Consider the following 113,622-nt stretch of genomic DNA (forward strand, 5'->3'; position numbering starts at 1 on the left):
GGGCATGAAGGACTCCAAGGTCATCGTCGCGATCAACAAGGACGAAGAGGCCCCGATCTTCTCGGTGGCCGACTACGGCCTCGTGGCCGATCTCTTCACGGCCGTGCCGGACCTGGCATCAACTCTCTGAGAAGAAAAGGAATCCACATGACCCACGTCGTTACCGACAGCTGCGTCCGTTGCCGCTATACGGACTGCGTCGATGTCTGCCCCGTGGATTGCTTTCGCGCGGGGCCGGACTTTCTCGTAATCGATCCGGATGAATGCATTGACTGCGCGGTGTGCATCCCCGAATGTCCAGTGAACGCCATCTACGCAGAAGAAGACGTTCCCGAGGGCATGCGTCACTTCATCGATCTCAACGCCAGGCTTGCCCAGAACTGGCCCTCCATCGCCAAGAAGGAACAGCCGCTGCCTGATGCCGAGCGGTGGAGCAAGCAGACCGACAAGCTCGCATCGGTATCCGTCCCCTTGTAGACCAACTGTCCATCACTCTGCGAGTTCAGCGCACCGCAACGGTGAGCGACTCGGAGGAAAACACCAGTTGATGGCTGACGAGCGTGCTGCGAGCACTTCATGTAGGGAGCGAAACATGCATTATTGGGCACGCTTGTTGCTCTCATTCAACTTCGAGGAACACGATGACTGAACACACCAAGACCGACGGCTTGCCTGTGCTGGATCTGCCTGAACGCCCCGAGGTTGCCAGCACGGCCTTGGGCAAGTCGCCGCTGCGCAACGAGAAGATGAGCGCGAGCAAGGTCGAGTGCAACGCCTGCCCGGTGCTGTGCCAGATTTCCGAGGGGCGCACCGGTGCCTGCGACCGTTACGCCAATCGCGAGGGCGTGCTGGTGCGGGTCGATCCGGTCGTGCTGCTGCGTCGCGAGCTGTCGAGCGAAACGCCGGTGCTCGTGCCCTTCGCCCAGGCAGGTGCCGACACGGCCGGCGAAGCAGCTAAGGAGAAGGCTCCCGACTGGAACGGCGATCTCCTCCGCGGCGACGAGGTCTTCGTGACCGGCGTGGGCTCCTCCACCACGTACCCCGACTACAAGCCCGCGCCCTTCATCGTCGGCTCCAAAGCCAATGGCGTCGACATGGTCACCGTGGTCACCGAAGGCATCTTCAGCTACTGCAGCTTCAAGGTGAAGATCGACACCGACCGCTTCCTCGGCCCCGAGCAGGCCAACGTCCGCTACAAGGGCGAAGTGGTCGGCCATGTCACCACGGCCGAGTACGGCTCGCAGATGCTGTCGCTTGGCGGGGTGCACCACCTCACCGGCGGCAGCAAGAAGGAAGGGCGCATGACCGCCGAGCTGATGCAGCTGCTGGGCAACAAGAAGGCGGTCGAATGCGTGATCGACGGCGGCGCGAGCATGGTGATCCAGGCCGGCCGCGCACCGATCGTCAATGGCGTGGAGGAGCAGCGCATGCGCGTGGGCTGCGGCTCGGCGGCCATCGGCATCTTCGCGCGGCAGCTCTTCGGCCATGCGGACGAAGTGGTGGTGGTGGACGACCACATCACCGGCGTGCTCACCGAGCACCAGGCCGGGCGCTGCCTGGACATGCCGGCCTCGGGCATCCAGATGCGCGGGCGCAAGTCCACGCCGGGGCGCTACTTCCAGGTGGCCAACCCCGGCACCGGCTGGGGCGGCACCGACATCAGCGATCCGCTGTCGATCATCGAAGGCTGGGAAGAGGGCGTTGCGCGCCCGGGCCTCAAGCTGCTGATGACCTCGACCACCGGCGAGCACGCGCAGTGGTACGTGCTCGACGAGCAGTTGCGCCCGGTCGAGCAGGAGATGCCGGCAGAGGTGCGCCGCATCGTCGAGCGCATCGGCGAGAACTGCGAGCCGTCGCTGTGCACGGTGCTGTTCCTGGGCGGCGCGGGCGGCAGCCTGCGCGCGGGCGTGACCGAGAACCCGGTGCTGCTCACGCGTGCCATCAAGCAGGCGCTGGTCAACGTGACCTGCGGCGGCGCGCCGGCCTATGTGTGGCCCGGCGGCGGCATCACGGTGATGGTCGACGTGATGCGCATGCCCGACAACAGCTTCGGCACGGTGCCCACACCGGCGATCGTCGCGCCGATCGAGTTCAGCATGCGCCGTGACGACTACGAGGCGCTCGGCGGCCACATGGAGCATGTGTTCTCGATCGAGCAGGCACTTGCGCGAGGCGCCTGGCACAACGACGGGGCGCCCACCGCCCGCGAATGGCGACGACCCGATCGCGCCAATGCGTGGCCGCTCGGCCAGCGCCCCATGCTCGGATGAATCGCAGAAGTCCCTGATCTGGAGGTCGTTTCGTGAATATCTCAAGCCTGATCGTCCAGCTCCTCAATGGGCTGGCCTCCGCGTCCTCGCTGTTCCTCGTGGCAGCAGGGCTGTCGCTGATCTTCGGCGTCACGCGCATCGTCAACTTTGCTCACGGCTCCTTCTTCATGGTGGGCGTCTACGTTGCCTACACGCTGGCGCAGAAGCTTGGCGGGGCAGCGGGCTTCTGGCTTGCGCTGCCCCTGGCGGCACTCGCGGTCGGCGCGCTCGGTGCGCTGATCGAGGTCTTGCTGCTGCGGCGCATCTACAAGGCGCCGGAACTCTTCCAACTGCTGGCGACCTTCGCGCTCGTCCTCGTGATCAAGGACGCGGTGCTGTGGTTCTGGGGGCCGGACGAACTGCTCGGCCCGCGCGCGCCGGGCCTTGCGGGGTCGGTGTCGATCCTCGGTCGGCAGTTTCCTTCGTATGACCTGTTCCTGATCGTGGTCGGGCCGGTGGTGCTCGGGCTCGTCTGGATGCTGCTCACGCGCACGCGCTTCGGCACGCTGGTGCGCGCCGCGACGCAGGACCGCGAGATGGTCAGCGCACTCGGCGTGAATCAGGCTTGGCTGTTCACCGCGGTGTTCGCACTGGGCGCCGTTCTCGCTGGCCTGGGCGGTGCGCTCCAGTTGCCGCGTGAGCCTGCGACGCTGGAACTCGACCTCAACACGATCGGCGCCGCTTTCGTCGTGGTGGTGGTGGGCGGGATGGGGTCGCTGCCCGGCGCTTACGTCGCGGCGCTGCTGATCGCCCAGATCAAGGCGATCTGCATATGGCTGGGCGTGGTGGAGATCGCCGGGTTCGTGATCTCCTTCTCCAAGCTCACGCTGGTGGTCGACTTCATCGTGATGGCCGTGGTCCTGGTATGGCGCCCGTGGGGCCTCATGGGGCGTCCGCAAGCGGCCAGTCGCTATGTGGGCATGCCCGAGGAGCCGCTGCGTCGCGCAAGCCAGTCGCATGCGATAGGCGCCGCGGCGGTCGTCGCCTTGCTGGTGGCAGCACCGTTGCTCGCCGGCGATTCGGCCTATGTCACCGTGCTCCTCATCGACATGCTGATCGCCGCGCTTTTCGCGGCGAGCCTGCACTTCATCATGGGGCCGGCAGGGTTGCACTCGTTCGGGCACGCCGCCTACTTCGGTTTGGGCGCGTACGGGGCGGCCTTGCTGGCGCGCGCCGGCGGCTTGCCGATGGAACTGACGCTCGTCGTGGCGCCGTTGATCGCCGGCATCGGCGCCTTTGTCTACGGCTGGTTCGCGGTGCGGCTCTCGGGTGTGTATCTTGCAATGCTCACCCTGGCCTTTGCGCAGATCACCTGGGCCATCGTCTATCAGTGGGATACCTTCACCGGCGGCAGCAACGGCCTGACCGGCGTGTGGCCTTCCGCATGGCTGGCCGACAAGCACAACTACTACTGGCTCACCCTGGTCTTCGTCGGCGGAGGCATCTGGGTCTTGCGGCGCGTGCTGTTCTCGCCCTTCGGCTACGCGCTGCGCGCGGGCCGCGACTCGGCGCTGCGTGCGGATGCCATTGGCATCGACGTGAAGCGCATGCAGTGGATGGGCTTCATCATTGCAGGCGTCGCAGCGGGTGGAGCGGGAGCGTTGTTCGCCTACTCGAAGGGAAGCATCTCGCCCGAGAGCCTCGCGGTCGGGCGCTCCGTCGATGGCCTGGTCATGGTGCTGCTGGGTGGCCTTCAGACCTTGGTCGGGCCGGTTGTTGGCGCCTTCACGTTCACCTGGCTCCACGACACCGTGGCGCGCAGCACGGAGTACTGGCGCGCGATGCTGGGCGGCAGCATTCTGGTCCTGGTGCTGCTGTTCCCGAGAGGCATTGCAGGTTCGCTCCAGCAACTCGGTGCGCGCATTCGTGCGGGACTGGATGCGGCAGCCAAGCGGCCTCCGATGCGGATGGCCGCCGTGGCCGGGGAGGGTGCACGATGAGTCTTCTCAAAGTCACTGAACTCGGCAAGTCCTTCGGCGGCGTGAAGGCCGTCGACGGCATCAGCTTCGACCTCGCGCCCGGCGAACTGCTGGCGCTGATCGGCCCCAACGGCGCGGGCAAGTCCACCACCTTCAACATGGTCAACGGCCAGCTCAAGGCCGATCGCGGCTCGATCCTGCTGGGCGGCGAAGAACTCGTCGGCAAGAAGCCGCGCGAGATCTGGCGCCTGGGCGTGGGCCGCACCTTCCAGATCGCCGAGACCTTCGCCTCGCTCACCGTGGTCGAGAACGTGCAGATGGCGCTCTTGTCGCACGACCACAAGCTGTTCTCCACCTGGCGGCGTGCCGCCGACCACAAGCGCGACGAGGCGCTCGCGCTGCTCGATCAGGTCGGCATGAAGTCGCAGGCCGACCGTCCCTGCAGCGTGCTCGCCTACGGCGACGTGAAGCGCGTCGAACTCGCGATCGCGATGGCCAACAGTCCCAAGCTGCTGCTGATGGACGAGCCCACCGCCGGCATGGCACCCAAGGAGCGCAACTCGCTCATGGCGCTCACCAAGCAACTCGTGATCGATCGCGGCATGGCGGTGCTCTTCACCGAGCACAGCATGGACGTGGTGTTCGCGTATGCCGACCGCATGATCGTGCTCGCGCGCGGACGCCTGATCGCGCAGGGCAAGCCGCTGGAGATCCGTGACCATCCGAAGGTGCAGGAGGTCTACTTCGGCAGCGGCAAGACCTTCGAGAAGATCGCCGAGAAAGCCGCCGCGGTGAACGCGGCCGTCGGAGAAGCAGCATGAGCGCCGCGCCGGGCCGCCCCAGGCAAGCTCGCACCGCAGTGCGAAACACGGAGGTTTTTCAATGAGCTCGCATGAAGTCCTGCTCGAAGCCAAGGCGCTGTGCGCGTGGTACGGCGCGGCGCAGATCCTCTACGACGTGGATCTCGAAGTGCGTCGCGGCGAGGTGGTCGCATTGATGGGTCGCAACGGCGCGGGCAAGTCCACCACGCTCAAGGCGCTGATCGGCATGCTGGCCAAGCGCCGCGGCTCGGTGCGCTTCCTCGGCCACGACATCTCGAAGGCGGAGCCGCATCACGCGGCGCGCCTGGGCCTCGGGTTCGTGCCGGAAGACCGTCGCGTGTTCACCGACCTGAGCGTGATGGAGAACCTCGAAGTCGGCAAGCAGGCCGCGCGCCGCTGGAGCGACGGCACCGATGCGCCGCTGTGGACGCCCGAGCGCCTGTTCAAGCTCTTCCCCAACCTCGGCGAGATGCCGAATCGCCCCGGCGGGCGCATGAGCGGCGGCGAGCAGCAGATGCTGACCGTGGCGCGCACGCTGATGGGCAACCCGTATCTCGTGCTGCTGGACGAGCCCTCCGAAGGCGTCGCGCCGGTGATCGTGGAGCAGATGGCGAACATGATCCTGGAGCTCAAGGCGCAGGGCGTGAGCATCCTGCTGTCGGAGCAGAACATGCACTTTGCCGAGCTGGTGTCGGACCGCGCGTATGTGCTGGAGAAGGGCCAGATCCGCTACCAGGCCACCATGGCCGAGCTGGCGGCGAACGACGAAGTCCGGCGTGCCTACTTGAGCGTCTGATGGCATCGATCAAGGCTCTGGTTCACACCATGCGCTTCGAGGCGGATGGCGTGCTAAGTATCGAATTCCGACCGGCGAACGCCGATTCGCGATTTCCGCCGTTCAGTCCCGGTGCGCATATCGATCTTCATCTGCCCAACGGACTGGTGCGCAGCTACTCGCTCTGCAATTCTTCGACCGATCGCGGGCGTTACGTGGTGGGTGTGCTCAATGACCGCAACAGTCGCGGTGGCTCGCGCTACGTTCACCAGCAATTGCGCGTCGGGCAGGTGATCGACATCTCGGCCCCGCGCAACCATTTCGCGCTGCACGAGGACGCGGAGCGCAGCGTGCTCGTTTCCGGCGGGATCGGTGTCACGCCGATCTTCTCCATGCTTCAGCGCCTGGTGGCGCTCGGCCGTCCCGTCGAGCTGGTGTACTGCGCCCGCAATCGCCAGGAGGCAGCGTTCATCGATCCGATCGAAACGCTGTCCGACAAGACGAAAATCACCTGGCATTTCGATGACCACGAGGGGAGACCGCCTGCACTGATCGAACTCTTGGCGGATCGGGGCGCCGACAGTCACTACTACTGCTGCGGTCCGGCGCCGATGCTCGACGCGTTCGAGAAGGCCTGCGGACAACTCGGCTATCCGCACGCCCATATCGAGCGATTCGCGCCTGCGATGCTGACGCCGCCGCCGATGGCGAACGGCTTCGAAGTGCTTTGCAGGAAGAGCGGCAAGTCGGTCGAAGTACCCCCCGGAAAGTCGGTCCTGGATGCCCTCATCGATGCCGGCCTGAGTCCGGATCACAGTTGCAAGGAAGGCGTCTGCGGCGCATGCGAAACGCCGGTTCTCGGCGTGGATGGCGAGCTGGACCACCGGGATGGAATCCTCGCGCCGGCCGAGCGCGAGGCCGGCAAGACCATGATGATCTGCGTTTCGCGCTGCACGGGGCGAGTGCTGGAGCTCGACATCTAGCCCAAGGGCGCTTGGGCCTGTACAAAGCACGGATGTCGTGCATTCCCCGCCTTCGCGTGCATGGTCTTCGTTCCGCGATGGCGGGACCGTTCGACCTCCATGTCGATGCCGGCGAATGCGTGGTCCTCATGGGCAAGTCCGGCGCCGGGAAGACGGTGCTGCTGAGATTGATCGCGGACCTCGATCCGCCGCGGGCCGGCGTGGTCGAACTGGACGGTGCGCGCCGCGAACGGCTGAGCGGGCCGGGCTGGCGGCGCCGGGTGCTCTATCAGCCGGCCGAGCCGGCATGGTGGTCGCCGGTCGTACGTCAGCACTTCGACGGCGCCGACATCGACAGGGTGCGGGCCATGGCCGCCGCGCTGGGGTTGCCGGACGCCATCCTGGACGCGGAACTCATGCATCTCTCCACGGGGGAGCGCCAGCGCCTGGCCCTCGTCAGGTCGCTGTCGCGTGGTCCGTCGGTGCTCCTTCTGGACGAGCCCACCGCATCGCTGGACCAGGCATCGATCCTCGCCTACGAGGCATTGCTCGCCGAAGAGACGGGGAAAGGGATGGCCATCCTTTGGGTCACCCATTCGCGGGAGCAGGCCGGGCGCGTGGGGCACCGCTGCCTGACCGTGGCCGACCGGGCCCTGCAGAGCGCATGAACGTCATTCATCTGCAATTCACCGACATCGCACTAGCGGCCACGCTGGTGCTCGCGAATGCCGTCGCCTCGATGGTCCTGCAGCTGCGCATGCATCGGCAGGTGCTCTGGGCCGCCCTTCGGATGGTGGTGCAGCTGCTGCTGGTCGGCTACGTGCTCAGGCTGGTGTTCCAGTCGCAGTCGCCCGGCTTCACCGTGTTCGTGGCCGCGGTGATGATGGCCGCCGCGGCGCGCGAAGTGGCGGTGCGTCCCGAGTGGCGCTTGCGCAGGGGCGGCAACTACGGCATCGCCGCGGCGACGGTATCCGTCTCGAGCGTGGCGACGGTGGTGCTCGCCCTGCTCACCGCGATCCGGCCAGAGCCATGGCACGACCCGCGCTACGCTATTCCGCTCCTGGGCATCGTGCTCGGCAGCGTGCTCAATTCCGCGAGCCTGGGGCTCGACAGCTTCTTCGACGGCGTGGCGGTGCGGCGGACCGCGATCGAGGCGCGGCTGGCGTTGGGGGACACCATTCACGATGCGCTGGGTGAGCTGGTGCGCACCTCGATCCGGCGCGGCATCATTCCGATCATCAACCAGATGTCCGCGGCGGGCATCATCACCTTGCCGGGCATCATGACCGGGCAGTTGCTCGCCGGCATGGATCCGATCGAATCGGCGAAGTACCAGATCCTTCTGCTGCTGTTGCTGACCGGCGCCGGCGGCCTCGCCTCGATCGGATCGGTGCTGCTGGCCGCACGCATGGTCACCGACGACCGCCAGCGCCTGCGCATGGACCGGCTCGTCCATGCACGGACGGCCAGCTTGCAGGGATGAGGGCGGGCGTATCCGTGTTCATACGTCCGTAAGATTTCCCGTTCATGATGGTGGGCAGACAGTTCGCAGGCGCTGGTAGAGGGCGCTTCGGCGCTGGTCCTGAAGGATCGGTTCCCTCGATGCCTCGAACTGTCCCCACCGCCGCGAGCTTCCTGCGGCGCATCATATGATCGGGCGCTTTCGCGTGCCGGTCTTCCCCAATGAAAGTCATCGATTTCCTCTGGATCCTCAGCGGCGTGCTGCTGAACGCGGCAGCGCAGCTGCTTCTGAAGTCCGGCGCCAACAGCGTCGGCGAAATCAACATGTCGGCCGGCGCGAGCGCGCTTTGGCGCACGGCGACCGGCCTCGCGATGCATCCCGGCATCCTCGGCGGACTGGCCTGCTATGCCATCAGCGTGGTCGTGTGGATCGTCGCGCTGTCGCGCGTGGAGGTGAGCGTCGCCTACCCGATGCTGTCGATCGGCTACGTCGTCAATGCGCTGCTCGCGTGGTGGCTCTTCGGTGAGAGCGTCGGGCTCCAGCGCTGGCTGGGCATCGGCGTGATCATCGTCGGCGTGATCCTGGTAGCGCGCAGCGGGCACTCGGCGTAACGCGACCCGGCACCTCGCCGGTCGAGCGCGATGCCGGCAGTAGCGGCGCAGTAGCGGCCGGGCCGCTAGGACACCTTGGCGTTCTCCGGGTTCGCGAGCTGGCGCAGGGTCTCGAACACCAGCCGGCGCGGCGCGATCTCCAGGCCGAGCCGCTCTTTCGTCGCGTTCACGGCGCGCATCGCCAGCAGCGAATGCCCGCCGAGCTCGAAGAAGTTGTCGCTGCGTTCGATGGCATCCACGCCGAGCAGCTCGGACCAGATCCCGGCGATCGCCTTCTCTTCATCGGTGGACGGCGGCTCGGATGCGTGGCCGTGCATGCGCGATCCTTCGACGATCGGCGCCGGCAGCGCGTTGCGGTCCACCTTGCCGTTGGGCAGCAGCGGCAGCGCGCGCAGCATCACCAGGTGCTGCGGCACCATGTAGTCCGGAAGCGCAGCCTGCAGGTGCTCGCGCAGCCCGGCGGCTCGCAGCTCGGGCGACCGAGCGACCACGTAGCCCACGAGCCGCACGTCGTCCTCGCCGCCGGCTCGGGTGACGACCACGCACTGCGCCACATCGGGATGGTCGAGCAGCGCCGATTCGATCTCGCCGAGTTCGATGCGAAAGCCGCGCACCTTGACCTGGTGGTCCAGCCGGCCCAGGTGCTCCAGCAGCCCGTCATGGCGCCAGCGGCAGAGATCGCCGGTGCGATAGAGCCGCGCCCCGGGCTCGTCGCTCCAGCGGTCGGTGATGAAGCGCTCGTCCGTCAGCGCGGGGCGCCGGTGGTAGCCGAGCGTCACGCCCGCGCCGCCGATGCACAGTTCGCCCGGAACGCCGATGGGGCAGGGCAGGCCGTGGGCATCGAGCACCCAGACGGAGGTGTTGGCGATCGGCCGCCCGATCGAGATGCCCAGACGCGGCGCATCCACCTTCCAGAGGGTGGACCACACGGTCGTTTCCGTGGGGCCGTACATGTTCCACAGCGCCGAACAGCGCGAGAGCAGCTGCTCGGCGAGCAGCGCCTGCAGCGGCTCGCCGCCCACCAGTGCGCGCAAGCCCGGTGCGCCCATCCAGCCGACGTCGATCAGGGCGCGCCATGCCGAAGGCGTGGCCTGCATCACGGTCGCGTCGTGCCGTTCGAGCAGGGCGCGAAGCCGCCTCGGGTCGCGCACATGGTCGGCATCGGCGATCACGACCTGCGCGCCGGCTGCCAGCGGCAGCAGCAGCTCGAGCACCGCGATGTCGAAGGACAGGGTGGTCACGGCCACCAGCCGGTCGGACGCTTCGAGGCCCGGCTCGCGCGCCATCGAGGCGAGGAAGTTCACGACCGCGCGGTGCGGCACGGCGACCGCTTTCGGCCGTCCGGTCGAGCCGGAGGTGTAGATGAAATAGGCCGCGTCGAGCGGCCGTGCGTCGCGCTCCGGGTCGGGCTGCAGCTCCTGTCTCCCGGTGCCGAGCGGCTCCCGCGCGAGTTCGATCGGATCCAGCAGCGGAACACCCGTGGCACCGAACGGCCCCGCCATGTCGGGCCGGACCAGGATCGCGGACAGCTCCGCGTCGGCCGCCATGTAGCCCAGCCGGTCGACCGGAAAGCCGGGGTCCAGCGGCACGTAGGCCGCACCGCACTTGAGCACCGCGAGCAGCGCCACCAGCATGCCGGCATCGCGCGCGAGGCTGAGGCCGATGCGGTGGCCGCGTCCGTAGCCGCGTGCGCGCAGTGCGCATGCGAGCCGATCCGACGACGCATCCAGCTCGCCATAGGTCATGCGCCGGCCCTGCGAGTCGGACACCGCGACCCGGTCCGCCCGCGCCGGGTCCTCGCAATGCAGGTGGCGGTGGATGAGCAAGGACGGCGCAAGCGCGCGCTGCGTCGCGTTCCACCGGTCGCGCAGCAAGGCCAGTTGCGCGGGCGCGAGGATCGCGTAGTCCGCGATCGGCCGATGCTCGTCGCCGAGCACCTGCTCGACCAGCCAGAGGTAGTTCTCGAGCATGCGCCGCGCCGTGTCGGCTGCGAAGAGATCGGTCGAATATTCGAGATGGATGCGGTGGCCGAACTCGGTGTCGACGTGGATCGACAGGTCGAACTGCGCCGCGGTGCTCTCGAGCTCGAAGGCCTCGTAGCCGAAGTCCACCGGCGGGAGCTTGCCCAGCGGCGCGTTCAGCACGTTGAACAGCGTGCGCACCAGCCCGTCGGGATGGGTGCGGCGGTCCTGCGCCAGGACTTCGACGATCTCGTCGAAAGGCGCGTCCTGGTGTGCGTAGGCCTCCAGCGCGGTCGTGCGCACCCGTTGCACCAGCTCCGCGAAATCCGGGTTGCCCGCGAGGTCCGTGCGCATGACGAGCGTGTTGACCAGCGTGCCGACGAGCTGCTCGGTCACGAGGTGATGGCGGTTGGCGATCGGCGTGCCGACCGCGATGTCGTGCGTGGCGCAGTGACGCGACAGCATGAGCTTGAAGGCCGCGAGCAGCACCACGAACGGCGTGACCGCATGGCGTCCGCAGAAGCGGCGCAGATCGTCGCGCATCGCGGGCGGCAATGCCACCGAGACCTTGGCGCCGCGAAAGCTCGGAAGCAGCGGGCGCGCGTGGTCCGTGGGCAGGTCGAGCGGCTGCAGATCGGCGAGCCGCGCGACCCAGAAGTCGATCTGATGCTGCCGCTGCGCGGTCGCTGCCGGCGACCGCTGCCATGCCGCGTAGTCCGCGTATTCGATGCCCAGCGGCGGCAGCTGCGCGGGCTCCCCGGTCGACAGCGACGCGTACAGCGCCAGCAGATCGCGCATGAGGATCGCGATCGACCAGTTGTCGGTGATTGCGTGATGCATGCGCCAGAAGAACACCTGGTCCTCGTCGCCGAGGATGACGAGCGTCGGGCCATGCAGCGGCGCCTGCGTGAGGTCGAACGGCCGCGTGGCGCGTTCCCGGAGGCGGGCGCGTGCCTCGTCCTCGCGCCGCTGCGCCGGGAGTCCGCGCAGGTCGATCCGCTCGATCGGCACATGCATCGATGGCGCGATCCGCTGCATCGGCTCGTCGCCATGCATCTCGAACCAGGTGCGCAGCCCTTCGTGCCGCTGTATCACCCGGTCGAAGGCGCCTCGCATGGCTTCGTCGTCCAATGCGCCGCGCAGGCGCAGCGAGACCGCGACGTTGTAGGCGACCGAGGCGGGATCGAACTGCTGGATCACCCACATGCGCCGCTGCGACAGCGACACCGGCAGCGGCCCGTCGCGCCGCACGCGCGGGATCGATGCGGGCGCGCTCGACCAGGTGCGGGGCAGCTCCTCATCGAGCCGCGCCGCGAGCTCCGCGATGGTGGGATGCTCGAACAGCAATGCGAGCGGAAGCTCGATGCCCAGCCGCTGCTGGATGCGCGACGCCACCTGCATCGTCAGAAGCGAATGGCCGCCCAGATCGAAGAAGCTGTCTTCCACGCCGAAGGCGGTCGCATGCAGCACGCTGCGCCAGATCTCCCACAGCGTCTGCTCGGTGCTGGAACGTGGCATCACGCGCTCGCCGCCCTCGCCTTCGCGGCTCGGCGGCGGCAGGGCGCGACGATCGACCTTGCCGCTGCTGGTGATCGGCAGCGCATCGAGCACGATGAACGCGTCCGGCACCATGTATTCCGGCAGCACGCCGTGCAGGTACCGTTTCAGCGCGCCCGCGATGCCGGTGCCGTTCGTGCCCGAAGCGAGCGTGAGGTAGGCCACGAGGCGCTTCCGGCCGGGCTCGTCCTCGCGCAGCAGCACCGCGACATCGGCGACCGACGGATGCTGGTCGATGTGCGCCTCGATCTCGCCGAGTTCGATGCGAAAGCCCCGCAGCTTGACCTGGTCGTCGCTGCGGCTGATGTACTCGATGCTGCCGTCGCTGCGCCAGCGGCCGATGTCGCCGGTCCTGTAGAGGCGCGCGCCGGGCTCTTCGGCGAAGGGGTCGCCGATGAAGGCAGCTTCGTCGAGCGCCGGCTGTCCGAGGTAGCCGCGCGCCATGCCGGCGCCGCCGGCGTGGATCTCGCCCTTGACGCCGATCGGCACCGGCTGGCCCAAGCCGTCGAGGATGCGCACCACGGTGTTGTCGATCGGATGGCCGATCGCCGGAAGCATCGGCCAGCCCTGTGGCGCGCCTTCCAGGTCGAGCGCGGTCGCGACCGGGTATTCGGTCGGGCCGTACTGGTTCTGCAGCCGGCAGTCGCCCAGCCGCTCGAAGAACTCGCGAATCTCCGAGCTGATGCGCAAGGGTTCCGCTCCGGTGATCACCTGCCGCAGCGGCGGCAGTGGCTCGCTCGAGACCACCGCCCGCTCGGCCAGGTGTTGCAGCGCGATGAAGGGAAGGATGAGCCGCTCGACGCGTTCCTCCCGCAGCACGCGCAGCACGGCGGCCATGTCGCGGCGCACGCCGTCGTGGACCAGCACCAGCGCACCGCCGCCGCACAGCGTGGTGAAGATCTCCTGGAAGGCGACGTCGAACCCGAGCGCGATGTACTGCAGCGTTCTCGGCGCGGGTTGGCCGCCGCCATGACGCGCCTGCCAGTGGATCAGGTTGGTGAGCGCCGAATGCGGCACCGCCACGCCCTTCGGATGGCCTGTCGAGCCCGAGGTGTAGACCACGTAGGCGATGTCGCCCGGTTGCACGTCGACCGCCACGGGCCCGGCGGCCGTGGATGGCGCGTCGGCCGTGGGCTCCGCATCGACGACGACCTGGGTCAGGTGCTTGCGCGGCAGTGCGGCCAGCAGGCGCTTGCGGGTCAGCACCACGCGCGGGGCGGCGTCGTCGAGCATGCGTGCGATGCGTTCGGGCGGGTCGCTCACGTCCAGCGGCACGTAGGCCGCGCCGGTCTTGAGCACCGCCAGCATCGCCACGATCATGTCGGCGCCGCGCCCGAGGAACAGGGCGGCGCGCATGCCGCGCCCGAGCCCTTCCGCCTGCAGGCGATGGGCGAGGCGGTTCGCCTGGGCATCCAATTCGCCGTAGCGCCAGCTGCGATGGTCTGCCACCAGCGCCACGGCGTCCGGCGTGCGCGCGGCCTGCGCCTCGAAGAGCGCATGCACCCGCGTGTCGCCGCGGTGCGCGACGCGCGTGTCGTTGAAGCGGTCGAGGACCAGACGCCGCTCGTCGTCGCCCATCATCGGGAGCGCCGCGACGCGCTGGGTGCCATCGCGGGCCATGGCTTCGAGCAGCCGCAGCAGGTAGCCGGCCCAGCGTTCGATGGTCGTGCGGTCGAAGAGGGCAGTCGCAAACGCGATGCGGCCGACGAGCCCGTCGGCCGTCTCGCGGAACAGCATCATCAGGTCCGAAGCCACGCTCTGGGGCGGCACCTCGACCAGCCGCAGGGTCGCGCCCGGCAACTCGATGGGCTCGGTGTCGAAGTTGTGGATGACCATCAGCACCTGATAGATGGGGCTGTGGCTCGGATTTCGCGCGGGCCGCACCAGCTCCACCACCTGCTCGAAGGGCACGTCCTGCCGCAGGTAGGCCGATTGACCGACGTCACGCACCCGCTCCAGCAGCGCGTCCGCGGTCGGGTTGTCGGCCAGGCCGGTGCGCAGCGCGACGGTGTTGACGAAGAAGCCCACCGTCTGCCGGTAGGCCGGTCGGCGGCGGTTCGCCACCGCCGTGCCGATCACGATGTCCTGCTGGCCCGTGAGTCGCGAGAACAATGCGTTCAGGCCCGCATGCAGCGCCATCGTCAGGGTGGCGCCGCGGCGCCTCGACCACTCGCGCAGTGCCGCGACCAGCGGCGCCGGAAAAGCGATCTTGACGTGATCGCCCGCGTGGTCCTGCACCGCGGGACGGGGCCGGTCCGTGGGGAGTTCGAGCAGCTCGGGCGCGCCTTCGAGCTGGCGCTGCCAGTAGGCGAGACGCACGTCGCGCGTCGGCGACGCGGCGCGTTCCAACTCATCGGCCACGTAGTCGGCGTAGCGTGCGGGCAGGTCCGGCAACGGATTCGGCCGGCCTTCGGCGAAGGCGGAGTAGACGGTCGCCACGTCCTTCATGAAGACGGCAATCGACCAGCCGTCCCCCACCATGTGGTGCGCGCAGAGCACCAGGGTGTGCCGCTGAGCACCGAGGCGGAGCAGCCGCCCGCGGATCAGCGGACCTCGTCCGAGATCGAAGGGCGCCGTGCATTCATCGCGAATGTGCCGCTCGCGTTCCGCATCGGTCGCTTCGGCACCGTGAAGGCGCAGATCCTCGACGCGCAACGGAAAGGGCGCCGGAGGCGCGATGCGCTGCACCGGCTCCCCGTTGACTTCCACGAAGGTCGCGCGCAGGACTTCATGACGCGCCATCAGCGTCTCGAGACTTCGGCGGAGGGCTTCCTCGTCGAGCCGTCCCTCGAATTCCAGCGCGCCTGAAAGATGGTAGGCATCGCGAACATCGGCCTTGATCCGGTCAAGAAACCACAGCCGCCGCTGCGCCGATGAAAGTGATGCTGAATGTTGTAAGGCTTCTCCACCCGGGTCCATCGGCGCCACTATACGTAGTTCGCAGCGGGCCGGGGTCAGACAAGACCTCGAATGGATTGGGCGTAATTCGTAAGCGTTAATGGATGCGCGCGCCCCGATGGCTTCACGCGCGCGTCATCGCGAACGGCGACCATCGGCCTCCATGGATCGAGACCTGGCGCGCCGCCGCACCCGCTGAATGCCGCGGGGCTTCTACTTGCTGATCGCCGGGCAGGCGATCTCCTCGCTGGCGGACAACGCGCTGCTGATCGTCGCCATCGCGCTGCTGCAGGAGCGTGCCTCGCCTTTGTGGTGGGCGCCGCTGCTCAAGTTCGCGTTCACGCTGTCCTATGTGGTGCTCGCGCCCATGATCGGACCGCTGGCCGATGCCATGCCCAAGGCCCGGTTGATGACCGCGATGAACGGCGTCAAGCTCTCCGGCGTCGCCCTGCTCATGGCCGGCATCCATCCCCTCGCGGCCTTCGCGGTGGTGGGCTTCGGCGCTGCCGCGTACGCGCCGGCCAAGTACGGGCTGGTCACCGAGATGGTGGGCCCGCACCGCCTGGTCGCGGCCAACGGATGGATCGAGGTTTCCGTGGTCTGTGCGGCGCTGCTCGGCACGGTGCTGGGCGGCCTGCTGGTGGCCGACGTGCTGCGCGGCTCGCCGGCCAGCCTCGCGATGCGCGACTGGCTCGCTTCGGAGGCCGACAGCAGCCTGCAGCTGTCGATGGCCGTGCTGCTGGCCGCCTACGGGGTCGCCGCGCTGATGAATGCCGGCGTGCCCGACAGCGGTGCGCGCTATGCCCCGCCGGCACGCCTGCACCTGCTGGTGCTGATACGCGAATTCCGTGGCGCGAACCGCACACTGTGGAGCGACCGCGATGGGGGGCTGTCGCTCGCGGTCACCAGCATCTTCTGGGGCGTCGGGGCCACGTTGCAGTTCGCGGTCCTCAAATGGGCCACCGAACTCCTCGGCCTCACGCTCGAACGGGCGGCCTACCTGCAGGTGGCCGTCGCCGCCGGCGTGATCGCGGGCGCCGGCCTGGCGGGGCGCCATGTGGCGCTGGGCCGCGCCAAGCGGGTGCTGCCGGCGGGCGTGCTGCTGGGCCTGTCCATGCCGCTGGTGGCTTGCGCCGACGCGCTGTGGCCGGCGGTGCTGCTGCTCGCGTTCGTCGGCGCGGTGGGCGGCATCCTGGTGGTGCCGCTCAACGCGCTGCTGCAGCACCGCGGCTACAAGCTGCTCAGCGCAGGGCGCTCGATCGCGGTGCAGGGCTTCAACGAGAACCTCAACGTGCTGGTGATGCTGGCCGGCTATGCGGCCCTGATCGCGATGGACGTGCCGATCGTGCCGCTGATGTGGATCCTCGGCGTGCTGGTGGCCGGGGCGATCGCACTGGTGATCTGGCGCGAAAACGACGTCGAGCGCCGGCTCGGCCCGAGCGCGGACAGCCAGTTCACCACCCTGCGCTGACGGCGTCGCGCCTACGCCGCTTCAGGTCGCGCCGGCGATGGTGTGGCCGCGCGCATCGGCCACGCGCGGGGCCTCGCCGGCGGCGATGGTGGCGTAGAGCACTTCCTCCACCTGCGCGACGATACGGTCCCAGCCGGCTTCGCCGGCGCTCTGGCGCGCACTCAGGCCCATCTGCCGCGCGGCCTCGCGCCCGCCGGCCACCAGCTCGCGTGCCAGCCGCACGAAGGTCTTCTCGTCGCCGAGCGGCGCGAGCAGGCCGTTGGTGCCGCTTCGGATCATCTGTCCGGCGCTCGCATGGTCGTAGGCCAGCACGGCGAGGCCGCTGGCCATGGCCTCGAGCGTCACGTTGCCGAAGGTCTCCGTCATGCTCGGAAAGACGAACAGGTCGCTGGACGCGTAGTGGGCGCCGAGGTCCTCGCCGCGGCGCGTGCCCGCGAAGATCGCATCCGGCACTGCGGCGGCGAGCTGCGGTGCGGCAGGGCCTTCGCCCACCACCACGAGCCGCATGGCCGCGTTCTGCGCCTGCATGGCGCGGAAGGCATTGGCCAGCGCGTCGAGGTTCTTCTCGGTGGCCAGGCGTCCCACGTACAGCGCCACCGGCGTGTCGGGGGCGACGCCCCATTGCGCGCGCAGCGCCTCGCTGCGCCGCGCGGGCGAGAACTGCGCGGTGTCGACGCCGCGCGTGACCAGCATCAGGCGCTCGAAGCCGTGGCCGCGCAACTGCTGGCGCAGGCTCTCGCTGGGCACCATGGTGAAGGCGGTGCGGTTATGGAACTTGCGCAGGTAGCTCATGATCGGCCGGTAGAGCCAGCCGATGCCGTAGTGCCTGCTGTAGACGTGGAAGTTGGTGCGGAAGTCCGAGCACACCGGCAGCTTGAGCTTGCGCGCGATCTGCAGCGCCGACCACCCCAGTGGCCCTTCGGTGGCGATGTAGACCAGGTCGGGCCGCTGGCGGCTCCAGAGCTGCACCAGCGCCTTGTTGGCGGGCATGCCCATCTTCATCTCGGGGTAGCGCGGGATCGGCACGCCGCGCACGAGCACCTCGTCGAGCCTGTCAAGGCGCCGGGCGAGATCGCCGTCCGTCTGTCGCGGGCGCACCAGCTGGATGTCGTGTTGCAGCGCGCGCAGTCCCTCCACCACCCGTTGCAGCGTGAGGGCCACGCCATTGACTTCGGGCGGGTAGGTCTCGGTGACCACCGCGATGCGCATCGAGCGCCGGGCGGGCGGCAAGTGCTCGACGACGATCGGACCCGGCGATGAGTTCATGTCGCGCATGCTCGCGGCCGTTGGCGACAGTGCGATGACGGTCCGCGCATCGTCACCAAGAATTCACGCACGCCCGTCACGATGCCGTCACGCGCCGCGCCATTGCGGCGCCGTCCAATCAGATCACCAGGAGAGCCCGTGAACGACTTCTTGCGCAACCTTCAGATCCAGCGCTGGGACGATCATCGCTACTACCACCACAGCCGCATCAACCAGTCGCTGCACCTCGTCAGCGCGATCAGCTTCGTGATCGCCTACGTGCTGTTGTTCATCGACCCGGTGATCGCCGCGCTGCTCGGTTGGGGTGTGTCGATGACCAGCCGCCAGGCCGGCCACTTCTTCTTCGAGCCCAAGGGCTACGACGAGGTGAACCGCGCCTCGCACGAGTACAAGGAAGAGATCAAGGTCGGCTACAACCTGCGGCGCAAGGTGGTGCTGATGGCGCTGTGGGCCGCGGTGCCGGTGGTGCTGTGGTGGGACCGCACCTTGTTCGGCCTCATGGATCCGACCTCCGGGCTCGAAGGCTACGTGCGCCAGGTCGGCCTCGCATGGCTGGTGCTGGGCGCGGGCGGCCTGTTGTTCCGCACGATCCACCTCTTCCTGCTGAAGGACGTGAAGACCGGACTGGTGTGGATGGTGAAGATCCTCACCGACCCGTTCCACGACATCAAGCTCTATCACCGCGCGCCCCTCCATCTGCTGCGCGGCGAACTGATCGACCCCGCGCACGGGGCCGGGCACCGCGCCTGAGTGCGGTCAGATTCCGAATCGCTGCGCGAGCATCTCGCGCAGGATGCCGCGCTTGATCGCCTTGTTGGTCAGCGCGGCATCGTGCCACCACCAGCCGTCTTCCTGCATCTGCCGGGCGGCCGCCACGAAGCGCTCGGCCACCTGCTCGAAATCGGCATCGGTGTAGTTGAGGCTGAAGATCAGCCGGCCGCTGCCGACCCAGCTCAGCGCCAGCCGCTGCGCGCGCAGGTAGTACTGCAGCAGCCAGTTGTAGCGGCCGGGCGAGGTGTAGAGCACGGTCCAGATCGACGACAGGTTGGCCACGCGCACCGGCAGGCCGGCCTCTTCGAGCCTTTCGTTGAGGTCGCGTGCGCGGCCGTTCCAGCGCTCGTCGAGGTCGTCGTAGAGCGCTTTCACCTGCGGTGTCTCGATGCGCTTCAGGAAGGCGTTCATCGCGCCCATCACGTAGGGGTGCGCGTTGAAGGTGCCGCGCGCGAAGCAGATGTCGGCCGGGCGCTCCTCGCGGTAGCGCTTCATGAGGTCGGCGCGGCCGCACACCACGCCGATCGGCAGCCCGCCGCCGAGCGTCTTGCCGTAGGTGACCATGTCGGCCTTCACCCCGAAGTACTCTTGCGCGCCGCCGGGCGCGAGGCGGAAGCCGACGAAGATCTCGTCGAGGATCAGCACGATGCCGCGCTCGGTGCAGACCTTGCGCAGTTCGTGCAGCCATTCTGTGTATGCGACGCGGTCGAAGCTCGCGCGCCGGCTGCTGTCCACCAGCGAGGAATCGCCCGGCGCGCCGTTGTTGGGATGCAGTGCCTGCAGCGGATTGACCAGCACGCAGGCGATGTCGCGGCGCTTGCGCAGCACTTGCAGGGTGCGCTGGTCCATCTCGCGCAGGGTGTAGGTTTCGTGCGGCTGCAGCGGATTGCCGACGCCGGGCTGCACGTCCTCCCACCAGCCGTGGTAGGCGCCGCAGAAGCGCACGAGATGCGTGCGCCGCGTGTGGTAGCGCGCCAGCCGCACCGCCTGCATCACGGCCTCGGTGCCGGACATGTGGAACGACACCTCGTCCTGCCCGGAGATCTCGCGCAACCGGTGCACGTTCTCCAGCACGCAGGGGTGGTAGGCGCCGAGCACCGGCCCGAGCGGCTCCGCGATCCGGCTGCCTTCTGCGATGCATTCCTTGTAGGCGTCCACGCCCAGCAGGTTGACGCCGTACGAGCCGGTGAGGTCGTAGAACACCTGGCCATCCAGGTCCTGCATCGTGACGCCGCTCGCGGCCTGCATGAAGGCGCCCACCGGCAGGTGCTCGCGCACATGCGGGCTGTACTGGAAGGGCACGCGGTAGCTGCTGGTGAACTGCAGGTCGGACACCGAGGGGCGTGCGGCGCGCGTGGCCGCGATCGACTGCGCGTGGCGCGTCTTCAGAAGCCGCGACAGCGCTTCGAAGCCGGCCCGGCGCCGCGCCACCACGTCGTGCGGCGCGCCGTCGGAATCGTAGAAGCGCTGGTCGTCGTAGGCGTAGCCCGGAAGCTGCGCCGCGACCCGCTTGGCCATGCGCGAATGGCCGGTCAGCGAAGGATGCTTGGCGCGCGACAGCTCGAGGCGGCGCCAGGCCGGAACCGCCGAAGCGGCAAGCGCGGCAAGCGCGACGGAAGAGAGGAGGAAGGTCTGGCTCATGAACTCTTTATTGCAATGAACGGCGAACACCCGACGGTCTATCCCAGCTTCTTGACGCGCTCATGAAAACACTTCGACAAACACGCGATGCCCTGTTGCAGCAGGAAGACATCAACTTCCTGCTCACCAACCGGGTGCCTCGTATCGCGCTGACCCGCTTCATGGGCTGGTTCAGCAAGATCCGCAACCCGCTGGTGCGCGATCTCTCGATCGGCGTGTGGCGCCTGTTCACCGAACTCGACCTCGGCGAGGCGAAGAAGACGCGCTTCGACAGCATGCACGACTGCTTCACGCGCGAGCTGAAGGAGGGCGCGCGCGTCGTCGATGCGCGCGACGACGTGCTCGCAAGCCCCTGCGATGCCATCGTCGGCGCCTGCGGCCCGGTGAACGGGATCGAGGTCTTCCAGGCCAAGGGCTTTCCGTATTCGATGGCCGACCTGTTCGGCGATGCGCAATCCGCCGAGACCTTTCGCGACGGCAGCTTCGTCACGCTACGACTGACGTCGAGCATGTACCACCGCTTCCACGCGCCGCATGACTGCACGGTGGAGCGGGTGAACTACATGTCGGGCGACACCTGGAACGTGAACCCGATCGCGCTCAAGCGCGTGGAGCGCCTGTTCTGCCGCAACGTGCGCGCGGCGCTGCATGTGCGCCTGCATGCCGGCGGGCACCGCATCGCGCTGGTGCCGGTGGCCGCGATCCTGGTCGCGAGCCTGCGGCTGCATTGCCTCGATGCGCTGCTGAACCTGGGCTGGCGCGGCCCGGCGCGCATGGACTGCGATGCGCCTTACCGCAAGGGCCAGGAGATGGGCTGGTTCGAGCACGGCTCGACCATCATCGTCTTCGCGCCCCCGGGCTTTGCGCTGGCCGAGGGCATCGAGTCGGGCTCGCGCATCCGCATGGGAGAGGCGTTGATGCGGCTGCCCCGCGCGGCACAGGCGCCGGTCAGTCGAGCGTCGCGCCCGACTGCTTCACCAGCTTCTGGTGCTTGACGAGTTCCGTCTGGAAGAAGGCGGGCGCCGCATCCGGCCCCACGTTCAGCACCGCGAGCCCCTGTCCGGCGATCGCGGTCCGGGCCTCCGGCGAGGCCATCGCCTGCCGGACCGCATCGGCGTAGCCGTCGACCAGCGGCTTGGGCAGGCCGGCGGGACCGACCAGCGCGATCCATGCGTCGAAGCTGTATTTGGGCACGCCCGATTCAGCGAGCGTGGGCACGTCGGGCAGGACCTCCGACCGCTTCTGCGTGCTCACCGCCAGCGCCCGCAGGCTGCCGGCCTTCACCTGCTGCGCGACCTGCGAGATCGACACGAAGCCGAGCTGCACCTGGCCGCCGATCAGGTCGGTGACCAGCGGGCCGGTGCCGCGATAGGGCACATGCTTCATGTCGATGCCGGTCTCGGAAACCAGCAGCTCGCCGGCCAGGTGCAGCGTGCTGCCGTTGCCCGCGGAGCCGTAGTTGAGCTGGCCCGGTTTGGCCTTGGCGTATGCGAGCAGTTCGGCCACGTTCTTCACCGGCAGCGCGGGATTCACCACCAGCACGAGAGGGACGGTGGCGAGCACCGCGATGGGCGTGACGTCCTTGAGGCTGTCGTACGGCACGGACTTGTAGATGCCCGGATTGATCACGTGATTGGACGAGATCATGCCGAGCACCGAGCCGTCCTTCGGCGCCTTCACCACCTGCGAGGTGCCGGGGATGCCGCCGGCGCCCACCACGTTCTCCACGACGATCGGATGGCCGGTGACGCGGCCGAAGCCGGGCGCGATCGCGCGCGCGACCGCATCGACGGTCGACCCCGCCGCGAGCGGCACGACCATGCGGATCGGCTTGTCCGAAGGCACGGCGGCCTGTGCGAAGGCGGCCAGAGGCGCTGCCAGCAGAGTCGCGCCCGTGAGGCGCACGAGCGCTCTACGCCCTGCGGAAATCGTCGTCATCTTGTGTGTCTCCTGTTCGTTCGTTCATGAAAAGAGGGCGTCATCCGTGGCGCAACTGGAGTGCCTCGAACGACATCAACTCACCCGCGATCGCACTGGCGGCCACGGTCGGCGGACTGGCGAGCCACACGCTGCCCGGTCCGCCCCGCCCCGGAAAGTTGCGGTTGATCGCGCTCACCGTGACCTGCCCCGCATCGCTCGACCCGCCCGGCCCGCAATTGCCGCAGGCGCCGCACGAGGGCTGCAGGATGCGTGCGCCCACGCGCTCGAAGGCATCGAGATAACCTGCCGCCACGCAGTGGTCGCGCACGGCGGTGGTGCCGAACTGGAGGAAGAGCTGCACGCCCGGCGCCACGCGCAATCCGCGGTCGGCGGCCCATCGCAGCACGGCGTGGTAGTGATCGAAGTCCTCGCGCTTGCCCGCAGTGCACGATCCGCCATACGCAATGTCGATGCGCACCGGCTGGGCCACGCCGGCGATCGGCAGGCCGTTGCCAGGGTCGCCGGGCGCCGCCACCATGGCCTCGACGGCGGTGCAGTCGATACGCAGCTCGTGCGCATAGGCGGCGCCCTCGTCGCTGCGCATCCACGGCTGCAGCTTGAAGTCGATGCCGCGCCGCTCGCGCAGGAAGCGCACCGTTTCCGCGTCGGGCGCGACGATGCCGGTGAAGCCGCCCAGCTCGGCGGTCATGTTGGTCAGCGTGGCACGCTCGTCGGTCGACATCGCCGCGATGCCCTCGCCGGTGAACTCGAACACCTTGCCGACCCCACCGCCGCCGCGAATGAAGGGCAGCGCGAGCAGGTGCAGCACCAGGTCCTTCGCGGTGACACCGGGTCCGAGCCGGCCGTCGAGCCGCACGCGCATCGACGGCGGCACGGTGAGCCTCACCGCGCCGGTGACGAAGGCGTTCGCCATGTCGGTCGTGCCGACGCCGAAGGCCACGCAGCCCAGTGCCCCGCTGTGCGGCGTATGCGAATCGGTGCCCACCACCAGTTGACCCGGCAGCGCATAGCGCTCCGTGACCATCGCATGCGAGATGCCCGCCACGTTGCTGCCGTCGTCCCGCGCGGCTTCTTTCTCGGTCAGCGTGCGGTGCGATCGCAGGCCATAGGCGGAGGCGAATTCGCGCTGCGCATCGACCATGCGCCACACGTTCGGCACCAGCCCGCCGCGCAAATGCGCGGGACTTTCCTCGACGTAGGAGGTGTGGTCCTCGAACACCACGATCGAATCCGGCGCGTGCAGCCGCAGCGGCCGGCCGAAGGTCGTGTGCAGCATGTGTGCGGCCATGCCGGTGTAGTACTCGTGGATGAAGCGCCAGTCGGCACGCACGAAGGCGCCATCGCCCGGCAAGGGGTGCGCGGAGGTGAGCGGGGTGCGCAGCGCATGGCGCGCCACGATCTTCTCGAAGAGCGTGCGCGGCCGCGCGTCCGGCACGGTGTCGGCCGGCGCGATGTCCTGCATGAATTCGCGGCCGAAGCGCAGCAGCCCGCCGGTCTTCAGGATCGTGGCGGCCAGCGCATCGCGGCCGGCGACGAGTTCATCGACCGGGATCGGCTCGCCGGCAGCGATCCGCGCCACCAGCCCGAAGTCCGTCGAGGTGAAGAGCCCGATGTTGTCTGCGTTCTGCCGGTAGATGCGCTCGAAGCTCTCGGCGATGACGAGCCGCACGCCGGCGAGCTTCTCCGCCGCCGGGCTGTGCTCGCGCGACGAGCCCTTGCCGTAGCGCCTGCCGGCCACGACCACTTCGATGCCCGAGCCGGCCATGGCACCGGCGGCGATCGGCATGCGGTCGCCGGACTTGAAGCCGGTGTAGGGAAAGCGGCCGAGCTTCTCGTCGTAATGGGTGAGGATCGCGATGGGCGTGATCTCGTCGGTCGAGATGTCGTCCCGCAGCGGCGTGGCGTCCGCCAGCGAGATCTGCCGTCCGTCCAGCACGGCTTCGACCTGCGCGGGCGACTGGGAGAGGAACAGGATGCGCGGCGCAAAGCGCAGCGGCGCGGCTTCCGGGGGGAGTTCGACGCTCGACGTTTCGGCCATGCCGCATGGTCACAGGCTGCCCGCGCGCGGAAAAGCGCCGATCCGGCGCAGGGGCTCTCGCGAAATGCGAGATCGGTGCTTACCCGCGCAGGCTGTCGACGAGCGCCTGCACCGCGCGCGGCTGCGGGTTGCGGTGCAGCGCGTAGAGGTGCAGGTTGCGCGCGGCCCAGGCCTCGTCGAGCGCGCACCGGGCGAAGCGCGGCGTGCCCGCGTAGGCCGCCGCGGCGCTCCGCGGAACGATCGCGATGCCCAGGCCGGCCTCGACCATGCGGCAGACCGCATCGAAGCTGCTGACCGTGACCTTGGGCGCGAATGGCTGTCCGAGCGCCTCGGCACGCTCGCGCAGCGAGCGGTCGAGCGCGCCGCCGTGGTGGATGCCGATCAGCGGATAGGCCAGCGTCCGCGAGAAAGTCACTTCGGGCAGCGCAGCCAGCTCGTGGCTCGCGGGCATGACCACCTGTAGCGGATCGCTCGCGAAGTGCCAGGCGTCCAGCCCGGCAGGCGTCGGCATCTCGACGCCGACACCGACATCCGCCCGATCGTCCAGGCAGGCGCGGATCACGTCGGGCGTGTCTTCCTCGTGCAGCGAGACCGTGACCCCTGCATGTGCCGCCATGAAGCGCTGCAGACGCTCCGGCAGGAAGCCGATCACCGCCGACATGTTGGCGTACAGCCGCACCGTGCCGCGCACCTCGGCGCCTTCGGCCTGCACTTCGCGCACCAGCGCCTGGAGGTCTTCGTCGATCTTCAGGCCGCGCTCGAACACGAGGCGTCCCGCATCGGTCAAGGCGATGCCGCGCGGGGAGCGCACCAGCAGCGCGGTGCCGAAGGAATGTTCCAGGTCGGCCAGCCGCCGGCTCAGCGCCGATGCGGCAATGTGCTCCTGCTCCGCGGCGCGCACGATCGAGCCGGCCTGTGCGGCGGCGACGAAGAGGCGGACGCTGTAGGGATCGATGCGGCGAGCCAAGGCGTGGGCGGCGTGGGGACGACGGACCCGATTGTCACTCTCACGAGCGCGGCCCGGCGTGAGGGGCCTGCGGGCTTGCCGGCATGCCGAGTGGTGGGCCGTCGAGCTGAAGCGGCGTCGGTGCCGCCAACGGTGCGTGAGCCGTGCAGTGGAACGCCGCAGAACCGGCTTCAGGCGTCCAGGGAGAAGGCCTGTTGTATTTTGTCGTCACCACCATCGAGCGTAGGTGCATCGACTGCTACTGCGGTTTTTCAAAATGTATACTCCGCCCCGCTTCATCCCGGCGAGCCAGTTCATTCATTGAATAGCCAGCCTTCCACCGACGCGCACCATGCGGCGCGCATTCATGGAGGCCCAATTGGCTCGTATCCCTCGCCGTCGGAAGGCGGCTCCGCGTCCTTCGTCCGCAACGACGTCATCGGCACCCGCGTCGCGGTCGCCGTTGTCCGTTGAAACCTCGGCATTCCCGCTCGGCGCCTTGATGCTGGCCGCCTCGGTCAGCAGCTGGGCGCAGTCGAACGCCAGCAGCGACACGCCGACGCTCGGCACCGTGACGGTGACCGACCAGGCCGAGATCCAGGGCCGCGACCAGCTCCAGACCACCCGCACCAACATCGGCCGCGGCACGCAGGACATCCGCGACATTCCGCAGTCGCTGAACGTCATCACCGAAAAGCTGATGAACGACGCCAAGCTCGACACGCTGAAGGAAGCCCTGCACTACTCGGCCGGCATCACCTTCGCGGCGACCGAGAACGGCACCGACCAGGACATCCGCCTGCGCGGCTTCCCCGTCGCGACGGTGGGCGACCTGCTGATCGACGGCATGCGCGACCCCTCGCAGTACGACCGCGACACCTTCAACCTGGACCGCATCGAGGTGCTGCGCGGCTCGGCCTCGATGATCTTCGGCCGCGGCTCCACCGGCGGCGTGATCAACCAGGTCAGCAAGAAGCCGCTGCTCGCCGACCAGACCGACATCGTGGGCACCATCGGCTCGCGCGACTTCTACCGCACCACGATCGACATGAACAAGCGCGTCGGCGAAGACGCGGCCTTCCGCATCAACGGCATGTGGAACAACGCCGACAACGGCGGCGCGAAGATCGACAAGTACGGCATCGCGCCCACCTATAGCTGGGGCATCGGCACGCGCGACGAGTTCAGCGTCGGGCTGTTCTACCTGGACGTGGACAACGTGCCCATGGCCGGCACGCGCTATCTCGCGAACGGCACCTTCGCCAACGGCGTGGCGCAGAACACCATCCCGAACCTTGCGCCGGGCGCCTTCTACGGCGCGGCGAGCGACTACCTGCGCGGCAAGGCGCAGTACGGCAATGGGTCGTGGACCCACACCTTCGACGACGGCGGCCAGGTGCGCACGCAGATCCGCAGCGGCACCTTCGAGCGGTCCCAGTGGGGCACCACCGCCAGCTTCTGCAACGCGGCGCCGATCGTGAACGGCAACACCGTCACCTGCCGCACCGCCACCAACGCGGCCAATCTCACGCCGCTGACCTACGTGTACCGCAACGGCCTCGCGCCGCGCAGCGACGAGTACAAGGGCACCTATCTGCAGAGCGACTACAGCAACACCTTCGACTGGGGCGGCCTGAAGCACGAGGTGCAGACCGGCGTGGACTGGGCGGACGAGTCGGCCGACCGCTTCAGTGCCTTCGGCGCCGTCGGCACCAACTTCTTCAAGGGCATCACGCGCGTGGGCCTGCCCAACGACGGCTACTACGCCGCGCTCTCGCCGACCTACCGCAAGACCACGGACTACTCGGCGAGCAACTACGGCATCTACTTCCAGGACCTGGTGCAGATCGCGCCGGACTGGAAGCTGCTCGGCGGCCTGCGCTGGGACGACTTCAGCGGCGACTTCAACCAGATCGGCTACGCCAACACCAACGCCATCGTGCCGAACGCCGTCGCGAAGACGAGCATGTCGGACTCGGTGTGGAGCTACCGCGCCGGCGTGCTGTACCAGCCGTCGCCCACGCAGTCGTATCACTTCTCCTACAGCACCTCGTTCAACACCGCGGCCGACACGTACCAGTACGTGACCCCGCAGAACGCGAACACGCCGCCGGAAGAAAGCCGCAACATCGAACTCGGCGCCAAGCTCGACTGGCTGGACGGCAAGCTCTCCACGCGCGCCGCGCTCTTCCGCACCGAGAAGTACAACGAGCGCACCACCGACTCCGACTTCGCCGGCAGCAGCTACCTGCTGTCGGGCAAGCGCCACTCGCAGGGTCTGGAACTGGAAGTCGTCGGGCGCCTCACGCCGCAGTGGGAGGTCTACGCCTCGTACGCCTACATCCCCGACGCCAAGATCGACAAGGCCGGCAGCACGCAGGCGAACATCGTCGGCTCGCGCGTCGGCCTCACGCCGAAGAACAGCGGCGCCGTGTGGGTCAGCTACCAGGCGACGCCGAAGTTCCGCGCTGCCGCCGGCATTCGCGGTGCGTCGGAGAACCGTCCGCTGCAGGGCACGACCGGTGCGGCCTCGACCACTGCCTACGTTCCCGGCTACGTGGTGGGCGATCTCATGTTCGAATACAAGTTCACCCCGGACGTCTACGCCCAGCTCAACGTGACCAACGTCACCAACAAGCTGTACGGCGACCAGCTCTATCCGGGCTTCGTCATCTCCGGTGCCCAGAGGACCTACCAAGGGACCATCGGAGTGCGCTTCTGAGAAAGTCGAATCATGCTGCTGCACGTTCGTGAAGTGCTCACCCGCGACGAGGTCGCGCAAGCCCGCAAGATCCTGACGGGTGCACCCTGGGAGGACGGGCGGCTGACGGCCGGCGAGCAGTCCGCGCGCGCCAAGAACAACGAACAGCTGCGCGAGGACTGCGACGAGACCCGCGCGGTGCAGCAGCTGCTGCTGCGCGGGCTCGAGCGCCACCAGATCTTCTTCTCGGCGGCGCTGCCCAAGCAGATCTCGCCGCCGCTGTTCAACCGCTACGGCGGCGAGGCCAACAGCTTCGGCAACCACGTCGACAGCGCGGTGCGCTTCCTGCGCAACGGCGCGGGCCGCGTGCGCACCGATGTCTCGTGCACCGTCTTCCTCAGCGACACCGACGAGTACGACGGCGGCGAACTCGTCGTCGAGGACACCTTCGGCGAGCAGCGCGTGAAGCTGCCCGCCGGCGACATGGTGCTCTACCCGGGCACCAGCGTGCATCGCGTGCTGCCGGTCACGCGCGGCCATCGCGTGGCGAGCTACTTCTGGATCCAGAGCATGATTCGCAGCGACGAGCAGCGCAGGCTGCTCTTCGACATGGACAACCACCTGCGGCACCTGCGCAGCACCGTCGGCGAGACCGATCCCGGCGTGATCGGCCTCACCAGCACCTATCACAACCTGCTGCGCATGTGGCTCGACGTCTGAGCGGCGGCGCGCAGCTTTCTTTCTTCTATCGTTCTTGGAGGCCTATTCACATGCAAGCAACCCTCATCACCAGGACCACCTTTGCCGCGCTGGCGCTCTGCCTCGCCGGCGGCGCCGCGGCGCAGTACGTCGATCACGGCAAAGTCAAGTGCGAGGCCATTCCCAAGGAAGAGATGAAGCCCCAGATGGAGCTTCAGCGCAAGCTGACCGGCGAAGGCTGGAAGGTGCGCCAGGTGAAGAACTTCAACGGCTGCTACGAGGTGTACGGCTTGGACGCCAACGGCAAGCGGGTCGAGGCCTTCTTCAATCCCAAGACCTTCGACAAGGTCGGCGAAGTCAAGCAACCCGACTGAGCGCGCGCCGATGGCGAACGCGCGCGACACGGTCCGTGTGTGGGACCCTGCGCAGCGAATCCTCCACTGGGGTCTGGTGATCTCGGTCGCGCTGGCCTGGTGGGCCGGTGAAGGCCGGCTCGCGCTGCACGTCCGCGTGGGCTACGTGGCGCTTGCGATCGTGGTCGCCCGTATCGCGTTGGGTCTGTTCGGCAGCCGGCATGCGCGCTTCTCGGACTTCGTCTTCGGCCCGCCCGCGGTGCTCGGCTACGCGAAGCGCGTCGCGGCCGGCCGGGAAGAGCGGCACCTCGGGCACAACCCGCTCGGCGGATGGATGGTGCTGCTCCTGCTGGCCTGCCTCGCGGTCGTCTGCGTGTCCGGGTTTCTCTACACGACCGATGCGTTCTGGGGCGTCGAATGGGTCGAGGAGATGCATCGCGCGTCGGCATGGACGCTGGTGGCGCTGATCGCGGCGCATGTGGCGGGCGTGGTCTTCACCAGCATTCGCCATCGCGAGAACCTCGTGGCGGCGATGTTCAGCGGACGCAAGCGGAGCGCAACCCGCGGCGATGACTGACGATCAGATCATGAAGGCGGTGGACCAGGCGGTCGACTGCTTTCAGGGCGATCTGAATCATCTCGAAAGCGCCATCCGCATGCTGCTCACCGGACGCGCGCCTTAGGCGAGCCCCCGCCGCACGCGGGCGCTCGCCGCATCCACCGCCACCACCAGCACGAACATCGCGCCGATGACGGTCGCGGCCTGCGCCTGCTGGAAGAGCGAGAGGTGGAAGTACAGCATCTGCCCGAGCCCGCCGGCGCCGACGAAGCCCAGCACGGCTGCGGCACGGATGTTCATCTCCCAGCGGTACAGGCCGTAGGCCAGCCACTGGTGCCAGGCCATCGGAAAGCTGCCGTACAGGAAGGCCGCGACCGCGCCGCTGCCGCTGCCCGTCAGGGCGCGCTCCGGCGCTTGGGGCAGGTTCTCCAGCGTTTCGCCGAACAGGCGCCCGAAGACGCCCGTGGTGTGCAGCGCGAGCGCGAGCACGCCCGCGAAAGGGCCGAGCCCGGCGGCCAGCACCATCAGCGTGGCCCAGACCAGCTCGGGCACGCTGCGCAGCACGTTCAGCACGAAGCGCGCGGCCTGCCGCAGCGTCGTGCCGTAGCGGCCCGATGCAGGCAGCGCCAGCACCGCGCCGCCCAGCATGGCCAAGAGCGTGCCGAGCGCCGATACCGCCAGCGTCTGCAACGCACCCCAACCGACCTTGGCGAGGAAGGGGCCGGAAAGATCCGGCGGGTAGAACTCGGCGACGAAACGGCCCATCGAGGCGAGCGACTCGCGCCCGAGCAGCGTGCGGAAGTCGATGCCGAGGTACGCGAAGCTCGCCACCACCGCCACCGCGATGGCGGCGGTCGCGAGCAGGCACGTGAGGCAGGGCCCCGCCGCGCGGGCGCGCTCGGACGGCGAGGTCATTGGGCACCCTCCGTGCTTCGCACTGCGGTGCGAGCCCTCGTCGGAGCGGCCGGGCGTGGACTCATGCCAGCCACTTTCGCAACTGCACGCTCAGCGCGTCCGCGAGCAGCACCAGCAGCAGGAACACGATCAGGATGCTGCTCGCCTCGCCGCCGTTGAGCATCTTCATCGACTGGTCCATCAGCTGCCCCAGTCCCCCCGCGCCGACGAAGCCCATCACCACCGAGGCGCGCACGGCACATTCCCAGCGGTAGACGGTGTAGGAGGCGAGTTCCTGCGCCGCCGAAGGCAAGAGGCCATAGCAGAGCGCGGCGATCCGGCCGCTGCCCGCTTCGAGCAGCGCACGCGCGGGCCGCGTGTCGCCGGATTCGAGGATCTCCGCGTACACCTTGCCCAGCATGCCGCCGTAGGTGATCGCCAGCGCCAGCACCCCGGCGGCAGGGCCGAGGCCCAGTGCGCGCACGAACACCAGCGCCCAGACCAGTTCGGGAATGGCGCGCAGGGCCGCCATCACGGCGCGCACCGCCGCGCGCAGCGCCTGCCCGCGTGCGCGGCCGGGCCCGGGGCCGATGCGCGAGATCGACAAGGCCTGCGTGGCGAGGAACGACAGCGGCACGGCCAGCGCGAAGGCGAGCGCGATGCCGGCCGTCGCCATCGCGAGCGTCTCCAGCGTCGCGCGCGCCAGCAGGCCGAGGAAGCCGGCATCGAGCGCGGGCGGCACGAAGCCGGCGAGAAAGCCACCCATCACCCGCAGCGTGGCCGGCGCGAAAAGCGCGCGCGGGTCGAACTCGGCGATCAGGAGCATCGGCCACAGCACCACCAGCGCAGCGACCAGGTAGCCGAGCCGGCGGCGTGACAGCGGATCGCGCGGGAGGGTGGCCGAGGTGGTCATCGGCATGCGCTCGGAAGGGGGGCGGCGCGGTTCGCGTCTCGGGCGCCTTCGATGTCGAAGCTCGGCGCCTGCGTCGGCAGAAGGCTGCCTTCGTTGGCGTAGAGCTCCTGCAGCATCGCGCGGCTGACCTCGGCGGCCGGTGCATCGAAGACCACGACGCCGCCGCGCAGGCCGACGATCCGGTCGAACCACTTCAGCGCGAGGTCCACCGCGTGCAGCGAGGCCAGCAGCGCCGCCCCGGTGTTCCGGCTCTGCGCGACCAGCTCGCCCACCGCCATGTCGGCGAGCGTGGGGTCGAGCGCCGAGACGGGCTCGTCGGCGAGGATCAGTTCCGGCGCCTGGTAGAGCACGCGCGCCATGCCCACGCGCTGCAACTGCCCGCCCGAGAGGCGGTCGCAGCGGTCGAAGAGCCGGTCGGCCATGTCCAGCCGCGCGAGCGCCGCCTCGGCGCCGGCGATGTCGGAAGGCACCAGCAGCGAACCCAGCGCACGCCAGGGCGACCAGTGGCCGAGTTGTCCGGCCAGCACCGCGGTGACCACCCGCAGCCGCGGCGGGATCGGCGGCGCCTGGTGGATCAGCCCGACGCGAGAGCGCAGTGCACGCAGCGCGCCGCCGGACAACTGCCACGGGTGCTCGCCGAGCAGCTCGACGCGGCCCTCGCTCGCGCGCAGGGCGGTGGCGGCCACGCGCAGCAGGCTCGTCTTGCCTGCACCCGACGGGCCGACCACCGCGACGCGCGCGCCTCGCGGGACCTCCAGCGCGATGCCCTGCAGCGCGCGCTGGCCGTTGGGGTGGACGAGGCCGACATCGTGGAGCGCCAGCGCGGCTTCGGCGTTCAACAGTGCGGCCTCCGGCTACTTGATGAGTCCGGCCGAGCGGGCCGCCGCCTCGATGCCGTCGTAGTTCGAGGACTGGGTCGGGATGAACTTCGAGGCCCGCTGCAGCGCGAGGATTTCCTTGTGCGCCGGATTGGCCGGATCCAGCTGCAGAAAGGCGTCCTTGATCTTCTTCTGCACCGCCGGATCGAGACCGGGCCGCACGGTCCAGTTGTAGTCGAAGTAGGGCGCCGTGGTGGCGAGCACGCGCACCTTCGCGACGTTGGGGTTCCTGGCCTCGACCAGCTTGTCCCACACCGAGGCGTTGAGCGCGCCGGCCTCGGCGCGGCCCGCGGCGACGAAAGCCACCGTGGCATCGTGCGCGCCCGAGTAGGCGACGTTCTTGAAGTCCTTGTCCGGGTCGATGCCGGCTTGCAGCAGGAAGTGGCGCGGCATCAGGCTGCCCGAGGTCGACGACGGCGCGCCGAACGCGAAGGTGACGCCCCTGAGGTCCTGCAGCGTCTTCGCCTTGCTGTCGATGGGCACGATGAACTTGCTGGTGAAGGCCTCGTCCTCCGCGCGCTGCACCAGCGGCACCGCGCCGCCCTGGGTGCGCAGCCTGGCCTGCACGTAGGTGAAGCCGCCGAGCCAGGCGAGGTCGATCTTGCCGGTGGCCAGGCCCTCGACCACGGCCGCGTAGTCGGTCACCGGCGTGAACTGCACGTCCATGCCAGTCTGCTGCTTCAGGTACTCGCCGAGGGGCTTGAACTTGCGCTGCAACTCGGTCGGCGCCTCGTCCGGAATGGCCGAGACGCGGAGCACGCCGGTCTGCGCGTGGAGCTGGAGGCTGGTGCCCAGCCCGAACAGGCAGAGCAGGGCGGTCTGGAAGAGGCGTCTTTTCATGATGCTCGGGAGTTTAAGGAAGGGCGGCCGTGCGGAAGCCCGCGAAGACATCGTGCCGGCCGGGCTGGAAGAAGTTGCGATAGCGCACATCGTGCAGCCGCGCGTGCGTCGCGAAGGCGCCGCCGCGCAGCTCGCGGTGATCGCCGAACCACGGCGCCGAGTAGTCCCGGTACGGCCCGGGCTCGAAGCCGGGGTAGGGCGCGAAGGGATCGGCGGTCCATTCCCACACGCTGCCGCCCCAGGCGAAGCCGAGCTGCGACTGCGCGGCGTGCTCCCACTCCGCCGCGGTGGGCAGGCGCCGGCCGGCCCAGCGTGCGTAGGCTTCGGCTTCCCATGCGCTCAGGTGGATCACCGGCTGTCGCGGGTCGAGCGGCCGCCACTGGTCGAACCAGCGCGCCTCCCATCCGTCGTCGGCGCGGCGCCAGCGTGCGGGGTGGCGGCGCGGCTGCGCGGCGCGCCATGTGCCCGCCTCGCCGGGCCAGAGTGCGGGATCGTCGTAGCCGCCCGCATCGACGAAGCGCGCGTAGCTTCCGGCGCTGACCGGTGTGGCGTCGATCTCGTAGGCGGCCAGATCGACGGCGTGCGCTTCGCCTTCGTTGTCGAAGGCGAAGCCGGGCCTTTCCCGGGGCCAGCCGATGTCCACCCGCGCCGCGGGCATCGCGATCGGCGGTGTCTCGACGATGCGCGGCAGCGCCACGCCGGCCGGCGCCGCATAGCCGAGCGTCGCGCGCAACCAGGCGAACGCTTCGCAGTGCATGTCTTCGTGGAACAGCGCCAGCCGGTGGAAGTACAGGGAATCGTCGCTGCCATCCGCTTGCGCCAAGGCCCGGAGGCAGGCATCGAGCTGTGCATCGAGTCGTTCGCCCAGTTCCGCGCGCGTCGGCAACGGCGCCGACCAGCGCGCGATGTGCGACAGCCGCGCGGAATCGAACAGCGCATCGGGCCCCGCGATGGCCGCGGGCCGCTGCGCCTGCACATGGCCTTGCGCGTCGACCGTGTGTGGCCCGCGCAGCACCCAGAACTCGCCGAACCATGCGACGTGCGCCAGTTCCCACGCCGTGAGATTCACGCCGGCCTGCCGCGGCACCTGCCATTGCGCGTCGCTCAGGTCGAAAGTCCAGGCGCGCGTGCGGGCGCGGGCTTCGCGCAGGGCCGCTGCCAGAGCCTCGCCGGCGAGGGTGCGCGGATCAGCGGTCATGGCGTTGTGCGCCGGAGCGGCCTGCCAGAATGACACGATGGGCAAGCCCCGCGTCCTCATCGTTTCGCCGGCACTGGCCGATGCCAACAACGGCAACTGGCGCACCGCCGCGCGCTGGGGCGGCTTCCTCGCCGGCATCGCCGACGTGCGCATCGCGCGAAGCTGGGAGGGCGAGGCTTGCGACGCGATGATCGCGCTGCACGCGCGCCGCTCCGCCGACTCGATCGCGCGGCTGCGCGCGGCGCGGGCGGATCATCCGATCGCACTCGTGCTGACCGGCACCGACGTGTACCGGGATATCGCCGAGGATGGGGCTGCGCAGCATTCGTTGCAGTGTGCCAGCCAACTGGTCGTGCTGCAGCCTGATGCGCTCGATCGGCTTGGCGTCGCCGAGCGGGCCAAGGCGCGCGTCATCGTGCAATCGGCGAGCGCGTGGCGCCACCGGCCTGCGATGCGGGGCTGCCTGTTCGTGGCGGTGGGTCATCTTCGCGAAGAGAAAGACCCGCTCACGCTCATGGCCGCCGCGCGGCGCCTTCCCCATGACACGCCCATCCGCATCGTCCATATCGGCGAGGTGCTCACGCCCGCGCTGGGCGAGGCCGCGCGCCGGACCATGGCCGAATGCCCCCACTACCGGTGGCTCGGCGGCCTGCCGCGCGAGACCGCGCGCCGATGGATCGCCCGCGCTCATGCGCTCGTGCACATGAGCCGCATGGAGGGCGGCGCGCAAGTGGTGATCGAGGCCGTGCGTTCCGGCGTGCCCGTGCTGGCCAGCCGCATCGGCGGCAATCTCGGCTTGCTCGGGGATGACTACGCGGGATGCTTCCCCGTCGGGGACGATGCGGCGCTCGCGGCGTTGATGCAGCGCTTCGCGACCGATCCCGAGTTCGCGGCCCGGCTCTCGGTGCAGTGCGCGCTGCGCGAGCCGGGTTTTCGCCCTGAACACGAACGCAGGCTTGTGCGCGAGCTCCTGCGCGATCTGCTGGGGCCACCATAATTCCTCGCCAACGCCAGATAGAAGGTCCCGCCATGAACGATCGAAGCCCCATCCCCTCGTCCGACGCGCCCGCGCTGCGGCTCACGAGCTTTTCCCACGGAGGCGGCTGCGGCTGCAAGATCGCGCCCGGCGTGCTCTCGGAGATCCTGCAGAAAAGCGGCAGCGGCCTGATCCCGCCCGAACTGCTGGTCGGCATCGAGACCGCCGACGATGCGGCCGTCTACAAGCTCAACGACGAGCAGGCGCTGATCGCCACCACCGACTTCTTCATGCCGATCGTCGACGACCCCTTCGACTTCGGCCGCATCGCCGCGACGAACGCCATCAGCGACGTCTATGCGATGGGCGGCACGCCGATCATGGCGCTCGCGCTGGTCGCGATGCCGGTCAACCAGTTGCCGCTGGAAGTGATCGGCGAAGTCGTCCGTGGCGGGCAGGCGGTGTGCCGCGAGGCCGGCATCCCGATCGCGGGCGGCCACACCATCGATTCCGTCGAGCCGATCTACGGCCTCGTGGTGATGGGGCTGGTGCATCCCAAGCGCCTCAAGCGCAATGCCGATGCGAAGGCGGGCGACGCGCTCATCCTCGGCAAGCCGCTCGGCGTGGGCGTTCTGTCGGCGGCGCTCAAGAAGCAGAAGCTCGATGCCGACGGCTATGCCCAGCTCATTGCCAACACCACGCGCCTGAACAAGCCGGGCATCGCGCTGGCGGCGCAGGCCGGCGTACATGCGCTGACCGACGTCACCGGCTTCGGCCTGGCTGGCCATGCGCTGGAGATGGCCCGCGGCGCCGGCCTGCGCGCCGTGGTGGACTGGGCCAAGGTGCCGCTGCTGCCGAATGTCGCCGCCATGGCTGCCGATGGATTCGTGACGGGCGCTTCGGGCCGCAACTGGGCCGGCTACGGCGACGAGGTGCAACTCGATGCGGCGCTGCCGGCCGTGGCGCGCGACCTGCTGACCGATCCGCAGACCTCCGGCGGACTGCTGGTGAGTTGTGCGCCGGAGAGCGCGGAGGAAGTGCTTGCGCTCTTTCACGCACAAGGCTTCGAAGCCGCGTGCGTGATCGGGCGCATGGAAGAAGGCCAGGGGCTGCGCGTCGACGCCTAAGCATCGACGCCTAAGGGCGAGCCGCCTTGCGGGCGCTCACGAGCGCGATGCCGGCGAGCACCAGCACGCTGCCGGCGACGAACGGCGCTTCGATCGCTTCGCCGAGCAGCCCCACGCCGAGCAGGACGCCGAACAGCGGCGTGAGAAACGAGAACACGCCCAGGCGCGAGGCGAGATAGCAGCGCAGCAGCCAGAACCAGGTCAGGAAGCTCGCGAAGGACACGACCAGGCTCTGGAAGCCGAGGTGCGCCCAGACGATCGCCGAAGGCTCGAAATGCCCCTGTCCGGTAAGCCACGCGATCGGCAGCAGCAGGATGACGGCGCCGAGCAGCTGGTAGAGCAGCGTCTCGGTCGCCGGGGCCTGAGCGAGCGACGAGCAGCGGATCGTGACCGTCGTCGCGCCCCAGGCGAGTCCGCCCAGAAGCGCAAGGCCATCGCCGAGCAGCGCAGGGCGGTCCACCTGTCCCCACGAAGCGGTATCGGCGCCCAGGAACGCCAGCGCGATGCCCGCGAACGCGACAGCGATGCCGGCCATCTGCCGCGCCCCGAGACGCTCGGCCGGCAGTCGCAGGTGCAGCCCGATGGCGGCGAAGATCGGTGCGGTGTAGAGGAAGACGACCACGTGCGAAGCCGCGGTCAGGCGCAGCGCCTCGGCCACCAGCAGGTACTCGATGCCGAACAGCGCGCCGACCGCCAGCCCCGGCTTCCACCGCCCGGCGCCCGGCATCTCGCCGCGGCGCTGCATGAGCACCGCGAGCAGCACCAAGGCGATGGCGGAGCGGATCGCCACCATCAGCATCGGGCTGGCCTCGTCGGCGATCGCCTTCAGCGAGATCTGCTGCAGGCTCCAGGTGAGGCACAACAGCGTCATCACGCCGATCGCGCGCGCATCGAGCTGGCCGGGTGCGGCGGGCCGAGGGCCGTCGGCGGATGCCGTCGGAAGCGTCGTCAGGGAATTCATGATGGCCGCACTGTGCCGCGCCAAGGCCGGAGCGAAAAGCGCATAATTTTTCTGCGAGCCATTCGCTTATCGAATACGACGACCCATGCAGGACTTGCAGATCGACTGGCTGAAGAGCTTCGTCGCGGCCGTGGACGCGGGCTCGCTGTCGAGCGCCGCGCCCGAAGTGCACCGTTCCCAATCCGCGGTGAGCATGCAGATCAAGAAGCTGGAATCGGCCACCGGATACCGGCTGCTGGTGCGCGGCGCGCGCCAGCTCCAGCTCACGCACGAAGGCCAGACGCTGCTCGGCTATGCGCGCCGCATGCTCGATCTGCACGCGGAGGCGCAGGCGGCGCTGCAGGGCGATTCGCTCTCCGGCGTCGTGAAGCTCGGTGTGCCGGACGACTATGCCAGCCGCTATCTCACGCCCGTGCTCAAGCGCTTCGCGCCGCGCCACGGCGGCGTCGAGATCCAGCTCGATTGCGAGCAGTCGACCGCGCTGATCCCGCGCGTGGCCCGAGGCGAACTCGACCTCGCGCTGGTGTCGCGTGATCACCCGCGGCGCGGCACCCTGCTGTTCCACGAGCCCATGGTGTGGGTGGGTTCTGCGCAGTTCGACATCTGGCGCCGCGACCCGCTTCCCATCGCGGTGTACGAGGCCGCGAGCCTCGGGCGGCGCAGCGCCATCAATTCACTGGCGCTGCAGGGGCGGCCGTACAAGGTGGTCTACAACAGCTCCAACCTCGCGGGCCAGATCGCCGCCGTCGAAAGCGGCCTGGCCGTCGCAGCCCTCACGCAGTGCAGCGCGCCGCCGCATCTGCGGGTGCTCGGGCCGGAAGAAGGACTTGGTCCGCTGGAGCCGATGGAAGTGGCGCTCTACCGCAGCCAGGCCTCGCGCGGCTCGAAGGCGGTGGACAGCCTGCATCGCATGCTGCTGCAAACGCTGCGTTCGCCGCTGCACGGCTAGCGGTTCTCCAGCCGGTTGTAGTCGAGGATGCCGGCGGTCGACGGCTGTGCCTTCTCGTAGGCCGCAAGCAGCGCATCGCTGAAGGCCCAGAAGCCGGGATCGGTGCGGCGCACCGCGAAGCGCTCGGCGAAGTCCGTGTAGTCGGCTTCGGATGCCAGCCCCGCGAGCGCGGCGGTGAAGGCCGGCAGCTCGCGCGCCTGCACCCGGTAGAAGGCATTGGGATAGGCGCCCAGAATGCCAGGCACCACGGTCAGCGTGTTCTCGTCCGGCCGTAGCTGCGCTTTCTCGCGCAGGAAGTACGACACCGAGTTGTGGCCGGTGTCGCGCAACAGGCTGAACCAGCGCGTGGGCCGGCCGGGCGATTCCACCGCGAGCACGCTGGTCTCGTTGGCCCATGAAAGCGAGGCGCCGCGCACCGCCGCGAGCTTCATCAGCTGCGTGCGCAATGCGGCGTCGGGCTCGCTCTGCAGGCTGGGGAACTGATCGCGGGCCAGCGGCGCCATGCGCTGTTCGAGCATGCCGAGCAACTCGGCCCTGGCGTCGCCGGTGCGAAAGCGGATGCTGCTGTCGGCATCCAGCCGCGCCGGGCCGCCGTACACCTGCTGGCGCGTGCGCAGGCTGTCGCCGCGATACCAGGCATCGCGCACGGCTTCGCGCTGGTCCTTCGGCAGCAGGATGAGGAAGTTGAATTCGCCCTCCATGCGCAGGAAGTCCATGTACAGGCGCGAGTTGAGCTGGTGGCCGATGTTGCCGTACACGTCGTAGAGCGCCACCAGCAGGTAGTGGATGCGCTCCAGCAGCGGGTATCCGATGACCCATGCCGTCTTCGGCGGCTGCTCGCCGACGAGGCCCTTGACCACGCTGGCGCTGTCGAAGTGGCGCATCACCGTGAGCGCTGCGTTGGGATTGCGCTCGGGCCCGCCGTTCCAGACCATGTCGAGGTCCACCCGCGCGCCGGCAGCGACGCGTTGGGCGAGGGCCGCCGACTTGGCTTCCAGGTAGCCTTTCTCGAGGTTCGCATAGCGCACCCAGGGCGAGAGCAGGCCGGTGTTGCTGTTGCCCGTGGGCAGCCGCAGCAGGTCTGCCTCCCCCGCCAGCTGGTGCGCCATCGACTCGTCGTAGTTCTTCGACGGCGCAAGGAAGAAGACCCAGAACCGGTCGTCGATCACGTCCAGCGCCATCTGCCCCCGGCAGACCGGGCCCTTGATGAAGCCCATGATGGTGAACTCGGCTTCGTCCAGCATGAAGCTGTAGCGCGCCGCCACGGGCAGTGCCTCGAAGGTCTTGAAAGGGTTGGCCGCGTCTTGCGCGTCATAGCCGGGGAGCCGGTCGACCGCATAGACGGGATCGAGGAAGAGTGTCCGCCAGCGCGCCATGCGCGGCGCGTCGAGCCGGTAGGGCATGTGCGTCTTGGCGACGATGGTTTCGCGCTCGGGCACGAGACGGTAGTACACGCGCGGCACGCCGGGGTCGTCGACGGGGCGGCGCGTGGCGATCTCGCGCACGGGCTGGCCGCTCGGCGTGCCGGAGCGCACCAGCTTGAAGTACTGGCGCGCCTTGTCGTCGTCGAAGTACAGGTGCGCGAGGAAGAGGTGCTCGTACGCATAGCGCGCGAAGAGCTGCTCCTTGAGGCTGTCGCCGTTGAAGAAGCGCTCCCACTGCGCGATGCGTTGCTGCGCCAGCGCGGGCAACGGGGCCACCGGCTCGGCCGGCGCGCCCTGTTCCAGCCACCGGGTGAGCGAGTCGTGCTCGGCGCGCGTGAGCCCGGGCAGGCCGAAAGGCATGCCGCCTTGTGGATTGCGCTTCTCGTAGGCGTCGATCTCCGGACCGGCCGGGCAGCTCTGCGCGCGGTCGATCGAGAAGTCCAGCTCCGTCGGCGCGGTGCCGCTGGTGGGCATCGGGTGCTGCTGCTTGAGCGCGAGCAGGCGATGCATCAAGCCCGCGGTGCGATTGGCTTCGGGCGTGTGCGTGGCCTGCTCGTCGAGCACCGGGACGAAGCCCTTGTCGCGCCACTCCGAGGCCTTGTCCGCATCCACGTAGAGCCGCGACGGGTCGGCGGCCAGGAGGCGCGTGGCGTCGTACACCTTCGTCTTGCTCGCACCGCGCGCGATGCCTTCCCAGCTCGTGGCCTTGAGCTGGCATGGCGCGTCGTAGCAGGCATGGCAGACCACGCAGCGCTTGTCGAGGATGGGTTGGATGGTCCGCGTGTACGACACGTCGTCGGCCTCCGGCGGCGGGCGCCGATCGAAGCGCGTCGGCTGCGCCGGCCCGAACAGTTCGTCGAAGGTGTTCCGGCTGGCGAGGGTTGCGCAGGCGCTCAGGATCAGCAGGCAGGCCAGGAGGGCAAATCGGCGGCTTCGCATGAAGGGCGAGTGTTGCATCTTCGGCCGTGGCTTCATGTCGCGAAGCGGCGCCGGTATTCCACGAGACTGACGCCGAGTCGCCGGCTGAACGCGCGCCGGAAGCCGTCCACGTTCGCATAGCCCACCGCGTCGGCCAGCCGCTTCGCCGGGAGGTCGGACTCCTCGGCCAGGCGGCGGGCGGCGTCGATCCTCGCGTTCTCGACGAATTCCGCGGGCGTCGTGCCGGTCTCGCTGCGGAAGATGCGCGCAAAGGTCCTCTCGCTCATGCGGGCGAGCGAGGCGAGCGCGGGCACCGAGAGGTCGTCCTTCAGGTGGGCCAGCACATGGTCCTGGATCTCGCGCACGCTGGAGCGCTCGGACGTCTGCGCCGCCAGGTGCGCGCTGAACTGGCTCTGGCCGCCGGGGCGCTTGAGGAACATCACCAGTTCGCGCGCCACGCGAAGCGCGAGTTCGCGACCGTGGTCTTCCTCCACCATCGCGAGCGCGAGGTCCATGCCGGCAGTCACGCCGGCAGAGGTGAAGAGCTTGCCGTCCTTGACGTAGATCGCATCCGCTTCGACGCAGGTCCGGGGGTACGCCGCCGCGAGGCGGGCGGTGGAGTTCCAATGCGTTGCGACCCGCTTGCCGTCGAGCAGGCCGGCGGCCGCCAGCACGAACGCGCCGCTGCACACGGAGCCGTAGCGCCTCACCGAGCGGGACTGCCGGCGCAGCCAGCCATGCAGCCGCTCGTCTGCCGCCATGTCATCGAGGTCGGGACTGCCCGCGACCAGCAGGGTGTCGATGGGGCCGCGATGCGTCGCGACGGTCGAATCGACCGCGATGCGCAGCCCGCTGCTGCTCTTGAGGGTGCCCGCCTGGCTGCCGATCACCTGCACCTGGTAGGCCCGCGGCCTGCCGAGTTGACGTGCGGCTTCCGCGAAGACGTCGGCCGGCCCGGCGACATCGAGCAACTGAACGCGCGGAAAGGCAAGGATGGCGACGCGCATGGCTGACAAGGCTCACTGATTGGCAGAAAACGCCGTCAGGCGACACGGACGGCGATCGCAGTCTGGCAGAAACTAGCCACATCTGCAAATTCAGCCAAAGGAGTGAAGACCATGCAAGTCCCATCGATGACCCCCGCCTTCCCGGCGGTGCCCGCCGCCGGCGGGGCCTCGATCCGCAATCTGCCCGTGAACCTGTTCGGCGCCGTGATGGGTCTGTCGGGGCTCGCACTCGCCTGGCGCCTCGCGCATCACAGCCTCGGTGCGCCCGCGCTGGTGGGCGAGGCCATCGGCGCCTTCGCGTTCGGCGTTTTCGCGCTGGTCTCCCTCGGCTACGTGGCGAAGCTCGCGAAGCATCCCGGGGCGGTGCATGCGGAGTTCCATCACCCGGTGGCCGGCAACTTCTTCGGCACCATCGTGATCTCGCTGCTGCTGCTCTCGGCAGTGGCCGCGCCGTACAGCGAAGCCGCCGGGCGCGCGATCTGGACCGCGGGAGTGCTGGCGACCTTCGCGCTCAGCTACGTGGTCGTCTCCCGGCTGCTCAGGGGACAGGTCGATGCATCGCATGCGGTGCCGGCGTGGCTCATCCCGGGCGTGGCCACGCTCGACATCGCGGTGACCGGCGCACACATGCCGATGGCCTGGGCGCCGGAACTGAACCTGCTGGCCGTGGCCGTCGGCGGGGTGCTGGCGCTGGTGCTCTTCGCTCTGATCGTCAACCGGCTGGTGCATCAGTCGCCGCTCGCGCCGCTCATGACGCCCTCGCTGATGATCCTCGTCGCACCGTTCGCGGTGGGCTTCCTCGCCTACGCCAACATCGTCGGTAGTGTCGACCGCTTCTCCGGCCTGCTCTTCTACTTCGCGCTGTTCATGTTCGCGGTGATCGCGCCCAAGGTGTTCCGCCCCAGCGTCACCTTTTCCTCGGCCTGGTGGGCGATCAGCTTCCCGATGGCGGCGCTGGTCAACGCGGCGCTGAAGTACGCGGAGTTCCGCGACAGCCTGGCGCTCGACATCCTCGCCGTGGTGTTGCTCGGCGCGCTGACCGTGGTGCTGGCGGTGCTCGCGGTGCGCACCGTGCGGATCGCGCTCAACGGAAAGCTGTTCACATGAACCGGGGACTCGCGTGGGCTTTCGTCATCGTGGCCGGGTTGCTCGAGATCCTCTTCGCCATCGGACTCAAGCACTCGAACGGCCTCGCGCGGCCCTGGGTCGCGCTGGGCACCGGCCTGGCGCTGGCCGGAAGCCTCGCGATGCTGTCGACCGCGCTGCGCGAGGGTTTCGGCGGCGAGGCTGGCCTCCATCGCCGCGATCGTCGGCGGCGTGGTCGGCCTGCAACTTGCGCGTTGAGCGCCCGTGCGTGAAAGCGTTTAGATGCGCGAGCGCGACATCGGCCCGAAATCCACCGGCAGGTTGCCCTCGGACTTCACTTCGCGCAGCACGATCGCCGAGCGCACATGCGTGACGCCGGCCTGCTCGAACAGCGTCGTGTGCAGGAATTTCTCGTAGTGCTTGATGTCCGGCACATGCACAGTGAGGATGTAGTCGGCCGGGCCGGTGGCCGACACGCAGCGCACGATCGCGGGGCTGGCCTCCACGGCTCTTTCGAAATCGCGCACCTTCGCTTCGTTGTGGCGGTCCAGATTCACTTCGGTCACCGCCGCGAGGTTGAGACCGACCTTCTCGCGGTCGATGACCACGGTGTAGCCGCGGATCACGCCGGCGGCTTCCATTTCCTTGATGCGGCGCCAGCAGGGGGTGGACGAGAGTCCGATCTTGTCCGCAATCTGCTGCACCGTCTGCCGCGCGTCGCGCTGCAGTTCGAGCAGGATCTGCATCGAATAATGGTCCAGGGGAATGGAATCGTCGTTCATGGCTTGAGTTGAGAATGAAATTCTCGAAGCGAGGGTCTATCAGGGTGCTCTTGAGAGAATATTACTCGTGGTCGAGAAGAACAATCCCCGGATGAGCTCGACCCCCCACTCCCCGATCCAGCGCCCCGACTACCAGCTTTTCGACAGCCTCTGGGCACGTTCGGGCGCGATCTTCCTGACCGGCACGCAGGCCCTGGTGCGCATCCTCCTGATGCAGCGCCATCGCGATGACGCCCGCGGCATCAACACGCAGGGTTTCGTCAGCGGCTACCGCGGATCGCCGCTGGGCATGGTCGACCAGGCGATCTGGAAAGCCGGTCCGGCCTTCAAGGAAGCCGGCATCCGCTTCGTGCCTGCGATCAACGAAGAACTGGGCGCCACGCAGGTGCTCGGCACGCAGCGCGTCGAATCCGATCCCGAGCGCACCGTCGATGGCGTCTTCGCGATGTGGTACGGCAAAGGCCCCGGCGTGGACCGCGCGGGCGATGCGCTCAAGCACGGCAACGCCTACGGCTCGTCGCCGCACGGCGGCGTGCTGGTGGTGGCGGGCGACGACCACGGCTGCGTGTCGTCGTCGATGCCGCACCAGAGCGACCATGCCCTTGCCGCATGGAGCATGCCGGTGATGCAGCCGGCCAATGTCGCCGAATACCTGGAGTTCGGCCTGTACGGCTATGAACTCTCGCGGTACTCGGGCGCATGGGTCGGCATGGCCGCGCTCTCGGAAGTGGTCGAGAGCGCGGGCACGGTGGACCTCGACCTCATCGATTCGCGCGTCGCCGCCTGGGCCGACGCCGACACGGTGCGCGCCGCCACCGGCCATCGCGCGCCCCCCGATGGCCTGCATTACCGCTGGCCCGACCTGCCTTCGCTGCGCATCGAATCGCGCCTCGCGGACAAGCTCGAAGCCGTCGCGGCCTTCTCGCGCGTCAACAGCATCGACCGCCACGTGATCGAGAGCCCGCAGGCCAGGGTCGGCATCGTCACCTGCGGCAAGGCGCATTACGACCTCATGGAAGTGCTGCGCCGGCTCGAAGTCACGCCCGAAAGCCTCGCAAGCGTGGGCGTGCGGCTCTACAAGGTGGGCCTGAGCTTCCCGGTCGAGCAGACCCGCATGAAGGCCTTTGCCGAGGGCCTCGACGAGATCCTCGTCGTCGAGGAGAAGGGCGCGATCGTCGAGACGCAGCTGCGCGACATCTTCTACAACGCGCCGCCGGATGCGCGCCCCGCGCTGGTCGGCAAGCACGGCCGCGACGGCAAGCCGCTGGTGTCCGCGCTCGGCGAGCTGCGGCCGTCGCGCCTCATCGAACTCGTGGCGCACTGGCTGTCGGAGCACTTCCCGGGCAATGCCGAGCTCGGCGACCACTTCCAGCATGTGCGCGACTTCACCGTGCCCGAGCTGCTGAGCAACGACGGCGACAGCGTCAAGCGGCTGCCGTACTTCTGCGCGGGCTGTCCGCACAACACCAGCACCAGGGTGCCCGAGGGCTCGACCGCGCGCGCCGGCATCGGCTGCCACTTCATGGCCAACTGGATGGACCGCAGCACCGCCGGCCTGATCCAGATGGGCGGCGAGGGCGTGGACTGGGTCTCGCACTCGATGTTCACGCGCACGCCGCACGTCTTCCAGAACCTCGGCGACGGCACCTACTACCACTCGGGCTACCTCGCTATCCGCCAAGCGGTCGCGGCCAACGCCACGATCACTTACAAGATCCTCTTCAACGACGCGGTCGCGATGACCGGCGGCCAGCCGGTGGACGGCGTCATCAGCGTCGATGCGATCGCGCGGCAGGTGGAGTCCGAAGGCGTCAAGCAGGTGGTGGTGGTGAGCGATGCGATCGGCAAGTACGGCGCGATCAGGCACAAGTTCCCGGCCGGCACCGCTTTCCACGACCGCGGCGATCTCGATGAGGTGCAGCGGCGTTTGCGCGAAGTGCCGGGCGTGACCGTGCTCATCTACGAACAGACCTGCGCGGCCGAGAAGCGCCGCCGCCGCAAGAAGGGCGAGCTGGTCGATCCGGCCAAACGGCTCTTCATCAACGAGGCCGTGTGCGAAGGCTGCGGCGACTGCAGCGTGCAGAGCAACTGCGTCGCGGTGCTGCCGCACGAAACCGACCTGGGCCGCAAGCGCAAGATCGACCAGACGAGCTGCAACAAGGACTATTCGTGCGCCAAGGGTTTCTGCCCGAGCTTCGTCGGCGTGACCGGCGGCGCGCTGCGCAAGAAGAGCGGCGCACTCGCGTCGGGGCGCGATGCCTTCCTCGCCCACGTCGCCGCATTGCCGCGGCCGGCCGCGCACACCTGGGACGCGCCTTATGACCTGCTGGTCACGGGCGTCGGCGGCACCGGCGTGGTGACCGTCGGCGCGGTGATCGCGATGGCCGCCCACCTCGAAGGCAAGTCGGCGAGCGTCCTCGACTTCATGGGCTTCGCGCAGAAGGGCGGCGCGGTGCTGAGCTTCGTGCGCCTGGCCGACATGCCCGCCCGCCTCAACCAGGTGCGCATCGACACGCAGCAGGCGGACGCGATCCTGGCCTGCGACTTCGTGGTCGGCGCCTCGGCCGATGCGCTGCAGACGGTGCGCCATGGCCGCACGCGCATCCTCGCGAACACGCACGAGATCCCGGTGGCCGAATCGCTGCGCAATCCGGATGCCGACCTCAAGGTCGAGCTGCTGCTGGAGAAGATGCGCTTCGTCGCCGGCCGCGACCAGGTCGAGACCTTCGATGCGCAGACGATGGCGGAGGAATTCCTCGGCGACACGCTGGCCTCGAACATCCTCGCGACCGGCTACGCATGGCAGCGTGGGCTGATCCCGCTGAGCCTGGAGGCGCTCACGCGCGCGATCGAGCTGAACGGCGTCGCTGTCAAGGCGAACCTCATGGCCTTCTCGCTCGGCCGGCTCGCCGCCGGTGCGCCGCAGGCGGTCGAAGGGCTGCGCGGCGCCCCTGCGAACGACACGACGGACGAGTCGCTCGAGGCACTGATCGCGCGTGCGCGTGTCCATCTCGCCGGCTACCAGAACGCAGCGTGGGCCGGGCGCTTCGAGGCGCGCGTGCGCGCCATGCAGCAGCGCGAAGCCGCGATCGCAGGCGGCGACCGCGCATTGCCGGTCACGCGCAATGCGGCGCGCAGCCTGCTCAAGCTGATGAGCTACAAGGACGAGTACGAAGTCGCCCGTCTCTACAGCGACGGCAGCTTCCGCGAGAGGCTCGCCGAGCAGTTCGAAGGCGACGTCAAGCTGGAGTTCTACATGGCCCCGCCGCTGCTCTCGCGCCCCAGGAACGGGCAGGCGCCCGCCAAGATCCGTCTTGGTGCATGGATGCTGCCGGCGATGAAATGGCTGGCGCGCGGCAAGCGGCTGCGCGGTACGGCGTTCGATGTGTTCGGCCACACCGAGGAACGCAAGCTGGAGCGCACGCTGATCGGCCAGTTCGAAGCGCGGCTCGACGAAGTGATGGGCGAGCTTTGCGCCGACAACCAGAAGCTCGCGGCGCAGATCGCCGCGGTGCCCATGACGATCCGGGGCTACGGCCATGTGAAGCTCGCCAACCTTGCCTTGGCGCGCGGCCGCGAAGCCGAACTGATGCATCGCTTCTCGCCGGGCCGCTATCCGCGACCGGCGACCGAGGCGAAAGCCGGGCAGATCCGCGGTATCGCGGTGGTCGCGGCTTCCTAGTCGCCAGTCGGCGCTGGCAAGAGACGGCGCTGTAGTCGATGATGTCGGGACGTCCACGACGAATCACCGCCATCGGAAGGAAACCGGATCGTGCATGAGCTGAGCTTCCGTTCTCTCCTGTACCGCTACTTCTTTTTCCAGTGGCTCTTCCTGGACGTCAATCAGGGCGGCCCCATCGAACGCTCGGTGGCCCGGCGGCACAACCGGGCCCAGGCGCATTGGCTTCTCACGTACATGTGGCGCTGGATGTGTTGCGCCGTGCTGTTGTATGGCCTCGGCGGACTCGTCGAGATCGTGATCGGTGCGCCGGCGGTCTCGGCGCTGTTCTACGTGCCGAGCGCCTTGAGCGTGTCGGTGAACGCGGTGATCGTGGCCGCGTGGCTGGGGCTCCAGAGGCCGGCGTGAAAGCTCACCCCCAGCCTCGCCCACTTCGTGTGGCTCGGGCACCCCCTCTCCGGGGGCAACCCCAGCGGCCCGGCAAAGCCGGTTCCGCGGGGGCATTGAGTTCACCCCCAGCCTCGCCCACTTCGTGTGGCTCGGGCACCCCCTCTCCGGGGGCAACCCCAGCGGCCCGGCAAAGCCGGTTCCGCGGGGTTCCTGGGTTTGGCTGTGCCGGTTTCGGGCGATGCGGGGGCGTTCAGGCTGAGGCGGGCGGCTGCAGGATCGCGTCCAGCTTGGCCCTGACGCGCCGGATCGCCCGCTCGTGCCGGGCGGTTCGCGCACCCCTTCCGTACATGCCGGCCTTGAGTACCAGCCGCAGCTGCTCCCGCTGCAGGCGCGTCTTGAGGCGGCGCGCCCGGCGGCCGTAGGCCTGGCCGATCTCGCGCCGCACGCGCCAGCGGTCCAGCGGCGATCCCAGGCGCAGCCATTCGTCATCGCGCAGCAGGTCGCGCTCGGGCACGAGCGAGGCGGCCAGCGTATGCAGGTAGGCGCCGGTCTCGCGGGTCGCTGCGTGCCAGATCAGCGTCACCGCGAACAGCACCGGCAGGCCCTTGGCCAGCAGGAGCAGCGCAAGGCCCGGGAAGTCGTCGCTGAACCAGTCTTCCATCCAGGGCGAGTTCCAGACGAAGTGCATCGCCCATGCGAGCACGAAGCACCCCGCCGCCATGCCGATGCGCGCGGCGCGCGTGCGCTCGGGTCGCAACATGAACAGGGCCAGGCCGTAGGAGGCCACCGCGGTGAAGGCCGCGTGCGTCCACAGGCCGCTGAGCACGCCGCGCGTGACCAGGTCCCACAGAACCGGCTGGACCTGGCTGTCCGACGGGAAGTTCATGGCCGAGCGCACGGTGTAGTTCAGGTTCTCCACCACCTGGAAACCCAGCCCCGCCATGGCGCCGACGATGAGCACGGACACCTCGGTGCGGAACTGGTTGCGCGCCGTCAGGATGATCAGGATCACGCCGGCCAGCTTCAGGAATTCCTCGGTGATGGGCCCCGCCAGCGCCGGGCCCCAGACGGCCGCGAACTCCGGCGAGACGAGCTTGGCCGCGAGGCTCTGGATCGCGTTGTTGGCCGGCGCCGAAAGATGCGCGGCGCCCAGGCCGCCCCAGGCAAACGCCAGGACGTAGGCAGCGGGCGGATGCTGGTCGAGCAGGTCCATCGCGCGGAACAGCACCACGAAGCCCACCGTGTAGAGCGCCCACGCCAGCAGGCCCAGCAGCGCCGCCACCGGCACCACCCGGAAGCCCGAGCCGAACAGCTGTCCGATGGAGAACAGCCCGTTGAGAAGCAGCACCACGAGCAGCCAGAAGGACGCGCGCGTCGGCTGGAAGCACGGGTCGATGCCCGCGACGCCGCTGTGCGTCGCCGCGCCGGCGGCCGGCGGCATCGGGGTCGAGGCGGCACTCTGGTTCACGATGCCTCGAGGTCCATGGAGGCGACCATGCGCCGGGCTTCTTCCAGCGCCTCCGCGGCACTGGCGGCGTTGTCGTTCGGACCGTAGAAGTCCACCTGCACCACCATGGAGCGGCCGGGATCGACCATCAGCCAGAACCGCCCGCTGAGCTTGGTGCCGTAGTAGGCGAAGGTGGTGCCCTGGAGACCCCACTCGGTGAGGACGTTGGAGACGTCGCCCTGCACATGCAGGCGCTGTCCGCGCTCGATCACGCGCTGCTGGCGCTCGAGCGGGCCCTCCGGACCGCCCAGCCAGCGCGACGTTCGGACCGCGAAGGTGTGCCCGTTCTTGAAGAGCACCATCGTCTGGCCGGGCCGCGAGCGCGCGACGTTCATCTGCCATCCTTCGGCGGGCGCGAAGCGGGCCGCTCCGACGGTCACCGGCTCGCCCGCGGGGAGCGTCCTCGTGCTGGGGACGCGACGATCCCACAGTTGCAGGCCGCCCACGTAGACCGTGATGGCCAGGAGGATGGCCAGCGTCGCCGGCCACGTGCGATAGGCGGCCCGGGCGGCCGCGCGGGTGTCGGGGCGGGCGTCGGGGTCTGGGGCCGCGCGAGCGGCGGACAGGGACATGCGGCTATCCGGCGAGCCACCGCGCTCCGGACGGAAGCGAACCCGGCTTCATGCCGGGGCCTTCCTGGTCGCTGTCGTCCGCGCCGTCGTCCTTGCCGCAGGCATTCACCAGCGGCCCCGGGCACTCGGTGCGGAACTGCAGATAGCCCAGCGTGCTGCCCGCTACCGTCAGCCCGACGAACAGGAGCCAGGCCGCGGCGGCGGCGCCTCTGCGCGCGCGCCAACGCCGCCCGAATTGCCTGGATGCCCGATCGCCGTCGCCGTGGAGCTGGACTTCCAGTTCCCCGAGCGAGCGCCCGAGGGCCGAGAGGTGCCTGCCGATGGCCAGCGCCTTGAGGCTCCCGAGCACCGCGACCGCCACCGGGACGGCCCACACCAGCCCGGAAAAGCCCACGAGCGACTGCGAATTGGCCGCCACCCAGGCGAAGACGACGGCGGCGCTGACGATGCATACCCGCTCGAGCGAGGCGAGTTCGGCCATGCAGGCCGTGGCTTCGGCGTGGAGCGCTGCGTACTCGTCCTTCGGCAGCGTGGGTTCGGTCATGGGATCCTCCTGATCTGCGAAATGGTGCAGCAGGCAGGATTGTCAACGAGTGTCGATTCGTCAGCGCTCCGCGATGCCGTGCCTGATGGCGAAACGGACCAGGTCGACCGAGCGTTTCGCGTGCAGGGCTTCCATCATCTGGTACTTGTGGAACTCGACCGTCCGCGGCGAAATATCGGTCTTCGCGGCGATCTCCTTGGCCGAGAGGCCTTCGGCGAGCATGCGCAGGATTTCGAGCTGACGAAGGGTCAAGCCGCCGACGGGGTCGGATGACGTCGCCGGTCCGCGCTTCATCACTTCGAACACCTGACCGGCGATCGCGGGGCTGACGAACGTGCCTCCTTCGAGGGCGGAACGCACGCCCTGCAGCAGTTCGGTTGTCGCCGCCTGCTTCAACACATAGCCTGCCGCGCCCGCTTCGAGGGCGCGCCGCACGTAGGCGACCTCACGATGCATGCTGAGGAAGACCACCGGAATCCACAATCCGTCCCTTCGCATCGCCGCCAGCGCTTCGATGCCGTTGAGCGAGGGCATCGAGATGTCCGCGACGACCACGTCGGGAAGAAGCCTGTGCGCCGCTTCGACCATGGCGTGTCCGTCCTCGGCCACCTCGAGCAGATCGAAATCGGCAGCGAGCAGGCTGCGCACGCCCTGCGCAACGATCGGGTGGTCCTCGGCGAGCAGCACGCGCGGGCGGGTCATTGGAGTACCTTCGCGCAGCAGCGCTTCGGTATTCGCCTTCGGAACGGCCGGGCGGCTCATGGCGCCTCCGTCAGTGGTATCCACGCGGTGACCATCGTCCCGCCTCCGGGGACGCTGTCGACATCCAGCGCTCCGTCCAGCAGGCTCATCCGCTCGCGCATGCTCTCGATGCCGAGGCTCACGTGAGCTTTGCGGCGCAGCCCTTCGATGCCGCGGCCGTTGTCGCGCACGGCAAGGAGCAGCCGGCCATCGCCGCCGAGCAGGGCCACGCGCACCTCGGTCGCTCGCGCATGCCGAACCACGTTGCGCAACGCCTCTTGCGCGACCCGAAAGAGGCCGAGCGCCGCATCGACGGGCAAACCGGGTGGCACGGGGCCTGTATCCACCTGGACGCGGATGGCCTCCGTGCGTGCAACGCGATCGCACTCCGACTTCAGCGCATCGACAAGGCCGAGGTCTTCGATGACCGTCGGATGCAGGCGGTAGGAGAGCGCATGAACGTCTTCGCCGAGTGCCGCCAGCCCCTCGCGTGCAGAGCGGATGGCGTCTGTGCGTTGCGTCTCGTTGCCGCCGGTCTCCATCAACGAGACCTGCATCGCCAGCGCGGCCAGGCGTTGGCTGATGTCGTCGTGGAGTTCGCGCGCCAGCCGGCGCCGCTCGTCTTCATGCGCGTCGACGAGCCGTCGACCCAGGCTGCGCGCTGCGTGCTCGGCGCGCTGGCGGCCTGCGTGCTGCCAGATCAAGGCCGCGACCAGCGCCGCCTGCAGCAGGATGACGATCACGGTTTCCATGATGTCCTCGCATCTCTCAGAGGAGCTCTCAGAGGAGCCACTCGATGGGAAGGATCGCGAGCATCCCGACGCCCATGCGCTTGGCCGCGCTGGTCTCGGGGTCGGAATCGTGGCGAACCTCCTGGCCGGCCGACTTGTCCTCGATCCACTGCAGTTCGTTTCCATCCGGGGTCAGCCGAACTCTGTACGCGATCTGCCTGACCTCGTCGTCGAAGGTGCGTGCGAGATCTCCCGCGAACTGCTCGCTCTCGATCACCATGCCCATCTCGGTGTTCAGCCTGGCCGAGCGCTGGTCGAAGTTGAAGGAGCCGATGAAGATGCGCCGCCGGTCCACGGCATAGGTCTTGGCGTGCAGGCCCGCCACCTTGGCGGCGCCGAACCGGCCTTTGACTTTCAGCGACTCCTCGGTGGCGGTGGGCTTGAGCTCCCACAATTCGACCCCGGCCCTGAGCAGATCACGGCGCCGCTTCATGTAGCCGGCATGCACCACGGCCTCGTCCGAAGCCGCCAGCGAGTTCGTCAGGATGCGCACGCGCACGCCCCGGCGGGCCAGGTCCGACAGCGCGGCGGTGCCTTCGTCGCCGGGAACGAAGTACGGCGACACGATGTCGAGCGACTTCTCGGGACGCCCCAGCGACTGGATGAGCACGGGCAGGAGCAGGACATCCGTGCGCGCTTCGCGGTCGAGCGTCTTCGCTGGATCGTCGTGGACGACCTTCGCGGTGGTCCATTCGATTCGGAGGCTGTGGTTGCGCAGGTCGTCCATCAGCGTCGCCTCACGCACGGCGTCGAGGTAGGCGCGGGAGATCGGGTCGACCTCGGTCTGCGCGAACCTTGCCAGCAGCTGTTCGGCGGCGTCGGGGGCGGCAGGTCCCACGAAGCCGGCCGCCGGATAGGCCGAGGCGCTGTTCCAGAAAAGGTCGAACTCGCGCGAGACGTCCTGCACGACCGGGCCCACTGCGACGACGTCGATGTCGGCGAATCCGATCCCCTCTCCGGCACCGAAGTATTCGTTCGCGATATTGCGGCCACCGACCACCGCCATCTGGTTGTCCACCGTGAAGGACTTGTTGTGCATCCGCCGGTTCAAGCGCCCGAAATCGGTGAGGTACGCGAGCCCGCGCGACTTTCGTTGCGCGAAGGGGTTGTACAGCCGGACCTCGATGTTCGGATGCGCATCGAGCGCGGCGATCGTCGCATCGTTGCCCGACGTGTTGGCATCGTCGAGCAACAGGCGGACGCGCACGCCGCGCTCGGCCGCCTTCCACAAGGCCTGCCACATCAGGTAGCCGACCTGGTCGCCGTTCCAGATGAAGTACTGGGCGTCGATCGAGCGCTCCGCGGCACCGGCCAGCAGCACGCGCGCAGCGAATGCGTCATGAGGCTCGGGCAGCTTGTGGATGCCCGACAGACCCGGATGCGCGGACGTCAGCGGCGCGCCGCTTCGCCCCAGGCGCGTGTCGGCGGTGTCGACCCGTGCCGTGGTGTCGGAGCGATCGCTCGGTGGGGGAAGACTCGCGCATCCCGCCGTGACAAGGGCTAGCGCGAGGGCGAGGTGTCGAAGCAGGTGGGTCATGAATGAACTCCTCGAGGACCTTCAATGGGCAATCACGTCGCGTGGCGCGAATGCGATGCGCGGGCCGCGTGCCGCCAGGGCGAAGAACGCCGCCCCGGCAATCGCAAGGAAGTCGGTTGCCAGCAGGACGTTCGTCAATGCGGTGGTCGAGCCGTCCGCGATCAGCCGGTCGCTGATCGCTCCCACCGCCAGGTTGCCGATCGCGATGGCGAAGATGTTGATCAGCAGCATCGTGAAGCCCGTGACCGTCGAGCGCATCGTGGGCGGCGTCAATCCCTGGATGACGGCCATCGACGGCCCGTAGGTCGCCAATGGCAGGAAGAAGCCGGCGCACATGCCGATGTAGAAGAGCGCGGAGCCCGGCTCGACGAGACGATAGGCAACCATCAGCGGGCCGCAGACGACGATCAGGAGCGCGACGAAGCCGGCATGCCCGCCCTTCATGCGCCTGGCCAGCGTGTCGCTCAGCACGCCGCCGACGACCGATCCGAGCACGCCGAACACGATCTGGAGAAGGCCGATCTGCCGGGCGATCGAGGCGGCATCGAAGCCGCGTTCGCGCACCAGCCACAACTGCGTGAACGAGAGCCCGGCGAACACCATGTGCACGAGCACGAAGCCCACGATCGTCTGAATCACGGTGGGGCTCGCGCGCAGCGCGGCGAACACGTTGCGCACCTGCTGTGCGAACGGCGCTCCCCGTTCGCCATGGGCGTCCCCGTCACGCCGATCACGCAGCCACAGCAGCGGAAGCGCGATGACGACGCCGGCCGCGCCCAGCAGCGAGAACGTGTGCCGCCATCCCAGGGACGCGCCGAGCGTGCCGGCGAGCGCGAAGGCCAGCCCGATGCCGAGCGGGATGCCCATGAAGAACACGCCCACCGCCGTCCCCGTGCGAGCGGCCTTGAAGAGTTCCATGAGAAGCGAGACCGCTGCCGGCACCAGCGCCGCTTCGCCCGAGGCCACGAGGAAGCGGGCCGCCACCATCTGGCCGAAGTTCTGCGCCTCGCCGGAAGCCGCGGTGCACACACTCCAGACCAGGATACCTGCCGCGATGACGCGGGTGCGGCTGAAGCGGTCGGCCAGGGAGCCCATGAACACCGCCATCACGCCGAAGCTCAGCACCCATACGGCGCCAGTCAGAAAGCCGTACTGCGCATTGCTGATCGCCAGGTCGTTCGTGATCTGCGGCGAGAAGGCGAGCAGCATGTTGCGATCGATGTGGGCCATCACGTGGATCGCCAGCAAGGCGAACAGCACGGAGTGGGAATGCTCTTTCCAGCGCATGTGGGCTCTCCTCGTGACGTGGGGCCGGCGGCCGGGTTCAGGCGGCCAGGCGCAGCGTAGCGCCGCGCTCGCCCGTGCGGCGGTTGGGCGCGTAACCCAAGCGAGACAGTGTCTCGTCGGCGTTACGGTAATGATCTCCGAGACGGTAGATCTGTCGCGCCTGCGCGCCGGTGGCCACTTCGCGGTGCAACTCGCGCGAGATGCGCACCATCTGTTCGACCTGCTCCACGCTGGTCATGCGCTGGCCCTTGCGGCCCCACAGGTTGTCCTCGATGCCCACGCGCACGTGCAGGCCCATCGCGATGGCCATCGTGTTCAGCGGCAGCACGTTGCGCATGATGCTTTCGATCGTCAGCACTGCGCCCGGCGGCACGCGGCGCACGAACTCCATCATGTTGTAGGGGTTCGGCCCGTCGGCGCCGCCGCCGATACCGACCCAGTTGAGCACCAGCGGACCGGTGTAGACGCCGCGGCGAATCAGCCGCTCGACGGTCTCCAGCTGGCCGACGTCTCCGAGCATGAAGTGCGCCTGGATGCCCGCAGCCTGCAGGCGGCGCAGATGCTCCTCGACGAAGGCGGGGCCCGATGGAATCCACATCTCGCGGTACGCCTGCTGGTAGGCCGGCAGCGCCAGCGACGTGCCTGCCACGTCGTCCGGGCTCAAAAGCTCGCAGACGTTCATCTGGTTGGTGTTGATCGCGATGGTCACCTGGTCGGGCTTCGGATCGAGCTCGGCCAGCATGTGCCTGGTGTCGTCGTCGAGCCACTTGGCCTCCGCGCCTTGTCCTTCCGGCGCGAACGAGATGGAGCCGCCGACCTGCAGCACCATCTCGGGCACCGCCGCGCGAAGGCGGGACAGCATCTCGTTGAACATCGACAGCCGCTTGCTTCCCTTGCCGTCCGCCTCGCGCACGTGCACATGCAGGACGGTGGCGCCTGCGTTCCAGCAATCGACGGCCTTCTGCACCTGCTCGGCCATCGTCAGCGGGATGTCGTCGGAGTCGCCGGGCAGGAACTCGGGTCCATAGGGCGCGACCTGGATGACCAGGGGTTGCTGGTTCTCGGGCAGCAGCGAGTCGTCGAGAAAGTTCATCGTGGTTCCTTTCGATGGGGCTGGATGGCCGTGATTGTTTCGCTGGCCTGCGCCGATCGGCTTGACGTTGCGGGACAGCGACTTACCATTTCGGGACCGTGCGAGAAACCCCCAGATCGCCGCTCGTCCGCAGCGCGTCGCTCACAGACTTTGCTGCTGTGGCGATGGCGTGCGGGCTCGATCCGCGCGCGCTGGTCGCGGAAGTCGGCCTCCCATCGGACTGCCTCGACGAGCCGGACCTGAAGGTGCCGGCGCGCCTCGTGTGCCATCTTCTCGAAGTAGCTGCTGCGCGAGGTGGCGAGCCGGCACTGGGTCTTCGCATGGCGCAATCGCGTCAACTCTCGAATCTGGGGCCCCTTGGCTTGCTGGTGCGCGACGAACTCACGTTAGGTGCAGTCCTCGAGGCGTTGGTCCAGCACATCCACGTGCACAACGAAGCGCTCGCCGTTCGCCTCGAGAAGACCGGCAACCTGGTGGTGATCTACGAGGAGATCGTCGGCGTCGGCGAGCAGCCGGTTGGCCAGGCCAGCGAACTGGTGGTGGGCGTGACGTTCCGGATACTGAGTTTCTTCCTGGGTGCGGGCTGGCGACCGCGGCTCGTCTGCTTCTCTCACCGTGCGTCTGCCACGCTGCGAGCGCACCGCGCCTTCTTCGGCGAGGCCGTGGAGTTCGGCCACCAGTTCAACGGCATCGTCTGCAACGGCGCCGACCTGGACGCGCCCAACCCGGCCGCCGATCCGGTCATGGCCCGCTATTCGAAGCGATTGCTGGAGCGTGAACTGGGCCCCGATTCGCGCTTCAGTGAACGCGTGCACCAACTCGTCGTGCTCCTGCTGCCGCGCGGGCATTGCCGGGTGGAGGTCGTTGCGCGGCATCTGGGCGTCGATCGACGCACCGTCGCACGAGGTCTCTCCGCCGAAGGCACGAGCTTCAGTGAATTGGTCGACGAGTTGCGCGACGAGCTGCTTTCCCGTCATCTGGAAGAAGGCCGCGGGCCCCTCGGCGAACTGTCCGTCCTGCTCGGGTTCTCGACGCCCAGCGCGTTTTCGCGTTGGCATCGAACGCGTTTCGGGGTGTCCGCAAGTCAGCGTCGAGAAGTCCGAACGGACGCGCTTCGGACCGGACGTCCCTAGCGCTTGTGGGCCGAGGCGTCCTCGCGCAGCGGCCACGCCTTCGGATTCGAGAGGAACATCGCCGTGAGTTGCTTCATCCCGAGAACCCGGCCCAGCTCGCAGAACGAGAAGAACGGGACGAAGGCGACGACCAGCATCAGCGTGCGCGCGACAAGTTCGTCCCTGCCGATCGACGCGATCTCCTGCAACCCACCCAGAAGTCCCTGTTTGTGGATCCAGCCGGCAATGAGATGCTCCAGAACGCCGAACAGCATGACCAGCAAGCCGAACAGGACGGACTTGTAGATCACCGGAACGATCAGCGCGCGGTCCTCGAAGCGGCGGCTGAAGCCGAACAGCTTGCCGATCAGCACGACCTTGGCGATGACCAGGGCTTCGATCAGCGCGATGCCGTAGTGCAGGTAGATGACGCCGGTTTCGGCCTCGACCAGCCGGCGGTAGACGGTGAACAGGCCGAGAAGGACCCACAGGTACAGCGTGATGATCCAGTAGATCTTCAGCTCCTCGATCGCCCGTTCCTTCAGGCCGTGGGCGGTGCCGGATTCAGCGTGTTCCATCGAAGCGTCCTCCGTTCGGTCATCGGCGCCGGTTCATCCGGCCCGCGCGGCATCATTGAGCCGTGCCATCTCCTCGTCAAGAATCGGCACGCCGAGGTTGCATGCCTGCACGCCCTGCACGACGCAGAGCTTCAGCACCTCCATGATTTCCTCCATGGTGGCGCCGGCCGCGAGCGCGTTGCGAATGTGTCGCCGCGTGCCTGGCGCGTACATGTGGGTATAGGAGACGTCGAAGGCGATGCTGAGCAATTCCACGTCCTTCGCAGGCAGGACGCCACTCGCATAGACCCCCCCACCGGTGGCCATGAACGCGTCGGTCCACGCGGGATCGAGTTCGTAGAAAGGATCCCAGGCGTCGTTCCATTGGCCGATGGCCTTCATCTGGTCGCACGCCGGCGTCGCGGGCTTGACCTTCAGCTTGGGCCGGGCGCCCGCGGCCTTGCCTTCCTCCAGCAGTATCGGAGCACCGAGGCTGCACGAATGGATCGACAGCAGCGATGCCATCTTCAGCACCATGAGGACTTCGGCCCGGGTCGCACCTGCCTGCAGGGCGCCTCGGATGTGGCGGCGCGTTCCCTCGGGATTCAGGTTCGTGCAGGCGGCATTCACCGCGACACCGATCAGTTCGACCAGCTTGCGCGGCAGGACGCCGGACCGCCACGGGTTGGTTGCCATGCGAGCGCAGGTGTTCGCCCAGGCGGGTTCCCACTCGTGCAAGCGCTGGAGCGCGTCACCCCAGGGTCCGGTGTCGGATTGCTCGTCAGCTCGCGGGTTCAAGACGCGACTCCGAGGTGCCGCCACCTAAAGAATGCTGACCGGATTCGTCCGGGCCTGAGCCACCTTCGGCGCGCGCCCGTCGGTTTCGTAGGAGAGGAAGCCCTGGTAGCCCTCCTTGCGGTTCGGGGGAAGGCCGAGGTTGAACAGCGTCTCTTCGACGGTCTCGTACCACACGCCGATCTTCATGATCTTGCGCGCCTCGTCCGCGGTGGCAACCTTGCGGCCGAATTGTTCGCTTTGCTTCACGGCCCATTCGACCTGCTTGACCGTCGGCCAGCGCTTCTTGTGCATGTCCCAGATGTTGTCCTCGATGCCGACGCGAACATGGCAGCCGAGGATCGTGGCCAATTGCTGAATCGCGATGTTCCCGCGCATGCTGCTCCAGAACGTCACGCTCGAAGAGCCGTGCGGCGTGCGGCGCAGCATCTCCATCCAGTCGAACGGGTTGCGGCCCATCGAGCCGCCGCCATAGCCGCACAGCGCCACGTTCATGGGTCCCATGTAGATACCGGCACGGATCAGGCGCTCGATGATCTCGAGTTGGTGGACGTGGCCGGGGACGAAGTAGGGCTGGATCTTGTTCGCGCGCAGGCGCTTGAGATGCTCGACGTAGAAAGACGGCGTCGAGTCCACGACCATGCCGCTCCAGGCCTCGGCGACCTTCGGGTCGGCCAGGTGCGTACCGTCCGCGTCGCCCGGGATGAACGCCTGCGTGATGTCCCACAGCGTCGTGCCCGTGGTGATCGTCACGCAGTCGGGCTTGGGGTCGAGCTCGGTCAGCATGTGACGGGTGTCGTAGTCGAGCCACTTTGCCTTGGCGCCCTCGGTGTGCGGTGCGAAGGAGATCGAGCCGCCGACCTGGAGGATCATCTTCGGCACCGCGTTGCGCAGCTTGGCGATGAACTCGTTGTACTGGTCGAAGTTGCTCGAGCCCTCGCCGGTCTTCGGGTCGCGCACATGGACGTGCAGCATCGTCGCGCCGGCGTTGTAGCAATCGACTGCCGCCTGCACCTGCTGGTCCCAACTCAATGGCAGGTCTTCCACGTCGCCCGGAAGCCACTCGGGGCCGAAAGGCGCCGCCGTGATGATCGTGGGCTGCATGTTTTCGGGGAACAGCGAATCGTCCGTGTAGTACATACGTCACTCCTTCGTTGAACTCAGGTCTTCACGCCAGGTGATTGCGTCCACGAAGGATGAACCCGAAAGGAGCCCGTCGTCAGCTCGAACGATTGCGAGCGCCCGACTCGTAAATTTGCGAGGTGACAGGTGCGCGCAGCACGCGGTTGGGGTGGTAGCCTCACGCCCCATGCCGAACCTGCGCACCGCGATCGCCCTGTGCATCTGCCTTGGTCTCGCCGCCTGCGGCAGCGCGCCGAAATCCACGATGCGCAGCGCGCGGCCGCCGATCCTTTCGGCCGAGCAATCGCGCGATGCGGCGATCCATGCAATGGGCCTGGTCGGCACGCCCTATCGCTACGGCGGCAACACGGTCGATGGCGGCTTCGACTGCAGCGGGCTCATCGCCTACGTGTACCGCGAGAGCGCGGGGCTCGCCACGCCACGCACCGTGTCGCAGCTCGCGGGCTTCGGCGATGCGATCGCGCGCGACGAACTGCGCACCGGCGACCTCGTCGTCTTCGGCGGCGGCCGGCCGACGCACGCGGGCATCTACGTGGGCGAGAACCGCTTCGTGCACGCGCCATCGACCGGCGGCGAAGTGCGCCTCGACCGCCTCGACGGGCCGTACTGGTCGCGGCAGAAGCTGGATGTGCGGCGGCCCTGAGGTCGCCGCTCGCGCTCAGTCCACTTTCGCGCCGGAGGCTCTTACCACCAAGCCCATGGCGTCCCAGTCGGCGCGCAGCAGCTTCTGGAATTCCTCGGGGCTCTGGTTGCGCGGCTCCACGCCCAGGCGCTTGAAGCGCTCCTGGATGGCCGGGTCGGCCAGCACCTTGTTGGTCGCCGCATTCAGCTTGTCGACTTCGGCCTTCGGCGTGCCGGCCGGCGCGAGCAGGCCGATCCACGAATCGAACGAATAGCCGGGCAGGCCGCTCTCGGCGACGGTGGGCAGTTGAGGAAGGAAGGGGCTGCGCTGCTCGCCGGTGGATGCCAGCAGCTTCATGCGCGGGTCGTTCTGGAACCCGATCACGCCGACGCTCGACGAGATCACCGCCTGCACGCGGCCGGCGAGCAATTCGTTGACGGCCTCGCCCGTGGACTTGGTCGGGATGTGCGTCATCTGCAGCCCGGCCTTCGAGAGGAAGGAGGCCATCGCGAGATGCGTCGCGCTGCCGTTGCCGGCCGAGGCGTAGTTGTACTTGCCCGGGTTGCCCTTGACCTCCTTGATGAAGTCGGCCGTGTTCGCGGGGGTGAGACCGCCGCCCACCGCCAGCGCATAGCCGGCGTTGCCGATGTTGGCGACGCCGACGAAATCCTTCAGCGGGTCGTAGGCCAGCTTGCTGTAGAGGAAGCCCGCGATGTGATGGCTGGCCGCAGCCAGCACCAGCGTGTTGCCGTCGGCCGGCGCCTTGGCGACGACCGCCGCGCCGACCGTGCCGCCCGCGCCCGCGCGGTTCTCGACCACGACCGCCGCGTTGAGCGCTGCGCCGAGCTCGTTGCTGAAGGCGCGGGCCACCGTGTCCTGCACCGCGCCCGTGCCGAAGGGCACGATGACGTGGATCACGCGCTGCTGCGCGAAGGCGAAGGGCGCGGCGCCGGTGGCCAGCATGGCGCCGGCGGCGGCGAGGACGGAGCGGCGCGAATAGGGATGCGTCATCGGTGGGGGCACTTTCCTGTCGGATTGGGGGATGCGTTGAGGGATTCAGGCCGGGTTGGCGACCGGGAGCCAGCGCTCCACCAGCTTCACGAAGTAGCTGGCGCCGATCGGGATGATCTCGTCGTTGAAATCGAAAGAGGTGTTGTGGATGATGCAAGGCCCCGGCCCGTGGCCCTCCAGACGGTGGTCGCCGTCGCCATTGCCCAGGAAGGCGTAGCAGCCCGGACGCACCTGCAGCATGTGGGCGAAGTCCTCCGCGCCCATCACCGCCGGGAAGTCGTCGGTGACCATGTGGTCGCCCACCACTTCGCGCATCACGCTCGCGGCGAAGCGCGCCTCGGCCGGGTGGTTGACGACCGGCGGCGATGCGCGGTTGAAGCTGATCTCGGCGGTGCATTCGTGCGCCGCGGCCACGCCTTCGGCCACGGTGCGCAAACGTGCCTCGATCCTGTCTGTCGCCTCGATCGAGAAGGTGCGCACCGTGCCGCCCACCCAGGCCGAATCGGGAATCACGTTGGGCGCATCCGAGCCCTGCAGCTGCGTGACCGCGAGCAGGGCGCGCTCGGTGCTCGCGATGGTGCGCGGCACGATGGTCTGCAGCTGCTGCGCGAGATTGATGACCGCCGCGACCGGGTCGATGCCGGTGTGCGGCATCGAGGCGTGCGCGCCACGACCGCGCAAAGTGATCCTGTAGGTGTTGCTCGACGCCATGAGCACGCCTTCGTTGACCGCGAAGCGGCCCACGTCGCCGACCGGGAAGTTGTGCAGCGCGAACACCGCCTCGCACGGGAAGCGCTCGAAGAGCCCGTCCTGGATCATCTTCTTGGCACCGGCCTTGCCCATCTCCTCGGCGGGCTGGAAGATGAAGTGCACCGTGCCGTCGAACGCGCTGCCCTTCTGCGCCAGGTGCCAGGCGGCGGCCAGCAGCATGGTGGTGTGGCCGTCGTGCCCGCAGGCGTGCATGCGGCCGGCGCGCGTGGACTTGTGGGGGAACTCGTTGGCCTCGTGCAGCGGCAGCGCGTCCATGTCGGCGCGCAGGCCGATGGTGCGCCCGCCGGTGCCGCGCCGCAGCACGCCGACGAGGCCGGTGCCGGCGATGCCGCGATGGACTTCGATGCCCCAGTCTTCGAGCAGCCTGGCAACGATCTCCGAGGTGCGATGCTCCTCGAAGCCCAGTTCGGGATGTGCATGGATGTCGCGGCGGATCGCGACGAAGCGGGTGACGTCCGCAAAGGAATCGGCAATGTTCATCGTTCGATTCTGGCGCAGGGCTGGGGCGTTCGACATGGCAAGATCCCCCGTCCCATGACCTCACGCGACCCTGCACCCACCTTCCGGCCGGCGGCTCCGGCGGACACCTCGCGCTGCTACGAGATCGAGATCTCGTCCTATGAAGGCGACGAGGCTGCGACGCGCGAGAAGATCGCCACGCGCATCGCGCAGTACCCCGAAGGCTTCCTCGTCATGGAACTGGCGGGCGACATCATCGGCTTCATCAACTGCGGATGCGCACATGAAGTCGTGCTGGCGGACGAGTCGTTCAAGGAACTGGTCGGCCACGATCCGATGGCGCTGAACGTGGTGATCATGTCGGTCGTCATCGACCGGGCGCACCAGGGCAAGGGCTACGCGAGCCTGATGATGCGGAGCTTCGTCGAGCGCATGCGCGGGATCGGCAAGAAGACGATCCACCTGATGTGCAAGGACCGTCATGTCGCGCTGTACGAGCGGCTCGGCTATCGCTATGTCAAGCCGTCCGCCTCCGACCACGGCGGCATGGCGTGGCACGAGATGGTGATGGATCTCTGACTCACCCCCAGCCTCGCCCTTCCAGGGGGCAACCCCGGCGGCCCGGCGAAGCCGGCTCCGCGGGGTTCCTGGCCTCGGCTGTGCCGGTCTCATGCGGGGGCTGCAGCGCGAGGGAAATCTGATTGCGCTTCAGCGGCGCACGCCGGCGAAGAGGTCCGCGAGGTCGACCTCCTGCTCGGTTCCTGCACCGGCGATCACGCGCTGCTCCAGCTCGTCGAGGTGTTCCATCGCGATGTCGAGCGCACGCGTGAGTGACGGGCCCATCAGCGCCTCGATGATTTCCTCGTGCTCCTTCGGCGCGCAGCTCGCGGCCTCCACGCTGTCGAACAGCGCCTTGTAGAGCTCGGTGTTCGACACCAGGCGCTGGATGTAGGACTGCAGCTCCTCGCTGCCCGCCATCTGCGCGAGCAGCAGGTGGAACTCGCCCGCGAGGCGGAACGCGTCCTCGCGCCGTCCTTCCTTGAACGCCTTCTGCTCGGCTTGCACGTGCTTGCGCAGCTGCGCGACCTGCTCGCGCGTGAGCTGGCCGAAGAGGGTGGTGACCAGCCCCGCCTCGACGATGCGGCGGGCGCGATAGGTGTTGCGCATGTCCTCGACCGAAGGGTTCGGCACGAAGGCGCCGCGGTTGTATTCGAGCACCAGTCGTTTTTCGGCGCCGAGCCGGGCGAGCACCTTTCGGATCGCGCCGCGGGTGCATCCCAGCGCCTCGGCCAGCGTGCGTTCGCGCAGCGGTGTGCCGGGGCGCAGCTTGCCGCTCAGCAATGCCTTGGAGACGGCCTCGTAGACGCGCTCGTCGACATCGACGTCGGCGTCCGGCGCGGCGGTCGCCCCTTTGGCTCGTCGGGGTTTCGCTGAAGTGTTGTCGGGACTGGCGGGCGCGGTTTTCGGCATGGGGATCGGAAAGCAAGAAGCGCCGCACATGTTAGTGGGAGTGCCGATCGGACTGACGAGCCGGCGCCCCCGACCTGCGGGTTTTCACGGTGGAGGCGCCTCGTGGCCTTTCTCTAGAATCTGGTTTGGTTAACCAAACATTTATGTTTAGTTGACCATAAATCGTAACCAAAACAGATCGCGAGGTCCCGAGTGAAATCCGTCAAGTGGCTGGCAGCATTGCCGGTGATCGCCTTTTTCAGCGGCGGATGGCTTTCCGCCCATGCGCCGACCTTCGTGCTCGGCATGCCCTTCCTCATGGTGTGGAACGTGAGCTGGCTGGTGCTGACCTCGCTGGTCATGCTGGCCATCGACCGGGCCGAGGGCGACCTCGACGCGCCGTCCCAGGGAGAAGCACGATGAGCGCCGCGCTGGTGGTGATCGCGCTCTTCATGGTCGGCGCGCTGGCGCTCGCGGTGCTCGCAAGGCGCGGCCGCAAGATGAGCCTGGAGCAATGGGCGCTCGGCGGCCGCGGGCTCGGTGCGCTGATGGTCTTCCTGCTGATGGCGGGCGAGGCGTTCTCGACCTTCACCTTCCTCGGCGCGAGCGGCTGGTCGTACGGCAAGGGCGTGCCGGCCTTCTACATCCTGGCCTACGGCGGCCTCGCGCACCTGATGGCCTTCTGGATGCTGCCGGCCATCTGGCGCTATGCGTCCGCGCACAAGCTGGTGTCGTTCTCGGACTTCTTCGCGAGCAAGTACGACAGCCGCGGGCTCGGCGTGCTGGTGTCGATCGTCGCGCTGATGGGCATGGTGGCGCTGCTCACCATCCAGCTGCGCGGGCTCGGCATCATCGTGTCCGAAGCGTCGTACGGCGCCATCGCGCCGCAGGTGTCGATCTGGATCGGCGTGATCGTGATGGTCAGCTACATCCTCGTGTCGGGCCTGCACGGCTCGGCCAGCATCGCGATCGTCAAGGACATCCTGATCCTCGCGATCGCGATCTTCCTCGGCGTGTACCTGCCCTGGCACTACTACGGCGGCGTCACGCCGATGTTCGAGGCGATCCACGCCGCGAAGCCGAACTTCTTCGAGTTCCCCAAGGAAGGCCTCAACCTGAGCTGGTACAACTCGACCATCCTGCTGACCGCGCTGGGCTACTACCTGTACCCCTTCAACCTCACTTCGGTCTATGCGGCCAAGAGCGCAGGCGCTGTTCGCCGCAACACGATGATGATGCCGCTCTACCAGATCGTGATCGCGTTCCTCTTCCTCGTGGGCTTCGCGGCCATCCTCAAGGTGCCGGGGCTCCAGGGTTCGGAGGTGGACCTCGCGCTCTTCGGGCTCGTGAAGGCGACCTTCGACCCGTGGTTCGTCGGCGTGATCGGCGGCACCGGCGTGCTCACCGCGCTCGTGCCCGGCGCGATGATCCTGCTCACCGCATCGACCGTGATCGGCAAGAACATCTACAAGGGCGGCTTCGCGCCGAAGGCCACGGACCGGCAGGTCGCGCTGGTTGCACGCTGTGCGCTGCCGCTCTTCGCGCTGATCGCGGTGTTCTTCGTGCTGCGCGGCGGCACCACCATCGTGGCGATCGCGATCTTCGCGTCCAGCCTGCTCACGCAACTGCTTCCGTCGCTGATCTTCAGCCTGCTGCCGCGCCCCTTCGGCTCCAAGCAGGCCGCGTTCGCCGGCATCCTGGCGGGCGGTGCGGTGCTGGCCTTCACCACGCTGTCGGGCATGGGTCTGCCGCAGCTCCTGCCGAATGCGCCGGTGGTGATCAAGTCGATCAATATCGGGCTGGTGGCGCTGGCGACCAACGCGCTGGTGTTCACCGCGGTCACGCTGCTCGGCCGCCGCGCATCGCCGCGCGGCGTGGCGGGTGTGCCGGCCTGAGTTCTTTCTTGCCATTCGAGAGCTTTCCATGACGCAGCCTTCCTCGCTCCTCATCCGCAACGTCCGCCCGCTCGGCGCGGCATCCGTTGACGTCCTCGTGCAGGGCGACCGCATCGCCGGGATCGGCGCGCGCCTCGATGCGCCGGCCGGCTGTGCGGTGGAAGAGGGCGGCGGCGCGCTGCTGCTGCCGGGGCTGGTCGAAGGCCACACCCACCTCGACAAGACGATGTGGGGCATGGACTGGTATCGCAACGAGGTCGGCACGCGGCTCATCGACAAGATCGACAACGAGCGCGCCTTCCGGCAGGCGAGCGGCCACGATGCCGCCGCGCAGTCGCTGGTGCTGGCCAAGGCCTTCCTCGCCGCCGGCACCACGCGGCTGCGCACGCATGTGGACGTCGACACACAGGCCGGCCTGCGCCACCTGCAGGGCGTGATGCGCACGCGCGAGACGCTGCAGGCGCTGCAGCAGATCCAGATCGTCGCCTTCCCGCAGTCGGGGCTGCTCAAGCGGCCCGGCACCGCCGAGCTGCTCGACGAGGCGATGGCCGCGGGCGCGGACGTGCTCGGCGGACTCGACCCGTGCGCGATCGACGGCGATCCGGTGCGTTCGCTCGATGTGCTCTTCGGCATCGCGGAGCGCCACGATCGCGGGCTGGACATCCACCTGCACGAACCCGGTGCGATGGGTGCGTTCTCGCTCGAACTGATCCTCGACCGCACCGCGGCGCACGGGCTCCAGGGCCGCGTCGCGATCAGCCACGGCTTCTGTCTCGGCGATGTCACGGACGGCGAGCGCGGCGTGCTGCTCGATCGCATGGCCAAGCTCGGCGTGTCGCTGGTGACCAGCGCGCCGCCGTCGCGCACCGTGCCGCCGCTCACGGCGTGCCGCCAGGCGGGCGTGACGGTGCTCGGCGGCAACGACGGCATCCGCGACACCTGGTCGCCCTACGGCAATCCGGACATGCTGGAGCGCGCGATGTTCGTCGGCATGCGCTACAACCTGCGCCGCGACGACGAGATCGAGATCGCGCTCGACACCGTCACGCATTCCGGCGCGCGCGGCTGCGGCTTCACCGACTACGGCCTGGTGCCGGGCAACCGCGCGGACCTGGTCCTCGTCGACGCGCAGACGGTGGCCCAGGCCGTGGTGTCGCGGCCCGTGCGTCGGCTGGTGGTCGCGGGCGGGCGCGTCGTTGCGCGCGCCGGCGCGCTGCTGGCCGACGCGGTGCCGGCGTGACGGCGGCCACTGCGGGCCGCCCGCCCGCCAAGATGCAGGGGCTCGGCTTCGCCCTGCTGGTCGTGCTGATTGCCATCAACCTGCGCGCCTTCCTCACGTCCACGAGCCCGCTGCTCGACGAGATCCGCGCCGAGACCGGTCTGGGCTTTCGCGGCGCGTCGATGCTGACCATGCTGCCGATGCTGGCGATGGGCGTGATGTCGCTGGTCGGCGTCTCGCTCGGCGGCCGCATCGGCGCACGTGCCGGCGTGCTGTGCGGGCTCGCCGCCATCGCGGTCGCGTGCGGCGGGCGCCTGTTCGCCGAGGATGCCGCGTGGCTCCTTGTCAGTGCCGCCGTGGCCGGTGTCGGCGTCGGGTTGGTCCAGGCATTGATGCCGGGCGTGGTCAAGCGCGGCTACCCGGCGCATACCGGGATGGCGATGGGCCTGTATTCGGCCGCGCTCATGGGCGGCGGCGGGCTCGGCGCGATCGGTGCGCCGTGGCTCGCGCATGCGAGCGGCGACTGGCATGCGGGGCTGGCGGTCTGGGCACTGCCCGCGCTGTTCGCGGCGGTGATCTGGGCGTGCTCGCGTTCCGATGCCGCCGCGGCCGTCGACGGCGCGGATTCCGAAGAACCCGGCAACTGGCGGCGATGCCTTCGCAATCCGCGCGCATGGATGCTCGCCTGCTACTTCGGCCTGATCAACGGCGGCTACACGAGCCTCGTCGCGTGGCTGCCGCAGTTCTATGCCGCGAAGGGCTGGGACGCGGCGCACACCGGCTCGATGCTGACCTGGATGACCGGCGCGCAGCTCGTCTCCGCGCTCACCGTGCCGGTGCTGGCGCGGCGCCACCGCGACCTGCGGCCGTGGCTGATCGCCATGCTGCTCCTCCAGGTCGCGGGCTTCGCGGCATTGGCGCTCGGCGCGCCGATGGCGGTCACCGCGGTCGGCGTGCTGGGCCTCGGCCTGGGCGGCGCTTTCGCGCTGTGCATGGCGCTGGCGCTCGACCATCTGCGGCATCCCGAGCAGGCCGGCGCGCTGGCGGCCTTCATGCAGGGCGTCGGCTTCATGGTCGCCGCGCTCTCGCCGCTCGTGACGGGATGGATGCGCGAGCATGCGGGCGGCTTCGAGGCGGCATGGACCTACCTCGGCGTGGTCGCGGTGCTTCTGCTGCCGCTCACATGGCGATTCGATCCGCGCTCCTACGTGGGCGCTGTGGGTGGCCTTTTCGCGCGCGCCGACGCGAGGGCGGTCCGCAAAAATAGAATGTCGCTCGACCTATGAAACTCACGAAGGGCATGGCCCTTTCGCCTGCCCTGACGTGAAGCCCCCCGACCGGCGCACTCCCGCGGGCGGCGGCCTCTCGGCGCTGCTGCTGCTCGTCACCGCCCTCTGGGGCCTCAACATGACCGCGATGAAGACCATCGCGACCTACTTCGACCCGGCCGTGATGGCGACGTGGCGGGCCGCGATCGCCGCGACCCTGATGGGCGTGCTGCTCTGGCGGCAGCGCGCGACCCGGCAGCGCATGCGCATGAACCGGCGCCAGTTCGCCACCGCGGTGGGCTGCGCGGTGCTGATGGTCTATCTCAACCAGATCCTCGTCGCCGCAGGCCTTTCGAGGACCACGGCGACCAATGGCTCTGTCGCGATCGCCCTGAGCCCGCTGGTCTCTTCGCTCATGGCCGCGGCGATCCTGCGCGAGCGCATCGGGCCGATGCGGATCGCCGGCGTGCTGCTCGGCCTCGGCGGCGTGCTGATCGTGGTGCTGAAGTCCCCCGGCGCGCACGTCGCGGGGGCGGGGTGGGGCGATGCCATGGTGGTCGCTTCGGTCGTGACGTTCTCGATCGGCGGCGTGTTCATCCAGCGGCTCGCGCGCGAAACCGATGCGCTCCACGCCAGCGGCATGATCTACGCGTGCGGCACGCTCATGCTCGCGCTGCATGCATTCGCCGTCGGCGCCGGGGGAAGCATCGCCGCATGGCTGCCGGGCTTCTGGCCGGTGATGCTGGTGCTGTTCTCGGCGCTGATCGCCACGGCCTTCGGCAACCTCGCGTGGAACCATGCGATCGTGAAGATCGGCGTGGCGCGCGTATCGTTGTGGTTCTACTGGGTGCCGGTGTTCGGCGTGGGTTTCGCGGCGCTGCTGCTCGGCGAGACGCTGTCGCTCTGGCATGTGGTGGGACTGGTCGCGGTCGCGGCCGGGACGGCGCTGGGCACCTACAGCCGGGCCTGATGCGTGCCGGTGCGCGACCGCCCTGGTTTTGAATGCCTGTCACTCTTTCGAGGCCGAAATGCAAGATCCCACGCCCTGGATGCCCGGTGACGATCGCTCCGATCGCAAGCATGCGCCGGCCACTTTGCGCAACCGCGGGCCGATCGCAGAGGTGCTGCGAGAGGAATTGCCGGTCACCGGCAAGGTGCTCGAGGTGGCGAGCGGATCGGGCGAGCATTGCGCTTTCTTCGCGCAGCTTTTCCCCGGCCATGTCTGGCAGCCGACCGATCCGGACCCAGGTGCGCTCGGCTCGATCGCAAGCTGGTGCGCCGGGCTCGGCAACGTCCTGCCGGCGCTCGCGCTCGACGCCGGGTCGGCGGATTGGCCCGTGGATGCGGCCGATGCGGTGCTGTGCATCAACATGGCGCATATCAGCCCATGGGAGGCGACCCTCGGGCTGGTCGCAGGCGCAGAGCGGCTGCTGGTCGAGGGCGCGCCGCTGATCCTCTACGGGCCGTGGCGCCGCGAGGGCGTGAAGACCGCGCCGTCGAACGAAGTTTTCGACGCTTCCCTCAAAGCGCGCGATGCGCGCTGGGGTCTGCGGCGGGTCGAGGATCTCGACACCGTGGCCCACGCGCACGGATTCGCACGCACGCGGTTGGTCGAGATGCCGGCGAACAATCTGACGCTGGTCTATCGCCGTTAGGGCGGTGAGAGGTCGGCGGCGAATAATCCATCGTTGCCACCCGCGCGGTGTTCGTCCGGACCATCGCACTTCTGGAGAGATCTCCCATGCCGCTTCCCCGCACGCTTCTCGCGCGAATCACGCTGGTGGTGGTCGCCGGCATGGCGATCGCGCAGGCGCTGACCTTCATGGCCATTCGCTACGAGCGCGGACAGGCGATGCAGTCGCTGATGATCAGCGGTGTCGAGCGCGACATCGCCAGTTCGATCGCCGTGCTCGACCGCGTGCCTGCCGCCGAGCGGCCGGAGTGGCTGGACCGGCTCGAGCGCCCCAACTTCCGCTTTGCGCTCCGCGGTGAAGTGGATACGGCCCCGCCCGAGACCGGGCCGCTGCGCGAGTTCGTCGACGTGATCGCGACCGCGCTCAAGCCCTATCCGGTGCTCGCCGTGGGACAGGTGCCGTCGATGCGGGAGGCGGTGCGCATGCAGGTGCGTCTTGGCGACGGCAGCAGCGTCTACCTGCTGGCGCGGCGTGTGCCGATGCCGGTGTCGGAATGGGTGATCTGGCTGCTGGTGGCGCAACTGCTGGTGCTGGGGCTTTGTGCATGGCAGGCGGCGCGCCTCATGACGCGGCCGCTTAAGCGCATGGGCGATGCCGCCGATGCGCTGGGACCCGACCTTCGCCCGGCGGTCGTCGACGAGAACGGGCCGGTCGAAGTGGCGCGCACCGCGCGTGCCTTCAACGCCATGCAGCGGCGCATCGCGGGCTACGTGCAGGAGCGAATCCAGATCCTCGCGGCCGTCTCGCACGACCTGCAGACGCCGATCACCCGCATGCGGCTGCGCGTCGACCTGATGGACGACGACTTGCCCGAGCGCGACAAGATCCGCCAGGACCTCGATGCCATGCGTGACCTCGTGCAGGAAGGCGTGAGCTACGCGCGAACGCTCCAGGGCAGCACCGAGGCCGAGCGCCGCGTGGATGTGGGCGCCCTCATACGGAGCATCGTCAACGATTACGCGGATACCGCCCGGCCAGTGACCTCGACCGGCGATGCGGGCGAGCCGATCTCGTCGCGTCCCCATGCGCTGCGGCGGGTCGTCGGCAATCTGGTGGACAACGCGCTCAAGTTCGGCACGAAGGTGGAAGTGCGCCTGTCCCGAATCGAGACGGCGGGCGGCGGGCAGCTGCACATCGCGGTGCTGGACGACGGCCCGGGCATTCCGCCCGACCAGCTCGAGGCGGTGCTGCAACCTTTCTATCGCGTCGAAGGCTCGCGCAGCCGCGAGACCGGCGGCACCGGCCTGGGCCTGGCCATCGCGCACCAGCTCGCGCTGTCGATGGGCGGCCAGCTCGTGCTGAGCAACCGCCCCGAAGGCGGACTGCAGGCGCTGTTGCGCCTGCCGGTCTGAACCGAACCTGATCAATGGAGATTCCCCATGTCCGTCACCGATCACGCTGCCGACCACATCCTGGTGGTGGACGACGACCGCGAGATCCGCGAGCTGATCACCGCCTACCTCGTCAAGAACGGCATGCGCGTGGAGGCGGTGCCCACCGGCCGCCACATGCGGCAGGCGCTCGACCAGTCCGGGCCGTTCGATCTCGTCATCCTCGACCTGATGCTGCCCGGCGAGGACGGTCTCCAGCTCTGCCGCGATCTGCGCGCCGGCAAGCACAAGGCGATCCCGATCCTGATGCTGACCGCGCGCGGCGACGAGGCCGATCGCATCCTCGGGCTGGAGATGGGCGCGGACGACTACCTCGCCAAGCCCTTCGCCGCCCGCGAGCTGCTGGCACGCATCCGATCGGTGCTGCGCCGCACGCGCATGCTGCCGCCGAACCTGCGCAGCAGTTCGGAGGCGCGCTGGCTGGCCTTCGGCGACTGGCGGCTCGACACGGTCGAGCGCCATCTGCTCGACGCCCACGGCGTGGTGGTGTCGCTGAGCGGTGCGGAATACCGGCTGCTGCGCATGTTCCTCGACCATCCGCAGAAGGTGCTCAACCGCGACCAGATCCTCAACATCACGCAGGGGCGCGACGCGGAGCTATTCGAGCGCTCGATCGACCTGATGGTGAGCCGGCTGCGCAAGGCGCTGCGCGAGGATGCCCGCGAGCCGCGGTACATCAAGACGGTGCGCAGCGAAGGGTATGTGTTCTCTGCACCGGTCGAAGCGGCTGACGACCCGCCATAGTCCTGTACCGTTGTGTATCTGGCGGCCCGCCCCGTACACAGGCATTCACTCCAGGCCGCGCGCGACACATGCCGCGTACATCCGCCCGGTCTACTGGCGTCACTCCAACCAACGAGGACTTGACGCAATGAACACGACGACCGCTCCGACCGCCCGCCGCAACTTTCTTGCAGGTGCCGCTGCCACGCTCGCCTCGGTGCCCCTGAGCGGGCTGCTGTCGTCCGTGGCCCAGGCGGCAGAGCCTGCGCGCAGCAACGGGCAGTCGCGCTTCCAGACACTGCGGCAGATCGATGCCGGCGATCTGAACGTCGGCTATGCCGAAGCCGGTCCGGCCGATGGGGCGCCGGTGATCCTGCTGCACGGCTGGCCCTACGACATTCACACCTACGTGGACGTCGCGCCGATCCTCGCCGCCGCCGGGCATCGCGTCATCGTCCCGTACCTGCGCGGCTACGGCTCGACGCGCTTCCTGGCCGCGAGCACGCCGCGCAACGGGCAGCAGGCGGCGGTGGCACAGGACATCATCGCGCTCATGGACGCGCTGAAGATCCGGCGCGCGACCATCGCCGGCTGCGACTGGGGCGCGCGCACCGCCTGCATCCTCGCGGCGCTGTGGCCCGAGCGATTCAATGCGCTGGTGTCCGTCAGCGGCTACCTGATCGGCAATCCCAAGGTCAACGCGATGCCGCAGTCGCCGGCGGCCGAGTTCGCGTGGTGGTACCAGTCGTACTTCGCGACCGACCGCGGCCGCGAGGGCTACGAGAAGGACCGCGCCGCGTTCGCGCGCTTCATCTGGCGCCAGGCCTCGCCGCAATGGCAGTTCGACGATGCGACCTTCGCGCGTTCCGCGGCGGCCTTCGACAACCCCGACCATGTCGCGGTCGTCATCCACAACTATCGCTGGCGCATCGGGCTGGTGCAGGGCGAGTCGCGCTTCGATGCGCTCGAAGCCCGGCTGGCCGAGGGGCCGCGCATCGCGCTGCCGACGATCACGCTCGAAGGCGATGCCAACGGCGCGCCGCATCCCGACCCGGCGGCGTATGCGGCCAAGTTTGCAGGGCCCTACCAGCACCGCGCGTTGCGCGGCGGCATCGGCCACAACCTGCCGCAGGAGGCGCCGGCCGACTTCGCACGGGCGGTGCTCGACGTGTCGAGCCTCTGATTCGCGGCGATCCGGACTGTCCCAGGAGAAACGTGATGAATGCCTCGCTGTACCTCGCCGCCTTCTCGGGCGGTGCGCTGACCCTGCTGAGCCCGTGCATCCTGCCGGTGCTGCCCTTCGTCCTTGCGCGCACGGGGCGGCCCTTCCGGCAGGGCACGCTGCCGCTGCTCCTGGGCATGGCGCTGACCTTCGCGACGGTCGCTTCGCTGGGTGCGGTCGCGGGCGGCTGGGCGGTGCGATTCAATGAGTTCGGCCGTGCGGCGGCGCTCGTCGTGCTGGCGATCAGCGCGCTGGCGCTGCTGTCGCCGCGATGGGCGGACCGGATGTCCCGCCCGGTGGTGCGATTGGGTGATCGGCTGTCGAACCGCGTGGGCGGCGACGCGAGCTGGGTCGGCTCGGTGCTGCTCGGCGTGGCGACGGGCTTCGTGTGGTCGCCGTGCGCGGGGCCGATCCTGGGCCTGATCCTCTCCAGTGCGGCGCTGGCCGGCCCCGGCGTGCAGACGTCCGCCCTGCTGCTGGCGTATGCGGCCGGTGCGTCGCTCTCGCTCGCTGTCGCCCTGCGGGCGGGAGAACAGCGGCTCGCCGGCCTGAGCGCCCGGCTGCGCACCAGCGTCTGGCCGCGTCGTGTGCTCGGCTCGGCGATGCTGGCAGGCGTGGCGGCGGTCGCGACGGGCGTAGACACCGGTGCGCTGGCGCGCCTGTCGCTGAACTGGGGCAGCGGGCTCGAGCAGCGCGTGCTTCAGGCCCTCCCCATGGGCGCCGCCGCGGCGGACGCCCTGCCCGGCGCGCCGAAGGGCGTCGATGCTCCGCGCGGCACGCCCTCGGGGCTGCCGGTCGAGCCGATCCGGCCCGATCTGTCGGGCGCGGTGAACTGGCTCAACGGCGAGCCGCTGAATCTTCAGCAGTTGCGCGGCAAGGTGGTGCTGGTCAACTTCTGGACCTACTCGTGCATCAACTGCCTGCGCACCTTGCCGAATGTGCGCGCATGGGCCCAGAAGTACGCCGACCAGGGGCTCGCGGTGATCGGCGTGCACACGCCCGAATTCGCGTTCGAGAAGGAGACGGGCAACGTGCAGAAGGCGCTCAGGCGGCTGGGCATCGCCTATCCGGTGGCGCAGGACAACGACTTCGCCGTCTGGCGCGCGTTCCAGAACCAGTACTGGCCGGCGCTGTACTTCATCGATGCAGAGGGCCGTGTGCGGCACCACCAGTTCGGCGAAGGCGGGGAAGCGCGCTCGGAACAGGTGATCCGGGCCCTGCTGCGCGAGGCCGGTGCCGATGCCGGCGCGGCGGCACCCGTCGTGCCCGACACGCGCGGCCCGGGGCTGCCGGCCGACCTGCGCCACGTGCGTTCGCCCGAGACCTACCTCGGCTACCGGCAGGCCAGCGGCTTCGCGTCGCCTTCGGGCATCGCCAGCGATCGCAGCAAGGCCTACACGCTGGGCCGGCTTGGCCTCAACGACTGGGGCCTGAAGGGCGCGTGGACCGTCGGTCCCGAGTTCGTGCAGCTCGACGAGGGCGGCGGGGCGGTCGCGATCCGCTTCCATGCGCGCGACGCGCACCTGGTGCTGGGACTCGCGGCGGGCCACGGGCCGATCCCGTTCCAGCTCACGCTCGACGGGCGCGCGCCCGGCGCGGACCATGGCGACGACGTCGATGCCGAAGGCCGCGGCGTGGTGGATGCGACGCGCCTGTACCAGCTGGTGCGGCAGCGCGGATCGATCGACGATCGCCTGGTGGAGATCCGTTTCCTCGATCCCGGCGCGCGGGCGTTTGCGTTCACCTTCGGGTGAGGGCATGGCATTGGCCGGAACGATCGGCTGCGCCACACTGCAGAATCGGAGGTGCAAACCCGGTCCGCGACAGGAGAAGAGAATGGAACTGGAAGACATCAACGCAAGGCTGCGCGCGCTCGAGCTGCGGGCGGTCGCGCACACCGCGGCGATTGCGGTGCTGCTGCAGGAAGCGCCCAATGCATCCGCCAAGCTGCATCTGGTGGCCGAGCATCTGGTCGACGCGCCGCCGCTGCCGCTGTCCGACGAGGACCTCGTGAAGGTCGCGGCCTACATCCAGGCGATGCTCGGCGGGCCGTGGATCGACTGACTGTCCGTCGTCCATCGCGTCCGTCCTCGCGGTGGCAGGCGGCGCAGTAGTCTTTCCAGACCGCCTCGCCCTGCGCCATCTGCGCATTCGACGCAACCGGGATGATGCCCAGGGGAGAAGGCCGCAGGCTCCCGAGGTAGGTTGCGACGGCGCTGACGTCGGCGTCCGTCATGCGCGAAGTCGAGAACGACACCACCTCGCTCATCTCGCCCGCCGCGCCGTTGTGGACGTTGCGGCGCCTCGATCTGCGCGTGCGCGAAGCCGGGAACGACGTTTGCCGGAATGGACGCCGACCTTCGTCCTTTTGCCTCACGACGCCCATGAAAAAGCAACAGACACAAACCGGCCGCGCCGCTGCGTGCTACGAACTGCTCGAGGTGCTCTCGCACCGCCAGCTTCCCGTGGTGTGCGAGATCCCGGAGGACATCCACAAGATCCTCGCGCTGCGCAGCGCGTCGCTGCTGGAAGCCGACAGCGATCCGATCGTCGTCCTGCGGAGCGGGGAAAGAAAGATCGCGCGCATCGTGGTCACGCGCATCACCGCCGAAGGGCGTGCCGCCTGTCTCGCCTACAGCGCGATGACAGTGCCGGCCTGGCGGCGTTGAAGCAGGCCTGAAGGCGGCCGGCGGTCATTGTTGCGGCAAGAGATGCCGCACAACGGTCGCCGTCCGCGATGTCGGTCCTCAGGCTTGGCGGGCGGCCTCGCGCGCCAGGCGATTCATGCGGCTCTTTTGTCCGGCCGCCCGCGCTTCCTCGGACGTGAATTCATGGGCGGTGCCTTTCTCGTGCGCGGCGCGTCCGCCCTCCCGGGCAATGTCGCGCTGCCGTGTCGGGTCCATTCCTGCAAAGCCGCGTCCACGGGGGGCCATGGGCTGGCCGGAATCGCGATCGTCTTGCAACGTCATGCTGTACTCCTTGTGGGGTGGAAAATGAAAACGGGTCTAGCCCGTCTCATCCTTGGCAATCGACGTGCCCACTGCAGAGCGCCGCAGCGACGGGAAATGCCCCCAAGCCCGATGCAGCATCAATCGTGGACCGAAAGGTGCACCTGGCGCGCTCCGCTCTGTCTTTCGACGAAGGCGACCACGCGCTGGTCGACCCGCTGGAAGCCGAGATCCACCAGCTGGTCGGCCACCTTGATGTGCCGCACCTCCAGCCGGTCGATGTCGTGCGGCAGTCGCGGCTGCGTCACATGAAGGGTCATCCGCGCCGTGTCCACGTGCAGGCCGAGCGTGGCCTGCAACAGCATGAACACCGATCCCGCCGCCCATGCCTGCGGCAGGCAGGCCACCGGGTATGCGATCGGCGGCTCGCCGGCCTCGCGCTTGAAGCCGCAGAACAGTTCGGGCAGCCGCATGCCGAAAAACGTAGCCGCCTCGAACATGCCGCTCATCAGATGCACGATGCCGTCGCGCTCGCCATAGCGGGCCATGCCGGCCGCGCAGAGCACCACGTCGTGCGGCCACACCGAGCCGTTGTGATAGGACATCGGGTTGTAGCGCGCGGCCTCGGGCGGCAGCGTGCGAATGCCCCATCCGGAATCGAAGGCGCCGGTGAGCAACTGGCGGATGACCGCCTGCGCGCGCCCCGGCGAGGGCAGTCCGCAGTACAGCAGGTGGCCCACGTTGGAGGAACGCACCCTGCAGGGCCTGCCTGTTCCGTCGAGCGCGAGCGCGTAGAAGGCCAGGTCGTCCAGCCAGAAGCGCTGCTCGACGGCGCGCCTGAGGGCCTCGGCGCGGCTCTTCCAGTGCGCGGCTGCGTCGGTCTCGTCGCGCGCGGCCGCGAGCTCGGCCATCGTGAGATACGCCCGGTAGGCATAGCCCTGGACTTCGATCAGCGCGATCGGCCCTTCCGGCGAACTGCCGTCCTCGTGGAAGACCGAATCGTCGCTGTCCTTCCATCCCTGGTTGGCCAGTCCGCTGGACTCGCCGCGCGCATAGGTCAGGAAGCCATCGGGATGGCCTGCGCTGCTGCGTTCGATCCACCGGACCGCATTGTTCAATGCCGGCCAGAAGGCGGCGATCTCGTCCGCGCCGCCCATGCGTGCCGCGTAGGCGCCGGCCAGCACGATGAACAGCGGCGTGGTGTCGACGCCGCCGTAGTACTTCGCGAAGGGCAGTTCGTCCACCGCCGCCATCTCGCCCTTGCGGGTCTCGTGCATGATCTTCCCGGGCTCCGAGTCGCGGAAGGTGGACGTCTGCTCCGCCTGGTTGCGCGCGAGGAACGACAGCACGCCGTGCGCGAGCGAGGTGTCGAGCCACAGGGTCTGCAGCGCGGTCACGATCGCATCGCGTCCGAAGGGCGTGGAGAACCACGGGATCCCGGCGTAGGGGTAGGGCCCCGTCGGCAGCTCGGTGGTCAGGAGCGCGAGGTCGGCGCGCGACTTGTCCATCCAGTGCTGGAAGAGCCGGGCGGACGAATAGGTGCGCGCGCCGCGGCGCTGGCGCTGGCGCATGCTGCGCCGCGCGGAAGCCGCCGCCGCGCGGTGACGGGCGCGGCCGGGCGTTTCGCTGAAGTCGGGGCCGACCTCGATGTACAGCTCCCAGGGGGTGCGCTGCAGCACTTCGACGCCGAACTCGGCGTGGCGCTCGTCCAGCTTCGAGGGCAGCTGCGAGAACGAGATGCTCACGTTTCGAAGCACCTTGTCGAGGCCTTCGTAGCCGAGCTGCGCGGCGCGTTCTCCCACGATCGCGGGTTGGGCGACGCCGCGTTGCGCACGCCGCTGCCCGCGCACTTCGAACATGTCGCGGAAGTCCGCGCCGAAGTCGATCGTCAATGGCGCTCTCACCGGGGCGTGCCCGTAGTTCAGGAGTCTGATGCGCTCGAAGATGCGGCCGCACCAGAGCAGGCGTTCGCGCTCGACGTGCACCACGCCTTCGGGCGTCGCCGCATCGCCCAGCGGCGGCAGGGGCTGGTTGGTCATGTGGGCGGCGAAGAAGACGTTGTCCTGGCTCACGCCGCCCGAGAGCAGCGAGGGCCGCCGGCCGCCGAAGCGCAGGCGGAAGGTCGAAAGCAGGCGTGTGTCGTTCACGAACAGCCCATCGGCCGCGCCGGTCACGTCGCCGTAGATGTCGGCCACCAGGAAGGTGTCGCCTTCCTTGAGCACGAACAGCCGCTGCGGGCTGCGCTCGATGAGTTCCTGCGTGTCGAGTCCCTGGAGCGCAGGCTCCTGCGTCATGCCTTGTCCCTGGTTCATCGGGGCACCTTTTTCCTCACGCGACCGCAGGCAGGCTCATCGCCAGCAGCCGGTGGTAGAGCTCGACATAGGCGGTGGCCATCGCGCGGGCCGAGAAGCGGCGATCGAACGACGCGCGCACGCGACGGCGGTCGATCTGCACCGCGCGCTTCACCGCGTCCACGGCTTCTTCCTCGTTGTCGACGATGAGGCCGCTCACGCCCGGTTCGACTACCTCGGGCACCGAACCGCAGCGCCATGCGATCACCGGCGTGCCGCAGGCCATCGCCTCGATCATCACGAGCCCGAAAGGCTCCGGCCAGTCGATCGGGAACAGCAGCGCCCGCGCATTGCCGAGGAAAGCGGGTTTCTGGGCATCGTTCACTTCGCCCACGAACTCGATGAGCGGGTGCGCGAGCAACGGGCGGATGCAGCCCTCGAAGTAGGCGCGGTCGACAGGATCCACCTTGGCCGCGATCTTGAGCGGCAGGCCGGCGCGGATGGCGATGTCGATGGCGCGGTCCGGACGCTTCTCCGGCGCGATGCGGCCGAGAAAGGCGAGATACCCGCCCGAGGGTCTCGCGGGCACCCGGAAGAGCGCGTCGTCGACGCCGTTGTAGACGTTTCCGAGCCAGTTCGCGGAGGCCATCGGCTTGCGCTGCTGGTGCGAGATCGAGACCAGCGGGAACTCGTTCCAGCGGCCATAGGCTTCGGGCAGGTCCGTCAGGTCCAGCCGGCCATGCATGGTGGTGAGCGTGCGCTCGGCGATGTCCTCGAAGAAAGGGAAGTGCAGCAGTTCCATGTGGAAGTGCAGCACGTCGAATTCATCGGCGCGTCGCCTCACTTCGCTCATGAGCACCAGATGAGCGGCGAGGTCCGACTTGAGCGGCGCCGGATCGAGCCGCAGCGCCTGCTGGCGGAACGGCACCAGGGTCGCGCGTGTGCACGATCCGCCGGCCGCGAAGAGGGTGACGTCATGGCCCTGGTCGACCAGGGCGTTGCTGAGGTGGGCGACGACGCGCTCCGTGCCGCCATAGAACATCGGCGGCACCGCCTCGCAAAGGGGCGAGACCAATGCGATCTTCATCTCTTGTCTCCTGCGAATGAGAGAAGTTGAGTGGGTCTTGAAAAATAGGACCACTCTTCGCGGAAAAACAAGAGGAAGATGCGCCGTCGCGTTGATGGCGCAGCATCACACGGCTGATCCGCCCCTCGGGACGCGGGGGCCGCAAGAATTGCCGGCGGGCGGAAACTGCTGCGGCAGCTCTACACGCCGGCCTCAGTCGTCCTGGTGCCGCTCGTCGATCAGCGTGCGGGCCTTCGCGGCCAGTGCCCGGATCGCGCCGACCCCGTCTTCGTGGCGGCCCGAGAGCATCAGCCGGCATCGAAATGCCGACTGGTCGCGCAGGTCCGCGTGTCCGCTCACGATCCCGTCGGCTCTCGACGGTTCCAGTTCGATCGTGACGTCCCATCCTCTGTATTGAAACGTGTGCGACGCCTTGTTGGCGTTGCATTCCTCCGGCCCCCGGTAGCCGGCCACATTGGGGCTTGTCATTCCATCTCCTGCGTTCTCGGGCCCTTTGACCGAAGGGCTCAGCGCCACTCAAGGGGCAAACCGCGTGCCCGGCGCAACCGGCTCGACGGCGCGGTAACGGAGCCGCGCACCTACAGCCGGGTCAGCGGGCTCGCACAAGGGGCTCTCCGGTGCGGGCGGCACCGTGGCCGTTCATGGTGAATCCATCTCACCACCGGAGGTCGGCGTCGAGCCGGAAACGCTCGCGCGCGAAAGTCAGGATCAACCAGGGGGTCGATCGCATGGAGAACCTTTTGCACATCGGCAAGCCTTCGGGGCTGACCTGCCCCGATTGCGGCGGTGCCCTGTTCGAACTGGAGGACGCCCGCCCGTGCGTTTCCCCTGTCACATCCTGCTGCGACGCCTCGCAGCAGTCTCGCGGCAGACGGGTCAGGCCGCCGAAGCGGAAGCCGGCGAAAAGCGCGCGGAGGAGCTCCGCCAGCATGCGGTGAGCCTCACCCGACTCATCGAAGAGGACGATGCCCGCAGCGCATAATTCTTGCCACTTCAGGTAGACAGGCAAGATGAGAGAACCAGAGTCCGAGCACGAAGAAGCCATCCCGCCGGAGGACCTGGACGGCGATCTGTCGGACAACCTCTTGCCAGCGGGCGGTTACCAGACGGTTCCCGTGGTCGGACTGGGTGGATCGGCGGGCGGCATCTCGTCGCTGGTCTCGTTCTTCAAGACCGTTCCAGCCGATCCGGGCCTGGCTTTCGTGGTGGTGCTCCATCTGTCGTCGGAGCATGAAAGCACGCTTCCCCAACTGCTGCAGCGCTGCACCGGGATGGAAGTGATGCAGGTGCATGACACGCTGCCCATCGTGCCCAACCGGGTCTACGTCATCCCGCCTCGCAAGTCGCTGCGGATGGTCGATGGCCACCTCGAACTGGGCGAGCCGCAGTCCGACCGGGGCCGCCATGTGGCGGTCGATCTCTTCTTCCGCACGCTGGCCGACACGCACGGTCCGCACTCCGCTGCGGTGGTGCTCTCCGGGGCCGACGGCGACGGCGCCATCGGCATCAAGCGCATCAAGGAACGGGGCGGCCTGACGGTGGCGCAGGACCCCGACGAGGCCGAGCACGGCGGCATGCCGCGCGCCTCGATCGCCACCGGCATGGTGGACTGGGTGCTGCCGGTGGGCGAGATCTCCGCGAAGCTGCTGGAGTATTTCAGGCTCGAGCCGCTGGTGCGCCTGCCGCCGGTGGTCGGCCCCCAGCCGGCGCAGGCGTCCCGCCCGCCCGGCAGCGCGGACGAGGCGGCCCTGCGGGACGTTCTCAATTTCCTGCGCACCCGCACCGGGCGAGACTTCTCGTACTACAAGCGCGCGACCATCCTGCGCCGCATCGGCCGACGCATGCAGGTCAACGGCATCGACGACCTGCAGTCCTACCTCGCCTGCCTGCGCACGCGCGCGGGCGAGTCCAGCGCCTTGCTCCAGGACCTGCTGATCAGCGTCACCAACTTCTTCCGCGACGCCGAGTGCTTCGCGGCGCTGGAGCAGCAGATCCCTGCGCTTTTCGCCGGCAAGGGGCCCAGCGATGCGGTGCGCGTGTGGGTCGCGGCCTGCGCCACCGGGGAAGAGGCGTACTCGGTGGCCATGCTGCTGAGCGAGCGCGCCCGGATGCTGGAATCGCCGCCCCTCATCCAGATCTTCGCCACCGACCTCGACGAGGAAGCGATCCAGGCCGCCCGCGACGGCATCTACCCGAACGCCATCGAGGCCGATGTGTCCGAGGAGCGCCTGCGCCGCTTCTTCATCAAGGAGCACCGCGGCTACCGCGTGCGCCGCGAACTGCGCGAGATGGTGCTCTTCGCGATGCACGACGTGCTGAAGGATTCGCCGTTTTCGCGCCTCGATCTGGTGAGCTGCCGCAACCTGCTCATCTACCTCAACCGCGAGGCGCAGGCACGCGTCTTCGACACCTTCCACTTCGCCCTGCTGCCCGGGGGGCGGCTGTTCCTCGGTTCCTCCGAATCGGTGGAGGACGGCGACCAGCTCTTCGGCGTGGTCGACAAGAAGCATCGCATCTACGTGCAGAGGCCCACGCCCCGCGTCGGCCTGCCGGTTCCGAGCGGACCCGGCACGCTGGCGATGGCGCTCGAAGCCCAGCAGGCTGCGCGCGAAGGCCCGGTCGTGGTGGGCAGCGCGTTCGAGCAGGCCTCCAATTCGGTCGCGCGCGCGGCGCGCACGGGCGAGGCGCGGCAGCCCTCGTGGAGCGAACTGCACCTGCGGCTGCTCGAGCACCTCGCGCCGCCGTCGATCCTGGTCGACAGCGAATACGACATCGTCCATATTTCGCAGAGCGCCGGCCGCTTCCTGCAGTACAGCGGCGGCGAGCCCAGTCGCAACCTGCTGCGCGCGGTCAACCCGAGCCTGCGCATCGAACTGCGCGCCGCGCTCTACCAGGCGGCGCAGACCAAGAGCGATTCCGGGGTGCTCGACGTCCCCGTGGACATCAACGGCGAGAGCCTGTCGATCTCGATCCGCGTCACGCCCGCGAACGACCTGGGCGCAGAGATGTTCCTCGTCATGCTGCAGGCGAATGCGCCCGCCTTGCCGATCGGTGCGCCGGAGGGACCGGCGCCGCGGCCCGAGGCCGACCCGGTCGCGCGTCATCTCGACCGCGAACTGGAACGGCTCAAGTCGCATCTGCGAGATACCGTGGAGCAATACGAGGCCTCGACCGAGGAGCTCAAGGCCAGCAACGAGGAGTTGCAGGCCATGAACGAGGAACTTCGCTCGGCCACCGAGGAACTGGAGACCAGCCGCGAGGAACTGCAGTCGATCAACGAGGAACTGACCACCGTCAACCACGAGCTCAAGAGCAAGGTCGACGAGCTGGGTCATGCCAACAGCGATATGCACAACCTCATGGACGCGACGGCGATCGCGACCGTGTTCCTCGACCGCGAGCTGCGCATCACGCGCTATACGCCGTCGGCGGTGACCCTGTTCAATCTCATCCCGACGGACGTGGGCCGTCCGCTGACCGACCTCACGACGCAGCTGCACTATCCCGAGCTGGGCAACGACGCACAGCGCGTGCTCGAACGGCTCGTGCCCATCGAGCGCGAAGTCGGCCAGGCGGACGGAAGCTGGTATCTCGCGCGGCTCCTGCCCTATCGCACCATCGAGGACCGCATCGCGGGTGTGGTGCTGTCCTTCGTCAACATCACCGAGCGCAAGCAGGCGGAGGAAATGCGGCTGTGGCTGTCCGCGGTGGTGAGCTCGACCAGCGATGCGATCGTGAGCTTTTCGCTCGACCGCACCATCCTGAGCTGGAACGGCGGCGCCCAGCGCATCTTCGGCTACACCGCCGAAGAGGCGATCGGCCAGTCCGTGGCGATGCTTTCCATCGACGGCGACAGCGAGAACGACCTGCTCCTGTCGAGACTGACCTCTTCGCTGCCGCTGGAGAACTACGAGACCCTGCGGCGCCGCAAGGACGGCGCGGAGATCCAGGTCTCGCTGACCGTCTCGCCGATCCGCGACGACAGCGGCAACGTGGTCGCCGGCACCGCGATCGCGCGCGACATCACGGAGGCCAAGCGCATCGAGGCCGCGTTGCGTGACAGTCGCGAGCAGCTGCGCATGGTGATCGAGAACGCGAGCGAGTTCGCCATCTTCTCGACCGATCTCGAGCGGCGGGTGACGACCTGGAATGCCGGTGCGCAGCGGCTGCTGGGCTACACGGAGGACGAAGTGATCGGCCAGCCGGCCGACATCATCTTCACCGACGAGGATCGCGCCGCGAAGGCGCCGGAGCGCGAGTCGACCCAGGCGCTGCGCGAGGGGCGTGCCGGCGACGACCGCTTCCACCGCCGCAAGGACGCAAGCCTGTTCTGGGCCAGCGGCGCGATGATGCTGATGCGCGATGCGAACGAGAACGCGGTCGGCTTCGTCAAGATCCTGCGCGACCAGAACGCGGCGCGCGAGGCTCAGCAGGCCGTCGAGCGCAGCCAGGCCGAGCTCGTTCTGGCGCTGCACGACGCCCGCGCGTCGCGCGATGCGCTGGAGGCGGCCGATGCCGCCAAGGATCGCTTCCTCGCGGTGCTGTCGCACGAGCTGCGCAACCCGCTCACGTCGATCACCGCCGCGGCGCGGCTGCTGGATGTCAACCCCGAAAGCGGCGGCGACCTGCAGCGTGCCGCCGAAGTGGTCCGCAGGCAGGCCAGCGCGATGGGCGCCCAGCTGGACGAGCTCCTGGACGTCTCGCGGCTTCGCCTGGGGCGGCTCACGATGCAGAAGCGCCCCGTCGGCATTTCCACGGTGATCGAGTCGGCGCTGGAGGCCACGCACCCCATCATCGAGGCCGCGGGCCATGCGGTGTCCATGCGGCTGCCGACCAACGAGCTCGAGGTGGACGGCGATCCGGTCCGCCTCGCGCAGGTGGTGAACAACCTGCTCACCAATGCCGCGAAGTACACGCCGCCGGGCGGGCACATCGATGTCTCCGTCGAGCTGTCGGGCAACGAGGTCGTCGTGAAGGTGGCGGACGACGGCATCGGCATGGTGCCGGCCGACATCGAGGGCATGTTCGACATGTTCTCGCAGGCGCCGCAGGCGCGCGAGCGCGCGGGGGACGGGCTCGGCATCGGGTTGGCACTGTCGCGCGACATCGTGGAACTGCATGGGGGATGGATACGCGCCGCGTCCGAGGGGCCCGGGCACGGCAGCGAGTTCCTGTTCGGGCTGCCGCTCCTGCGTGTGCTCGGCGCGCGGGAATCGCGGCCGACACCCGCGACGCCAGCCGCTCAGGGCCACGCGAGCGATGTGCTGGTCCTGGTCGCCGACGACAACGAGGACGCGGCATGGGGCGTGGCCAAGCTGCTCGAACTCACGGGCTACCGCACCGTGACTGCCGCCGGAGGCCGGCGCGCGCTGCAACTGGCGGCCGACCTCAAGCCCGAGGTGGTTCTGCTGGATGTCGGCATGCCCGACATGGACGGCCATGAAGTGGCGCGGCGCCTGCGCGCGACCAACGGCGGGGCGAACCTGATCCTGTTGGCGATGACCGGCTGGGGGCAGGAAAGCGATGTGCGCCGCTCGCTGGAAGCGGGCTTCGACACGCACCTGACCAAGCCGATCGACCCGGACCAGGTGGCCCAGCTGATCGAGGAGCAGCTCGCACTGCGTCGGGGCGACCTGTCGCCGGCGTCGTGATCCTCACTTGAAATCGGTCGGCGCTTCGCCCAGCGACAGGAGCCCGACCAGCCGCCGCGCACGATCCACCACCGGGATCCTCCGCGGCACGCGGCTGTCGAGCCGGTTCAGGACTTCGTCGTACGACTGGTCTTCATAGCACCAGCACGGGTTGGCCGACATGAGATAGCCGACCGGCGTGCTCGATGGCGGCAGACCCCGCGCGATCGTGCGCACCGCGATGTCCCGCGCTGTCACGACACCCACGAGCTTGCCGTCCTCGCAGACAGGCACGAAGGCCATGTCCCACTCATCCATGGCGCGCGCCGCCGCTTCCGCCGAGGCATGCGGCGACACCGCCCGGACCCCGCGCGACATGACCTCGAAAACCATCGTCATGGTGCACTCCAATTCGCGATCGGGCATGCAACTGCACATGTCCTTCGCCCCGGTGCCCGGCAAACCGCGTACCCGCGCGGTCAGAGCCTGTATTCCTTCAGCCGGTTGTAGAGCGTCTTCATGCTGATGCCGAGCAGCGCGGCGGTGCGCTCCTTGTGGTGCCCGCAGTACTCGAACGTGGCAAGGATGAGCTGGCGCTCCACTTCGGAGAGCGGCGTGCCGATGCGGATATCGAGATGCGGGCCGCCGCCTTCTGCGAGATCCACGACACGGGACGGCGCGGCCAACGTCGCGGGGGGCGGCGATCCGGCGGGCATCCGGGGCAGCCATTCCTCGTCGATCTGCGAGCCATGGGCCATCACCCAGGCCCGCTGCAGCGCATTGCGCAGCTCGCGCACGTTGCCAGGCCAGGGATAGGCCTGAAGCTTCAGGAGGGCTTCCGGCGTGAGCCGCTTCGACGTGCGTTCCTCGCGGCCCAGCTCTTCGAGGAAGCGTTCCGCCAGCAGCGGAACGTCGCTCGCGCGATCGCGCAGCGGCGGCAGCGAGATGGGGAACACGTTCAGGCGGTAGAGCAGGTCTTCGCGCAGCGCGCCGCGCATCACCGCCTCCGCCGGATCGCGGTTGGTGGCGGCAATGATGCGGGTGTCGGTCTGCTGCAGCTGCGTGGAGCCCACGCGCATGAAGGTGCCGTTCTCCAGCACCCGCAGCAGCTTGACCTGCAGGTTGAGCGGCATCTCCGTCACCTCGTCCAGGAAGAGGGTGCCGCCGTGCGCCCGCTCGAAGAAGCCCTGGTGCTGGCGCTCCGCGCCGGTGAAGCTCCCGCGCTCGTGGCCGAAGATTTCGCTTTCGATGAGGTGCGGCGAAATCGCCCCGCAGTTGATCGCGAGGAAGGGCTGCTCGCGGCGGCGGCTGAGCTCGTGCACCGAGCGCGCGACCAGTTCCTTGCCGGTGCCGCTCTCGCCCTGGATGAAGACCGTCACGCCGGTGCCGGCGACGCGCGCGATCTGCCGGTACACGCTCTGCATCGCGTCGGACGCACCGATCAGCGGGCCGAAGCGCCCGGTCTCGCGCCACTGCTCCGTCAGCGAGGCGATCTCGGCCTGGAGCTTCGAGGGGCGGATGAGCCGCGAGAGCAGGCTCTTGAGGTGCGTCGGGTTGATCGGCTTGACCAGGTAGTCGGCCGCACCCAGCCGCAGCGCCTGGATGGAGGTTTCCAGGCTGGCCTGCCCGGTCATGAGGACCACTTCGGTGTCGGCCACCAGATCGGTGTTCTCGAAGAGATCCAGCCCGTTCCCGTCGGGCAGGTGCAGGTCGAGCAGCAGCACGTCCGGCGGCTGCATCGCCAGCAGTCGCCTGGCCAAGGCCAGCGACGGCGCGGTGATCGCGGAATGGCCCTCGCGCTTGACCAGCGATGCGAGCATCTGGCCCGAGTCCTCGTCGTCTTCAACGATCAATGCATGTCCCAAGGTCGGCCCCTCGTTCCGAGTTCGGCGCACGGCCTCTCTGGTGGTGGCGCCGGATCACTCAACCTTGGACATTGCCGTCTTCCGCGCTCATGCGCAAGACGGCTAGCCGGGCTGCTCCTGTGCGAGTTCGTGCAATTCTTCTGTCAGCGCAGTCATACGCGTGAGTTGGCGAGCGATCACCTGCCGCGCCTCGGCCTGGAGGTCCGGATCATCGGTCGCGGTTTCGAGAATCTCCAGTGCCGCGCGCGCCGCGCCGATGGGCGTGCGCAGCGCGTGGTCCAGGCGAAGCAGCTCGCGGGACTGGGCCGCGAGCTTCTCGCGCATGCAAGCCTGATCTTCCGTGTCGTTCATTCGTATTTCTGCCGGGAGCGTTCTTTTTTTCAGCGCGCGAGTTGCCCAATAGGTGGCCGACAACGCGCCCAGTGCAGCCAGCACGCGCAGCGCGACAGGACCCTGTGGGACTCGTAACTTTTGCGGCAACACCTTCCTCATGGTTCCCTCTTGGCATTTTGTTCTGAAAACCAAGGTACTAGTTTACCGCTCGACTCAGCTGGCACAGCAGTTGCGCTGGACCGTTCATGTCAGCCCTCGCACAGCACATTCGTCCCGCGCAGGTGGCGGTCTTTTCGCCCCGGCTCCAGCACGCCGTCCGGCTGCTGCATCTGTCGTCGCTGGACTATGCGCAAGCCATGCAGGAAGCAGCAGAGGACAACCCCTTCCTCGACCTCGAGGACGCCGCCGTGGATGCGACCGGTGCGGCCGAAGCGCCCGAGCCCGGCCTGGACCCCAACGACTCGCGCGACTTCGTCGACCGCCTCGGGACTTCCACGCGCGGTGCCGCGCTTTCGCACGACGAGAGCACGGACGCGCTGCAGCGCCTGCCGGTGGCCGTATCGCTGCGACAGCACCTGCACGCGCAACTGGGCGTCCTGCGCCTGGGCGAACGCGAACGCATGTTCGCCGCGGCGGTGGTCGAGTCGCTCGACGACGATGGCTATCTGCGCATCTCGCTGGAGGACATCGGTGCGGTCGTGCGGGAGGATGGCGAGGATGACGCCGCGCTCGATGCGGATCTCCTCGGCGCATTGCGGCGGGTGCAGTCGCTCGATCCGCCCGGCGTGGGCGCGCGCAGCGTCTCTGAGTGCCTGCTGCTGCAGCTTCCGTGCATCGCGGATCCGGTCCTGCGCGATACGGTCCGCCGCATCGCGGCCGGGCACCTCGAATGGCTGGCCGCGCACAACCACAAGCGCATCGCCGACGCGCTCGGCGAACCCCTTGTGCGCATTCGCGCGGCGGCCGAATGCATCCGGCGGCTCGATGCGCGGCCCGGATGGAAATACGACGCCACGCCGACGCCCTTCGTGACCCCGGACGTCTTCGTGCGGAAGCGCCGCGGCGTCTGGACCGCGGTGCTCAACGAGGCGGCCATGCCGCGCCTGCATCTGAACCAGGACTATGCGCGCCTCTTCGAGCGGCAGGCCCAGGCGCGCAATCCCGAAATGGCGGGCTGCCTCGAACGCGCGCGCTGGACCGTGCAGAACATCGCGCAGCGCGCGGCCACCATCCGCGACGTCGCGCAGGCCATCGTCGCGAAGCAGAAGCTATTCCTCGAACATGGCGCGCTCGCCATGAAGCCGCTGACACTGCGCATGATCGCGGACGAGGTGGGGGTGCACCCCTCCACGGTGTCTCGCACGGTTCATCACAAGTACATGGCGACGCCCACGGGCGTGTTCGAGCTGAAGCACTTCTTCTCGCGCGGCGTGGAGCACCAGAGCGGCCGGGCGACCGCACCGACCGCGATCAAGGAACTGCTGCGCGAGCTGATCTCGGCCGAGCAGGGCAGCGCGCCGCTGAGCGACGCGACGCTGGCGCGCATGCTCGGCGATCAGGGCTTCAACGTCGCGCGGCGCACGGTGACGAAGTATCGGCAGGCGATGAACATCGAGCCGGTGGACTGGCGCCGGCGCTGAGGCGGGTTCGTAAGGCCCTCTGCCAAAGCCTGCTGCGGCGCCCCCCGCCGCCGTGCAGCAGCAGAAGAAGAGTCAGAGCCCGTAGTACTTGTCGACGCTGGAGCGATAGGTCTCGTCATAGTCGGGCACGGCCTCGTTCGTGTAGCGGGGCGCGCCTTCGAGCTGGGCCTTGTCCAGCGGAACCACGTAGCCGTCCTGCGACGTGTCGTACTTGAGCATGTTCCACGGAATCGGGTAGCGGTCCGTTCCCATGCCGAGGAAGCCGCCGAACTCCATCACCGCGTAGCGAACCTGGCCGGACAGCTTGTCGATCATGAGATCGTCGATGCTGCCGAGCTTGTCGCCCGACACGTTGTAGACATTCGTCCCCTCGACGCGGTCGGAAGAAATGACATCTGAAGCCATGAGAGTCTCCATGCCGGCATGGCTGGGACCACCGGCTCTCGCTTGCTAAGCCCAGCGCTCCAGATATGACCCGCGCGGGGCCTGCGCCCTCATAGGTGCGATGTCCGTTCCGATGTAGGTGAAGTTTGCGCGGCCGGAACGGCGACTGCGGTGTAGGCCCTATCTCACGTTCGAAACTCCTGCGGGGCGGCGACATCCGCGGCGCGCCGTGGCGCAGCATGGCTTCGCCACCGCAGCGCATTTGCGTTCCGTCCGGTGGCTTGTTTCATCAGCCGGGAGCACGCATGGACACGATCACCCCCCAGACCTGGATCCTCGTCGCAATCGTGGCGGCCGTTGCGCTGATCGCGTTTGCCGCCTTCGAGTTTCGTCGCAGCAGGCAGTCGCAGCGATTGCGCGCACGCTTCGGACCCGAGTACGACCGTGCCGTCGAGGCGCATGACAGTCGCGCCAAGGCGGAAGCCGAGCTGCAGCAGCGCCAGGCACGCGTCGAGCGCCTGACGATCGTTCCGCTGACACCCGAGGACGCGGCGCGCTTCAGTGACGAATGGACGGCACTGCAGGCCGAATTCGTCGATCACCCGCAACTCGCTGTGGACAAGGCCGATGCGCTGGTGCGCGAGCTGCTGGTCAAGCGCGGCTATCCGATGGCGGACTTCGAACACCGGGCTGCGGACATCTCGGTCGATCACCCTGGCGTGGTCAGCCACTACCGGGCGGCGCAGGAGATCCGCCGGCGCAATCTGGACGGCCAGGTCGAGACCGAGGAACTGCGCAGAGCCGTGGTGCACTACCGCGCGCTTTTCGACGACCTGCTGGAAGTCACCGAACAGCGCCCCGGCGCAGTACCCATTCATTCAATACGGCCGGCCCGCCCGGCGGAGGTGCGATCATGATTTTCGATTCCAAGCGCAGACAGACCTCGGAGCTCGAGGCGGAAGAAGCCACCGCGCTCGCCGAAGCGCCGCGCGCAGCCGTGGCGCCCGACGACGTGCAGACGTTGCCGGCGAGCAAGGGCCGGGCTCCCGATCAGGATTACCGACCCGACGACCCGGCGGTCGAACGGAGGGATGCGACGAATGCCAGGACCGATGGACGGCCCGCCACGCCACGCAGACAGGAAGATGCCGATGATCTCGAGCCGCTCTTCGCGACCGATGTCGCGGCTGACTTCCGCCGTGGCTGGGACGCCGTGCAGATCGGCTTCGTGGACGATCCTCGCAAGGCGGTGAAGGATGCCGACGATCTGGTGAACCGTGTCCTGCAAAGCCTGAGCGAGACCTTCCGCGGAGAACGCGGTCGCGTCGAGGCGCAGGTCGCGCACGCGGGCCCGGTCTCGACCGAGGACCTGCGGGTGGCCTTGCGACGCTATCGCTCGTTCCTGCATCGTCTGCTGTCGCTGTAGCGGACGGCCGCCCCGCCTTCGCGTTCCGGGCGCGTTCCGTGAACGTGGGGAGGGGCCGCTGCGGATCACGCTGTCACACTACGGGCCAAGATCCACTTTTCCGTCGCTTCATCGATGTCCGATTCCGCACGACAAACGCCGCCGCTGCCCGATCATCTTTCGGTCGATCCACGCAGTCCGCACCACGACCCCGCCTTCTTCGAGCACGACATCGGCGTCCGCTTCAACGGCAAGGACCGCAGCGACGTCGAGGAATACTGCATCAGCGAAGGCTGGATCAAGGTGCCGGCGGGCCGGGCGCTCGATCGCAAGGGCCAGCCCCTGCTGATCAAGCTCAAGGGCAAGGTCGAGGTCTTCTACAAGTAGCCGCCCCGGAGGCAGTGCCGCGCTGCCTCAGCCTGCGTCGAACTGATCGACGTTGCGTCCCCGGAAAGGCGCGTAGAAGGCCCGGATGCGGGCGATGTCGCCCTCGACGTCGTCGGTCGGGTCGACCAACGGGCCAAGGCCGCAGGTCCGCGTGCCCCAGTCGAGATACGAAAGCTGGATCGGCAGACCGGCACCCCGCGCGATGTGATGGAAGCCGGCCTTCCATTGGCGAGCGCGGCTGCGCGTGCCCTCGGGCGCCACCACCAGTTGGAGCGGGCCGGGGGCCGACTTGAGGGCCTCGACCGATGCCGCGATCAGGTTGTTGGACCGCTCGCGATGCACAGGGATGCCGCCCAGCCAGCGCATCGTTCCGCCAAAAGGCGGACGAAACAGCGAAGCCTTGCCCATCCAGCGGATGCGCATGCGCAGCGCGAAGGCCGCCAGGAGGGTAAAGGGGAAGTCCCAGTTGCTGGTGTGCGGCGCCGCGATGACGACGCAGCGCACCGCGCGCGCCGGCAGCTCGCCGTGCACCTTCCAGCCGAGCACGCGCAGCACGCCACGGGACGTGGACCTCAGCGCCGGCTCCAGCAGTGGCGTGTCGAAGATGGTCCGGGACATGGGCCGCAAGCATAGGGCATGAGGCCGGCCCTACACTGCGCCCCATGCCCGAGCCCGTGGAACCGAAGATCGATGCCCGAATGCCGCCGGCAGTGGGCCCGATGCATGCCGCATCGGCGGACCACACATCGCGCCGCATGGCGGCGCTCCTCGGCGCGGCGATCGCCGCGGGCTTCGAGGCCGGTGCGATCAGCTACGTGCTGCCGGCGATGCGCGCCTCCACCGGCGCCTCGGCGCAAGGGGCTTCGTGGCTGTTGTCGGTGTTCGTCGCCGCGACGCTCGTGGCGGTGCCGCTGGCAGCTTTGGCCGTTCGCCGCGTGGGCGCGACGCGGCTGCTTCGCGGAAGCCTGATGCTGGCTGTCATCGCGGGCGGCCTCGCGAGCGTGCTGCCCAGCCCGGAGGGCGTGCTGGTCGCGCGGGCGCTGCAAGGGCTGGCGCATGGCCCGCTGCTGCCGCTGGTGGCGGCGGTGATCGTGACGCACTGGCCGCCGGAGCAGCACGGCCGCCTGCTCGGACAGGTGTCGATGGCTTACGGACTGACCTACGTCGCAGCCACCATCGGCACCCCGTTCCTGCTGCAACTGGGCTGGCGCAGCGCGTTCTCGTTGGGCGCCTGCCTCGCGTTGCTGTCGCTCGCCTGGCCGCTGCCGGGCTCGGCCGCCTCGCATGACGCACAGCGGCCGGCGCCGTGGTGGCTGGCCTTCAGCCGGCCGATGCTGCCCACCATCCTGCTGGCGCTCGGCACCGGCGCCGGCCAGTCCGCGCTGGTGTGGATGCCGACGGTCGCGGCCACGCGGATGGGGCTGGGCATGACCGCCACCGCGCCGCTGATGGTGCCGCTGCTGCTCGGCGGCCTGTTCGCCACCGCGTGCGTGATCCGCTGGCTGGATCGCGTCGGATCGCGCCCGCTGGTCGTCACCGGCCTCGCGAGCGCGATCGCGGGCGTGCTGGTGGTGGTGGTCGCGCCTGCAGGGCCGGGCTTCTTCATGGCCGGCGGCGCGGCGCTGGGTTTCGGCATCGGCATGCTTTCGGGCGGACCGCTGCGCTATGCCGCGGCGCGTGCGCTGCCGCGCGATGCGCAGGGGCTGGCGCAGGGCGCCGTGGCGTGGCTGACCGATGTCGGGCTGTTGGCCGGAAGCGTCGCCGTCGGCCACATCGCGGGGCGGGGCGCCGATGCTCGCGCGGCGATCGAGATGGCGCTGTGCGTGGTCGGCGCGCTGATGTTGCTCTGCGCCCCGGCGGTGCTCCGGTTGCCGCGGCAGGACAGGGTGGCCGCGTGACGATGACCGACCAACCCGACACCGCGAACGCCGCCGGACCCGAAGAGAGCGCCAGGGCGCTCCTCGGCCGCTGCACGATCTTCCGCCGTTGCAGCACCGACGACCTCGCGGCGCTCGCCCGCAGCACCCGCTGGGTCGACTACGCCGACGGCGTCGACCTCGTGCGCGAAGGCGACACGCCGGAAGAACTGCTCCTCATCGAGCATGGCGAGGCGCAGGTGCTCAAGCGCGGCGCGAACGGCGACGAGCACCTCATCAACCGCGTCGGGCCCGGCGATTCGATCGGCGAGATGGCCCTGTTCGACGTGGTGCCGCGTTCCGCCACCGTGCGCGCCGAGGGCCCAGTGCGCGGCCTCTCGCTGCCGCTGTCCGACATCGTCCACCTCGCCGAATCGCGGCCCTCGCTGGTGCCGGTGCTGATGGACATCGGCGCGCTCGTGGCCGAACGCCTGCGCGTCACCAGCGCCAACGCCGCGGCCGCCGCCGACCGGAGCCTGGCGCAGGAGCGCACCCGCGCGGTGATGGGCCGCTTCACGCTGCTGCTGATCATGGCCTATACGCTGTACACGTGGGTGCTCGGCACCGCGATGCGGGTGAAGGAGACCTTCGGACACAGCGAGTTCGTCACCGTGCCCGCGATCTTCGTGTGCTGCGCGATCCTGTTCGTGTTCGTGCGGGTGTCGCGATACCCCGCCCGCTTCTTCGGCCTGACGACCGAAAACGCCGGCTCGCATGTGCGCGAGGCGGTGCTCTTCACCTTGCCACTGATGGCCGCCACCGTGCTGCTCAAGCTCACGCTGGTGACCTGGGTGCCGGCCATGCACGGACAGCCGCTCATCCGGATGTTTTCGCCCGCGTCGACCGGGAACGGCTTCAATCCGTGGCTGGCCGCGGCCTACGTGGTCTTCGCGCCTTTCCAGGAACTGATCTATCGCGGTGGTGTGCAGGGGCCGCTGTCGCACTTCCTCACCGGCCGCTGGAGCACCTGGCTCGCGATCGTCGGCGCCAACATCATCTTCTCGGCCGCTCACCTGTACGTGTCGCCGGGGCTGGCGGTCGTTGCCTTCGTCGCGGGGCTGTTCTGGGGCTGGCTCTATGCGCGGCAGGGCGGGCTCATCGGGGTCTCGGTGTCCCACGTGCTGCTGGGGTTCTGGGCCTTCGAGGTCGTGGACCTCGGCGTGCTGGAGTAGCGCGGCCGGCGGCCTCAGGCGCGGCGGCAGTTCGCGACCTTGTGCAGCAGCTCGATCAGGATGGTCCGCTCGCCCTGCGTGAGCGATGCGAGCGCTTCTTCCTCGCCCCCCAGCACCGATTGCGTGGCCTTGGTCACCAGCGTCGCGCCCGCCGGCGTGGTGCGCAGGTGCTGCGCGCGCCGGTCGGTCGCGTGCGGAATACGGCGGATCAGCCCGCGCTTCTCGAGCCGGTCGATCCATGCGGCGATGTTGGGCGCGGTCACCGCGAGCGCCTTCGCGAGCCGTGCAGCCGAAACGTCGGGGTTCTCGTGAATCAGCGCCAGCACGGTGTATTCCACCGGCCGCAGCTCGTGAGGCCCGCCCACCTGCTCGGTGAAGACCGCGTCCGTGACGATGGTCGCCTGCGCGAGCTGATAACCGAACACCCGGTGCAACGAGGCTTCGACCAGCCGGCCCGCAGGCGTGGCATCGAGGGGAGCGTTTTTGTTCCTTGGCATCGGCGGTATTCTCGCGTTGCGCCTTGTTGTTCTATCGCTGAACTTTTTTCGCAGGTCAACTCCGTCGCGTATCGCTTGTGCTCAGTGGAAACCATGTATTGGTTACCTCACATAGTTAATTAGATTAACTAGTGGACGCCATGCATACGTCAAAGGAGACACGCTTGAAGACAATATCAGCCGCACCCCTGGCCCTCGTCGCCACGTTGCTTGCCGCTTGTGGTGGTGGCGGCGGCAGCAGCGGTTTCATTCCAACGCAGAGCGCCTTGCCGGGGCTCGGTGTCGCGACGGGAGCGCCGCTCAAGGATTGCGCCTCGCTCGCCGGCTTCGCCTTCGCGAACACCACGATCACCTCGGCCAGCTCGATCGCCGCCGGCACGCTGACCGTGGCGGGCAAGCCGGTCGGCGCTCACTGCCAGGTGAAAGGCTCGATGTATTCGCGCACCGGCCCGGTCGACGGGCAGCCCTATGCCGTCGGCTTCGAGATGCGCCTGCCGGCCAACTGGAACGGCCGCTTCTTCTACCAGGCCAATGGCGGCGTCGACGGCAGCGTGGTCACCGCGACGGGCCCGGTGGGCGGCGGCGGCGGGCTGAATAACGCGCTCAACTTGGGTTTTGCGGTGATCAGCTCGGATGCCGGCCACCAGGCGCCCACGCCGTTCTTCGGCCTCGATCCACAGGCGCGTCTCGACTACGGCTACCAGGCCGTCGCCAAGCTCACGCCGATGGCCAAGACGCTGATCGCATCGGCCTACGGCAAGGGGCCGGACCGCTCTTACTTCGGCGGTTGCTCCAACGGGGGCCGCCACACCATGGTCGCGATGTCGCGCTACCCGGACGACTACGACGGCTTCCTCGTCGGCGACCCGGGCTTCCGCCTGCCCCTGGCTGCCGCGGCGAACATCGTCGGGGCGCAGAACTACTACGCGCTCGCCGACACCACGGCGATGACGGCGGCAAACCTCGGCACCGCCTTCACGCAGGCCGAACGGACCATGGTTTCGAACGCGGTGCTCGCCAGGTGCGATGCGCTCGACGGCGCGATCGACGGGCTGGTGCAGGACACCGCGGCCTGCCAGGCGGCGTTCAATATCCAGCGCGACGTGCCCACCTGCAGCGCTTCGCGCGACGGCACCTGCCTGTCGGCGGCCCAGAAGCAGCGCATCGGCCAGCTCTTCGCGGGTGCACTCGACGGCAAGGGCAAGAAGATCTATTCGAGCTTCCCGTTCGATGCCGGGCTGGGCACCAATGGCTGGGCGGTCTGGAAGTTCAGCAACTCGCTCAACCTCGACTCGGGTGCGGTCGGCTTCATCTGGCAGGTGCCGCCGGAGAGCCAGGCGGGTTTCAACGGCGCGACCTTCACGCTCACGTCGAACATCGACACGATCCTCGCGAAGATCACTTCCACGAACTCGCTCTACACCGAGAACTCGCTGTCGTTCATGACGCCGCCGAATCCTTCGGACCTCAGCAAGCTGAAGAAGCGCGGCGCCAAGGTGATGGCCTACCACGGCACGAGCGATCCGATCTTCTCGAGCGACGACACGCAGCGCTGGTACGACGAACTCGCGGCGGCGAACAACGGCGACGCATCCGACTTCGCCCGCTTCTACCGCGTTCCCGGCATGAATCACTGCAGCGGCGGTCCGGCCACCGACCAGTTCGACATGCTCACGCCGCTGGTCAACTGGGTCGAGAAGGGCCAGATCGTCGAGTCGGTCGTGGCCTCCGCGCGGGGCGCCGGCAACGCCGGCGGCGTGAATACGGACGTGCCCGCGACCTGGGCCGCCAACCGTACGCGTCCGCTGTGCGCCTATCCGAAGGTGGCGCGCTACAAGGGCATCGGCGACATCGAGAAGGCCGAGAGCTTCGCCTGCATGTAAAGGGGTCAGCCGGTGGAGGGCCCGGCGCGAGGGATGCGTCAGGCCCGGTTCGACATCAGCGCGATCACTTCGCCGACCGGCTTGCCATCGACGATCCGCTGGTTGGGCGCAAGAAAGCCGCCGTTGTCGAGCTGGTAGCGCGTGGCGTAGACGGTGTTGCGGACGTTGCCGCCGATCGCCAGGCACATGTTCGGCCCGACCGCCACCACGATGTCCGTGTGGCTCGGCCACTGCGGGTTCGCCTGCGCGGCCAGGAACTGGTCGTAGCTGTGCGGCTCGTTGCGCCAGTTCGCGACGATGTCGCCGACCAGCGGCTTCTGATTGTTGCGGCGCACGCCCCAGAAGGGGGCCGTCGTGTCGCCGCTCGCCATCGCGCGGATCGAGGACCAGATGTACCGTGCGTGCCCCGTCGATTCGGGAAAGTTGCCGTAGGCCGCGAAGCCCTTGGCCGCGGCATTGCGCACCATCAGCGAGATCGCGACCGCCGACCAGGGCATCTGGTGGTCCTTGCCGGTGAACTTCTCGCCGAAGTGCTTCCACATCGCGCCGATGAAGCTGCTGAACGGCTCCCTGCTTTCCAGCCCCTCGCCGCGGTCGAAGCGGATCCACTGCGCGATGGCCGCATCGGCCAGCGCCTCGCGTGCATCGCTTTCGAGCGGGCGGAAGGTGGGCTGCGGCGGCGGGTTCCAGGCGGCGGTCTTGCGCAGTTCGCCGACGGCGAAGCCCTCGACCTCCCTGCCGTCGACCTCGGTGCGCACGTGCATCCAGCCGGCAGGCCCGTCTTCCAGGTCTTCGACCGGATGCCCGAGGTCGAGCGTGGCGAGGATGTTGTTCGCCTGCGTCGTGGTTCCCGAACGCACATGGATGGCTTCGACACCGACCTTCTTCTGCATCGCCGTCTCCTCGCGCAGTGGGGAAGGGCATCGTTGAGCCTTTCGGGCGGGGTGTCAATCCCTAGGCCATTCGGGGTATTGGGCTGCCTGCGCCCCGGTTCGATGATGCGGACACTTCCGGTCGACCGGAACGAGGAAGGAGCCGACCATGGCCGCTGATCCTTCGGACCTGCCGCAGCAGGTCGAACCCGCCCTCGAGGCCTCGCCGCCGCGCGTCGCGGCGCTCGCGCCCGTGCCGCAGGCCAGCCAGCTGCAGTACGTCTACCAGATCATCGACGCGCAGCTGCGGGACCGCGAGCCGCGCGCCAACTGGTACCGCGTGTCGAGCTTCGTGACGCAGCTCGCGATCGCGCTGCTGTCCGCCACCATCACCGTGATCACCGGCTTCCAGGTGGCGGGCGGCACCGGCCTGGGCGCGGTCGCGACGAACGTGGTGCTGGTGCTCAGCGCCGTCGCGACGCTGGTCACGCTCGTCAAGACCTTCTATGCGCCGCGCGAGTTGTGGATCGCGCTGCGCACCTACTGCAGCGACCTGAGGGACCTCAAGGAGAAGCTGGAGTTCGCCGAGCGCAGCCCGGACTTCGAGACGCGCCGCGACCAGATCGCCAGCGACGGCTTCGCCGAGTACCAGCGGCTCACCGAGGCGTACGAGCAGACCTGGAAGGGCATCCGCGAGCGAGACAAGTAGGCGACGGGCGCGCCGGGGGAGGTGGGTTCCAATCGGGCGAACCCAACACCCGAGAAGGAGACACCGATGTCCACGTCCGCCCCCTTGTTTTCGCTGGCCGGCAAGGTCGCCATCATCACCGGCTCGTCGCGCGGCATCGGCCGTGCGATCGCCGAACGCATGGCCGAGCACGGCGCGAAGGTCGTGATCTCGTCGCGCAAGCCGCAGCCGTGCGACGAGGTGCGCGATGCGATCAACGCCGCGCACGGCGAGGGCGCGGCGATCTCGATCCCGGCCAACATTTCGTCCAAGGAAGACCTGCGCCATCTGGTCGACGAGACCACGCGCCGGCTCGGCCGGGTCGACGTGGTGGTGTGCAATGCGGCGTCGAACCCCTACTACGGCCCGCTCGGCGGCATCGAGGACGACCAGTTCCGCAAGATCCTCGAGAACAACGTCATCGCCAACCACTGGCTCATCAACTTCGCGGTGCCGCAGATGATCGAGCGCAAGGACGGCGCGATCATCATCGTGTCGTCGATCGGCGGCCTTCGCGGCTCGCCGGTGATCGGCGCCTACAACGTCTCGAAGGCGGCCGACTTCCAGCTGGCGCGCAACCTCGCGGTCGAATACGGACCGCACAACGTGCGCGTGAACTGCATCGCGCCGGGGCTCATCAGGACCGACTTCGCGCGTGCGCTCTGGGACGATCCGCAGACCCTGCAGCACCGCACCTCCGCCACGCCGCTGCGCCGCATCGGCGAGCCCGACGAGATCGCCGGCGCGGCGGTGTTCCTCGCATCCAGGGCCGGTGCGTTCATGACCGGGCAGAGCCTCGTCATCGACGGCGGCGTGACCTGCTGAGCCGCTTCACTTGCGCCAGAACGAGGGCGTGAGCAGCGCGATGAAGCTCAGCATCTCCAGCCGCCCGAGCACCATCGCGAAGGTGCAGACCCAGACCTGGAAGTTGGTCAGCGCGCCGAAGTTGCCCGCCGGCCCGACGCTGCCGAGCCCCGGCCCGGTGCAGTTGATGCTGGCGATCACCGCGCTGAAGGCGGTCACCGGGTCGAGGTCGGTCAGCACCAGCAGCATGCCGAGCGCGATCGTGGTGCCGCCGTAGACCAGCATGAAGGCGAGCACCGAGAAGATCACGCGGTTGTCGATCACCACGCTGCCGAGAGTCACCGGCTGCACCGCGCGCGGATGCACGAGGCGCGTCATCTCGCGCCGCGCCTGCTTCACGAGGATGAGCACCCGCACCATCTTGATCCCGCAGCCGGCCGAACCGGCGCTGGTCGCGACGCCGGAGAGCAGCAGCATGAGCATCGGCGCGAACACCGGCCAGTGCAGGTAGTCGACGGTCGCATAGCCGGTGGTGCTGCCGACCGAGATCGTGTGGAACATGCCGTGGCGCAGCGCATCCAGCGGCCCGTAGACGCCCTTGGCCCACAGCACCGCCGCCACCACCACACCGCCGCCGATCAGCGTGGCCAGCGTGGCACGCATCTCGGGGTCGCGCCAGAAGCCGTGCAAGGTGCCTTTGCGCACCGCGATGAAATAGAGCGCGAAGTTGCAGCTCGCGGCGAGCATGAAGAGCACGGCCACGGCTTCGAGCACCGCCGAGTGGAAGTACGCGAAGCTCGCGTCGTGCGACGAGAGACCGCCCAGGCTCACCGTGGTGAACATGTGCATCATCGCGTCGATCGCGCTCATGCCGCCGGCCCAGTATGCGAGGAAGCATACGACCGAGAAGGCCGCGTAGATGCCCCAGAGGCCCTTGGCGGTCTCCTTCACGCGCGGGGTGAGCTTGCTGTCCTTGATGGGCCCGGCGACTTCGGCCTTGAAGAGCTGGCTGCCGCCCACGCCCAGGAGCGGCAGGATCGCGACCGCCAGCACCAGGATGCCCATGCCGCCGATCCACTGCAGGAAGGTGCGCCACACGTTGATCGACACCGGCAGCTCGTCGAGCTGCGCGAGCACGGTCGCGCCGGTGGTCGTGAGGCCCGACACCGCCTCGAAGTAGGCATGCGTGAAGTTGATCGGCCGGCCGACGGCATGCAGCGACCACATCAGCGGCAGCGTCGCGATCAGCGGCAGCAGCACCCAGGTGAACGACACCAGGAAGATGCCGTGCCGAGGCTGCAGCTCGCGCTTGTGGCGGCTCAGGCCGAGCCACATCGCGGCGCCGCAGACGAACGCGATGGCTGCGGAGGTGGCCCACACATGGCGCAGGCCGTCGGCGTGCGTCCACGAGATGACCCACGGCACGAACATGCCCAGCGAGAAGAAGGTGATCAGCGCGCCGAGCACGCGCAGCACCGGAAGAAATTCGCTCATGAGGGCGGCCGGCGTCTCAGAAGAAGGTGGCGCTCACGCGGAAGAGCTTTTCCACCTCGCGCACCTGGCGCTTTCGTGGCACGAAGATCACGACGTGGTCGTTGCTCTCGATCACGGTGTCGCCGCGCGCGATGATCACCTGCGCCGGCGCGGGCGGCGCGCCGCCGTCCGCCGCCGCGCCGATGGCGAGGTCCGGCAGGCCGCGCATGATGAGCCCGACCTGTGCTCCCTTCGGCAGCCGGAGGTCCGAGACACGGCGGCCGACCACGCGCGAGGTCTTGCGGTCGCCGCGCGCCACGATCTCCAGCGCTTCGGCCACGCCGCGGCGCAGGCTGTGCACCGCCTGCACGTCGCCCTGGCGCACGTAGGTCAGCAGCTCGCCGAGCATGGTCTGCGCGGGCGAGAGCGCGATGTCGATCTGGGTGCCGTGCATCAGGTCGGCATAGCTGCGGCGGTTGATCAGCGCCAGCACGCGCGTCGCACCCATGCGCTTGGCCAGCAGGCTGGCCATGATGTTGTCCTCGTCGTCGCTGGTGAGGGCGAGGAAGAGGTCGATGTTCTCGATGCCTTCGTCGTCGAGCAGGTCCTCGTCGGTGCCGTCGCCGTGCAGCACCAGCACGCTGGACGGCAGCTCGGAGGCGAGCTGCACGCAGCGCGCGGGGTCGCGCTCCAGCAGCTTGATCTGGTAGTTGCGGCCCGTGTCGACGAGCTGCCTTGCCAGCCGCAGGCCCACGCGGCCGCCGCCGGCGATCATGATGCGCTGGACCGCGCGCTGGTCGTCCGTGTCGTAGCGGTGCAGCGCCGACAGCACCGCCTTCAGGTGCTCGCGCGCCGAGAGCACGAACACCTCGTCGCCGGGCTCGATGAGCGTGTGGCCTTCGCACAAGATGAAGCGGTCGGGTTCGTTCTCGAAGCGGCGGTAGATCGCGACGATGCGCATGTCCGCATCCGGCACGCGCTCGCGCAGCTGGGCGATGCTGTGGCGCACCAGCGGCGCGCCGGCCACCGCGCGCACCGCCACGAGGCACGCGAGCCCCTCGGCGAACTCGCGCACCTGCAGGGCCTCGGGATACTCGACCAGCTTGCCGATGTAGCGCGTGAGCGATTCCTCGGGGCAGATCACGCCGTCGACAGCGAAGCCATCCTTGCCGAGCAGTGGACTGCCTTCCTTGAAGGCATCCGAGCGCACGCGCGCAATGCGCGTCGGGATGTTGAAGAGCTGGCAGGCGATCTTGCAGCAGACGAGGTTGGTCTCGTCCCGCGCGGCGCAGGCGATCAGCATGTCGGCGTCGCGCGCGCCGGCTTCGGCCAGCACGTCGGGTTCGATGCCGCTGCCGACCACGCCGCGCAGCTCGAAGCGTTCCTCGAGCTCGCGCAGGCGCGCCGCGTCGGTGTCGATGACGGTGATGTCGTTGGCTTCCGATACGAGCGTCCCGGCTACGCTCTCGCCGATGCGGCCTGCGCCGAGGATGATGATTTTCAAGAGGCGTGCTTCTCCGGCACGCTTTATACGCCCGAAGGCGATTCCCCAAGGGGACGGCGCGGCGCGCATGCTCGCCGGCGCTGGTCGGCGCTTTCGTTCAGCGCCGGCCGAGCGCGCTCATTGCCTGTCGTCGTCTTCGTCGTCCCCGCGGCGGTCCTGGTCGCTCTGCAGGCGCTGGTTGACGAAGCGCGAGCCGCCCAGGTCGGCGTCGGTGAATGCGAAGACGAACCAATGGTTCGGATTGGCGAGCCCGCCGGGCGTCGTGGCGAGGAAGTCGTTGTCGTTGGCGACGTACAGCGTGTGCTTCACAACGCCGTCCACGAACACGTCCTCGCCGAAGGCCATGCCTTCGAGCTTGGCGGGGATCTGCGCGGCGGTCAGGCCGTGCGCCTTCAGGGCCGCGGCAATGTCGAGGAAGAGAGTCTTGGCAGGTGCCTTCTGCAGCAGCGCGGCCTGGCCGGTCAACCCCGAGACATCGGCCGCGCCCTGGATGTCGATCTTGTAGATGCGCTTCACATCGGCGTTGCTGTCATCGCCAAGGCCCTTGCCGTCGCGTTCGAGCACGAGCAGCTCGTGGTCGTTGAGCGCCAGCAGTTCGCTGCTGTTGTAGGCCTTCGATTTGTCGGCCAGGTAGTTGTCGTAGGCGTACTGCGTCGTCGCGCCGGTCTTGATGTCCACCGCGACGATGCGGTTGGCCCGGCCGCCGTCGCCGCCGTCCTGGATCAGCGGGCTCTGCATGAAGCCGAACAGCGTCCTGCCGTCCGGCGAGATGGCCAGGCCTTCCATGCCCTTGTTCGCCACGCGGCCCGTGGTGTTGCCCGAGATCTCCGTGGCGCCCGTTGCCGCCTTGTGGCTCGCCGCCAGGATCGCGGGCAGCGTGAACACGCGCAGGCGCTCCCCGGTGCGGCGGTCGAACTGGTAGAGGTACGGCCCGTACTCGTCGGAGATGAACACGCTCTTGCCGTCGCGCGAAAGGCGGATGCCTTCGGTGTCCAGCCGCGCGTCCAGCGCGTCCGACGAAGGCGTGGAGGCTTCGAAGTTGTCCGACCGGCCCGAGAAGTAGTAGTGCCCGCGCGTATTGCTGGCCGGGGTGGCGCCGAAGCCGGCCACCACGCCGCCGTAGTGCAGCCGCTCGCGGCTGTACAGCAGCGTGGTCTGCGCGAGCACCGGCTGCAGCGTGAAGGGCAGGCCGCTGGCGCTGTCCGGCTGGCGCTTCAGGTGCAGGTGCAGCGTGTGGAAGCGCGGGATGTAGCTGGTCGTGTTGTCGACCGTGGCGTTCCAGGCGACCGCATTGGGGCCGCGATCCGGCAGCGCCAGGAAGGTGCTGCCGCCGGCCCAGGCCAGGCCCGAGCCGATGCCGCCGAGCAGGTCGGCGCGCACGCCGTTCTCGAGCAGCTGGCTCTGGCCGGAATGGTCGGCGCCGTTTCCGGGCAAGGTGCCGATGGCGATCAGATCGATCGCCTGGGCGGTGGTGCATGCCAGTGCGCTCGCCACACAGGCGGCAGCGAACAGTCCCTTCCTCCAATTCATGACAACTCCTCGTGTAGACAAAAGTCGCAATGGTCATGAGTCGGGGTGACAGAAATATGACGGCACCGGGCGCGTTGTCCTGCGTGCCTGCACCGGCGCCGATTCGCCGGAGAATCGGGCGCATGATCGTCCGCCCGCGCCCGAACTGGTTTCGCATGCTCTTCGTCTGGCGTGGCTCGGTGTTGCCGGTCATCCTGCCGCAGTTGATCGGGACGACCGCGTTCGCGATCCTGGTCACCGTGCTGCACGGCCGCGTGTTCGCATGGAAGATCCCGCTCAACTTCGTGCCGTTCTCGCTGATCGGGTTGACGCTCGCGATCTTCCTGGGCTTTCGCAACAGCACGAGCTACGCGCGCTACTGGGAGGCGCGCACGCTCTGGGGCACGCTGCTCAACGAGACGCGTGCGCTGGTGCGGCAGGCTTTGACGCTGGCCGATGCGCCGTCGGATGTGCCGACGCTCACCGCGCGGCTGATCGCGTTCGTGCATGCGCTGCGGCATCAGTTGCGCACGACCGATGCGAAGGCCGATCTGGAACGATTGCTCGCGCCGCAGGACTGCGCCCGCGTGCAGGCCGCGCGCTACAAGCCGGCGATGCTGCTGCTGATGGCCGGCGAGTGGCTGGCCGATCGACGGAGGGCAGGGCAGGTCCCGCCCGCGCTCGTGCAGGCCATGGAAGTGCCGCTCGGGCGTCTGACCGAAGCCCTGGGCGGCTGCGAGCGCATCGCGGGCACGCCGATCCCGTTCACCTACTCGGTGATCATCCACCGCACGATCTATCTGTATTGCGTGCTGCTGCCCTTCGGGCTGGTGGATGCGATCGGGCCGATGACGCCGGTGATCGTCGCCTTCATCGCCTACACCTTCTTCGCGCTCGAAGCCCTGAGCGCCGAGATCGAGGAGCCCTTCGGCACCGAGCCCAACGACCTCGCGCTCGATGCGATGTCGGCCATGATCGAAGCGACGCTGCGCGAGATGATGGGCGAAGCGCAGCCGCAGCAGCCCTCCGGCCTGCCGCCGGGCGGGTTCATCCAGAGTTAGCCGGCGCCGTTGGCGCTCAGCTCCGGCCCTTTCCGGCCACGAGGCGGATGCCCGGCATGAGTTCGGCCGCCAGCTCAGGCCGGTCCAGCGCGTAGTCGAGATTCATGCGCGCGATCTCGACATGCTCTTCGCCCAGGGCTTGAGCCCGCGATCCCTGGCCCCGCTCGATCGCCTGGACCAGCGCGTGGTGCTGGCGATGGGCCTGTTGCATCCACTGCTGGCCTTCTTCCATGGACGACTGCATCGGCAGCATGGCGCTGGGCGAGGCGAACGGCTGCCCAACCAGCAGCTCCATGATCCGCTTGAGCGTCGAATTGCCGCAGCCGTCGATGATGAGCCGATGGAAGGTGTCGTTCATCTCGACGTACGCCGCGTAGTCGTCCAGTTCCATCTGCGGCTTGTTCACTGCCTTGTCGCCGGCATCGAGGCAGTCGTTGAGGTCCCGCAGCAACTGGCGCGGCGCGCCTTCTTCGGCGAGCAGCCGGGCCGCGAAGCCCTCGATGACACCGCGCACGCGGATCGCGTCGGCGATCTCGCGTGAGGTGAAGCGCCGCATCTGGTAGCCGCCGGCGGGCGACGGCTCGATCAGCCCTTCGTGCTCCAGGCTGCCCAGGGCAAGGCGCACCGGGGTGCGTGACGCGCCCATTCGTTCGGCAAGGGGAATCTCCGCAAGACGTTCCCCCGGGACGAACTCGCCCTTGAGGATCATGTCGCGCAGCTGTACCAGCACCCGGGATTGTTGAGAGTCCATATCGGCGACTGCATGCAATAGAGAGCACTCATTCTATCTGCATGCCTGTGATCGCACGCAAAGAAGCGAGTCTGGCCCGGTTAATGCATGCACATGGACGCATGACGAGTGATTTTGGCAGCTGCGCACCACCCGGAGGCGTCTATGAGCGCAAAAAGGCGATCAAAAGGTAGGTGTTTACCCGCGACTTTATGTGCTTCGACCGCGTCATCCATTGACCTGCATCAATCTTCAGGCGAACAATGCGTGCCATTGCATGCAATCGCGTGCAGTCACCCCAATTTCTAGGAGTTCCCCATGATCAGCGCTGAAAAGAATGACCTGATGACCCGCGTCGGGCCCGACCTGCCGGCGGGCAAGCTGCTTCGCCGCTACTGGCAGCCCGTGGCCCTCGCCGAGGAGTTGAAGGGCCCGCGGCCCCTCAAGCCGGTGAAGCTCATGGGCCAGGATTTCGTGCTCTTCCGCGACCCGCAGGGCAAGCTCGGCATGCTCGATCGCGACTGCCCCCATCGCGGGGCTGACCTCGCCTTCGGCCGCCTGGAAGCCGGCGGACTGCGGTGCGCATTCCACGGCTGGCTGTTCGATGCCAGCGGCCAGTGCCTGGAAACGCCGGCCGAGCCCGCGGGCAGCAAGCTCTGCACACGCATCCAGCAGTCGGCCTATCCGGTCGTCGAGAAGAGCGGGGTCGTCTTCGCGTACATCGGCGAAGGCGAGCCGCCGGCCTTCCCCGACTTCGATTGCTTCGTCGCGCCCGACAGCCACACCTTCGCGTTCAAGGGACTGTGGGAATGCAACTGGCTGCAGGCGCTGGAGGTGGGGATGGACCCTGCGCACGCCTCGTTCCTGCACCGCTTCTTCGAGGACGAGGACACCTCCGAGAGCTACGGCAAGCAGTTCCGCGGCGCCTCGGCCGACTCGGAGATGGCGATCACCCAGGTGCTGCGCGAATACGACTGCCCGGAGATCCGCGTCGCGCCTGCGCCCTACGGCATGCAACTGACCACGCTGCGCAAGCTCTCCGAGGCGCAGACCCATGTGCGCGTCACCAACGTCGTCTTTCCGCAGGCCTTCGTGATCCCGATGAGCAGCGAGATGACGATCTCCCAATGGCATGTGCCGGTGGACGACACGCACTGCTACTGGTATGCGATCTTCACCAGCTTCACCGGAGCGGTCGACAAGCAGCAGATGCGCGAGCAGCGCCTGGGCACGATCGAACTGCCCGAATACACCTCGCGCAAGAACAAGCGCAACAACTACGGCTACAGCGTCGAGGAACAGCAGAGCCAGACCTACACCGGGATGGGCATGGACATCAACGTGCACGACCAGTGGGCGTGCGAGTCGATGGGGCCGATCCAGAACCGCACCCGCGAACACCTCGGCACCACCGACAAGGGCATCGTCGCCTACCGCCGCATGCTGCTCGAAGCCATCGACAGCACGATGGCCGGGGGCGCGCCTCCGATGCAGCCCAATGCCGAACAGGCCAGCGCGTTCACCGGGCCGCCGTCCATCGATGGCGTGGCGAGCGCCGCCGACGTCGAGACGTACTGCCGCGACGCCGACCTCGCGCGGCGCCGGAGCAGCGACTGGGCGTGCGCACGCCTGTCCGCCTGAGAGCGCCGATCATGGAAAGCTTCGTCGAACGCTTCGGCCTCTGGTCCGCCGACCAGCGCAAGCAGGCCCAGGAGGTCATCGAGCGCCTCAAGTCAGGTGAAGTGGATGTGGTCCGCTTCGCCTGGCCCGATCAGCACGGCATGCTTCGCGGCAAGACGCTGGTCGCGCATGCCGCCCAGGACGCACTGCTGGAGGGGGTCAACCTGACCTCCACCCTGCTGGCCAAGGACACGTCCCACCGGACGGTCTTCCCGGTGTTCTCGGCCGGCGGCGGCTTCGACAACGCCGGCATGCAGGGCGGCGCGGACTTCAAGATCGTGCCGGACCCGGGCACCTTTCGCGTGCTTCCCTGGTCGCCGCGCACCGGCTGGGTGCTGTGCGATGCCTTCACGACGGACGGCAAACCCTGCCTGTTCGGCACACGGCAGATCCTGCAGCGCGCCGTCGGCGAACTGGACGTGATGGGCCTGGAGTTCGTCGCCGGGCTCGAAGTCGAGTTCCACGTGTTCAAGCTCGACGACCCGAGCCTGCGCCTGGAGCATGCCGGGCAGCCCGGCGAACCGCCGCGCGTGTCGCTGCTGACGCAGGGCCACCAGTACCTGACGGAGCTGCGCTACGACCGGGTGGAGCCGCTCATGGACCTCCTGCGCTCGCACCTGATCGCGCTGGGTCTTCCGCTGCTTTCGCTGGAGATCGAGTTCGGGCCCAGCCAGTTCGAACTGGTGTTCGGGCCGACGGCGGGCCTGGTGCCGGCGGACACCATGGTGCTGCTGCGAAGCGCCATCAAGCAGATCTGCCAGCGTCATGGCTATCACGCGACCTTCATGTGCCGGCCGCGCATTCCCAACGTGATGTCCAGCGGCTGGCACCTGCACCAGTCGCTGCGCAGCAAGCCGGATGGCCGCAACGCCTTCGTGCCGCAGGACGATGCCACCGCGCTGAGTCCCCTGGGCATGCACTACCTGGCGGGCCTCAAGGCACACGCACGCGGCGCCGCGCCGCTGGCCAGTCCCACCATCAACGGCTACCGGCGCTACCGCCCCTTCTCGCTGGCGCCCGACCGGGCGATCTGGGCGCGCGACAACCGCGGCGCCATGCTGCGGGTGCTCGGCGGAGCCGGCCAGAACGCGACGCGCATCGAGAACCGCGTGGGCGAGCCGACGGCCAATCCGTACCTGTACCTCGCGTCCCAGATCTTCTCGGGCCTCGATGGCATGCGGCGGCAGCTCGACCCGGGTCCTTCGGCGGACGCCCCGTACGAAACACCCGCCGATCAACTGCCGCTTTCCCTGGGCGATGCGCTCGCCGCGCTGCGCGCCGACACCGTGCTGGCGGAGCAACTCGGCACGCGCTTCGTCGAGTACTACTGCCACATCAAGGAGGCGGAGATCGCCCGCTTCAACCTCGAAGTCAGCGAGTGGGAACACCGCGAGTACTTCGACATGTTCTGAGCTCTTCCCATGCCCACCATCCACTACATCCTCAAGGACGGCAGCACGCGCAGCATCGACGCCAAGGTCGGTGCCAGCGTCATGGAGACCGCCATCCACCACAACGTGCGCGGCATCGATGCCGAGTGCGGCGGGTGCTGTTCGTGCGCGACCTGCCATGTCTACGTCGAAGACGCATTCATGGACCGGCTGACCCCGCCGGACGACATGGAGAACGACCTGCTCGAGGGCGTTGCTTCCGACCGCCTGCCCGGCAGCCGCCTGGGTTGCCAGATCGTCATCACGCCGGCGCACGAAGGGCTCACCGTGCGCATTCCCGAGAGCCAGGTGTGATGAACGCCTCTTCCGCGCTCGTCATCGTCGGGGCTTCGTATGCCGGCACCCAGCTGGCTGCGAGCGCCCGCGAACTGGGCTTCGACGCGCCCATCGTCCTGCTGGGCGAGGAACGCCATGCGCCGTATCAACGCCCGCCGCTCTCGAAAGGGGTGCTGACCGGAAAGACGTCCCTCGACGCGCTGCCGCTGCGAGGCGCGGACTTCTTCGATGCCCAGGGCATCGAGCTTCGCCTCGGGCATCGGGCGACTGCATTGGACCCCGCAACGCGGACTTTGACGCTGGACGACGGCAGCACCCTGAAGTACGGCTCCCTCGCGTTGGCCATGGGCGCGCGTTGCAGGCCGCTGCCGGTTCCCGGCAATGACCTCGAAGGTGTCTTCAACCTTCGAACGCTCGACGACGCGCTGCGCGTGTCCGATGCGCTGTCGAAAGCCACGCGGGCCTGCGTGGTCGGCGGTGGCTTCATCGGCCTGGAGGTCGCGTCCGCGCTGGCGGCACGGGGCGCCGCCGTGACCGTCGTCGAGAGCCAGCCGCGGCTGCTCGCACGCAGCTTTCCGCCGCTCATGTCGGAGTACCTCGCCGACGCCCATCGCCAGCGTCATGTGGACCTCGTTCTCGGCCGCGGCGTGCGCGCGTTGGGCGGCGCGTCCGGGCGCGTCGAGTACGTCGAACTGGACGATGGCCGCCGGATCGAGTGCGACATGGTCGTCCTCGGCATCGGCGTGCAGCCCAATGTCGAGCTGGCGCAGCAGGCGGGCATCGCGTGCGACAACGGCATCCTCACCGATGCACTGGGACGCACCAGCGCGCCGAACGTCATGGCCGTCGGCGACGTCGCCAATACCGAAGCGCCGGTGTTCCCCGGAGGACCCGCGCGCATCCGGCTGGAATCCATCCAGGCGGCCAACGACGGCGCGCGCGCCGCCGCGAGTGCGCTCGCGGGCAAGCCTCAACCCTTCGAAGGCGTGCCGTGGTTCTGGAGCGACCAGCACGACCTCAAGCTGCAGATGGCCGGTCTTCCGATGCCCGGCGATGAAGTCGTCGCGCGCGGCGACCTGCAGGCGCACCGGTTCAGCCTGTTCTACCTGCGCGATGGCGCGGTCGTGGCAGCGCACTCGGTGAACCGGCCGGCCGAACACATGCTGGGCCGGAAGCTGATCGCGCGCCGCGCGCGGATCGATCCGCGGCAACTGCGGGACGCGTCCTTCGACCTCAAGACCTTTCAGTGACGGGCCGGCGTCCGCCAGTTCCCCGACACGACGATTTCCACCGGCTCGCCGGTCAACCCTAGGAGTTCCTCGATGAAGATGACCAAGAGAACATTGTTGGGTGCAGCCATCCTGGCTTGCGCCGCTGCGCACGCACCTGCGTTTGCGCAGGACGCGCTGCGGATCGGCCTGATCGCCACCTACTCCGGCCCCTATGCCGACTACGGCCGCCAGTTCGACGCGGGCGTGGCGCTGTACCTCAAGGAGCACGGCGGAAAGATCGCCGGCCGCCCGGTGGAGATCATCAAGAAGGACACCGCGGGGCCGGCGCCCGATGCCGCCAAGCGCATCGCGCAGGAACTGGTCGTGCGCGACAAGGTCAGCGTGCTGACAGGGCTGGACTTCAGCCCGAATGCCTATGCCGTGGGCGCGGTCGCCACGCAGGCCAAGATCCCCACCCTCGTGATGAACGCGGCGTCGTCCGCGATCACCGGCAGCTCGCCCTATATCGCGCGCCTGTCCTTCACGGTGCAGCAGGTGACCGATCCGATGGCGCGCTACATGCTCAAGCAGGGCGTCAAGGAGGCCTACACGGTGGTGGCCGACTATGCGTCGGGCCAGGATGCCGAGACCGCGTTCAAGAAAGCCTTCGCCGCGGGCGGCGGCAAGGTGGTCGGCGAGGTGCGCACGCCGATGAACAACCCGGACTTCTCCGCCTACGTGCAGCGCATCAAGGACGCCAGGCCGCAGGCGGTGTTCTTCTTCTTCCCCTCGGGCGTGATGCCGCCGGCCTTCCTCAAGGTCTGGAAGGAACGCGGCATGGAGGAAGCCGGCATCAAGCTCTTCGCCACCGGCGAGGCCACCGATGACAGCTTCATGGAAGTCACCGGCGACGTGGCCCTGGGCCTGGTCACCAGCCACCACTATTCGTATGCGCATCCCAGCGCCAAGAACCAGAAGTTCGTGAAGGACTTCGAGGCGCAGTTCGGCAGCTCGCTGCGCCCGAACTACTTCGCGGTCACGGCCTATGACGCGATGGCGGCCATCGATCTGGCGCTGGCGAAGACCCAGGGCGACGCCTCGGGCGACAAGGTGATGCAAGCCCTCAAGGGCCTGTCGTTCGAGAGCCCGCGCGGCCCGATCGAGATCGATGCCGCCACGCGCGACATCGTGCAGACGGTCTACATCCGCAAGGTCGAGAAGGTGGGCGGCAAGCTGGTCAACGTGGAGTTCGACAAGTTCGATCGCGTCAAGGACCCCGCGAAGGAAGCCCAGTAAGTCCCTCGATTGCGCACCATGGCTATTGTTATCTTCGATGGAGTGGCCTACGGGATGCTCCTGTTCCTGATCGGGGTGGGCCTGTCCATCACGATGGGGCTGATGAACTTCGTCAACCTCGCGCATGGCAGCTTCGCCATGGTGGGAGGCTATGCGGCCAGCGCCCTCATGGGTCGACTGGGGCTGGGCTTCTTTCCGGCCCTGGCCGCCGCCTTCGTGGCAGCGGCGCTGGTCGGCGCGGTGCTGGAGTTCGTCTTCTACCGGCGCCTGTACCGCGCCCATCCGCTGGACCAGGTCCTGCTTTCCATCGGACTGGTGTTCGTCTCAGTGGCCGCCTTCACCTGGGGCTTCGGTCCCACGATGCAGCCGTTCTCGCTTCCTTCCTGGCTGGAAGGGCAACTGACGGTCGGCAGCATCGCGGTGGGACGCTACCGCCTGTTCCTCATCGTGGCCGGTGTGCTGGTGCTCGCGGGGCTGCTCCTCGTCCTGGGCAAGACACGCTATGGGGCGATGGTGCGCGCCGCGGTGGACAACCAGCGGGTCGCCGGCGGCACCGGCATCCACGTGCAGCGGCTGTTCTTCCTCACCTTCTCGCTCGGCTGCGGCCTCGCGGGACTGGGCGGCGCGCTGAGCCTGGGCATGCTGGGTCTGGAGCCGAGCTTTCCGCTCAAGTACCTCGTGTACTTCCTGATCGTGGTGTGCGTCGGCGGCGCCGGCACCATCGCGGGACCGTTCATCGCCGCACTGCTGGTGGGCATCGTGGACGTGGCCGGCAAGTACTACCTGCCCGAAGCCGGCGCATTCCTCATCTACGTTTTCATGATCGCCATGCTGCTGCTGCGGCCGCATGGCATCGTGCCTCGCAAGGGACTCACGTGAAGAACACTTTGAAGCTCACGCCGCAAAGGCAGCGTGCCGCCGAGGTCGCCTTCTGGCTCGCGCTGGCCGGCAGCTTCTTCCTGCTGCCTGACCAGCTCACCCTGATGAGCCAGATCCTGATCTTCGGCCTGTTCGCCGTCTCGCTGGACATGGCCCTGGGCTACGCCGGCATCCTCACCGTCGGCCATGCGGCCTTCTTCAGCGCCGGCGCCTATGTGGCGGGGCTGTTGGCCAAGCATGGGTGGGGCGAACCGATCAGCGGCTTGCTGGTGGCGCTGTTCGCCTCTGCGGCGCTCGGCTATGCGCTCAGCTACCTGGTGGTGCGCGGCGCCGATCTCACGCGGCTGATGATCACGATCGGCGTGTGCGTGCTGCTGGCCGAGCTGGCCAATCGCCTGTCGGTCATCACCGGCGGCACCGATGGGCTGCAAGGCATGGTGGTGTGGCCGGTGCTGGGCCTGTTCGAGTTCGACCTGTTCGGCAAGACCGCCTTCGGCTATGCCTTCGTGATCGTGCTGCTCATGTTCCTGCTGGTGCGCCTGGTGCTGCGATCGCCGTTCGGCCTCGCGCTGCGCGGCATCCACGACAGCCGCAAGCGCATGCTGGCCATCGGCTCGCCGGTGGAAGCGCGGCTTCGCATGGCCTATGCCTTTTCCGCGGCGGTGGCCGGTGTTGCCGGCGCGCTGCTGGCGCAGACCACGCAGTTCGTGGGCATCGAATCCATCGGCTTCAACCGCTCAGCGGAGGTGCTGATCATCCTGGTGCTCGGCGGCACGGGACGTTTGTATGGCGGCATGGTCGGCGCCATCGTCTACATGCTGGTGCACGACTGGTTCGCCGACATGAATCCGCAGTACTGGATGTTCTGGCTCGGCATCTTCCTCATCGCCGCAGTCATGCTCGGACGCGGGGGGATCATGGGCGCGCTGTCGCGGCGCTTCCGCACCGGGGAGCCGACCCGATGAGCGCCGTGCACGCATTGCAGACACGAGGGCTGGGCATCAGCTTCGGCGCCTTCCATGCCGTGGCGGACGTGGACCTCACGCTGGAGCCGGGCGCTCGCCAGGCGCTGATCGGCCCCAACGGGGCGGGCAAGACGACGCTGATCAACCTGCTCACCGGCGTGTACCGGCCGACGGCGGGATCGATCCGCATGGGCGACCAGGACATCACCGCGCTGAGCTGCGACCAGCGCGCCCGCCTGGGGCTGGCGCGGACTTTCCAGATCAACACGCTTTTCCCGAGCCTCACGCCGCTGCTGTCGGTGGTGCTGGCGATCAGCGAGCGCGAAGGCCTGGCGGCCACGTGGTGGCGTCCGTTGAAGCGCTGCACCCAGGTCTTCGACGAGGCGCACGCACTGCTCGTGCGCCTGCGCCTGGACGACCTCGCGAACGTCCCGGTGGCCCAGCTCGCCTATGGCAAGCAGCGCCTGCTCGAGATCGCGCTGGCCCTCGCCGCGCGCCCGCGCATCCTGCTCCTGGACGAGCCTGCAGCGGGCGTTCCCGAGGACGAGAGCGGCGAGCTCTTCGAAGTCATCGCCGACTTGCCGAAAGACATCAGCATCCTTTTCATCGAGCACGACATGAACCTCGTCTTTCGCTTCTCGCGCCGGATCTCGGTGCTGG

At 68.5% G+C, this 113,622-nt stretch carries 102 protein-coding genes and 1 pseudogene (1 of these 103 only partly in view); 58 read left to right on the plus strand and 45 right to left on the minus strand.

Features of this window, described 5'->3' with window-relative positions; translation table 11 throughout:
* The 10 genes and pseudogenes from WKW77_RS25270 to WKW77_RS25315 all read left to right on the plus strand — a co-directional run.
* Positions 1–130, plus strand: a pseudogene (locus WKW77_RS25270) (electron transfer flavoprotein subunit alpha/FixB family protein); the annotation flags it as partial.
* Between the two features lie 17 nt (positions 131–147).
* On the plus strand, positions 148–477 hold the full coding sequence (gene fdxA, locus WKW77_RS25275) for a ferredoxin FdxA (protein ID WP_340359645.1): 330 nt from the start codon (positions 148–150) through the stop codon (positions 475–477).
* A 164-nt stretch (positions 478–641) separates the two neighbouring features.
* On the plus strand, positions 642–2,270 hold the full coding sequence (locus WKW77_RS25280) for a 6-hydroxynicotinate reductase (protein WP_340359646.1): 1,629 nt from the start codon (positions 642–644) through the stop codon (positions 2,268–2,270).
* Between the two features lie 32 nt (positions 2,271–2,302).
* Positions 2,303–4,249: an ABC transporter permease gene (locus tag WKW77_RS25285; RefSeq protein ID WP_340359647.1), complete on the plus strand. Its 1,947-nt coding sequence runs from the start codon at positions 2,303–2,305 to the stop codon at positions 4,247–4,249.
* Complete coding sequence (locus tag WKW77_RS25290; protein ID WP_340359648.1) at positions 4,246–5,049, plus strand: ABC transporter ATP-binding protein; 804 nt, start codon at positions 4,246–4,248, stop codon at positions 5,047–5,049. The genes WKW77_RS25285 and WKW77_RS25290 overlap by 4 nt, the downstream gene beginning before the upstream one ends.
* Positions 5,050–5,110: 61 nt before the next feature.
* Positions 5,111–5,845, plus strand: coding sequence for an ABC transporter ATP-binding protein (locus WKW77_RS25295; protein WP_340359649.1), 735 nt, complete (start codon positions 5,111–5,113; stop codon positions 5,843–5,845).
* On the plus strand, positions 5,845–6,807 hold the full coding sequence (locus WKW77_RS25300; protein ID WP_340359650.1) for a PDR/VanB family oxidoreductase: 963 nt from the start codon (positions 5,845–5,847) through the stop codon (positions 6,805–6,807). Before WKW77_RS25295 ends, WKW77_RS25300 begins: the two co-directional genes overlap by 1 nt.
* A gap of 32 nt (positions 6,808–6,839) precedes the next feature.
* Positions 6,840–7,454, plus strand: a complete 615-nt coding sequence (locus tag WKW77_RS25305) for an ABC transporter ATP-binding protein (RefSeq protein ID WP_340359651.1) — start codon at positions 6,840–6,842, stop codon at positions 7,452–7,454.
* On the plus strand, positions 7,451–8,269 hold the full coding sequence (locus WKW77_RS25310; protein ID WP_340359652.1) for an ABC transporter permease: 819 nt from the start codon (positions 7,451–7,453) through the stop codon (positions 8,267–8,269). The genes WKW77_RS25305 and WKW77_RS25310 overlap by 4 nt, the downstream gene beginning before the upstream one ends.
* 200 nt (positions 8,270–8,469) lie before the next feature.
* Positions 8,470–8,859 (plus strand): SMR family transporter, encoded by a 390-nt coding sequence (locus WKW77_RS25315; protein WP_340359653.1) that lies wholly within the window; start codon positions 8,470–8,472, stop codon positions 8,857–8,859.
* A gap of 65 nt (positions 8,860–8,924) precedes the next feature.
* On the opposite strand, the gene WKW77_RS25320 is transcribed toward WKW77_RS25315, so the two are convergent.
* Positions 8,925–15,296, minus strand: a complete 6,372-nt coding sequence (locus tag WKW77_RS25320) for an amino acid adenylation domain-containing protein (protein ID WP_340359654.1) — start codon at positions 15,294–15,296, stop codon at positions 8,925–8,927.
* A 178-nt stretch (positions 15,297–15,474) separates the two neighbouring features.
* Here WKW77_RS25320 and lplT point away from each other — a divergent pair, with 178 nt between their 5' ends.
* Positions 15,475–16,746, plus strand: coding sequence for a lysophospholipid transporter LplT (gene lplT, locus WKW77_RS25325; RefSeq protein WP_340359655.1), 1,272 nt, complete (start codon positions 15,475–15,477; stop codon positions 16,744–16,746).
* Positions 16,747–16,767: 21 nt separating this feature from the next.
* Here lplT and WKW77_RS25330 read toward each other — a convergent pair whose 3' ends face one another.
* Entirely contained in the window at positions 16,768–18,012 is a 1,245-nt protein-coding gene (locus WKW77_RS25330; protein WP_340359656.1) for a glycosyltransferase family 4 protein, read from the minus strand.
* 138 nt (positions 18,013–18,150) lie between these two features.
* Here WKW77_RS25330 and WKW77_RS25335 point away from each other — a divergent pair, with 138 nt between their 5' ends.
* On the plus strand, positions 18,151–18,762 hold the full coding sequence (locus WKW77_RS25335; RefSeq protein WP_340359657.1) for a hypothetical protein: 612 nt from the start codon (positions 18,151–18,153) through the stop codon (positions 18,760–18,762).
* A gap of 6 nt (positions 18,763–18,768) precedes the next feature.
* Here WKW77_RS25335 and WKW77_RS25340 read toward each other — a convergent pair whose 3' ends face one another.
* Positions 18,769–20,424, minus strand: coding sequence for an aminotransferase class III-fold pyridoxal phosphate-dependent enzyme (locus tag WKW77_RS25340; RefSeq protein ID WP_340359658.1), 1,656 nt, complete (start codon positions 20,422–20,424; stop codon positions 18,769–18,771).
* A 62-nt stretch (positions 20,425–20,486) separates the two neighbouring features.
* On the opposite strand from WKW77_RS25340, the gene asd reads away from it, so the two are divergent.
* A complete protein-coding gene (asd, locus tag WKW77_RS25345) occupies positions 20,487–21,419 on the plus strand; it encodes an archaetidylserine decarboxylase (RefSeq protein WP_340359659.1) in 933 nt (310 codons plus the stop codon).
* Here asd and WKW77_RS25350 read toward each other — a convergent pair.
* The 3 genes from WKW77_RS25350 to WKW77_RS25360 form a co-directional block, all read right to left on the minus strand.
* Complete coding sequence (locus WKW77_RS25350; RefSeq protein ID WP_340359660.1) at positions 21,373–22,362, minus strand: Bug family tripartite tricarboxylate transporter substrate binding protein; 990 nt, start codon at positions 22,360–22,362, stop codon at positions 21,373–21,375. The genes asd and WKW77_RS25350 overlap by 47 nt on opposite strands.
* 40 nt (positions 22,363–22,402) lie before the next feature.
* Positions 22,403–24,403 (minus strand): aconitase family protein, encoded by a 2,001-nt coding sequence (locus tag WKW77_RS25355; RefSeq protein WP_340359661.1) that lies wholly within the window; start codon positions 24,401–24,403, stop codon positions 22,403–22,405.
* A 79-nt stretch (positions 24,404–24,482) separates the two neighbouring features.
* Positions 24,483–25,370 carry a LysR family transcriptional regulator gene (locus WKW77_RS25360; protein WP_340359662.1) on the minus strand — a complete coding sequence of 296 codons (888 nt, stop codon included), beginning with the start codon at positions 25,368–25,370 and terminating at the stop codon, positions 24,483–24,485.
* Between the two features lie 442 nt (positions 25,371–25,812).
* Between WKW77_RS25360 and WKW77_RS25365 the strand changes: the two genes are divergently transcribed.
* The 4 genes from WKW77_RS25365 to WKW77_RS25380 are packed head-to-tail and all read left to right on the plus strand — an operon-like array spanning position 25,813 to position 29,679.
* Positions 25,813–28,071, plus strand: coding sequence for a TonB-dependent receptor (locus tag WKW77_RS25365; protein ID WP_340359663.1), 2,259 nt, complete (start codon positions 25,813–25,815; stop codon positions 28,069–28,071).
* Positions 28,072–28,083: 12 nt separating this feature from the next.
* A complete protein-coding gene (locus WKW77_RS25370) occupies positions 28,084–28,770 on the plus strand; it encodes a Fe2+-dependent dioxygenase (protein WP_340359664.1) in 687 nt (228 codons plus the stop codon).
* 50 nt (positions 28,771–28,820) lie between these two features.
* Positions 28,821–29,123 carry a PepSY domain-containing protein gene (locus tag WKW77_RS25375; protein WP_340359665.1) on the plus strand — a complete coding sequence of 101 codons (303 nt, stop codon included), beginning with the start codon at positions 28,821–28,823 and terminating at the stop codon, positions 29,121–29,123.
* A 10-nt stretch (positions 29,124–29,133) separates the two neighbouring features.
* Positions 29,134–29,679 carry a cytochrome b/b6 domain-containing protein gene (locus WKW77_RS25380; RefSeq protein WP_340359666.1) on the plus strand — a complete coding sequence of 182 codons (546 nt, stop codon included), beginning with the start codon at positions 29,134–29,136 and terminating at the stop codon, positions 29,677–29,679.
* A 102-nt stretch (positions 29,680–29,781) separates the two neighbouring features.
* Here the strand turns inward: WKW77_RS25380 and phnE are convergent, their stop codons facing one another.
* The 5 genes from phnE to senA form a co-directional block, all read right to left on the minus strand.
* Positions 29,782–30,576 carry a phosphonate ABC transporter, permease protein PhnE gene (gene phnE, locus WKW77_RS25385; protein WP_340359667.1) on the minus strand — a complete coding sequence of 265 codons (795 nt, stop codon included), beginning with the start codon at positions 30,574–30,576 and terminating at the stop codon, positions 29,782–29,784.
* 61 nt (positions 30,577–30,637) lie between these two features.
* The gene (locus WKW77_RS25390; protein ID WP_340359668.1) at positions 30,638–31,468 is read right to left on the minus strand and encodes a PhnE/PtxC family ABC transporter permease; all 831 of its coding nucleotides are present in this window, start codon (positions 31,466–31,468) and stop codon (positions 30,638–30,640) included.
* Positions 31,465–32,307, minus strand: a complete 843-nt coding sequence (locus tag WKW77_RS25395; RefSeq protein WP_340359669.1) for a phosphonate ABC transporter ATP-binding protein — start codon at positions 32,305–32,307, stop codon at positions 31,465–31,467. The genes WKW77_RS25390 and WKW77_RS25395 overlap by 4 nt, the downstream gene beginning before the upstream one ends.
* Positions 32,308–32,322: 15 nt before the next feature.
* Positions 32,323–33,186, minus strand: coding sequence for a putative selenate ABC transporter substrate-binding protein (locus WKW77_RS25400; protein WP_340359670.1), 864 nt, complete (start codon positions 33,184–33,186; stop codon positions 32,323–32,325).
* Positions 33,187–33,199: 13 nt separating this feature from the next.
* The gene (senA, locus tag WKW77_RS25405) at positions 33,200–34,420 is read right to left on the minus strand and encodes a selenoneine synthase SenA (RefSeq protein WP_340359834.1); all 1,221 of its coding nucleotides are present in this window, start codon (positions 34,418–34,420) and stop codon (positions 33,200–33,202) included.
* Position 34,421: 1 nt separating this feature from the next.
* Between senA and senB the strand changes: the two genes are divergently transcribed.
* Both senB and selD read left to right on the plus strand, forming a co-directional pair.
* Positions 34,422–35,381, plus strand: coding sequence for a selenoneine biosynthesis selenosugar synthase SenB (gene senB / locus WKW77_RS25410; protein ID WP_340359671.1), 960 nt, complete (start codon positions 34,422–34,424; stop codon positions 35,379–35,381).
* 32 nt (positions 35,382–35,413) lie between these two features.
* Complete coding sequence (gene selD / locus WKW77_RS25415; protein WP_340359672.1) at positions 35,414–36,487, plus strand: selenide, water dikinase SelD; 1,074 nt, start codon at positions 35,414–35,416, stop codon at positions 36,485–36,487.
* A 10-nt stretch (positions 36,488–36,497) separates the two neighbouring features.
* Here selD and WKW77_RS25420 read toward each other — a convergent pair whose 3' ends face one another.
* Positions 36,498–37,358: a DMT family transporter gene (locus tag WKW77_RS25420; RefSeq protein WP_340359835.1), complete on the minus strand. Its 861-nt coding sequence runs from the start codon at positions 37,356–37,358 to the stop codon at positions 36,498–36,500.
* A 175-nt stretch (positions 37,359–37,533) separates the two neighbouring features.
* On the opposite strand from WKW77_RS25420, the gene WKW77_RS25425 reads away from it, so the two are divergent.
* The gene (locus tag WKW77_RS25425) at positions 37,534–38,397 is read left to right on the plus strand and encodes a LysR family transcriptional regulator (protein WP_340359673.1); all 864 of its coding nucleotides are present in this window, start codon (positions 37,534–37,536) and stop codon (positions 38,395–38,397) included.
* Here WKW77_RS25425 and WKW77_RS25430 read toward each other — a convergent pair.
* Together WKW77_RS25430 and WKW77_RS25435 are read right to left on the minus strand one after the other, a co-directional pair.
* A complete protein-coding gene (locus WKW77_RS25430) occupies positions 38,394–40,778 on the minus strand; it encodes a fatty acid cis/trans isomerase (RefSeq protein ID WP_340359674.1) in 2,385 nt (794 codons plus the stop codon). The two genes, WKW77_RS25425 and WKW77_RS25430, sit on opposite strands and share 4 nt — an antisense overlap.
* 14 nt (positions 40,779–40,792) lie before the next feature.
* Positions 40,793–41,746 carry a GlxA family transcriptional regulator gene (locus WKW77_RS25435; RefSeq protein WP_340359675.1) on the minus strand — a complete coding sequence of 318 codons (954 nt, stop codon included), beginning with the start codon at positions 41,744–41,746 and terminating at the stop codon, positions 40,793–40,795.
* 111 nt (positions 41,747–41,857) lie between these two features.
* Between WKW77_RS25435 and WKW77_RS25440 the strand changes: the two genes are divergently transcribed.
* Positions 41,858–42,853: an SLAC1 anion channel family protein gene (locus tag WKW77_RS25440; RefSeq protein ID WP_340359676.1), complete on the plus strand. Its 996-nt coding sequence runs from the start codon at positions 41,858–41,860 to the stop codon at positions 42,851–42,853.
* Entirely contained in the window at positions 42,850–43,104 is a 255-nt protein-coding gene (locus tag WKW77_RS25445) for a DMT family transporter (RefSeq protein WP_340359677.1), read from the plus strand. Before WKW77_RS25440 ends, WKW77_RS25445 begins: the two co-directional genes overlap by 4 nt.
* Positions 43,105–43,110: 6 nt before the next feature.
* On the opposite strand, the gene WKW77_RS25450 is transcribed toward WKW77_RS25445, so the two are convergent.
* Positions 43,111–43,614, minus strand: coding sequence for an Lrp/AsnC family transcriptional regulator (locus WKW77_RS25450; protein ID WP_340359678.1), 504 nt, complete (start codon positions 43,612–43,614; stop codon positions 43,111–43,113).
* Between the two features lie 91 nt (positions 43,615–43,705).
* Here WKW77_RS25450 and WKW77_RS25455 point away from each other — a divergent pair, with 91 nt between their 5' ends.
* Complete coding sequence (locus tag WKW77_RS25455) at positions 43,706–47,296, plus strand: indolepyruvate ferredoxin oxidoreductase family protein (protein ID WP_340359679.1); 3,591 nt, start codon at positions 43,706–43,708, stop codon at positions 47,294–47,296.
* Positions 47,297–47,386: 90 nt separating this feature from the next.
* Complete coding sequence (locus tag WKW77_RS25460) at positions 47,387–47,701, plus strand: hypothetical protein (protein ID WP_340359680.1); 315 nt, start codon at positions 47,387–47,389, stop codon at positions 47,699–47,701.
* A 232-nt stretch (positions 47,702–47,933) separates the two neighbouring features.
* Here WKW77_RS25460 and WKW77_RS25465 read toward each other — a convergent pair whose 3' ends face one another.
* The 8 genes from WKW77_RS25465 to WKW77_RS25500 are packed head-to-tail and all read right to left on the minus strand — an operon-like array spanning position 47,934 to position 55,755.
* The gene (locus WKW77_RS25465) at positions 47,934–49,151 is read right to left on the minus strand and encodes a PrsW family intramembrane metalloprotease (RefSeq protein ID WP_340359681.1); all 1,218 of its coding nucleotides are present in this window, start codon (positions 49,149–49,151) and stop codon (positions 47,934–47,936) included.
* Positions 49,148–49,762 (minus strand): hypothetical protein, encoded by a 615-nt coding sequence (locus tag WKW77_RS25470; RefSeq protein ID WP_340359682.1) that lies wholly within the window; start codon positions 49,760–49,762, stop codon positions 49,148–49,150. Before WKW77_RS25470 ends, WKW77_RS25465 begins: the two co-directional genes overlap by 4 nt.
* Positions 49,763–49,766: 4 nt before the next feature.
* Complete coding sequence (locus WKW77_RS25475) at positions 49,767–50,306, minus strand: hypothetical protein (RefSeq protein WP_340359683.1); 540 nt, start codon at positions 50,304–50,306, stop codon at positions 49,767–49,769.
* Positions 50,307–50,366: 60 nt separating this feature from the next.
* Positions 50,367–51,068, minus strand: coding sequence for a response regulator (locus WKW77_RS25480; protein WP_340359684.1), 702 nt, complete (start codon positions 51,066–51,068; stop codon positions 50,367–50,369).
* Positions 51,065–51,799, minus strand: coding sequence for a sensor histidine kinase (locus WKW77_RS25485; RefSeq protein ID WP_340359685.1), 735 nt, complete (start codon positions 51,797–51,799; stop codon positions 51,065–51,067). Before WKW77_RS25485 ends, WKW77_RS25480 begins: the two co-directional genes overlap by 4 nt.
* Positions 51,800–51,827: 28 nt before the next feature.
* A complete protein-coding gene (locus tag WKW77_RS25490) occupies positions 51,828–53,375 on the minus strand; it encodes a phospholipase D family protein (protein WP_340359686.1) in 1,548 nt (515 codons plus the stop codon).
* A 21-nt stretch (positions 53,376–53,396) separates the two neighbouring features.
* On the minus strand, positions 53,397–54,662 hold the full coding sequence (locus tag WKW77_RS25495) for an MFS transporter (RefSeq protein WP_340359687.1): 1,266 nt from the start codon (positions 54,660–54,662) through the stop codon (positions 53,397–53,399).
* Between the two features lie 37 nt (positions 54,663–54,699).
* Positions 54,700–55,755 (minus strand): beta-keto acid cleavage family enzyme, encoded by a 1,056-nt coding sequence (locus tag WKW77_RS25500; protein ID WP_340359688.1) that lies wholly within the window; start codon positions 55,753–55,755, stop codon positions 54,700–54,702.
* Between the two features lie 164 nt (positions 55,756–55,919).
* On the opposite strand from WKW77_RS25500, the gene WKW77_RS25505 reads away from it, so the two are divergent.
* On the plus strand, positions 55,920–56,888 hold the full coding sequence (locus WKW77_RS25505; RefSeq protein ID WP_340359836.1) for an AraC family transcriptional regulator: 969 nt from the start codon (positions 55,920–55,922) through the stop codon (positions 56,886–56,888).
* Here the strand turns inward: WKW77_RS25505 and WKW77_RS25510 are convergent.
* From WKW77_RS25510 to WKW77_RS25520, 3 genes are read right to left on the minus strand one after another with little or no spacing between them, the layout of a single operon-like run.
* Complete coding sequence (locus tag WKW77_RS25510) at positions 56,885–57,445, minus strand: hypothetical protein (RefSeq protein ID WP_340359689.1); 561 nt, start codon at positions 57,443–57,445, stop codon at positions 56,885–56,887. The two genes, WKW77_RS25505 and WKW77_RS25510, sit on opposite strands and share 4 nt — an antisense overlap.
* 33 nt (positions 57,446–57,478) lie before the next feature.
* Positions 57,479–58,222, minus strand: coding sequence for a carboxymuconolactone decarboxylase family protein (locus WKW77_RS25515; RefSeq protein ID WP_340359690.1), 744 nt, complete (start codon positions 58,220–58,222; stop codon positions 57,479–57,481).
* 24 nt (positions 58,223–58,246) lie between these two features.
* Complete coding sequence (locus tag WKW77_RS25520) at positions 58,247–59,359, minus strand: beta-keto acid cleavage family enzyme (RefSeq protein ID WP_340359691.1); 1,113 nt, start codon at positions 59,357–59,359, stop codon at positions 58,247–58,249.
* Positions 59,360–59,528: 169 nt separating this feature from the next.
* Here WKW77_RS25520 and WKW77_RS25525 point away from each other — a divergent pair, with 169 nt between their 5' ends.
* The gene (locus WKW77_RS25525) at positions 59,529–60,005 is read left to right on the plus strand and encodes a C40 family peptidase (RefSeq protein ID WP_340359692.1); all 477 of its coding nucleotides are present in this window, start codon (positions 59,529–59,531) and stop codon (positions 60,003–60,005) included.
* Between the two features lie 15 nt (positions 60,006–60,020).
* On the opposite strand, the gene WKW77_RS25530 is transcribed toward WKW77_RS25525, so the two are convergent.
* Both WKW77_RS25530 and WKW77_RS25535 read right to left on the minus strand, forming a co-directional pair.
* Positions 60,021–60,995: a Bug family tripartite tricarboxylate transporter substrate binding protein gene (locus tag WKW77_RS25530; RefSeq protein WP_340359693.1), complete on the minus strand. Its 975-nt coding sequence runs from the start codon at positions 60,993–60,995 to the stop codon at positions 60,021–60,023.
* 45 nt (positions 60,996–61,040) lie between these two features.
* Positions 61,041–62,246: a M20 aminoacylase family protein gene (locus WKW77_RS25535; RefSeq protein WP_340359694.1), complete on the minus strand. Its 1,206-nt coding sequence runs from the start codon at positions 62,244–62,246 to the stop codon at positions 61,041–61,043.
* 54 nt (positions 62,247–62,300) lie between these two features.
* Here WKW77_RS25535 and WKW77_RS25540 point away from each other — a divergent pair, with 54 nt between their 5' ends.
* Entirely contained in the window at positions 62,301–62,804 is a 504-nt protein-coding gene (locus WKW77_RS25540; RefSeq protein ID WP_340359695.1) for a GNAT family N-acetyltransferase, read from the plus strand.
* 129 nt (positions 62,805–62,933) lie between these two features.
* Here the strand turns inward: WKW77_RS25540 and WKW77_RS25545 are convergent, their stop codons facing one another.
* Complete coding sequence (locus WKW77_RS25545; RefSeq protein ID WP_340359696.1) at positions 62,934–63,695, minus strand: GntR family transcriptional regulator; 762 nt, start codon at positions 63,693–63,695, stop codon at positions 62,934–62,936.
* Between the two features lie 192 nt (positions 63,696–63,887).
* Here WKW77_RS25545 and WKW77_RS25550 point away from each other — a divergent pair, with 192 nt between their 5' ends.
* The 12 genes from WKW77_RS25550 (at position 63,888) to WKW77_RS25605 (ending at position 75,755) form a co-directional block, all read left to right on the plus strand.
* Positions 63,888–64,097 carry a DUF3311 domain-containing protein gene (locus tag WKW77_RS25550; RefSeq protein WP_340359697.1) on the plus strand — a complete coding sequence of 70 codons (210 nt, stop codon included), beginning with the start codon at positions 63,888–63,890 and terminating at the stop codon, positions 64,095–64,097.
* A complete protein-coding gene (locus WKW77_RS25555) occupies positions 64,094–65,569 on the plus strand; it encodes a sodium:solute symporter family protein (RefSeq protein ID WP_340359698.1) in 1,476 nt (491 codons plus the stop codon). The genes WKW77_RS25550 and WKW77_RS25555 overlap by 4 nt, the downstream gene beginning before the upstream one ends.
* A gap of 28 nt (positions 65,570–65,597) precedes the next feature.
* Positions 65,598–66,809 carry an amidohydrolase family protein gene (locus WKW77_RS25560; RefSeq protein ID WP_340359699.1) on the plus strand — a complete coding sequence of 404 codons (1,212 nt, stop codon included), beginning with the start codon at positions 65,598–65,600 and terminating at the stop codon, positions 66,807–66,809.
* The gene (locus WKW77_RS25565) at positions 66,806–68,074 is read left to right on the plus strand and encodes a cyanate transporter (protein ID WP_340359700.1); all 1,269 of its coding nucleotides are present in this window, start codon (positions 66,806–66,808) and stop codon (positions 68,072–68,074) included. The genes WKW77_RS25560 and WKW77_RS25565 overlap by 4 nt, the downstream gene beginning before the upstream one ends.
* Positions 68,075–68,111: 37 nt before the next feature.
* Positions 68,112–69,026 carry a DMT family transporter gene (locus tag WKW77_RS25570; protein WP_340359701.1) on the plus strand — a complete coding sequence of 305 codons (915 nt, stop codon included), beginning with the start codon at positions 68,112–68,114 and terminating at the stop codon, positions 69,024–69,026.
* A 58-nt stretch (positions 69,027–69,084) separates the two neighbouring features.
* A complete protein-coding gene (locus WKW77_RS25575; protein ID WP_340359702.1) occupies positions 69,085–69,711 on the plus strand; it encodes a DUF938 domain-containing protein in 627 nt (208 codons plus the stop codon).
* A gap of 86 nt (positions 69,712–69,797) precedes the next feature.
* Positions 69,798–71,102: an ATP-binding protein gene (locus tag WKW77_RS25580; RefSeq protein ID WP_340359703.1), complete on the plus strand. Its 1,305-nt coding sequence runs from the start codon at positions 69,798–69,800 to the stop codon at positions 71,100–71,102.
* 27 nt (positions 71,103–71,129) lie between these two features.
* Positions 71,130–71,885 (plus strand): response regulator, encoded by a 756-nt coding sequence (locus tag WKW77_RS25585; RefSeq protein WP_340359704.1) that lies wholly within the window; start codon positions 71,130–71,132, stop codon positions 71,883–71,885.
* A 127-nt stretch (positions 71,886–72,012) separates the two neighbouring features.
* Complete coding sequence (locus tag WKW77_RS25590) at positions 72,013–73,047, plus strand: alpha/beta fold hydrolase (protein WP_340359705.1); 1,035 nt, start codon at positions 72,013–72,015, stop codon at positions 73,045–73,047.
* 35 nt (positions 73,048–73,082) lie between these two features.
* Positions 73,083–74,840, plus strand: coding sequence for a cytochrome c biogenesis protein DipZ (locus tag WKW77_RS25595; RefSeq protein ID WP_340359706.1), 1,758 nt, complete (start codon positions 73,083–73,085; stop codon positions 74,838–74,840).
* An 82-nt stretch (positions 74,841–74,922) separates the two neighbouring features.
* Entirely contained in the window at positions 74,923–75,150 is a 228-nt protein-coding gene (locus tag WKW77_RS25600; RefSeq protein ID WP_093164615.1) for a hypothetical protein, read from the plus strand.
* A gap of 320 nt (positions 75,151–75,470) precedes the next feature.
* Entirely contained in the window at positions 75,471–75,755 is a 285-nt protein-coding gene (locus WKW77_RS25605; protein WP_340359707.1) for a hypothetical protein, read from the plus strand.
* Between the two features lie 78 nt (positions 75,756–75,833).
* Here WKW77_RS25605 and WKW77_RS25610 read toward each other — a convergent pair whose 3' ends face one another.
* From WKW77_RS25610 to WKW77_RS25630, 5 genes are all read right to left on the minus strand, one after another.
* Entirely contained in the window at positions 75,834–76,055 is a 222-nt protein-coding gene (locus WKW77_RS25610; protein WP_422823270.1) for a KGG domain-containing protein, read from the minus strand.
* 119 nt (positions 76,056–76,174) lie between these two features.
* Positions 76,175–78,346 carry an amylo-alpha-1,6-glucosidase gene (locus tag WKW77_RS25615; protein ID WP_340359708.1) on the minus strand — a complete coding sequence of 724 codons (2,172 nt, stop codon included), beginning with the start codon at positions 78,344–78,346 and terminating at the stop codon, positions 76,175–76,177.
* 16 nt (positions 78,347–78,362) lie between these two features.
* On the minus strand, positions 78,363–79,412 hold the full coding sequence (locus tag WKW77_RS25620) for a glycosyltransferase family 4 protein (RefSeq protein WP_340359709.1): 1,050 nt from the start codon (positions 79,410–79,412) through the stop codon (positions 78,363–78,365).
* A gap of 192 nt (positions 79,413–79,604) precedes the next feature.
* Positions 79,605–79,880 carry a hypothetical protein gene (locus WKW77_RS25625; protein WP_340359710.1) on the minus strand — a complete coding sequence of 92 codons (276 nt, stop codon included), beginning with the start codon at positions 79,878–79,880 and terminating at the stop codon, positions 79,605–79,607.
* Positions 79,881–80,067: 187 nt separating this feature from the next.
* Positions 80,068–80,343: a hypothetical protein gene (locus tag WKW77_RS25630; RefSeq protein WP_340359711.1), complete on the minus strand. Its 276-nt coding sequence runs from the start codon at positions 80,341–80,343 to the stop codon at positions 80,068–80,070.
* Positions 80,344–80,422: 79 nt separating this feature from the next.
* Between WKW77_RS25630 and WKW77_RS25635 the strand changes: the two genes are divergently transcribed.
* Positions 80,423–85,063: a CheR family methyltransferase gene (locus tag WKW77_RS25635; RefSeq protein WP_340359712.1), complete on the plus strand. Its 4,641-nt coding sequence runs from the start codon at positions 80,423–80,425 to the stop codon at positions 85,061–85,063.
* Positions 85,064–85,066: 3 nt separating this feature from the next.
* Here the strand turns inward: WKW77_RS25635 and WKW77_RS25640 are convergent, their stop codons facing one another.
* From WKW77_RS25640 to WKW77_RS25650, 3 genes are all read right to left on the minus strand, one after another.
* Positions 85,067–85,441 carry a CBS domain-containing protein gene (locus WKW77_RS25640; protein ID WP_340359713.1) on the minus strand — a complete coding sequence of 125 codons (375 nt, stop codon included), beginning with the start codon at positions 85,439–85,441 and terminating at the stop codon, positions 85,067–85,069.
* Between the two features lie 80 nt (positions 85,442–85,521).
* Positions 85,522–86,907, minus strand: coding sequence for a sigma-54-dependent transcriptional regulator (locus WKW77_RS25645; RefSeq protein ID WP_340359714.1), 1,386 nt, complete (start codon positions 86,905–86,907; stop codon positions 85,522–85,524).
* A gap of 102 nt (positions 86,908–87,009) precedes the next feature.
* Entirely contained in the window at positions 87,010–87,399 is a 390-nt protein-coding gene (locus WKW77_RS25650) for a histidine kinase dimerization/phospho-acceptor domain-containing protein (protein WP_340359715.1), read from the minus strand.
* Positions 87,400–87,485: 86 nt separating this feature from the next.
* On the opposite strand from WKW77_RS25650, the gene rpoN reads away from it, so the two are divergent.
* Positions 87,486–88,880, plus strand: a complete 1,395-nt coding sequence (rpoN, locus tag WKW77_RS25655; protein ID WP_340359716.1) for an RNA polymerase factor sigma-54 — start codon at positions 87,486–87,488, stop codon at positions 88,878–88,880.
* Positions 88,881–88,952: 72 nt separating this feature from the next.
* On the opposite strand, the gene WKW77_RS25660 is transcribed toward rpoN, so the two are convergent.
* Positions 88,953–89,285 (minus strand): PRC-barrel domain-containing protein, encoded by a 333-nt coding sequence (locus WKW77_RS25660; RefSeq protein ID WP_340359717.1) that lies wholly within the window; start codon positions 89,283–89,285, stop codon positions 88,953–88,955.
* Positions 89,286–89,569: 284 nt separating this feature from the next.
* Here WKW77_RS25660 and WKW77_RS25665 point away from each other — a divergent pair, with 284 nt between their 5' ends.
* The 3 genes from WKW77_RS25665 (at position 89,570) to WKW77_RS25675 (ending at position 91,056) form a co-directional block, all read left to right on the plus strand.
* Positions 89,570–90,181 carry a hypothetical protein gene (locus WKW77_RS25665; protein ID WP_340359718.1) on the plus strand — a complete coding sequence of 204 codons (612 nt, stop codon included), beginning with the start codon at positions 89,570–89,572 and terminating at the stop codon, positions 90,179–90,181.
* The gene (locus tag WKW77_RS25670) at positions 90,178–90,690 is read left to right on the plus strand and encodes a hypothetical protein (RefSeq protein ID WP_340359719.1); all 513 of its coding nucleotides are present in this window, start codon (positions 90,178–90,180) and stop codon (positions 90,688–90,690) included. Before WKW77_RS25665 ends, WKW77_RS25670 begins: the two co-directional genes overlap by 4 nt.
* Before the next feature lie 114 nt (positions 90,691–90,804).
* Positions 90,805–91,056 carry a DUF3297 family protein gene (locus tag WKW77_RS25675; RefSeq protein WP_340359720.1) on the plus strand — a complete coding sequence of 84 codons (252 nt, stop codon included), beginning with the start codon at positions 90,805–90,807 and terminating at the stop codon, positions 91,054–91,056.
* 27 nt (positions 91,057–91,083) lie between these two features.
* On the opposite strand, the gene WKW77_RS25680 is transcribed toward WKW77_RS25675, so the two are convergent.
* On the minus strand, positions 91,084–91,674 hold the full coding sequence (locus WKW77_RS25680) for a lysophospholipid acyltransferase family protein (protein WP_340359721.1): 591 nt from the start codon (positions 91,672–91,674) through the stop codon (positions 91,084–91,086).
* Between the two features lie 44 nt (positions 91,675–91,718).
* Here WKW77_RS25680 and WKW77_RS25685 point away from each other — a divergent pair, with 44 nt between their 5' ends.
* The gene (locus tag WKW77_RS25685) at positions 91,719–92,954 is read left to right on the plus strand and encodes an MFS transporter (protein ID WP_340359722.1); all 1,236 of its coding nucleotides are present in this window, start codon (positions 91,719–91,721) and stop codon (positions 92,952–92,954) included.
* 2 nt (positions 92,955–92,956) lie between these two features.
* Positions 92,957–94,144 (plus strand): cyclic nucleotide-binding domain-containing protein, encoded by a 1,188-nt coding sequence (locus WKW77_RS25690; RefSeq protein ID WP_340359723.1) that lies wholly within the window; start codon positions 92,957–92,959, stop codon positions 94,142–94,144.
* A gap of 14 nt (positions 94,145–94,158) precedes the next feature.
* On the opposite strand, the gene WKW77_RS25695 is transcribed toward WKW77_RS25690, so the two are convergent.
* Positions 94,159–94,641 carry a MarR family winged helix-turn-helix transcriptional regulator gene (locus tag WKW77_RS25695; RefSeq protein WP_340359724.1) on the minus strand — a complete coding sequence of 161 codons (483 nt, stop codon included), beginning with the start codon at positions 94,639–94,641 and terminating at the stop codon, positions 94,159–94,161.
* Positions 94,642–94,781: 140 nt separating this feature from the next.
* Here WKW77_RS25695 and WKW77_RS25700 point away from each other — a divergent pair, with 140 nt between their 5' ends.
* On the plus strand, positions 94,782–96,524 hold the full coding sequence (locus tag WKW77_RS25700) for a tannase/feruloyl esterase family alpha/beta hydrolase (RefSeq protein WP_422823274.1): 1,743 nt from the start codon (positions 94,782–94,784) through the stop codon (positions 96,522–96,524).
* 38 nt (positions 96,525–96,562) lie between these two features.
* Here WKW77_RS25700 and WKW77_RS25705 read toward each other — a convergent pair whose 3' ends face one another.
* A complete protein-coding gene (locus WKW77_RS25705; RefSeq protein ID WP_340359725.1) occupies positions 96,563–97,417 on the minus strand; it encodes a DUF2272 domain-containing protein in 855 nt (284 codons plus the stop codon).
* 148 nt (positions 97,418–97,565) lie between these two features.
* Here WKW77_RS25705 and WKW77_RS25710 point away from each other — a divergent pair, with 148 nt between their 5' ends.
* A complete protein-coding gene (locus tag WKW77_RS25710; protein WP_340359726.1) occupies positions 97,566–98,105 on the plus strand; it encodes a DUF4231 domain-containing protein in 540 nt (179 codons plus the stop codon).
* A 66-nt stretch (positions 98,106–98,171) separates the two neighbouring features.
* Positions 98,172–98,948, plus strand: a complete 777-nt coding sequence (locus WKW77_RS25715; RefSeq protein ID WP_340359727.1) for an SDR family NAD(P)-dependent oxidoreductase — start codon at positions 98,172–98,174, stop codon at positions 98,946–98,948.
* 6 nt (positions 98,949–98,954) lie between these two features.
* Here WKW77_RS25715 and WKW77_RS25720 read toward each other — a convergent pair whose 3' ends face one another.
* The 3 genes from WKW77_RS25720 to WKW77_RS25730 all read right to left on the minus strand — a co-directional run bounded on the left by WKW77_RS25720 (position 98,955) and on the right by WKW77_RS25730 (position 103,434).
* Positions 98,955–100,421: a TrkH family potassium uptake protein gene (locus WKW77_RS25720; RefSeq protein ID WP_340359728.1), complete on the minus strand. Its 1,467-nt coding sequence runs from the start codon at positions 100,419–100,421 to the stop codon at positions 98,955–98,957.
* Between the two features lie 16 nt (positions 100,422–100,437).
* Complete coding sequence (trkA, locus tag WKW77_RS25725; protein ID WP_340359729.1) at positions 100,438–101,904, minus strand: Trk system potassium transporter TrkA; 1,467 nt, start codon at positions 101,902–101,904, stop codon at positions 100,438–100,440.
* A 117-nt stretch (positions 101,905–102,021) separates the two neighbouring features.
* Positions 102,022–103,434, minus strand: a complete 1,413-nt coding sequence (locus WKW77_RS25730) for an esterase-like activity of phytase family protein (protein ID WP_340359730.1) — start codon at positions 103,432–103,434, stop codon at positions 102,022–102,024.
* A 122-nt stretch (positions 103,435–103,556) separates the two neighbouring features.
* Between WKW77_RS25730 and WKW77_RS25735 the strand changes: the two genes are divergently transcribed.
* Positions 103,557–104,474, plus strand: a complete 918-nt coding sequence (locus WKW77_RS25735; protein WP_340359731.1) for a bestrophin family protein — start codon at positions 103,557–103,559, stop codon at positions 104,472–104,474.
* A gap of 16 nt (positions 104,475–104,490) precedes the next feature.
* Here WKW77_RS25735 and WKW77_RS25740 read toward each other — a convergent pair whose 3' ends face one another.
* The gene (locus tag WKW77_RS25740) at positions 104,491–105,225 is read right to left on the minus strand and encodes a GntR family transcriptional regulator (protein ID WP_340359732.1); all 735 of its coding nucleotides are present in this window, start codon (positions 105,223–105,225) and stop codon (positions 104,491–104,493) included.
* A 297-nt stretch (positions 105,226–105,522) separates the two neighbouring features.
* Here WKW77_RS25740 and WKW77_RS25745 point away from each other — a divergent pair, with 297 nt between their 5' ends.
* The 8 genes from WKW77_RS25745 to WKW77_RS25780 all read left to right on the plus strand — a co-directional run.
* Complete coding sequence (locus WKW77_RS25745) at positions 105,523–106,845, plus strand: aromatic ring-hydroxylating dioxygenase subunit alpha (RefSeq protein ID WP_340359733.1); 1,323 nt, start codon at positions 105,523–105,525, stop codon at positions 106,843–106,845.
* Positions 106,846–106,856: 11 nt separating this feature from the next.
* On the plus strand, positions 106,857–108,296 hold the full coding sequence (locus WKW77_RS25750) for a glutamine synthetase family protein (RefSeq protein ID WP_340359734.1): 1,440 nt from the start codon (positions 106,857–106,859) through the stop codon (positions 108,294–108,296).
* A 9-nt stretch (positions 108,297–108,305) separates the two neighbouring features.
* Positions 108,306–108,629 (plus strand): 2Fe-2S iron-sulfur cluster-binding protein, encoded by a 324-nt coding sequence (locus tag WKW77_RS25755; protein WP_340359735.1) that lies wholly within the window; start codon positions 108,306–108,308, stop codon positions 108,627–108,629.
* Positions 108,629–109,861, plus strand: a complete 1,233-nt coding sequence (locus WKW77_RS25760) for an NAD(P)/FAD-dependent oxidoreductase (protein ID WP_340359736.1) — start codon at positions 108,629–108,631, stop codon at positions 109,859–109,861. Before WKW77_RS25755 ends, WKW77_RS25760 begins: the two co-directional genes overlap by 1 nt.
* A gap of 72 nt (positions 109,862–109,933) precedes the next feature.
* Positions 109,934–111,118 carry an ABC transporter substrate-binding protein gene (locus tag WKW77_RS25765; protein WP_340359737.1) on the plus strand — a complete coding sequence of 395 codons (1,185 nt, stop codon included), beginning with the start codon at positions 109,934–109,936 and terminating at the stop codon, positions 111,116–111,118.
* Positions 111,119–111,136: 18 nt separating this feature from the next.
* A complete protein-coding gene (locus WKW77_RS25770; protein WP_340359738.1) occupies positions 111,137–111,997 on the plus strand; it encodes a branched-chain amino acid ABC transporter permease in 861 nt (286 codons plus the stop codon).
* Complete coding sequence (locus WKW77_RS25775) at positions 111,994–112,962, plus strand: branched-chain amino acid ABC transporter permease (protein ID WP_340359739.1); 969 nt, start codon at positions 111,994–111,996, stop codon at positions 112,960–112,962. The genes WKW77_RS25770 and WKW77_RS25775 overlap by 4 nt, the downstream gene beginning before the upstream one ends.
* A protein-coding gene (locus WKW77_RS25780) for an ABC transporter ATP-binding protein (RefSeq protein ID WP_340359740.1) crosses the window boundary here: on the plus strand, positions 112,959–113,622 show its 5' portion. The gene runs 128 nt beyond the window's last position; 664 of the gene's 792 nt are visible here — the first part of the coding sequence; the start codon lies at positions 112,959–112,961; the stop codon falls past the right edge of the window. The genes WKW77_RS25775 and WKW77_RS25780 overlap by 4 nt, the downstream gene beginning before the upstream one ends.

This window comes from Variovorax ureilyticus, from assembly GCF_037889935.1.
Taxonomy (GTDB): Bacteria; Pseudomonadota; Gammaproteobacteria; order Burkholderiales; family Burkholderiaceae_C; genus Variovorax; species Variovorax ureilyticus.

Coding starts and splice junctions, on each gene's coding strand:
- fdxA (WP_340359645.1), top strand. CDS start 148: ATGACCCACGTCGTTACCGACAGCTGCGTCCGTTGCCGCTATACGGAC.
- WKW77_RS25280 (WP_340359646.1), top strand. CDS start 642: ATGACTGAACACACCAAGACCGACGGCTTGCCTGTGCTGGATCTGCCT.
- WKW77_RS25290 (WP_340359648.1), top strand. CDS start 4,246: ATGAGTCTTCTCAAAGTCACTGAACTCGGCAAGTCCTTCGGCGGCGTG.
- WKW77_RS25295 (WP_340359649.1), top strand. CDS start 5,111: ATGAGCTCGCATGAAGTCCTGCTCGAAGCCAAGGCGCTGTGCGCGTGG.
- WKW77_RS25300 (WP_340359650.1), top strand. CDS start 5,845: ATGGCATCGATCAAGGCTCTGGTTCACACCATGCGCTTCGAGGCGGAT.
- WKW77_RS25305 (WP_340359651.1), top strand. CDS start 6,840: ATGTCGTGCATTCCCCGCCTTCGCGTGCATGGTCTTCGTTCCGCGATG.
- WKW77_RS25310 (WP_340359652.1), top strand. CDS start 7,451: ATGAACGTCATTCATCTGCAATTCACCGACATCGCACTAGCGGCCACG.
- WKW77_RS25315 (WP_340359653.1), top strand. CDS start 8,470: ATGAAAGTCATCGATTTCCTCTGGATCCTCAGCGGCGTGCTGCTGAAC.
- WKW77_RS25320 (WP_340359654.1), bottom strand. CDS start 15,296: ATGGACCCGGGTGGAGAAGCCTTACAACATTCAGCATCACTTTCATCG.
- lplT (WP_340359655.1), top strand. CDS start 15,475: ATGCCGCGGGGCTTCTACTTGCTGATCGCCGGGCAGGCGATCTCCTCG.
- WKW77_RS25330 (WP_340359656.1), bottom strand. CDS start 18,012: ATGAACTCATCGCCGGGTCCGATCGTCGTCGAGCACTTGCCGCCCGCC.
- WKW77_RS25340 (WP_340359658.1), bottom strand. CDS start 20,424: ATGAGCCAGACCTTCCTCCTCTCTTCCGTCGCGCTTGCCGCGCTTGCC.
- asd (WP_340359659.1), top strand. CDS start 20,487: ATGAAAACACTTCGACAAACACGCGATGCCCTGTTGCAGCAGGAAGAC.
- WKW77_RS25350 (WP_340359660.1), bottom strand. CDS start 22,362: ATGACGACGATTTCCGCAGGGCGTAGAGCGCTCGTGCGCCTCACGGGC.
- WKW77_RS25355 (WP_340359661.1), bottom strand. CDS start 24,403: ATGGCCGAAACGTCGAGCGTCGAACTCCCCCCGGAAGCCGCGCCGCTG.
- WKW77_RS25370 (WP_340359664.1), top strand. CDS start 28,084: ATGCTGCTGCACGTTCGTGAAGTGCTCACCCGCGACGAGGTCGCGCAA.
- WKW77_RS25375 (WP_340359665.1), top strand. CDS start 28,821: ATGCAAGCAACCCTCATCACCAGGACCACCTTTGCCGCGCTGGCGCTC.
- WKW77_RS25380 (WP_340359666.1), top strand. CDS start 29,134: ATGGCGAACGCGCGCGACACGGTCCGTGTGTGGGACCCTGCGCAGCGA.
- phnE (WP_340359667.1), bottom strand. CDS start 30,576: ATGACCTCGCCGTCCGAGCGCGCCCGCGCGGCGGGGCCCTGCCTCACG.
- WKW77_RS25390 (WP_340359668.1), bottom strand. CDS start 31,468: ATGACCACCTCGGCCACCCTCCCGCGCGATCCGCTGTCACGCCGCCGG.
- WKW77_RS25400 (WP_340359670.1), bottom strand. CDS start 33,186: ATGAAAAGACGCCTCTTCCAGACCGCCCTGCTCTGCCTGTTCGGGCTG.
- senB (WP_340359671.1), top strand. CDS start 34,422: ATGGGCAAGCCCCGCGTCCTCATCGTTTCGCCGGCACTGGCCGATGCC.
- selD (WP_340359672.1), top strand. CDS start 35,414: ATGAACGATCGAAGCCCCATCCCCTCGTCCGACGCGCCCGCGCTGCGG.
- WKW77_RS25420 (WP_340359835.1), bottom strand. CDS start 37,358: ATGACGCTGTTGTGCCTCACCTGGAGCCTGCAGCAGATCTCGCTGAAG.
- WKW77_RS25425 (WP_340359673.1), top strand. CDS start 37,534: ATGCAGGACTTGCAGATCGACTGGCTGAAGAGCTTCGTCGCGGCCGTG.
- WKW77_RS25430 (WP_340359674.1), bottom strand. CDS start 40,778: ATGCAACACTCGCCCTTCATGCGAAGCCGCCGATTTGCCCTCCTGGCC.
- WKW77_RS25435 (WP_340359675.1), bottom strand. CDS start 41,746: ATGCGCGTCGCCATCCTTGCCTTTCCGCGCGTTCAGTTGCTCGATGTC.
- WKW77_RS25440 (WP_340359676.1), top strand. CDS start 41,858: ATGCAAGTCCCATCGATGACCCCCGCCTTCCCGGCGGTGCCCGCCGCC.
- WKW77_RS25445 (WP_340359677.1), top strand. CDS start 42,850: ATGAACCGGGGACTCGCGTGGGCTTTCGTCATCGTGGCCGGGTTGCTC.
- WKW77_RS25450 (WP_340359678.1), bottom strand. CDS start 43,614: ATGAACGACGATTCCATTCCCCTGGACCATTATTCGATGCAGATCCTG.
- WKW77_RS25455 (WP_340359679.1), top strand. CDS start 43,706: ATGAGCTCGACCCCCCACTCCCCGATCCAGCGCCCCGACTACCAGCTT.
- WKW77_RS25470 (WP_340359682.1), bottom strand. CDS start 49,762: ATGTCCCTGTCCGCCGCTCGCGCGGCCCCAGACCCCGACGCCCGCCCC.
- WKW77_RS25475 (WP_340359683.1), bottom strand. CDS start 50,306: ATGACCGAACCCACGCTGCCGAAGGACGAGTACGCAGCGCTCCACGCC.
- WKW77_RS25480 (WP_340359684.1), bottom strand. CDS start 51,068: ATGAGCCGCCCGGCCGTTCCGAAGGCGAATACCGAAGCGCTGCTGCGC.
- WKW77_RS25485 (WP_340359685.1), bottom strand. CDS start 51,799: ATGGAAACCGTGATCGTCATCCTGCTGCAGGCGGCGCTGGTCGCGGCC.
- WKW77_RS25490 (WP_340359686.1), bottom strand. CDS start 53,375: ATGACCCACCTGCTTCGACACCTCGCCCTCGCGCTAGCCCTTGTCACG.
- WKW77_RS25495 (WP_340359687.1), bottom strand. CDS start 54,662: ATGCGCTGGAAAGAGCATTCCCACTCCGTGCTGTTCGCCTTGCTGGCG.
- WKW77_RS25500 (WP_340359688.1), bottom strand. CDS start 55,755: ATGAACTTTCTCGACGACTCGCTGCTGCCCGAGAACCAGCAACCCCTG.
- WKW77_RS25505 (WP_340359836.1), top strand. CDS start 55,920: ATGGCGTGCGGGCTCGATCCGCGCGCGCTGGTCGCGGAAGTCGGCCTC.
- WKW77_RS25510 (WP_340359689.1), bottom strand. CDS start 57,445: ATGGAACACGCTGAATCCGGCACCGCCCACGGCCTGAAGGAACGGGCG.
- WKW77_RS25520 (WP_340359691.1), bottom strand. CDS start 59,359: ATGTACTACACGGACGATTCGCTGTTCCCCGAAAACATGCAGCCCACG.
- WKW77_RS25525 (WP_340359692.1), top strand. CDS start 59,529: ATGCCGAACCTGCGCACCGCGATCGCCCTGTGCATCTGCCTTGGTCTC.
- WKW77_RS25530 (WP_340359693.1), bottom strand. CDS start 60,995: ATGACGCATCCCTATTCGCGCCGCTCCGTCCTCGCCGCCGCCGGCGCC.
- WKW77_RS25535 (WP_340359694.1), bottom strand. CDS start 62,246: ATGAACATTGCCGATTCCTTTGCGGACGTCACCCGCTTCGTCGCGATC.
- WKW77_RS25540 (WP_340359695.1), top strand. CDS start 62,301: ATGACCTCACGCGACCCTGCACCCACCTTCCGGCCGGCGGCTCCGGCG.
- WKW77_RS25545 (WP_340359696.1), bottom strand. CDS start 63,695: ATGCCGAAAACCGCGCCCGCCAGTCCCGACAACACTTCAGCGAAACCC.
- WKW77_RS25555 (WP_340359698.1), top strand. CDS start 64,094: ATGAGCGCCGCGCTGGTGGTGATCGCGCTCTTCATGGTCGGCGCGCTG.
- WKW77_RS25560 (WP_340359699.1), top strand. CDS start 65,598: ATGACGCAGCCTTCCTCGCTCCTCATCCGCAACGTCCGCCCGCTCGGC.
- WKW77_RS25575 (WP_340359702.1), top strand. CDS start 69,085: ATGCAAGATCCCACGCCCTGGATGCCCGGTGACGATCGCTCCGATCGC.
- WKW77_RS25580 (WP_340359703.1), top strand. CDS start 69,798: ATGCCGCTTCCCCGCACGCTTCTCGCGCGAATCACGCTGGTGGTGGTC.
- WKW77_RS25585 (WP_340359704.1), top strand. CDS start 71,130: ATGTCCGTCACCGATCACGCTGCCGACCACATCCTGGTGGTGGACGAC.
- WKW77_RS25590 (WP_340359705.1), top strand. CDS start 72,013: ATGAACACGACGACCGCTCCGACCGCCCGCCGCAACTTTCTTGCAGGT.
- WKW77_RS25595 (WP_340359706.1), top strand. CDS start 73,083: ATGAATGCCTCGCTGTACCTCGCCGCCTTCTCGGGCGGTGCGCTGACC.
- WKW77_RS25600 (WP_093164615.1), top strand. CDS start 74,923: ATGGAACTGGAAGACATCAACGCAAGGCTGCGCGCGCTCGAGCTGCGG.
- WKW77_RS25605 (WP_340359707.1), top strand. CDS start 75,471: ATGAAAAAGCAACAGACACAAACCGGCCGCGCCGCTGCGTGCTACGAA.
- WKW77_RS25610 (WP_422823270.1), bottom strand. CDS start 76,055: ATGACGTTGCAAGACGATCGCGATTCCGGCCAGCCCATGGCCCCCCGT.
- WKW77_RS25615 (WP_340359708.1), bottom strand. CDS start 78,346: ATGAACCAGGGACAAGGCATGACGCAGGAGCCTGCGCTCCAGGGACTC.
- WKW77_RS25620 (WP_340359709.1), bottom strand. CDS start 79,412: ATGAAGATCGCATTGGTCTCGCCCCTTTGCGAGGCGGTGCCGCCGATG.
- WKW77_RS25625 (WP_340359710.1), bottom strand. CDS start 79,880: ATGACAAGCCCCAATGTGGCCGGCTACCGGGGGCCGGAGGAATGCAAC.
- WKW77_RS25630 (WP_340359711.1), bottom strand. CDS start 80,343: ATGCTGGCGGAGCTCCTCCGCGCGCTTTTCGCCGGCTTCCGCTTCGGC.
- WKW77_RS25635 (WP_340359712.1), top strand. CDS start 80,423: ATGAGAGAACCAGAGTCCGAGCACGAAGAAGCCATCCCGCCGGAGGAC.
- WKW77_RS25640 (WP_340359713.1), bottom strand. CDS start 85,441: ATGACGATGGTTTTCGAGGTCATGTCGCGCGGGGTCCGGGCGGTGTCG.
- WKW77_RS25650 (WP_340359715.1), bottom strand. CDS start 87,399: ATGAGGAAGGTGTTGCCGCAAAAGTTACGAGTCCCACAGGGTCCTGTC.
- rpoN (WP_340359716.1), top strand. CDS start 87,486: ATGTCAGCCCTCGCACAGCACATTCGTCCCGCGCAGGTGGCGGTCTTT.
- WKW77_RS25660 (WP_340359717.1), bottom strand. CDS start 89,285: ATGGCTTCAGATGTCATTTCTTCCGACCGCGTCGAGGGGACGAATGTC.
- WKW77_RS25665 (WP_340359718.1), top strand. CDS start 89,570: ATGGACACGATCACCCCCCAGACCTGGATCCTCGTCGCAATCGTGGCG.
- WKW77_RS25670 (WP_340359719.1), top strand. CDS start 90,178: ATGATTTTCGATTCCAAGCGCAGACAGACCTCGGAGCTCGAGGCGGAA.
- WKW77_RS25675 (WP_340359720.1), top strand. CDS start 90,805: ATGTCCGATTCCGCACGACAAACGCCGCCGCTGCCCGATCATCTTTCG.
- WKW77_RS25680 (WP_340359721.1), bottom strand. CDS start 91,674: ATGTCCCGGACCATCTTCGACACGCCACTGCTGGAGCCGGCGCTGAGG.
- WKW77_RS25685 (WP_340359722.1), top strand. CDS start 91,719: ATGCCCGAGCCCGTGGAACCGAAGATCGATGCCCGAATGCCGCCGGCA.
- WKW77_RS25690 (WP_340359723.1), top strand. CDS start 92,957: ATGACCGACCAACCCGACACCGCGAACGCCGCCGGACCCGAAGAGAGC.
- WKW77_RS25695 (WP_340359724.1), bottom strand. CDS start 94,641: ATGCCAAGGAACAAAAACGCTCCCCTCGATGCCACGCCTGCGGGCCGG.
- WKW77_RS25700 (WP_422823274.1), top strand. CDS start 94,782: ATGCATACGTCAAAGGAGACACGCTTGAAGACAATATCAGCCGCACCC.
- WKW77_RS25705 (WP_340359725.1), bottom strand. CDS start 97,417: ATGCAGAAGAAGGTCGGTGTCGAAGCCATCCATGTGCGTTCGGGAACC.
- WKW77_RS25710 (WP_340359726.1), top strand. CDS start 97,566: ATGGCCGCTGATCCTTCGGACCTGCCGCAGCAGGTCGAACCCGCCCTC.
- WKW77_RS25715 (WP_340359727.1), top strand. CDS start 98,172: ATGTCCACGTCCGCCCCCTTGTTTTCGCTGGCCGGCAAGGTCGCCATC.
- WKW77_RS25720 (WP_340359728.1), bottom strand. CDS start 100,421: ATGAGCGAATTTCTTCCGGTGCTGCGCGTGCTCGGCGCGCTGATCACC.
- WKW77_RS25730 (WP_340359730.1), bottom strand. CDS start 103,434: ATGAATTGGAGGAAGGGACTGTTCGCTGCCGCCTGTGTGGCGAGCGCA.
- WKW77_RS25735 (WP_340359731.1), top strand. CDS start 103,557: ATGATCGTCCGCCCGCGCCCGAACTGGTTTCGCATGCTCTTCGTCTGG.
- WKW77_RS25740 (WP_340359732.1), bottom strand. CDS start 105,225: ATGGACTCTCAACAATCCCGGGTGCTGGTACAGCTGCGCGACATGATC.
- WKW77_RS25745 (WP_340359733.1), top strand. CDS start 105,523: ATGATCAGCGCTGAAAAGAATGACCTGATGACCCGCGTCGGGCCCGAC.
- WKW77_RS25750 (WP_340359734.1), top strand. CDS start 106,857: ATGGAAAGCTTCGTCGAACGCTTCGGCCTCTGGTCCGCCGACCAGCGC.
- WKW77_RS25755 (WP_340359735.1), top strand. CDS start 108,306: ATGCCCACCATCCACTACATCCTCAAGGACGGCAGCACGCGCAGCATC.
- WKW77_RS25760 (WP_340359736.1), top strand. CDS start 108,629: ATGAACGCCTCTTCCGCGCTCGTCATCGTCGGGGCTTCGTATGCCGGC.
- WKW77_RS25765 (WP_340359737.1), top strand. CDS start 109,934: ATGAAGATGACCAAGAGAACATTGTTGGGTGCAGCCATCCTGGCTTGC.
- WKW77_RS25770 (WP_340359738.1), top strand. CDS start 111,137: ATGGCTATTGTTATCTTCGATGGAGTGGCCTACGGGATGCTCCTGTTC.